General features: G+C 58.0%; 103 protein-coding genes, 1 other RNA gene, 1 pseudogene and 1 riboswitch (1 of these 106 only partly in view). Of the genes and pseudogenes, 76 read left to right on the top strand and 29 right to left on the bottom strand.

The features are described 5' to 3' along the window. Both BKX96_RS12415 and mlaY read right to left on the bottom strand, forming a co-directional pair. Positions 1–578 carry the 5' portion of an MlaA family lipoprotein gene (locus tag BKX96_RS12415; protein WP_046819369.1) on the bottom strand. 211 nt of this gene lie to the left of the window's left edge, so only the first 578 of its 789 coding nucleotides appear in the window; it begins with the start codon at positions 576–578; its stop codon lies off the left edge, out of view. Further along, positions 571–1,869 (bottom strand): lipid asymmetry maintenance lipase MlaY, encoded by a 1,299-nt coding sequence (gene mlaY, locus BKX96_RS12410; RefSeq protein ID WP_046819370.1) that lies wholly within the window; start codon positions 1,867–1,869, stop codon positions 571–573. The genes BKX96_RS12415 and mlaY overlap by 8 nt, the downstream gene beginning before the upstream one ends. Before the next feature lie 224 nt (positions 1,870–2,093). Here mlaY and BKX96_RS12405 point away from each other — a divergent pair, with 224 nt between their 5' ends. Further along, positions 2,094–2,462: a hypothetical protein gene (locus BKX96_RS12405; protein ID WP_046819371.1), complete on the top strand. Its 369-nt coding sequence runs from the start codon at positions 2,094–2,096 to the stop codon at positions 2,460–2,462. Positions 2,463–2,567: 105 nt separating this feature from the next. On the opposite strand, the gene BKX96_RS12400 is transcribed toward BKX96_RS12405, so the two are convergent. Continuing rightward, positions 2,568–4,163, bottom strand: coding sequence for a glycoside hydrolase family 17 protein (locus BKX96_RS12400; RefSeq protein WP_046819372.1), 1,596 nt, complete (start codon positions 4,161–4,163; stop codon positions 2,568–2,570). A 288-nt stretch (positions 4,164–4,451) separates the two neighbouring features. On the opposite strand from BKX96_RS12400, the gene BKX96_RS12390 reads away from it, so the two are divergent. The 3 genes from BKX96_RS12390 (at position 4,452) to BKX96_RS12380 (ending at position 7,511) form a co-directional block, all read left to right on the top strand. Next, complete coding sequence (locus tag BKX96_RS12390; RefSeq protein WP_046819373.1) at positions 4,452–5,303, top strand: glycine betaine ABC transporter substrate-binding protein; 852 nt, start codon at positions 4,452–4,454, stop codon at positions 5,301–5,303. Between the two features lie 241 nt (positions 5,304–5,544). After that, entirely contained in the window at positions 5,545–5,856 is a 312-nt protein-coding gene (locus BKX96_RS12385) for a DUF485 domain-containing protein (RefSeq protein ID WP_008061165.1), read from the top strand. Then, entirely contained in the window at positions 5,853–7,511 is a 1,659-nt protein-coding gene (locus tag BKX96_RS12380; RefSeq protein WP_046819374.1) for a cation acetate symporter, read from the top strand. The genes BKX96_RS12385 and BKX96_RS12380 overlap by 4 nt, the downstream gene beginning before the upstream one ends. Before the next feature lie 305 nt (positions 7,512–7,816). Here BKX96_RS12380 and gltA read toward each other — a convergent pair whose 3' ends face one another. Beyond that, a complete protein-coding gene (gene gltA / locus BKX96_RS12375) occupies positions 7,817–9,106 on the bottom strand; it encodes a citrate synthase (protein WP_007977501.1) in 1,290 nt (429 codons plus the stop codon). A 363-nt stretch (positions 9,107–9,469) separates the two neighbouring features. Here gltA and sdhC point away from each other — a divergent pair, with 363 nt between their 5' ends. From sdhC to BKX96_RS12315, 12 genes are all read left to right on the top strand, one after another. After that, positions 9,470–9,844, top strand: coding sequence for a succinate dehydrogenase, cytochrome b556 subunit (sdhC, locus tag BKX96_RS12370; protein ID WP_016773673.1), 375 nt, complete (start codon positions 9,470–9,472; stop codon positions 9,842–9,844). Next, on the top strand, positions 9,838–10,206 hold the full coding sequence (gene sdhD, locus BKX96_RS12365; protein ID WP_046819375.1) for a succinate dehydrogenase, hydrophobic membrane anchor protein: 369 nt from the start codon (positions 9,838–9,840) through the stop codon (positions 10,204–10,206). Before sdhC ends, sdhD begins: the two co-directional genes overlap by 7 nt. A 3-nt stretch (positions 10,207–10,209) precedes the next feature. Then, positions 10,210–11,982: a succinate dehydrogenase flavoprotein subunit gene (gene sdhA, locus BKX96_RS12360; RefSeq protein WP_046819376.1), complete on the top strand. Its 1,773-nt coding sequence runs from the start codon at positions 10,210–10,212 to the stop codon at positions 11,980–11,982. An 11-nt stretch (positions 11,983–11,993) separates the two neighbouring features. Then, positions 11,994–12,698, top strand: coding sequence for a succinate dehydrogenase iron-sulfur subunit (locus BKX96_RS12355; RefSeq protein ID WP_008063297.1), 705 nt, complete (start codon positions 11,994–11,996; stop codon positions 12,696–12,698). A gap of 261 nt (positions 12,699–12,959) precedes the next feature. Next, entirely contained in the window at positions 12,960–15,791 is a 2,832-nt protein-coding gene (locus tag BKX96_RS12350) for a 2-oxoglutarate dehydrogenase E1 component (protein ID WP_046819377.1), read from the top strand. A 42-nt stretch (positions 15,792–15,833) separates the two neighbouring features. Next, entirely contained in the window at positions 15,834–17,054 is a 1,221-nt protein-coding gene (odhB, locus tag BKX96_RS12345) for a 2-oxoglutarate dehydrogenase complex dihydrolipoyllysine-residue succinyltransferase (RefSeq protein ID WP_046819378.1), read from the top strand. A gap of 98 nt (positions 17,055–17,152) precedes the next feature. Beyond that, a complete protein-coding gene (lpdA, locus tag BKX96_RS12340; RefSeq protein WP_046819379.1) occupies positions 17,153–18,589 on the top strand; it encodes a dihydrolipoyl dehydrogenase in 1,437 nt (478 codons plus the stop codon). A gap of 196 nt (positions 18,590–18,785) precedes the next feature. Beyond that, the gene (gene sucC, locus BKX96_RS12335; RefSeq protein WP_007919879.1) at positions 18,786–19,952 is read left to right on the top strand and encodes an ADP-forming succinate--CoA ligase subunit beta; all 1,167 of its coding nucleotides are present in this window, start codon (positions 18,786–18,788) and stop codon (positions 19,950–19,952) included. Continuing rightward, on the top strand, positions 19,952–20,833 hold the full coding sequence (sucD, locus tag BKX96_RS12330; RefSeq protein ID WP_003223019.1) for a succinate--CoA ligase subunit alpha: 882 nt from the start codon (positions 19,952–19,954) through the stop codon (positions 20,831–20,833). Before sucC ends, sucD begins: the two co-directional genes overlap by 1 nt. 338 nt (positions 20,834–21,171) lie before the next feature. After that, complete coding sequence (brnQ, locus tag BKX96_RS12325; protein ID WP_077184040.1) at positions 21,172–22,485, top strand: branched-chain amino acid transport system II carrier protein; 1,314 nt, start codon at positions 21,172–21,174, stop codon at positions 22,483–22,485. A 264-nt stretch (positions 22,486–22,749) separates the two neighbouring features. Beyond that, a complete protein-coding gene (locus BKX96_RS12320; protein ID WP_077184039.1) occupies positions 22,750–23,487 on the top strand; it encodes a DUF599 domain-containing protein in 738 nt (245 codons plus the stop codon). Further along, a complete protein-coding gene (locus tag BKX96_RS12315) occupies positions 23,487–23,888 on the top strand; it encodes an MAPEG family protein (protein ID WP_046819382.1) in 402 nt (133 codons plus the stop codon). The genes BKX96_RS12320 and BKX96_RS12315 overlap by 1 nt, the downstream gene beginning before the upstream one ends. A 79-nt stretch (positions 23,889–23,967) precedes the next feature. On the opposite strand, the gene BKX96_RS12310 is transcribed toward BKX96_RS12315, so the two are convergent. Then, positions 23,968–24,204, bottom strand: a complete 237-nt coding sequence (locus BKX96_RS12310) for a hypothetical protein (protein ID WP_046819383.1) — start codon at positions 24,202–24,204, stop codon at positions 23,968–23,970. A 158-nt stretch (positions 24,205–24,362) separates the two neighbouring features. Here BKX96_RS12310 and BKX96_RS12305 point away from each other — a divergent pair, with 158 nt between their 5' ends. The 4 genes from BKX96_RS12305 to BKX96_RS12290 all read left to right on the top strand — a co-directional run bounded on the left by BKX96_RS12305 (position 24,363) and on the right by BKX96_RS12290 (position 28,071). After that, positions 24,363–24,839: a PaaI family thioesterase gene (locus BKX96_RS12305; protein WP_077184038.1), complete on the top strand. Its 477-nt coding sequence runs from the start codon at positions 24,363–24,365 to the stop codon at positions 24,837–24,839. Then, positions 24,836–25,288 carry a PaaI family thioesterase gene (locus BKX96_RS12300; protein WP_077184037.1) on the top strand — a complete coding sequence of 151 codons (453 nt, stop codon included), beginning with the start codon at positions 24,836–24,838 and terminating at the stop codon, positions 25,286–25,288. Before BKX96_RS12305 ends, BKX96_RS12300 begins: the two co-directional genes overlap by 4 nt. An 81-nt stretch (positions 25,289–25,369) precedes the next feature. After that, entirely contained in the window at positions 25,370–27,274 is a 1,905-nt protein-coding gene (htpG, locus tag BKX96_RS12295) for a molecular chaperone HtpG (protein ID WP_077184516.1), read from the top strand. A gap of 68 nt (positions 27,275–27,342) precedes the next feature. After that, on the top strand, positions 27,343–28,071 hold the full coding sequence (locus BKX96_RS12290) for a dienelactone hydrolase family protein (RefSeq protein WP_046819386.1): 729 nt from the start codon (positions 27,343–27,345) through the stop codon (positions 28,069–28,071). 108 nt (positions 28,072–28,179) lie between these two features. Here the strand turns inward: BKX96_RS12290 and BKX96_RS12285 are convergent, their stop codons facing one another. The 5 genes from BKX96_RS12285 to purM all read right to left on the bottom strand — a co-directional run bounded on the left by BKX96_RS12285 (position 28,180) and on the right by purM (position 32,091). After that, entirely contained in the window at positions 28,180–29,040 is an 861-nt protein-coding gene (locus BKX96_RS12285; RefSeq protein WP_077184036.1) for a pirin family protein, read from the bottom strand. Between the two features lie 62 nt (positions 29,041–29,102). Then, entirely contained in the window at positions 29,103–29,519 is a 417-nt protein-coding gene (locus tag BKX96_RS12280) for an OsmC family protein (protein ID WP_046819388.1), read from the bottom strand. Between the two features lie 141 nt (positions 29,520–29,660). Continuing rightward, entirely contained in the window at positions 29,661–30,374 is a 714-nt protein-coding gene (locus tag BKX96_RS12275) for a DUF3108 domain-containing protein (protein WP_077184035.1), read from the bottom strand. An 8-nt stretch (positions 30,375–30,382) separates the two neighbouring features. Further along, positions 30,383–31,033 (bottom strand): phosphoribosylglycinamide formyltransferase, encoded by a 651-nt coding sequence (purN, locus tag BKX96_RS12270; protein ID WP_046819390.1) that lies wholly within the window; start codon positions 31,031–31,033, stop codon positions 30,383–30,385. Then, positions 31,033–32,091: a phosphoribosylformylglycinamidine cyclo-ligase gene (gene purM, locus BKX96_RS12265; protein ID WP_046819391.1), complete on the bottom strand. Its 1,059-nt coding sequence runs from the start codon at positions 32,089–32,091 to the stop codon at positions 31,033–31,035. Before purM ends, purN begins: the two co-directional genes overlap by 1 nt. Before the next feature lie 383 nt (positions 32,092–32,474). Here purM and BKX96_RS12260 point away from each other — a divergent pair, with 383 nt between their 5' ends. The 6 genes from BKX96_RS12260 to BKX96_RS12235 all read left to right on the top strand — a co-directional run bounded on the left by BKX96_RS12260 (position 32,475) and on the right by BKX96_RS12235 (position 37,800). Beyond that, positions 32,475–33,542, top strand: coding sequence for a DUF2066 domain-containing protein (locus tag BKX96_RS12260; RefSeq protein ID WP_077184034.1), 1,068 nt, complete (start codon positions 32,475–32,477; stop codon positions 33,540–33,542). Between the two features lie 36 nt (positions 33,543–33,578). Then, complete coding sequence (locus BKX96_RS12255; RefSeq protein WP_046819393.1) at positions 33,579–34,652, top strand: AI-2E family transporter; 1,074 nt, start codon at positions 33,579–33,581, stop codon at positions 34,650–34,652. Between the two features lie 197 nt (positions 34,653–34,849). Then, a complete protein-coding gene (gene hda / locus BKX96_RS12250; protein WP_008063324.1) occupies positions 34,850–35,554 on the top strand; it encodes a DnaA regulatory inactivator Hda in 705 nt (234 codons plus the stop codon). Positions 35,555–35,780: 226 nt separating this feature from the next. Next, on the top strand, positions 35,781–36,428 hold the full coding sequence (locus tag BKX96_RS12245; protein ID WP_046819394.1) for a C40 family peptidase: 648 nt from the start codon (positions 35,781–35,783) through the stop codon (positions 36,426–36,428). Between the two features lie 163 nt (positions 36,429–36,591). Then, positions 36,592–37,128: a C40 family peptidase gene (locus BKX96_RS12240; RefSeq protein WP_046819395.1), complete on the top strand. Its 537-nt coding sequence runs from the start codon at positions 36,592–36,594 to the stop codon at positions 37,126–37,128. An 18-nt stretch (positions 37,129–37,146) separates the two neighbouring features. After that, entirely contained in the window at positions 37,147–37,800 is a 654-nt protein-coding gene (locus BKX96_RS12235) for an O-methyltransferase (protein ID WP_046819396.1), read from the top strand. 1,053 nt (positions 37,801–38,853) lie between these two features. Here BKX96_RS12235 and BKX96_RS12230 read toward each other — a convergent pair. Together BKX96_RS12230 and BKX96_RS12225 are read right to left on the bottom strand one after the other, a co-directional pair. Continuing rightward, on the bottom strand, positions 38,854–40,167 hold the full coding sequence (locus BKX96_RS12230) for a PQQ-dependent sugar dehydrogenase (RefSeq protein ID WP_046819397.1): 1,314 nt from the start codon (positions 40,165–40,167) through the stop codon (positions 38,854–38,856). Positions 40,168–40,234: 67 nt separating this feature from the next. Further along, positions 40,235–40,819 carry a hypothetical protein gene (locus BKX96_RS12225; RefSeq protein WP_046819398.1) on the bottom strand — a complete coding sequence of 195 codons (585 nt, stop codon included), beginning with the start codon at positions 40,817–40,819 and terminating at the stop codon, positions 40,235–40,237. 151 nt (positions 40,820–40,970) lie between these two features. Continuing rightward, positions 40,971–41,206, top strand: a riboswitch (cobalamin riboswitch). 82 nt (positions 41,207–41,288) lie between these two features. Between BKX96_RS12225 and cobO the strand changes: the two genes are divergently transcribed. From cobO to BKX96_RS12160, 14 genes are all read left to right on the top strand, one after another. Further along, positions 41,289–41,900 carry a cob(I)yrinic acid a,c-diamide adenosyltransferase gene (cobO, locus tag BKX96_RS12220; RefSeq protein WP_008065287.1) on the top strand — a complete coding sequence of 204 codons (612 nt, stop codon included), beginning with the start codon at positions 41,289–41,291 and terminating at the stop codon, positions 41,898–41,900. After that, positions 41,897–43,294: a cobyrinic acid a,c-diamide synthase CobB gene (locus BKX96_RS12215; RefSeq protein ID WP_077184033.1), complete on the top strand. Its 1,398-nt coding sequence runs from the start codon at positions 41,897–41,899 to the stop codon at positions 43,292–43,294. Before cobO ends, BKX96_RS12215 begins: the two co-directional genes overlap by 4 nt. Beyond that, positions 43,291–43,941, top strand: coding sequence for a 5,6-dimethylbenzimidazole synthase (bluB, locus tag BKX96_RS12210; protein ID WP_077184032.1), 651 nt, complete (start codon positions 43,291–43,293; stop codon positions 43,939–43,941). Before BKX96_RS12215 ends, bluB begins: the two co-directional genes overlap by 4 nt. After that, on the top strand, positions 43,938–44,846 hold the full coding sequence (gene cbiB / locus BKX96_RS12205; RefSeq protein WP_077184030.1) for an adenosylcobinamide-phosphate synthase CbiB: 909 nt from the start codon (positions 43,938–43,940) through the stop codon (positions 44,844–44,846). Before bluB ends, cbiB begins: the two co-directional genes overlap by 4 nt. Further along, positions 44,839–45,831 (top strand): threonine-phosphate decarboxylase CobD, encoded by a 993-nt coding sequence (cobD, locus tag BKX96_RS12200; protein WP_046819402.1) that lies wholly within the window; start codon positions 44,839–44,841, stop codon positions 45,829–45,831. The genes cbiB and cobD overlap by 8 nt, the downstream gene beginning before the upstream one ends. Continuing rightward, positions 45,828–47,279, top strand: coding sequence for a cobyric acid synthase (locus tag BKX96_RS12195; protein ID WP_077184029.1), 1,452 nt, complete (start codon positions 45,828–45,830; stop codon positions 47,277–47,279). Before cobD ends, BKX96_RS12195 begins: the two co-directional genes overlap by 4 nt. 86 nt (positions 47,280–47,365) lie before the next feature. Further along, entirely contained in the window at positions 47,366–47,887 is a 522-nt protein-coding gene (gene cobU / locus BKX96_RS12190) for a bifunctional adenosylcobinamide kinase/adenosylcobinamide-phosphate guanylyltransferase (protein WP_046819404.1), read from the top strand. After that, complete coding sequence (cobT, locus tag BKX96_RS12185; RefSeq protein WP_077184028.1) at positions 47,884–48,939, top strand: nicotinate-nucleotide--dimethylbenzimidazole phosphoribosyltransferase; 1,056 nt, start codon at positions 47,884–47,886, stop codon at positions 48,937–48,939. Before cobU ends, cobT begins: the two co-directional genes overlap by 4 nt. Then, the gene (cobC, locus tag BKX96_RS12180) at positions 48,936–49,511 is read left to right on the top strand and encodes an alpha-ribazole phosphatase family protein (RefSeq protein WP_077184027.1); all 576 of its coding nucleotides are present in this window, start codon (positions 48,936–48,938) and stop codon (positions 49,509–49,511) included. Before cobT ends, cobC begins: the two co-directional genes overlap by 4 nt. Before the next feature lie 2 nt (positions 49,512–49,513). Further along, positions 49,514–50,245 carry an adenosylcobinamide-GDP ribazoletransferase gene (locus tag BKX96_RS12175; RefSeq protein ID WP_077184026.1) on the top strand — a complete coding sequence of 244 codons (732 nt, stop codon included), beginning with the start codon at positions 49,514–49,516 and terminating at the stop codon, positions 50,243–50,245. Between the two features lie 21 nt (positions 50,246–50,266). Next, positions 50,267–50,671, top strand: a complete 405-nt coding sequence (locus BKX96_RS12170; protein ID WP_046819408.1) for a MarR family winged helix-turn-helix transcriptional regulator — start codon at positions 50,267–50,269, stop codon at positions 50,669–50,671. 52 nt (positions 50,672–50,723) lie between these two features. Further along, a complete protein-coding gene (locus BKX96_RS12165; protein WP_046819409.1) occupies positions 50,724–51,932 on the top strand; it encodes an MFS transporter in 1,209 nt (402 codons plus the stop codon). Beyond that, on the top strand, positions 51,929–52,051 hold the full coding sequence (locus tag BKX96_RS33215) for a hypothetical protein (RefSeq protein ID WP_256721527.1): 123 nt from the start codon (positions 51,929–51,931) through the stop codon (positions 52,049–52,051). Before BKX96_RS12165 ends, BKX96_RS33215 begins: the two co-directional genes overlap by 4 nt. Before the next feature lie 67 nt (positions 52,052–52,118). Continuing rightward, entirely contained in the window at positions 52,119–52,685 is a 567-nt protein-coding gene (locus tag BKX96_RS12160) for a glutathione peroxidase (RefSeq protein ID WP_077184025.1), read from the top strand. 164 nt (positions 52,686–52,849) lie between these two features. On the opposite strand, the gene BKX96_RS12155 is transcribed toward BKX96_RS12160, so the two are convergent. From BKX96_RS12155 to BKX96_RS12140, 3 genes are all read right to left on the bottom strand, one after another. Next, on the bottom strand, positions 52,850–54,121 hold the full coding sequence (locus BKX96_RS12155; RefSeq protein ID WP_046819411.1) for an OmpP1/FadL family transporter: 1,272 nt from the start codon (positions 54,119–54,121) through the stop codon (positions 52,850–52,852). A gap of 146 nt (positions 54,122–54,267) precedes the next feature. Beyond that, the gene (locus BKX96_RS12150) at positions 54,268–54,750 is read right to left on the bottom strand and encodes a hypothetical protein (RefSeq protein WP_046819412.1); all 483 of its coding nucleotides are present in this window, start codon (positions 54,748–54,750) and stop codon (positions 54,268–54,270) included. A gap of 1,155 nt (positions 54,751–55,905) precedes the next feature. Continuing rightward, entirely contained in the window at positions 55,906–56,130 is a 225-nt protein-coding gene (locus tag BKX96_RS12140; protein ID WP_007898912.1) for a hypothetical protein, read from the bottom strand. Between the two features lie 982 nt (positions 56,131–57,112). Here BKX96_RS12140 and BKX96_RS12130 point away from each other — a divergent pair. Both BKX96_RS12130 and BKX96_RS12125 read left to right on the top strand, forming a co-directional pair. Further along, positions 57,113–57,436 (top strand): SEL1-like repeat protein, encoded by a 324-nt coding sequence (locus BKX96_RS12130; RefSeq protein ID WP_077184024.1) that lies wholly within the window; start codon positions 57,113–57,115, stop codon positions 57,434–57,436. 175 nt (positions 57,437–57,611) lie between these two features. Beyond that, positions 57,612–58,976, top strand: a complete 1,365-nt coding sequence (locus BKX96_RS12125; protein ID WP_162837845.1) for a DNA recombination protein RmuC — start codon at positions 57,612–57,614, stop codon at positions 58,974–58,976. Positions 58,977–59,011: 35 nt separating this feature from the next. Here BKX96_RS12125 and BKX96_RS12120 read toward each other — a convergent pair whose 3' ends face one another. Further along, entirely contained in the window at positions 59,012–62,482 is a 3,471-nt protein-coding gene (locus BKX96_RS12120; protein WP_046819416.1) for a hybrid sensor histidine kinase/response regulator, read from the bottom strand. A 205-nt stretch (positions 62,483–62,687) separates the two neighbouring features. Next, positions 62,688–63,224 carry a TetR/AcrR family transcriptional regulator gene (locus BKX96_RS12115; protein WP_077184023.1) on the bottom strand — a complete coding sequence of 179 codons (537 nt, stop codon included), beginning with the start codon at positions 63,222–63,224 and terminating at the stop codon, positions 62,688–62,690. A gap of 127 nt (positions 63,225–63,351) precedes the next feature. On the opposite strand from BKX96_RS12115, the gene BKX96_RS12110 reads away from it, so the two are divergent. The 3 genes from BKX96_RS12110 (at position 63,352) to BKX96_RS12100 (ending at position 67,779) form a co-directional block, all read left to right on the top strand. Beyond that, positions 63,352–64,542, top strand: coding sequence for an MFS transporter (locus tag BKX96_RS12110; protein ID WP_046819418.1), 1,191 nt, complete (start codon positions 63,352–63,354; stop codon positions 64,540–64,542). A 105-nt stretch (positions 64,543–64,647) separates the two neighbouring features. Further along, positions 64,648–65,799 (top strand): TDT family transporter, encoded by a 1,152-nt coding sequence (locus tag BKX96_RS12105; protein WP_077184022.1) that lies wholly within the window; start codon positions 64,648–64,650, stop codon positions 65,797–65,799. Positions 65,800–65,904: 105 nt separating this feature from the next. Beyond that, the gene (locus BKX96_RS12100) at positions 65,905–67,779 is read left to right on the top strand and encodes an MFS transporter (protein WP_077184021.1); all 1,875 of its coding nucleotides are present in this window, start codon (positions 65,905–65,907) and stop codon (positions 67,777–67,779) included. 14 nt (positions 67,780–67,793) lie between these two features. Here the strand turns inward: BKX96_RS12100 and BKX96_RS12095 are convergent, their stop codons facing one another. From BKX96_RS12095 to BKX96_RS12075, 5 genes are all read right to left on the bottom strand, one after another. Continuing rightward, positions 67,794–68,720 carry a GGDEF domain-containing protein gene (locus tag BKX96_RS12095; protein ID WP_077184020.1) on the bottom strand — a complete coding sequence of 309 codons (927 nt, stop codon included), beginning with the start codon at positions 68,718–68,720 and terminating at the stop codon, positions 67,794–67,796. A gap of 361 nt (positions 68,721–69,081) precedes the next feature. Beyond that, positions 69,082–69,822, bottom strand: coding sequence for a YciK family oxidoreductase (locus BKX96_RS12090; protein ID WP_046819422.1), 741 nt, complete (start codon positions 69,820–69,822; stop codon positions 69,082–69,084). Positions 69,823–69,997: 175 nt separating this feature from the next. Next, complete coding sequence (gene mupP, locus BKX96_RS12085) at positions 69,998–70,669, bottom strand: N-acetylmuramic acid 6-phosphate phosphatase MupP (protein WP_046819423.1); 672 nt, start codon at positions 70,667–70,669, stop codon at positions 69,998–70,000. 4 nt (positions 70,670–70,673) lie between these two features. Then, entirely contained in the window at positions 70,674–71,372 is a 699-nt protein-coding gene (gene ubiG, locus BKX96_RS12080) for a bifunctional 2-polyprenyl-6-hydroxyphenol methylase/3-demethylubiquinol 3-O-methyltransferase UbiG (protein ID WP_007973655.1), read from the bottom strand. A 58-nt stretch (positions 71,373–71,430) separates the two neighbouring features. Further along, positions 71,431–72,765: a TRZ/ATZ family hydrolase gene (locus BKX96_RS12075; protein ID WP_046819424.1), complete on the bottom strand. Its 1,335-nt coding sequence runs from the start codon at positions 72,763–72,765 to the stop codon at positions 71,431–71,433. A gap of 108 nt (positions 72,766–72,873) precedes the next feature. Between BKX96_RS12075 and mtnA the strand changes: the two genes are divergently transcribed. The 23 genes from mtnA (at position 72,874) to BKX96_RS33700 (ending at position 101,554) form a co-directional block, all read left to right on the top strand. After that, the gene (gene mtnA / locus BKX96_RS12070) at positions 72,874–73,950 is read left to right on the top strand and encodes an S-methyl-5-thioribose-1-phosphate isomerase (RefSeq protein WP_046819425.1); all 1,077 of its coding nucleotides are present in this window, start codon (positions 72,874–72,876) and stop codon (positions 73,948–73,950) included. 434 nt (positions 73,951–74,384) lie between these two features. Further along, the gene (gyrA, locus tag BKX96_RS12065) at positions 74,385–77,039 is read left to right on the top strand and encodes a DNA gyrase subunit A (protein WP_077184019.1); all 2,655 of its coding nucleotides are present in this window, start codon (positions 74,385–74,387) and stop codon (positions 77,037–77,039) included. Positions 77,040–77,285: 246 nt separating this feature from the next. Beyond that, positions 77,286–78,371: a 3-phosphoserine/phosphohydroxythreonine transaminase gene (gene serC / locus BKX96_RS12060; RefSeq protein ID WP_046819427.1), complete on the top strand. Its 1,086-nt coding sequence runs from the start codon at positions 77,286–77,288 to the stop codon at positions 78,369–78,371. Beyond that, complete coding sequence (gene pheA / locus BKX96_RS12055) at positions 78,371–79,465, top strand: prephenate dehydratase (protein ID WP_007939916.1); 1,095 nt, start codon at positions 78,371–78,373, stop codon at positions 79,463–79,465. Before serC ends, pheA begins: the two co-directional genes overlap by 1 nt. 13 nt (positions 79,466–79,478) lie before the next feature. Then, positions 79,479–80,591 carry a histidinol-phosphate transaminase gene (gene hisC, locus BKX96_RS12050; RefSeq protein WP_077184018.1) on the top strand — a complete coding sequence of 371 codons (1,113 nt, stop codon included), beginning with the start codon at positions 79,479–79,481 and terminating at the stop codon, positions 80,589–80,591. Positions 80,592–80,619: 28 nt separating this feature from the next. Beyond that, on the top strand, positions 80,620–82,827 hold the full coding sequence (locus tag BKX96_RS12045) for a bifunctional prephenate dehydrogenase/3-phosphoshikimate 1-carboxyvinyltransferase (protein WP_256721547.1): 2,208 nt from the start codon (positions 80,620–80,622) through the stop codon (positions 82,825–82,827). Further along, on the top strand, positions 82,824–83,513 hold the full coding sequence (gene cmk, locus BKX96_RS12040) for a (d)CMP kinase (protein ID WP_046819430.1): 690 nt from the start codon (positions 82,824–82,826) through the stop codon (positions 83,511–83,513). Before BKX96_RS12045 ends, cmk begins: the two co-directional genes overlap by 4 nt. 119 nt (positions 83,514–83,632) lie before the next feature. Next, complete coding sequence (rpsA, locus tag BKX96_RS12035) at positions 83,633–85,330, top strand: 30S ribosomal protein S1 (protein WP_046819431.1); 1,698 nt, start codon at positions 83,633–83,635, stop codon at positions 85,328–85,330. Between the two features lie 215 nt (positions 85,331–85,545). Further along, positions 85,546–85,824, top strand: coding sequence for a lipoprotein (locus tag BKX96_RS12030; protein WP_046819432.1), 279 nt, complete (start codon positions 85,546–85,548; stop codon positions 85,822–85,824). Between the two features lie 131 nt (positions 85,825–85,955). After that, on the top strand, positions 85,956–86,255 hold the full coding sequence (gene ihfB, locus BKX96_RS12025; protein WP_046819433.1) for an integration host factor subunit beta: 300 nt from the start codon (positions 85,956–85,958) through the stop codon (positions 86,253–86,255). 412 nt (positions 86,256–86,667) lie between these two features. Then, the gene (locus BKX96_RS12015; RefSeq protein ID WP_143512426.1) at positions 86,668–88,098 is read left to right on the top strand and encodes a polysaccharide biosynthesis protein; all 1,431 of its coding nucleotides are present in this window, start codon (positions 86,668–86,670) and stop codon (positions 88,096–88,098) included. A 147-nt stretch (positions 88,099–88,245) separates the two neighbouring features. Beyond that, the gene (locus tag BKX96_RS12010; protein WP_077184016.1) at positions 88,246–89,673 is read left to right on the top strand and encodes a hypothetical protein; all 1,428 of its coding nucleotides are present in this window, start codon (positions 88,246–88,248) and stop codon (positions 89,671–89,673) included. A gap of 151 nt (positions 89,674–89,824) precedes the next feature. Then, complete coding sequence (locus BKX96_RS31870) at positions 89,825–91,030, top strand: glycosyltransferase (protein ID WP_082240489.1); 1,206 nt, start codon at positions 89,825–89,827, stop codon at positions 91,028–91,030. 2 nt (positions 91,031–91,032) lie between these two features. Beyond that, positions 91,033–92,067 (top strand): polysaccharide biosynthesis protein, encoded by a 1,035-nt coding sequence (locus BKX96_RS12000; protein WP_077184511.1) that lies wholly within the window; start codon positions 91,033–91,035, stop codon positions 92,065–92,067. A 4-nt stretch (positions 92,068–92,071) separates the two neighbouring features. Further along, entirely contained in the window at positions 92,072–93,190 is a 1,119-nt protein-coding gene (gene wbjC / locus BKX96_RS11995) for a UDP-2-acetamido-2,6-beta-L-arabino-hexul-4-ose reductase (RefSeq protein WP_077184014.1), read from the top strand. A 175-nt stretch (positions 93,191–93,365) separates the two neighbouring features. After that, positions 93,366–94,496 carry a non-hydrolyzing UDP-N-acetylglucosamine 2-epimerase gene (gene wecB, locus BKX96_RS11990; protein WP_046819439.1) on the top strand — a complete coding sequence of 377 codons (1,131 nt, stop codon included), beginning with the start codon at positions 93,366–93,368 and terminating at the stop codon, positions 94,494–94,496. Positions 94,497–94,501: 5 nt separating this feature from the next. Further along, the gene (locus tag BKX96_RS11985) at positions 94,502–95,722 is read left to right on the top strand and encodes a glycosyltransferase family 4 protein (RefSeq protein WP_046819440.1); all 1,221 of its coding nucleotides are present in this window, start codon (positions 94,502–94,504) and stop codon (positions 95,720–95,722) included. Between the two features lie 48 nt (positions 95,723–95,770). Continuing rightward, entirely contained in the window at positions 95,771–96,367 is a 597-nt protein-coding gene (locus BKX96_RS32995; protein WP_046819441.1) for a sugar transferase, read from the top strand. Next, a complete protein-coding gene (locus tag BKX96_RS11980) occupies positions 96,364–96,990 on the top strand; it encodes an acetyltransferase (RefSeq protein WP_046819442.1) in 627 nt (208 codons plus the stop codon). Before BKX96_RS32995 ends, BKX96_RS11980 begins: the two co-directional genes overlap by 4 nt. 84 nt (positions 96,991–97,074) lie before the next feature. Then, on the top strand, positions 97,075–98,253 hold the full coding sequence (locus BKX96_RS11975; RefSeq protein ID WP_046819558.1) for a DegT/DnrJ/EryC1/StrS family aminotransferase: 1,179 nt from the start codon (positions 97,075–97,077) through the stop codon (positions 98,251–98,253). Between the two features lie 364 nt (positions 98,254–98,617). Then, positions 98,618–100,612, top strand: coding sequence for a polysaccharide biosynthesis protein (locus tag BKX96_RS11970; protein WP_077184013.1), 1,995 nt, complete (start codon positions 98,618–98,620; stop codon positions 100,610–100,612). 111 nt (positions 100,613–100,723) lie between these two features. Next, positions 100,724–101,059 (top strand): ComEA family DNA-binding protein, encoded by a 336-nt coding sequence (locus BKX96_RS11965; protein WP_046819443.1) that lies wholly within the window; start codon positions 100,724–100,726, stop codon positions 101,057–101,059. A 252-nt stretch (positions 101,060–101,311) separates the two neighbouring features. Next, positions 101,312–101,554 (top strand): hypothetical protein, encoded by a 243-nt coding sequence (locus tag BKX96_RS33700; protein ID WP_508607231.1) that lies wholly within the window; start codon positions 101,312–101,314, stop codon positions 101,552–101,554. 56 nt (positions 101,555–101,610) lie between these two features. Here BKX96_RS33700 and BKX96_RS11955 read toward each other — a convergent pair whose 3' ends face one another. Further along, a complete protein-coding gene (locus BKX96_RS11955; RefSeq protein ID WP_046819444.1) occupies positions 101,611–102,801 on the bottom strand; it encodes a hypothetical protein in 1,191 nt (396 codons plus the stop codon). Between the two features lie 249 nt (positions 102,802–103,050). Between BKX96_RS11955 and BKX96_RS11950 the strand changes: the two are divergent. The 3 genes and pseudogenes from BKX96_RS11950 to fabF form a co-directional block, all read left to right on the top strand. Next, positions 103,051–103,506: pseudogene (locus BKX96_RS11950) on the top strand (group II intron maturase-specific domain-containing protein); the annotation flags it as partial. Between the two features lie 234 nt (positions 103,507–103,740). Next, positions 103,741–104,535 (top strand): SDR family NAD(P)-dependent oxidoreductase, encoded by a 795-nt coding sequence (locus BKX96_RS11945; RefSeq protein ID WP_077184009.1) that lies wholly within the window; start codon positions 103,741–103,743, stop codon positions 104,533–104,535. A 31-nt stretch (positions 104,536–104,566) separates the two neighbouring features. Next, positions 104,567–105,841 (top strand): beta-ketoacyl-ACP synthase II, encoded by a 1,275-nt coding sequence (fabF, locus tag BKX96_RS11940; protein ID WP_077184007.1) that lies wholly within the window; start codon positions 104,567–104,569, stop codon positions 105,839–105,841. Here the strand turns inward: fabF and BKX96_RS11935 are convergent. Further along, on the bottom strand, positions 105,822–106,394 hold the full coding sequence (locus BKX96_RS11935; protein WP_046819447.1) for a TetR/AcrR family transcriptional regulator: 573 nt from the start codon (positions 106,392–106,394) through the stop codon (positions 105,822–105,824). The genes fabF and BKX96_RS11935 overlap by 20 nt on opposite strands. 174 nt (positions 106,395–106,568) lie before the next feature. Here BKX96_RS11935 and BKX96_RS11930 point away from each other — a divergent pair, with 174 nt between their 5' ends. The 5 genes from BKX96_RS11930 to BKX96_RS11910 all read left to right on the top strand — a co-directional run bounded on the left by BKX96_RS11930 (position 106,569) and on the right by BKX96_RS11910 (position 109,711). Beyond that, a complete protein-coding gene (locus tag BKX96_RS11930; RefSeq protein ID WP_077184005.1) occupies positions 106,569–107,222 on the top strand; it encodes a GntR family transcriptional regulator in 654 nt (217 codons plus the stop codon). A 15-nt stretch (positions 107,223–107,237) separates the two neighbouring features. Continuing rightward, positions 107,238–108,089 (top strand): urea carboxylase-associated family protein, encoded by an 852-nt coding sequence (locus BKX96_RS11925; protein WP_077184003.1) that lies wholly within the window; start codon positions 107,238–107,240, stop codon positions 108,087–108,089. 272 nt (positions 108,090–108,361) lie between these two features. Further along, an RNA gene (gene ffs, locus BKX96_RS11920) (signal recognition particle sRNA small type) lies at positions 108,362–108,458 on the top strand. Positions 108,459–108,805: 347 nt separating this feature from the next. Beyond that, complete coding sequence (locus BKX96_RS11915; RefSeq protein ID WP_077184001.1) at positions 108,806–109,261, top strand: hypothetical protein; 456 nt, start codon at positions 108,806–108,808, stop codon at positions 109,259–109,261. Positions 109,262–109,264: 3 nt separating this feature from the next. After that, complete coding sequence (locus BKX96_RS11910) at positions 109,265–109,711, top strand: DUF4352 domain-containing protein (RefSeq protein WP_077183999.1); 447 nt, start codon at positions 109,265–109,267, stop codon at positions 109,709–109,711. A gap of 37 nt (positions 109,712–109,748) precedes the next feature. Here BKX96_RS11910 and BKX96_RS11905 read toward each other — a convergent pair whose 3' ends face one another. The 5 genes from BKX96_RS11905 to BKX96_RS32250 all read right to left on the bottom strand — a co-directional run bounded on the left by BKX96_RS11905 (position 109,749) and on the right by BKX96_RS32250 (position 114,127). Beyond that, a complete protein-coding gene (locus BKX96_RS11905; RefSeq protein WP_077183997.1) occupies positions 109,749–110,576 on the bottom strand; it encodes a metal-binding protein in 828 nt (275 codons plus the stop codon). A 23-nt stretch (positions 110,577–110,599) separates the two neighbouring features. Further along, positions 110,600–111,559 carry a DUF2971 domain-containing protein gene (locus BKX96_RS11900; protein WP_077183995.1) on the bottom strand — a complete coding sequence of 320 codons (960 nt, stop codon included), beginning with the start codon at positions 111,557–111,559 and terminating at the stop codon, positions 110,600–110,602. A gap of 224 nt (positions 111,560–111,783) precedes the next feature. Continuing rightward, positions 111,784–113,142 (bottom strand): hypothetical protein, encoded by a 1,359-nt coding sequence (locus BKX96_RS11895; protein WP_077183994.1) that lies wholly within the window; start codon positions 113,140–113,142, stop codon positions 111,784–111,786. 141 nt (positions 113,143–113,283) lie between these two features. Next, positions 113,284–113,670, bottom strand: a complete 387-nt coding sequence (locus tag BKX96_RS32255) for a Rap1a/Tai family immunity protein (protein WP_143512424.1) — start codon at positions 113,668–113,670, stop codon at positions 113,284–113,286. 85 nt (positions 113,671–113,755) lie between these two features. Then, complete coding sequence (locus BKX96_RS32250) at positions 113,756–114,127, bottom strand: Rap1a/Tai family immunity protein (protein WP_143512423.1); 372 nt, start codon at positions 114,125–114,127, stop codon at positions 113,756–113,758. Between the last annotated feature and the right edge of the window lie 88 nt (positions 114,128–114,215).

Here is a 114,215-nt window from a genome sequence, read left to right as displayed (position 1 = left end):
CCGGTGTCACGCAGGTTCGACGGGCCGAGGATCGGCAGTACGAAGTAGGCGCCGCCCGGTACACCATAGAAGCCCAGGGTCTGGCCAAAGTCTTCGTTCTGGCGCGGCAGGCCCATGGCGGTGGCCGGGTCCCACAGGCCGGCGATACCGATGGTGGTGTTGAGCAGCAGCCGGCCGGTGATTTCCATCGAACGCTGGCCCTTGAACTGCAACAGGCTGTTGAGCAGGTTCGGCACGTCGCCAACGTTGTTGAAGAAGTTGCTGACGCCGGTGCGCAGGAAGCTCGGGGTGATGTAGCGATAGCCATCGACCACCGGCAGGAACACCCATTGGTCGAACCGGTAGTTGAAGTGGTAAACGCGGCGGTTCCACTGTTCCAGCGGGTCATAGACGTTCAATGCGCTGAGCGTCGAACGCTCGAACTCGCGCTGGTCCAGGCCCGGGTTGAACTTGAGTTTGCTCAGGGGCTCCTTGAAGCCGTCACTGTCGACGACCACCGGGGCGTTGGCCTTGCTGTTGTCGGCATTGGCAGCGGTTGCACAGAGTAACGCAGCGATAAGCAGGAGGTATTTAGCCACGGAAGAACTCCAGCATGGCGTCGCTGTTGACGCGGTAGTTAAGGTTGCCGCAATGGCCGCCCAGCGGGTAAACGGTCAGGCGATCGCCAAAGGTCTTGCGCAGGAAACCCAGGTCACCAGGGCCGAGAATCACATCGTCGGCGTTGTGCATCACGGCGATTTTCGGGCTGTCGTGCAGGTAGTCCTTCAGTGCATACAGGCTCACCTGGTCGATCAGTTGCAGCAGGCTGCCGCCGTCGGTGCGCGCACGCCACATCGGGATCACCTGTTCGGTGATGTAGCAGTCGAAGTCACACTGCAACGCACGCTTGAGGTAAGGCGTGAGGCTGGTGCCTTCGGTGATGGGCGTTTTCGGTGGCGTGATCAGGCCGCGACGGTTGATCAGGTCCGAGGTGAAGGCGATGTCGGCCGCGGAAAAACGGAACGAGGTGCCGATCAGCATGGCCATCTGTTCATTGCTCAGGTGCTGCTTGGACTGCTGGAAGTCGTAAAGCAGGGCGTCGTTGAGATCGATGTAGCCCTTCTGCTGGAAGTAACGGGTGAGTTTGTTCAGCACCAGTTCATAGAAGGTGGTGGTGTTGTTGATGCCCTTGACCTCGGTCTGGACCAGTCGGTCCAGGTTGGTGATCGAGGTGTAGAGGTTGACCGGAGGATTGAGCAACAGCACTTTCTTGAAGTTGAAGCTGCGGCGGGTTTCGTCCAGGTGCGCGACGAATGCCGCATCCAGTGCACCCAGGCTGTAGCCCGTCAGGTAGTAATCGGTGACCGGCAGCTTCGGGTTTTGCGCCCGTATGGCCTGCATCACTCGGTACATGTCTTCTGCGTCGTCCTTGGTGACGCCCGGGGTGGCAAAACGCGAGGCGGCGCTCATGAAGTCGAAGCTGGTGGGCGACGACAGTTGCACCACGTGGTAGCCGGCCTTGTAGTAGAGCTTTTTCAGGTATTCGTTGAGGGTGCTGTCGTAACGCGCGCCCGTGCCGGCGATCAGGAAGATCAACGGCGCGGGTTTATCCTGGGTGGCGATGCGATAGGTGAGTTTCTTCACCGCCCAGAAGTTGTCCGGCAGTTCGAATGCACGTTCGGGCCGTAAGGTGACGCTGCGATCCGACTGATCGATGTCGTCATCGAGCGGCAGCTCGGGACGCAGGTCCGGTGGCGTCGTGGCGATGGTCGCCTCGAACGGGTTGGTCAAGGGGTAGCCATAACTGGCGGCGTCGATATCGACCGCCAGTGCGGACGCACTCAAAATAAGGCCGCCAAACAGGGCGGCGAAGCGCAAGGAACGGAGCATGACTAGATCCCTTAGAAAAAGGTGCCGAATGAAGTTCGCAGGGTATGACCACTGGTTTTGCGCCAAAGTGCCACGCAACGGCACCAAACTGGCCTGAATTCCGAGTAATAGTAGCTCGACGATACACTTTGCAGTGATTGAATGACCAGTTATCAGTTGTTATCGCTTGCGTAAGGCTGTCGGGCGATTAAGCTGGCCGCCGTTTTCGCCTATTGGAGTGCTCCATGTCCCGCCGCTTGCCCGTGATTGTGCTGCTTGTTTTGTTGCCGCTGTGGCTGGCTGCCAGCTATGGCGCGCGTTATGGCTTCATGGAAGATGCGCAATGGGTCGGCATCTGCGTGGACGAGACCAGCCGCTGGGAGTGCCAGGTGCGTTCGAACCTGGGCCTGATGATTCACTTCCAGGTATTGGGTTGGGCAGCACTGGCGGCCGCCGTGGTCGGCTTTGTGCTGCCAGGGCGGGCAGGGTGGTGGTTGGCGGTCCTGGCGCTGGTATTCGGCTTCCCGGCGCTGGCGTTGTACAACACGACGATGGCGGTGTTTGCGGTGGTGATTGCGGGGTTGCGGTTGGTCAGGGCATCCCGTAGCGCCTGATCGATAGCCTTCGCGAGCAGGCTCGCTCCCGCAGTAGATTTGTGAACGACGCAGATCAAATGTGGGAGCGAGCCTGCTCGCGAAGAGGGCGGATGCAGCGCCGAATCAGCCCTTGCGAACCCGCAAGCTGCGCCACAACGCCGCCACCATCAACAGGCTCACCAGCGCCCAGCCCCAGGCCTGCTGGTTCTGCAAACCTTCACGAAAAAGCTGCGGCGCGATGCCGGCGCCGATGATGAAGGTCAGCAGGGCGATCTCCCGGCGCGGCACCCTCACCGGGCGGCACAGGTAAACCAGCGCTGGCAGGATGAAGGCGACGCTCGGGAAGCTGCGATAACGCGGGTCGAACACCAGCTCCAGCATCATCACCGCAGCGGCAAAGCCTGCCACTGCCAGTATCCAGCCGGCCCGACGTTCCAGGGCATTGAACGCCCAGCCACGCCAGCCGGTGCGTGGGCTCAACGTCAGCGCGGCATGGGCCAGCACCAACACATTCAAGGCGGTCAGCAGGGCGACCCACAGCCACTCACTGGCAAAACGCGTGGTGACCCGTGCCAGGTCGCCCCAGGCACCCAGTGAACAAGCGGCCAGGGCTCCCAGCAGCGGCAGCACCAGCGCGGCGCGCGTGCTGCGCACACGACCGCCAAGGATCAGCGTGGCAAGGAAGATAAACCCGCCGACCACCAGCCACTGCGACCAGAACGGCACGTTCGACACCGGCCCGGCCAGCACGCCCTTGTCCTGCCGGTCCGCATCGAACAGTCCCCAGTAACCGCCGACAGCCCCTTCGCTGGCGCGCTTCCATGGCTGGTCGAAGGCTTCGATGAGGTTGTAGTGCCAGCCTTGCTGCTCGGCCATGGCGACAAAACCTCGAATGAATTTGGCCTCGTTGACCCGGCTTGGCAGCGCGGTTTCACGCTGGCGGCCTTCGCTCGGCCAGCCGGTTTCGCCGATCATCACGTCCTTGGGCGCGAATTTGTTGCCGAATACCTGGCGGACCTCGGCTACATGCTGCAGAGCGGCGTCGATGTTCGAAGGATCATCTTCCCAGTACGGCAGCAAGTGGATGGTCAGGAAATCCACGGCTGGCGCGACTTCCGGGTGCTTGAGCCAGAACTCCCAGACATCGGCATAGGTGACGGGTTGCTTGACCTGGCGCTTGACCTTGTTGATCAGTCTCACCAGCTGGGTGCCGGTGACTTCCTTGCGCAGCAGGGTTTCGTTGCCGACGATCACCGCGCTGACCACATCCGCGTTGGCATTGGCCGAGGCGATAAGCAGGTCCACTTCTTTTTCAGTGTCCACCGGATTGCTGTTGATCCAGGCGCCGATCATCAGCTTCAACCCATGCTTGCGCGCCAGATCGGGCAGGGCTTCGAGGCCGGTCATCGAATAGGTGCGGATGCATTGGAAACTTTTGGCCAGCAGCGCGAGGTCGGCGTCCATGCGCTCGGGGCGCAGTTTGAACGGCACATCGAACGGTGACTGGTCTTTGTCGAACGGGGTGTAGGAAGCGCATTGCAGCTTGTGCGTCGCGCTGGCGGCATCCGGCAGGATCACCGGTTTGCCCAGCCCGTACCAGAAGCCGCCGAGGGCAAACAGCCCCAGCAGGCAAGCGAACAGATAGGCAAAAAAAGGAAAGCGGGATGTCGCGGGCATGGTCAGGCCGTCTGGGAGCAAAGCGGCGCATGTTACCTGCATTTGTCGCGTGCTTGGTGGCCTGCATGATTTTGACATGCAAAGTTCGGGCGGACCGACCGCTTCGTTAGCGCGGCTCATGACTCATGGCGTTCTGATGTCGTTTCTCGATGGCTCGAGGTCGCTGGCAGAGAAGGTCACCCTCTGTGTCAGGTTGATTATCGCAGTGTCAGTACTCCGCTGATGTACGAACGAGTTTGCGGGTGGGGCGTGATGGGGGCGCTGTGCACTATAACTATACGTTGACGCGACTCGGCATCCGTCGAGCGCAGCACTTTCGGGGAAGTAACGATGAAGATGCGACGACTTTTAGGCGCAGGTGCCGCTCTGGTGCTTGCGATTGGCTCCACATTCGCCAATGCCGAGAACAAGACCCTGAGCATCGGTTACGTTGACGGCTGGTCCGACAGCGTCGCGACCACGCACGTGGCCGCTGAAGTGATCAAGCAGAAGCTCAATTATGACGTGAAGCTGCAAGCCGTCGCCACCGGGATCATGTGGCAGGGCGTGGCCACCGGCAAACTCGACGCCATGCTGTCGGCCTGGCTGCCAGTGACCCACGGCGACTACTGGACCAAGAACAAGGACCAGGTCGTCGACTACGGGCCGAACTTCAAGGACGCCAAGATCGGCTTGATCGTTCCGGACTACGTCAAGGCCAAGTCACTTGAAGACCTGAAGACCGATGACAGCTTCAAGAAACGCATCGTCGGCATCGACGCCGGTTCAGGCGTGATGCTCAAGACCGAACAGGCAATCAAGGACTACGACCTGACCGGCTATCAACTCAAGGCCAGTTCCGGCGCCGGCATGATTGCCGAGCTGACCCGTGCCGAGAAGAAGAACGAATCCATTGCCGTCACCGGTTGGGTGCCGCACTGGATGTTCGCCAAGTGGAAACTGCGTTTCCTGGAAGACCCGAAAGGCGTGTATGGCGCGGCTGAAACCGTGAACAGCATCGGCAGCAAAGAGCTGGCGACCAAGGCACCGGAAGTGGCCAAGTTCCTGAAGAACTTCCAGTGGGCGTCGAAAGACGAAATCGGCGAAGTCATGCTGGCGATCCAGGAAGGCGCCAAGCCTGAAGCCGCGGCGAAGGACTGGGTAGCCAAACACCCGGAGCGCGTGGCTGACTGGATCAAGTAATTACATAGAGCACGCTTGACCCTGTGGGAGCGAGCCTGCTCGCGAAGCGGTCTGTCAGTTGACCAACATCTCGACTGACCTGACGCCTTCGCGAGCAGGCTCGCTCCCACATTTATTTATTCTTGCTGGACTTTGGCAAATACGTCACGTGGTTCTAAGACTAAGGTCGTCTGGAACCTGCCCCGCAGCCGCATAGAGTGGATACCGTTCCAACTAAATCTGTGCTGCGAGGATAAAAACAATGAACGACAGCATTTACCTCTCGATTCAAAACAGCCCGCGCTTCAAGGAGCTGGTTAGCAAGAGGGAACGATTCGCCTGGATTCTTTCGGCGATCATGCTAGGGCTTTACTCCGGATTCATCCTTTTGATTGCTTACGGTCCGCATGTACTGGGGGCGAAAATCAGCCCTGAGTCATCGATTACCTGGGGCATACCGATTGGTGTCGGGCTGATTGTTTCGGCTTTCATACTGACCGGTATCTACGTGCGACGCGCCAACGGCGAATTCGACGACCTGAACAATGCGATTCTCAAGGAGGCTCAGCAATGATCCGGCGTCTAATGGCTCTTTTGAGCATCGCAGCCTTCGCACCGGGCGCCTGGGCGGCTGACGCCCTGACCGGCGCTGTGCAAAAACAACCGCTTAACGTATCGGCGATCCTGATGTTCGTCGCATTCGTTGGTGCGACCCTGTGCATCACCTACTGGGCTTCCAAGAAAAACAAGTCGGCCTCCGACTATTATGCGGCAGGTGGCAAGATCACCGGCTTCCAGAACGGTCTGGCGATTGCCGGTGACTATATGTCCGCGGCATCCTTCCTGGGTATTTCCGCGCTGGTGTTCACCTCCGGCTACGATGGCCTGATCTACTCGATCGGCTTCCTGGTGGGCTGGCCGATCATTCTGTTCCTGATCGCCGAGCGCCTGCGTAACCTGGGCAAGTACACCTTCGCCGATGTGGCGTCCTACCGCCTTGGGCAAACCCAGATTCGCTCGCTGTCCGCTTGCGGTTCGTTGGTGGTGGTGGCGTTCTACCTGATCGCGCAAATGGTCGGGGCCGGCAAGCTGATCCAGTTGCTGTTCGGTCTGGATTACCACGTAGCAGTGATCCTGGTTGGTGTCCTGATGTGCATGTACGTGCTGTTCGGCGGCATGCTGGCGACCACTTGGGTGCAGATCATCAAGGCAGTGCTGTTGCTGTCCGGTGCCTCGTTCATGGCGCTGATGGTAATGAAGCACGTCAACTTTGACTTCAACACGCTGTTCTCCGAGGCGATCAAGGTTCACGCCAAAGGCGAAGCGATCATGAGCCCAGGCGGCCTGGTGAAAGATCCGATCTCGGCGTTCTCCCTTGGCCTGGCACTGATGTTCGGTACCGCCGGCCTGCCACACATCCTGATGCGCTTCTTCACCGTGAGTGACGCGAAAGAAGCGCGCAAGAGCGTTTTGTACGCAACCGGCTTCATTGGCTACTTCTATATCCTGACCTTCATCATCGGCTTTGGCGCGATCCTGCTGGTCAGCACCAACCCGGCGTTCAAGGATGCGGCTGGCGCGCTGTTGGGTGGTAACAACATGGCGGCGGTGCACCTGGCCAACGCGGTGGGCGGCAGTATCTTCCTGGGCTTCATCTCGGCGGTAGCGTTCGCGACCATTCTGGCAGTGGTTGCCGGCCTGACCCTGGCTGGTGCCTCGGCGGTGTCCCACGACCTGTATGCCAGCGTGATCAAGAAGGGCAAGGCCAACGAGAAGGACGAGATCCGCGTTTCGAAAATCACCACCATCGCTCTGGCGGTGCTGGCGATCGGTCTGGGCATCCTGTTCGAAAGCCAGAACATCGCGTTCATGGTGGGCCTGGCGTTCTCCATCGCGGCGAGCTGCAACTTCCCGGTCCTGCTGCTTTCCATGTACTGGAAAAAGCTGACCACTCGCGGTGCGATGATTGGCGGCTGGTTGGGCCTGGTGAGCGCTGTGGGCTTGATGATCCTTGGGCCAACCATCTGGGTGCAGATCCTGCATCACGAGAAGGCGATCTTCCCGTACGAGTACCCGGCGCTGTTCTCCATGATCATTGCCTTTGTCGGGATCTGGTTCTTCTCGATTACCGACAAGTCGACTGCGGCTGATAACGAGCGCGCACTGTTCTTCCCGCAGTTTGTTCGTTCGCAGACTGGGTTGGGGGCGAGTGGGGCGGTTTCGCACTAAGGCTTCGGATTTACTTGTGTAAATTGCGGTAAACAGAAATGCCCCGGTCGAAAGATCGGGGCATTTTTGTTTGTCTGCAGGTTGAGAGGTCTGGTGTCAGGGCTGACGACTTCGCGAGCAGGCTCGCTCCCACAGTAATTGGTGTGTTCACTGGCGTTCAATGTGGGAGCGAGCCTGCTCGCGAAGGCGATAGTGCCGGCACTGCAATACTTGAAGAGGGCGGGAAGGGCGCACAAACAAAAACGGCCTCTATATGGATAGAGGCCGTTCCCGGTACAACTCAACACGCTACAGCAAGACTGATCTTACTTGCGGTCTTCCAGCTTGGTGATGTCACGCGACTCGTAGCCGGTGTACAGCTGGCGCGGACGGCCAATCTTGTACGGGCTGGAGAGCATTTCTTTCCAGTGGGAGATCCAGCCGACGGTCCGCGCCAGGGCGAAGATCACGGTGAACATGCTGGTTGGAATGCCGATCGCCTTGAGGATGATCCCCGAGTAGAAGTCGACGTTCGGGTACAGCGAGCGCTCGATGAAGTACGGGTCGGTCAGGGCGATCTCTTCCAGGCGCATGGCCAGTTCGAGTTGCGGATCGTTCTGGATGCCCAGTTCCTTCAATACTTCGTCGCAGGTCTGCTTCATCACGGTGGCGCGTGGGTCGCGGTTTTTGTAAACGCGGTGACCGAAGCCCATCAGCTTGAACGGATCGTTCTTGTCCTTGGCCTTGGCGATGAACTTGTCGATGTTAGAGACATCGCCGATTTCATCGAGCATGGTCAGGACGGCTTCGTTCGCACCGCCGTGGGCAGGGCCCCACAGTGCAGCGATACCGGCGGCAATACAGGCGAACGGGTTGGCACCCGAAGAGCCGGCCAGGCGTACGGTGGAGGTCGATGCGTTCTGCTCGTGGTCGGCGTGGAGGATGAAGATCCGGTCCATGGCCTTGGCGAGTACCGGGCTGATCGGTTTGATCTCGCACGGGGTGTTGAACATCATGTGCAGGAAGTTTTCCGCGTACGACAGGTCGTTGCGCGGGTACATCATGGGTTGGCCCATGGAGTACTTGTAAACCATCGCTGCCAGGGTCGGCATCTTGGCAACCAGGCGGATCGCGGAGATTTCGCGATGCTGCGGGTTATTGATGTCCAGGGAGTCGTGGTAGAAGGCCGAGAGGGCACCGACTACGCCGCACATGACAGCCATCGGGTGGGCGTCGCGACGGAAGCCGTTGAAGAATGTCTTCAACTGCTCGTGAACCATGGTGTGGTTCTTCACGGTGCTGACGAACTGGGCCTTCTGCTCTGCGGTCGGCAGTTCGCCGTTGAGCAGCAGGTAGCAGGTTTCCAGGTAGTCCGATTTTTCAGCCAGCTGTTCGATCGGGTAACCGCGGTGCAACAAAATGCCGTTGTCACCGTCAATATAGGTGATCTTCGACTCGCACGAAGCGGTCGACATGAAACCTGGGTCGAAGGTGAAGCGGCCCGTGGCCGTCAGGCCCCGAACATCGATAACATCGGGACCAACGGTGCCGGTTAAAATGGGCAGCTCGACGGGGGCTGCGCCCTCGATGATCAACTGCGCTTTTTTGTCAGCCATGTGGCCTCCTATTTATGCTTGAAATCATCAGACAGACCCCCCACGCAGGGCCCGCACCACTATAGTGAGATAAATCCGAATGTCAATTTGCCTAAAGTCTTGCTCCAGAAGGCTTTAACCGTACTTTTTTCTCGAAATTGCCTGCCATTTACGCCTTTTATGTCCGTTGTGCAATCAGCTGTTTGGGTGAGGTCTTTGCGTTGTCATTAGTAGCCTAACTGTCTATACTCGGCAGCCGACCGCCAAGGGCTTTTGGGCTTGCGTTATTGGGGGTCGCCTCCCTGGGTGGTGGTTACCTGACCAGTGCACTCCCCAACAACTTTGCCCTGATTGTTAGGGGCTCTTCAGTGTGAAAAAAAAGCCGTGAAAAGCCAACGACCTGTAAACCTAGACCTAAGGACCATCAAACTCCCAGTCACTGCTTACACGTCCATTCTTCACCGTATCTCCGGTGTCATCCTCTTCGTGTGCCTTGCCATCATGCTTTATGCATTGGACAAGTCGCTGAGCTCCGAGGAAGGCTTCGGTCAGGTGAAAGCGTGTCTGACCAGTCCGCTAGCCAAGCTAGTGATTTGGGGCATCCTGTCCGCCTTGCTGTATCACCTGGTTGCCGGTGTGCGCCATTTGATCATGGACATGGGCATCGGTGAGACGCTGGAAGGCGGCAAGCTGGGCTCGAAAATCGTTATCGCCGTTTCCGTGGTGGTAATCGTTCTGGCAGGAGTTTGGATATGGTAACTAACGTCACGAACCTGTCGCGTTCGGGCCTCTATGACTGGATGGCGCAACGTGTGTCTGCGGTCGTTCTCGCGGCTTACTTCATTTTCCTGATCGGATACGTCGTGGCCAACCCTGGCCTCGAGTACGCCCAATGGCATGAACTGTTCGCCAATAACTGGATGCGTATTTTCAGCCTGCTGGCCCTTGTTGCTCTGGGCGCTCACGCCTGGGTCGGCATGTGGACCATCGCGACCGACTACCTGACGCCAATGGCGTTCGGCAAGTCCGCGACGGCTATACGTTTCCTGTTCCAGGCAGTATGCGGCGTTGCGATGTTCGCTTACTTCGTCTGGGGCGTGCAGATTCTCTGGGGTATCTGATTCATGGCTAACATTCCAACGATTTCTTTCGACGCCATCATTATTGGTGGTGGCGGTGCCGGCATGCGCGCAGCGCTGCAACTGGCGCAAGGCGGTCACAAGACTGCGGTAATCACCAAGGTTTTCCCGACCCGTTCGCACACTGTATCCGCCCAGGGCGGCATCACCTGCGCCATCGCGTCCGCTGACCCGAACGATGACTGGCGCTGGCACATGTACGATACCGTCAAGGGTTCCGACTACATCGGTGACCAGGACGCTATCGAATACATGTGTCAGGAAGGCCCGGCTGCCGTTTTCGAGCTGGACCACATGGGTCTGCCGTTCTCGCGCACCGAAACCGGCCGTATCTATCAGCGTCCGTTCGGCGGTCAGTCCAAGGACTACGGTAAAGGCGGCCAGGCTGCCCGTACCTGCGCAGCGTCCGACCGTACCGGTCACGCCCTGCTGCACACCCTTTATCAGGGCAACCTGAAAGCTGGCACCACGTTCCTGAACGAGTACTACGCCGTTGACCTGGTGAAGAACGGTCAAGGCGAATTCGTCGGCGTGATCGCCATCTGCATCGAAACCGGCGAAACCACCTACATCCGTGCCAAGGCTACTGTCCTGGCAACCGGCGGTGCAGGCCGTATCTATGCCTCCACCACCAACGCCCTGATCAACACCGGTGACGGCGTTGGCATGGCCCTGCGTGCTGGCGTGCCGGTACAAGACATCGAAATGTGGCAGTTCCACCCGACCGGCATCGCCGGCGCCGGTGTACTGGTAACCGAAGGTTGCCGTGGTGAAGGTGGATACCTGATCAACAAGCACGGCGAGCGCTTCATGGAGCGTTATGCTCCGAACGCCAAAGACCTTGCCGGTCGTGACGTTGTTGCCCGTTCGATGGTTAAAGAGATCATCGCCGGTAACGGCTGTGGCCCGAACGGCGACCACGTAATGCTCAAGCTCGACCACCTGGGCGAGGAAGTGTTGCACAGCCGTCTGCCTGGCATCTGCGAACTGTCCAAGACGTTTGCTCACGTTGATCCGGTTGTTGCTCCAGTTCCGGTTGTTCCCACCTGCCACTATATGATGGGCGGCGTTGCCACCAACATTCATGGCCAGGCGATCACCCAGGACGCCGAAGGCGTAGACACCATCATCCCGGGCCTGTTCGCTGTAGGCGAAGTGGCTTGCGTATCGGTTCACGGCGCCAACCGCCTGGGCGGCAACTCGCTGCTCGACCTGGTGGTCTTCGGCCGTGCTGCCGGCCTGCACCTGGAAAAGGCGCTGACCGACGGTATCGAGTACGACGACGCCACCGACGCCGACATCACTGCGGCCCTGGCGCGTCTGTCCGCCCTGAACGAGCGTACCGATGGCGAAGACGTGGCAACCCTGCGTCGCGAGCTGCAAAACTGCATGCAGAACTACTTCGGTGTATTCCGTACCGGCGAATACATGCAGAAGGGTATTGCCCAGCTGGCTGACCTGCGCAAGCGCATCGCCAACGTCAAGATCAACGACAAGTCGCAGGCGTTCAACACTGCGCGTATCGAAGCTCTGGAACTGCAGAACCTGCTGGAAGTGGCCGAAGCTACCGCCATCGCTGCCGAAGTACGTAAAGAGTCCCGCGGCGCTCACGCCCGTGAAGACTTCGAAGATCGTGACGACGAAAACTGGCTGTGCCACACCCTGTACTTCCCGGGTGAGAAGCGCGTTGCCAAGCGTGCCGTGAACTTCTCGCCGAAGACTGTTCCGACTTTTGAACCTAAGATTCGGACTTATTAAGGGTGGCCGCCATGTTGCAAGTCAGTGTTTATCGTTACAACCCTGATCAGGACGCTGCGCCGTTCATGCAGGAATTCCAGGTCGATACCGGTGGTAAAGACCTGATGGTGCTGGACGTACTGGCCCTGATCAAAGAGCAGGACGAAGGTTTCTCCTATCGTCGCTCTTGCCGTGAAGGTGTTTGCGGTTCCGACGGCATGAACATCAACGGCAAAAACGGCCTGGCCTGCGTCACGCCGCTGTCTGCTGTTGTAAAAGGTAACAAGTTGATCGTTCGTCCTCTGCCAGGTTTGCCGGTTATCCGTGACCTGGTCGTCGATATGAGCATCTTCTACAAGCAATACGAAAAGGTTAAGCCTTACCTGCAGAACGACACGCCGGCTCCGGCCATCGAGCGCCTGCAGTCCCCTGAAGAGCGTGAAAAGCTCGATGGTCTGTACGAGTGCATCCTGTGCGCCTGCTGCTCGACTTCGTGCCCGTCCTTCTGGTGGAACCCGGACAAGTTCCTGGGTCCAGCTGCACTGCTGCAAGCGTACCGCTTCCTGGCAGACAGCCGTGATACCAAGACGTCCGAGCGTCTGGCTTCGCTGGATGACCCGTTCAGCGTATTCCGCTGCCGCGGGATCATGAACTGCGTCAACGTATGTCCGAAAGGCCTGAACCCGACTAAGGCCATCGGTCACATCCGTAACATGCTGCTCTCCAGCGGCGTGTGATTCAGCTGTAGTACCCGTAAGACTGTTGTACCCGTAGATGCTGCGGCGCAGGCTTCAACCGGCGCCGTAGTTTTAACCTGAGCAGCAGCCTAAAAGGCTGCGGCTCTTATTTTGAAGAAATGAGACAAGCAGGGGCATCCGGGCTGGTACCCGGACTATCAGTGTGATCCTAGTGGCTTGTTTTGGTCGCTGCATTCGGACTTCTGCAAGTTTGCTCGGTGTCGACACCGGTGGTGTTCCCCTAACCGAGGGTGACCAAGCATGCAAGAAAGCGTGATGCAGCGCATGTGGAACAGCGCCTACCTATCCGGTAGTAACGCTGCCTATGTGGAAGAGCTCTACGAGCTCTACCTGCACGACCCTAACGCTGTGCCAGAAGAGTGGCGCACCTACTTCCAGAAGTTGCCTGCTGACGGCAACTCTGCCACCGATGTTTCGCACTCCACAATTCGCGATCATTTCGTCTTGCTGGCAAAGAACCAGCGCCGCGCCCAACCGGTTTCCGCCGGCAGCGTGAGCAGTGAGCACGAGAAGAAGCAAGTTGAAGTGCTGCGATTGATCCAGGCCTACCGTATGCGTGGCCACCAGGCAGCCCAGCTTGACCCGCTGGGGCTGTGGCAGCGTCCTGCACCTGCAGACCTGTCGATCAATCATTACGGCTTGACCAATGCCGATCTTGATACGACCTTCCGTGCCGGCGACCTGTTCATCGGCAAAGAGGAAGCGAGCCTACGCGAAATTCACGAAGCGTTGCAGCAGACATATTGCCGCACCATCGGCGCTGAGTTCACGCACATCACCGATTCCGAGCAGCGCCAGTGGTTCCAGCAGCGCCTGGAAAGCGTGCGTGGCCGTCCGACGTACTCCGCCGACATCAAGAGCCACCTGCTCGAGCGCGTGACCGCCGGTGAAGGCCTGGAAAAATACCTGGGCACCAAATACCCGGGCACCAAGCGTTTCGGCCTGGAAGGTGGCGAGAGCCTGATTCCGATGCTCGACGAGCTGATCCAGCGTTCCGGTTCCTACGGCACCAAGGAAATCGTCATCGGCATGGCCCACCGTGGCCGTCTGAACGTGCTGGTCAACACCTTCGGCAAGAACCCGCGTGAGCTGTTCGACGAGTTCGAAGGCAAGAAGAAGGTCGAGCTGGGTTCCGGTGACGTCAAGTATCACCAGGGCTTCTCGTCCAACGTAATGACCACCGGCGGTGAAGTTCACCTGGCCATGGCGTTCAACCCGTCCCACCTGGAAATCGTTTCCCCGGTGGTCGAGGGTTCTGTTCGCGCCCGCCAGGACCGTCGCAATGACCTGACCGGCGAGAAGGTCCTGCCGATCTCCATCCACGGTGACGCGGCATTCGCCGGTCAAGGCGTGGTGATGGAAACCTTCCAGATGTCGCAGACCCGCGGTTTCAAGACCGGCGGTACCGTGCACATCGTGATCAACAACCAGGTTGGTTTCACCATCAGCAACCCGCTGGACTCGCGTTCCACCGAGTACGCGACCGACGTTGCGAAAATGATCCAGGCGCCGATCCTCCATGTGAATGGCGATGATCCGGAAGCCGTGTTGTTCGTGACCCAGCTGGCCATCGACTACCGCATGCAGTTCAAGCGTGACGTCGTGATCGACCTGGTCTGCTACCGTCGTCGCGGCCACAACGAGGCCGACGAGCCAAGCGGCACCCAGCCGATCATGTATCAGCAGATCACCAAGCAGCGCACTACCCGTGAGCTGTACGCCGATCGCCTGACCCAGGCCGGTGTGTTGGACGCTGAACGTGTTCAGGCCAAGGTCGACGAATACCGCAACGCGCTGGACAACGGTCTGCACGTAGTGAAAAGCCTGGTCAAAGAGCCGAACAAAGAGTTGTTCGTGGACTGGCGTCCGTATCTGGGCCACGCCTGGACCGCGCGTCACGACACTCGCTTCGATCTGAAGACCTTGCAGGAACTGTCCGCCAAGCTGCTGGAAATCCCGGAAGGCTTCGTGGTTCAGCGCCAGGTTGCGAAGATCTACGAAGACCGTCAGAAGATGCAAGCCGGCGGCCTGCCGATCAACTGGGGTTACGCTGAAACCATGGCGTACGCGACCCTGGCGTTCGAAGGTCACCCGATCCGCATGACTGGCCAGGACATCGGCCGCGGTACGTTCTCGCACCGTCATGCCGTGTTGCACAACCAGAAGGACGCGGGCACCTACATCCCGCTGCAGAACCTGTACGACGGTCAGCCACGTTTTGACCTGTACGACTCGTTCCTGTCCGAAGAAGCGGTGCTGGCGTTCGAGTACGGTTACTCGACCACCACGCCAAATGCCCTGGTTATCTGGGAAGCCCAGTTCGGCGACTTCGCCAACGGCGCCCAGGTTGTAATCGACCAGTTCATCACCAGTGGCGAGCACAAGTGGGGCCGTCTGTGCGGTCTGACCATGCTGCTGCCGCACGGTTATGAAGGTCAGGGGCCGGAGCACTCCTCGGCTCGTCTGGAGCGTTACCTGCAGCTGTGCGCCGAGCACAACATCCAGGTGTGCATGCCGACGACGCCGGCACAGATCTACCACTTGCTGCGCCGTCAGGTGATTCGCCCGCTGCGCAAGCCACTGGTAGTCCTGACTCCGAAGTCGCTGTTGCGCCACAAGCTGGCCATCTCGACCCTGGAAGATCTGGCCGAAGGTTCCTTCCAGACCGTTATCCCGGAAATCGACGCCCAAGACCCGAAAAAGGTCGAGCGCGTTGTCCTGTGTAGCGGCAAGGTCTACTACGACCTGCTGGAAAAACGTCGTGCCGAAGGCCGTGACGATATCGCCATCGTGCGTATCGAGCAGCTGTACCCATTCCCTGAGGACGACTTGAAAGAAGTCCTGGCGCCTTACACCAACGTCAAGCATGCCGTGTGGTGTCAGGAAGAGCCGATGAACCAGGGTGCGTGGTACTGCAGCCAACACCACATGCGTCGCAGCATCAGCAACCTCAACAAGTCCCTCGTACTCGAGTACGCGGGCCGTGAGGCTTCTGCTGCACCGGCATGCGGTTACGCATCGATGCACGCCGAGCAGCAGGAAAAACTGCTGCAAGACGCCTTTACTGTTTAACGCCTTCGCGCACCTGAAACCGAATTTAAGGACCCACAGATAATGGCTATCGAAATCAAAGCCCCCACTTTCCCGGAATCGGTTGCCGACGGCACCGTTGCCACCTGGCACAAACAACCGGGCGACGCGGTCAAGCGCGACGAACTGATCGTCGACATCGAAACCGATAAAGTCGTACTCGAAGTGTTGGCTACCGCTGACGGCGTGCTGGGCGCTATCGTCAAGAACGAAGGCGACACCGTTCTGTCCGACGAAGTCCTGGGCTCCATCGAAGCGGGCGGCGCTGCTGCCGCTCCAGCCGCTGCTGCTCCGGCCGCCGCTGCCCAAGCTGCTGCTCCAGCTGCCGAAGGCGAAGACGATCCTGTTGCTGCACCGGCTGCCCGCAAGCTGGCTGAAGAAAACGGCATCAACATCGCTTCCGTTGCCGGCACCGGCAAAGGCGGCCGTGTGACCAAGGAAGACGTGGTTGCAGCCGTTGCTGCCAAGAAAGCCGCTCCGGCTGCCGCGCCTGCCAAGGCTGCTGCACCTGCCGCTGCTGCTCCAGTATTCGCTGCTGGCGATCGCATCGAGAAGCGCGTTCCGATGACCCGCGTTCGCGCTACCGTGGCCAAGCGCCTGGTAGAAGCCCAGTCGAACATGGCGATGCTGACCACGTTCAACGAAGTCGACATGACCGAAGTCATGGCCCTGCGTTCGAAGTACAAGGATCTGTTCGAGAAGTCCCACAACGGCGTGCGCCTGGGCTTCATGTCGTTCTTCGTGAAAGCGGCCACCGAAGCGCTGAAGCGCTTCCCGGCTGTCAACGCGTCGATCGACGGCGGCGACATCGTTTACCACGGCTACGCTGACGTCGGCGTTGCAGTTTCCAGCGATCGCGGCCTGGTTGTACCGGTCCTGCGTAACGCCGAACTGATGAGCCTGGCTGAAATCGAAGGCGGCATCGCCACCTTCGGCAAGAAAGCCCGCGACGGCAAACTGTCGATGGACGAAATGACCGGTGGTACCTTCACCATCACCAACGGCGGTACCTTCGGTTCGATGATGTCGACCCCGATCGTCAACCCGCCACAAGCAGCCATCCTGGGCATGCACAACATCATCCAGCGTCCGATGGCCATCAACGGCCAGGTCGTTATCCGTCCGATGATGTACCTGGCACTGTCCTACGATCACCGTCTGATCGATGGCAAAGAAGCTGTGACTTTCCTGGTGACCATCAAGAACCTGCTGGAAGATCCGGCTCGTCTGTTGCTGGATATCTGATAGAAGCAGCCATGAGCTGCAAGCTCGAGCTCGCGGAAAACCCGCGGCTTGGCTTGCAGCTTGCGGCTTGAAGCTTTTCGCTAAAGAGGATTTTTTGAATGTCGCAGAAATTTGACGTAGTAGTGATCGGCGCTGGCCCTGGCGGCTATGTGGCTGCCATCAAGGCCGCTCAGCTTGGCCTTTCGACCGCCTGCATCGAGAAGTACACCGACAAGGAAGGCAAACTGGCTCTGGGCGGTACCTGCCTGAACGTCGGCTGCATTCCATCCAAGGCCCTGCTGGACAGCTCGTGGAAGTACAAGGAAGCCAAAGAAGGCTTCGCGATCCACGGTATCAACCACGCTGGCGTGACCATGGACGTGCCAGCAATGGTCGGCCGCAAGGCCACCATCGTCAAAGGCCTGACCTCTGGCGTTGCGACCCTGTTCAAAGCCAACGGTGTGACTTCCATTGAAGGTCACGGCAAGCTGCTGGCCGGCAAGCAAGTTGAAGTCACCAAGCCAGACGGTTCGGTAGAAATCATCCAGGCCGAGAACGTCATCCTGGCTCCAGGTTCGCGTCCGATCGACATTCCGCCAGCTCCGGTTGACCAGAATGTGATCGTCGATTCGACTGGCGCACTGGAATTCCAGACCGTGCCTAAGCGTCTGGGCGTGATCGGCGCTGGCGTGATCGGTCTGGAACTGGGTTCGGTCTGGTCGCGTCTGGGTGCAGAAGTGACTGTCCTGGAAGCCCTGGACACCTTCCTGATGGCCGCTGACGCCGCCGTTTCCAAGGAAGCACTGAAAACCCTGACCAAACAGGGCCTGGACATCAAGTTGGGCGCTCGCGTGACCGGCTCCAAAGTGAACGGCGACGAAGTCGTGGTGAACTACACCGATGCCAAGGGCGAGCAGAACATCACGTTCGACAAGCTGATCGTAGCCGTTGGTCGCCGTCCGGTGACCACTGATCTGCTGGCTGCCGACTGCGGCGTGACCCTGGACGAGCGCGGTTTCGTGCACGTCGATGATCACTGCGCCACCACTGTACCGGGCGTCTACGCCATTGGTGACGTGGTTCGCGGCATGATGCTGGCGCACAAGGCGTCCGAAGAAGGCATCATGGTTGTCGAGCGCATCAAGGGCCACAAGGCCCAGATGAACTATGATTTGATCCCTTCGGTTATTTATACTCACCCGGAAATCGCGTGGGTAGGTAAAACCGAGCAGGCCTTGAAAGCTGAAGGCGTTGAAGTTAACGTCGGCACCTTCCCGTTTGCAGCCTCTGGCCGTGCCATGGCTGCCAACGACACCGGTGGTTTCGTCAAGGTCATCGCAGATGCCAAGACAGACCGCGTACTGGGCGTCCACGTGATCGGCCCAAGCGCCGCAGAACTGGTTCAGCAGGGCGCAATCGGTATGGAATTCGGCACCAGCGCTGAAGACCTGGGCATGATGGTTTTCTCCCATCCGACCCTGTCTGAAGCCTTGCACGAAGCTGCTTTGGCAGTGAATGGCGGCGCCATCCACATCGCCAACCGCAAGAAGCGTTAAGACAATAAGAAACCACGGCGGTTTGGCCCGTCGTGAGCCTTGCATGCAAGACTCACCGCGGAATATCCGCTGGACGCAGTCTTGCGTAGCTGCACCGGTTGTCCGGAAAGGCTACGCAAGCAGCAGTCACAGGTGGTGCGGCACTTGAACAAGTGCAGCACCGAATGCGCAGTACCTAACGAAGACGGTAAAAAGCATGAATCTTCACGAGTATCAGGGTAAGCAGCTGTTCGCTGAATACGGCCTGCCAGTTTCCACTGGTTATGCAGTAGACACCCCGGAAGCAGCAGCAGAAGCTTGCGACAAGATCGGCGGCAGCGAGTGGGTTGTCAAAGCCCAGGTCCACGCCGGTGGTCGCGGTAAAGCGGGCGGCGTAAAGCTGGTTCGCAGCAAAGAAGACGCCAAGGCCTTCGCACAGCAGTGGCTGGGCAAGCGTCTGGTGACTTACCAGACTGACGCCAATGGCCAGCCAGTCACCAAGATCCTGGTTGAATCGTGCACTGATATCGCTAAAGAGCTGTACCTGGGCGCTGTCGTTGACCGTTCGAGCCGTCGTATCGTGTTCATGGCTTCCACCGAAGGTGGCGTGGACATCGAGAAAATCGCTCACGACACTCCAGAAAAAATTCTGAAGGCCACTATCGATCCACTGGTTGGCGCTCAGCCATTCCAGGGTCGCGAGCTGGCATTCCAGTTGGGTCTGGAAGGCAAGCAAGTTGCCCAGTTCGCCAAGATCTTCGTAGGTCTGGCCAAACTGTTCAAGGATCACGACCTGGCCCTGCTGGAAGTGAACCCGCTGGTGATCAAGGCTGACGGCGATCTGCACTGCCTGGACGCCAAGATCAACATCGACGCCAACGCCATGTACCGTCAGCCTAAGCTGAAGACTTTCCACGATCCGTCGCAAGACGATCCGCGCGAAGCGCACGCTGCCAAGTTCGAACTGAACTACGTAGCGCTGGAAGGCAACATCGGTTGCATGGTCAACGGTGCTGGCCTGGCCATGGGTACCATGGACATCGTCAACCTGCATGGCGGCAAGCCAGCCAACTTCCTCGACGTGGGCGGCGGTGCTACCAAGGAACGCGTAACTGAAGCGTTCAAGATCATCCTGTCCGACACCAACGTCGCTGCAGTACTGGTCAACATCTTCGGCGGCATCGTTCGTTGCGACATGATTGCCGAAGGCATCATCGGCGCTGTGAAAGAAGTCGGCGTGAAAATCCCGGTTGTTGTTCGCCTTGAAGGCAACAACGCTGAGCTGGGCGCTAAAGTACTGGCAGAAAGCGGTTTGAACATCATCGCTGCTACCAGCCTGACCGACGCTGCTCAACAAGTTGTCAAAGCTGCGGAGGGCAAATAATGAGCGTCCTGATCAATAAAGACACCAAAGTTATCTGCCAGGGTATTACCGGTTCGCAAGGTAGTTTCCACACCCAGCAAGCCATCGAGTACGGCACCAAGATGGTGGGTGGCGTAACTCCGGGCAAAGGCGGCACCGAGCACCTGGGCCTGCCAGTGTTCAACACCGTGAAAGACGCTGTAGCTGCCACTGGCGCCACCGCCAGCGTGATCTACGTTCCAGCTCCTTTCTGCAAAGACTCGATCCTGGAAGCTGCTTTCGGCGGCATCAAGCTGATCGTCTGCATCACCGAAGGCATTCCTACCCTGGACATGCTGGACGCTAAAGTTAAGTGCGACGAACTGGGTGTTACCCTGATCGGCCCTAACTGCCCAGGCGTGATCACCCCAGGCGAATGCAAGATCGGCATCATGCCAGGTCACATTCACTTGCCAGGCAAGGTCGGTATCGTTTCCCGTTCCGGCACCCTGACCTACGAAGCTGTGAAGCAGACTACTGACGCCGGTTTCGGTCAGTCGACTTGCGTCGGCATCGGTGGTGACCCGATCCCGGGTTCGAACTTCATCGACATCCTGAAGCTGTTCCAGGAAGACCCGAAGACCGAAGCGATCGTAATGATCGGTGAGATCGGCGGTTCGGCTGAAGAAGAAGCGGCTGCCTACATCAAGGCACACGTGACCAAGCCGGTTGTTTCCTACATCGCTGGTGTGACTGCTCCTCCGGGCAAGCGCATGGGCCATGCTGGCGCAATCATCTCTGGCGGCAAAGGCACTGCAGACGAGAAATTCGCTGCTCTGCAAGACGCAGGCGTTAAAACCGTGCGTTCGCTGGCAGACATCGGCAAGGCCCTGGCCGAGCTGACGGGTTGGGCTGTCAAGTAAGCCTCGTGCTTAACTGACGCTTCACCAAACAAAGGCCACCTTCGGGTGGCCTTTGTCGTTTCCGGGTGATCGTTCCCACGCAGAGCGTGGGAACGATCTGTGCCAAGGTAGAAAATTAGGTATGTAAACGCGACATTGAAGTGTCGCGTATCGGATAGATCGCACCCTAACAGTGCGTTTGGCGTGCAAATTCGTTAGGATACGCGCCATTTTTGCGTCCGCAGCCCACAAGGCCGCAACGCGCTAAAAGGGTTGGTCCCATACGGACCGACAGCATTTCCCTCACCCATAGGGAAATCCCTCTCTAAATTCCGATTCAGTAGTGTGGTATTTCCTTAATGAAAGTGTTGAAAGGCCAGGACATCCTGGCACTTGGTTTTATGACGTTTGCCCTGTTCGTCGGGGCTGGCAACATCATCTTCCCGCCTATCGTCGGTTTGCAGTCCGGGCCTCACGTCTGGATGGCGGCGCTGGGCTTCCTGATCACTGCAGTCGGCCTGCCCGTGGTCACCGTCGTGGCCCTGGCCAAGGTGGGGGGCGCCATGGATGCCCTGAGCAGCCCGATCGGCAAGATCGCCGGTGGCCTGCTCGCGGCGGCGTGCTACCTCGCTGTCGGCCCACTGTTCGCCACGCCGCGCACCGCAACCGTGTCGTTCGAAGTCGGCCTGGCGCCCCTGACCGGCGAAAGCCCACTGGCGCTGTTCCTCTACAGTTCCGTGTACTTCCTGGTGGTGTTCTTCATCTCGCTGTACCCGGGTCGTTTGCTCGATACCGTCGGACGTTTCCTCGCACCGCTGAAAATCATCGCCCTGGCTGCGCTCGGTATTGCCGCGTTCGCCTTGCCAGCGGGTGACATAGGCCATGCAACGCCTGAATACGTGGCGGCACCGTTCTCCCAGGGCTTCATCAACGGTTACCTGACCATGGATACCCTCGGTGCACTGGTGTTCGGCATCGTTATCGTCAACGCCATCCGCTCTCGCGGTGTCGAGTCGCCGGCGTTGATCACCCGTTACGCGATCATTGCCGGCCTGATTGCCGGCGTGGGCCTGGCACTGGTCTACATCAGCCTGTTCCGTCTGGGTGCGGGCAGCCATGAAGTCGCCGCCGGTGCCACCAATGGCGCGGCCGTACTGCACGCCTACGTGCAGCACACCTTCGGCTCCCTGGGCAGCGGTTTCCTTGCCGTGCTGATCTCGCTGGCCTGCCTGGTCACCGCAGTTGGCCTGACCTGTGCCTGCGCCGAGTACTTCAGCCGGGTGCTGCCACTGTCCTACAAGACCCTGGTGATCATCCTCGCAGCGTTCTCCCTGCTGGTGTCCAACCTGGGCCTGACCAAGCTGATCGCGTTCTCGATCCCGGTACTGACCGCGATCTACCCGCCGTGCATCGCCCTGGTGGCCCTGAGCTTCTGCAAGGACTTCTGGCATGAACAAGGCCGCATCGTTGGTCCGGTGATGCTGGTGTCGTTCATCTTTGGCCTGATCGACGCCCTCAAGGGTGCCGGCCTGGCGGACTGGATGCCGACTCAACTGTCGCACCTGCCGCTCAGCGAGCAAGGCCTGGCGTGGCTGGTGCCTTCGGTGATGACCCTGGTGGTCGCCGTGGTGTGCGACCGTCTGCTGGGCAAGCGCGAAGAAGCGCTGGCTTAAGCGTTACCAGCCCGTCACGAGCGGGCCGGTGAGCAAAAACAGAAATGCCCCGTATCAATCGATACGGGGCATTTTTTTTACCTGGAGTGCGGTGTCTTTTGCGTTGCGCTAACGTCGAAAGACTGCTGGGACCTCATGTGGGAGCGAGCCTGCTCGCGAAGGCGTCGGCATGTTCGACGCACATGTTGATTGATCTTGCGCTTTCGTGAGCAGGCTCGCTCCCACAAGGTCCCAGTGTTTTGTCATCACATCAAAAGGACTCGCATGTCGTTCATCCAAGCCAACCTGATCCACATACTCGCTGCCATCTGGTTCGTGATCTGCTGGGGCGGTTACACCCGCTATGCGACCTGGAAGGGCCGTGACACCGCTTGCCTGGCCAGCGTGCTGCATCTGTATCGCGAAGACTGGATGCGCCGCATGCTGCTGCGCGACAACCGCATCGCCGATGCCAGCGTGATCGGCAACCTGGAGCGCAATGCGTCGTTCTTTGCCTCCAGCACCCTGATTATCCTGGCCGGTATCCTCACGGTGCTCGGGGCGTCCGAAAGGGCGGTGTCGTTGCTGGCCGATATCCCGATGGTGCAGCAGGCGTCCCAGGGGATGTCGGAGATCAAGTTGTTATGCCTGGCGCTGGTATTCGTCTATGCGTTCTTTACCTTCAGCTGGTGCATGCGCCAGTACAACTTCGCCGCCATCCTGGTGGGCTCGGCCCCCATGGTCGGTGAGCGGCATGTGTCGGAGCAGGAGCGCAAGGCCTTTGCCAATCGCGCGGCGCGGGTTATTTCCATGGCGGCCAACCAGTTCAACTTCGGCCTGCGTTCCTATTACTTCGGCATGACCATGCTGGCCTGGTTCGTCAGCCCCTGGTTGTTCATGTTGATGAGTGCCGGCGTGGTGTTTGTGCTGTACCGCCGCGAGTTTCACTCCGACGTTCTCGATGTCATGGTCTATACCCCTACAGAGGCGCCTTTGCCCGAGGTAAATAAAGAGGTCGCTTGATGAGTATTCCATTCTGGTGCGTGTTCATCAGTGCTGTACTGATTTACGTGGCGCGCATGCCCGTGACCACGGCCATGAAAGAGCAGGGCGGCTACAATAATCACTTGCCACGCCAGCAGCAGGCGCAACTCACGGGACTGGGTGCGCGTGCGCTGGCAGCGCATCAGAACAGTTTCGAAGCTTTCATATTGTTTGCAGTGGGGGTGTTGATGGCCCACACCACGCAAACGGCGGGATGGTTGATCGACTCGTTGGCGATCATCTTTGTCATCGCGCGAGTCCTCTACCTGCTGTGTTACTGGAAAGATCTGGCCTGGCAACGCAGCCTGGTCTGGCTGGTGGGATTAATCTGTTCGTTGTTGCTGATGATTAGTCCGACTTTTCGAACGATTTTGCTCTAGCGCTGACGTTCGGACAAAAGCTGCACGCAAAAGAAAACCCGCACTTGGCGGGTTTTCTTTTATCACGCTAAAAACCAATTTAGTTTTTAGGCGCGGCTTCTTTTGCCGCAGCTTCGTTCGATTCAGCCTGAGCTTTGGCGGCTTCGGCGTTTTCTTTCGCTGCGTCGTTCACTTTATCCTGAGCTTTGTTCATGTCTTGCTGTGCTTGCTCAGCATGTTCGGCGGCATCTTGAGCTTTGTCCTCGGATTTTTTATCGCAAGCAGCGAGACCGAGGGAAGCGGTCAACATCAAGGCAATAGCAAAAGTCTTACGCATGGGGTGTTTCTCCTTGTGGAAAAGATCTATCTGGCCTTAAGAGCCTTGGTGTCATGGTTAAGTTCCTCAAATTATTTCAGATATAAAAGTTTGTTCTAATGCGGAACTTTTACCTGGCTCTCTACTTCACTGCCAACTAAACAAGAGTCTTTATCAACATGGCTGAAAACCCCGTTTTTGAGCGTGCGACACGATTCCTGTCGGCGCTGCGACATTGTCAGGTTCTCGGGTTGCGCGTTCACAGCGCCAGTGCCGAAGGGCTCACCGTGGTGCTGCCATACGGCCCGCAGATCGTCGGCAACCCCCAGAGTGGCGTGATTCACGGCGGTGCCTTGACTACCTTGATGGACACCGCTTGTGGCATGTCGACCCTCTGCGTGCTGCCGGAATTCGAAGTCTGCCCGACACTCGACCTGCGTATCGACTACATGCACGCAGCCGAACCGCATAAAGATGTCTACGGCTTCGCCCAGTGCTATCGGGTGACCACCGACGTGATATTCGCCCGTGGATTTGCCTATCAGGATGACCCCAAGCAGCCCATTGCCCACGTGGTAGGCACTTTCATGCGCATGGGCAAGGGCATCAAGGGGACCAAGGGTTTTGCAGGTGCCATCGCCGGAGGTGCGAAGTGAGCGAGTCATTCAAGGAGCAACTGCAACGGGCCCATGAGCAGGGGGATTACGCGCCGCTGTTGAAGCTGATTCCCTACGCCGGATTGATCGGCGTGGAATGCTCGCGGGTCGGCGATGAACTGCTGTTTCGTCTGCCGGCCAACAAGGACAACATCGGCAACCCGTTATTGCCGGCCATTCATGGCGGCGTGATCGCCGGCTTCATGGAACTCTCGGCCGCGTTTCACTTGCTGGTGGCGACCGGTTCGCCGGGCGTGCCGAAGATCATCGACTTCTCCCTCGATTACCTGCGCGCCGGGCAGTTTCGCGATACCTGGGCCCGTTGCCAGGTGTGTCGCCAGGGGCGCCGCGTCGCCAACGTGGCGATTACCGCCTGGCAAAGTACTGAAGCTGAACCCATCGCCACGGCCCGAGCGCATTTCAAACTCGATGAGCCCTTGAAATCCTGAACACAGCCCCCAACTCTGATGACAACCCGCCGCCGACCCTCAAGGTCGCGGCCACTGCCATCTGATTGGAGTTTGATGACCATGAGTGTGGAAACTCAAAAGGAAACCCTGGGCTTCCAGACCGAGGTGAAGCAACTGCTGCACCTCATGATCCATTCGCTGTATTCCAACAAGGAAATTTTCCTTCGCGAACTGATCTCGAACGCCTCTGACGCTGTAGACAAATTACGTTTCGAAGCGCTGTCCAAGCCACAATTGCTGGAAGGTGGCGCTGAACTGAAAATCCGTGTGAGCTTCGACAAGGACGCCAAGACCGTCACCCTCGAAGACAACGGCATCGGCATGAGCCGCGAAGACGCGATCACCCACCTGGGCACCATTGCCAAGTCCGGTACCGCCGACTTCATGAAGCACCTGACGGGCGACCAGAAGAAAGACTCGCACCTGATCGGTCAGTTCGGTGTTGGTTTCTATTCGGCCTTCATCGTCGCCGACAAAGTCGACGTATTCAGCCGTCGAGCCGGCAGCGATGCCAGCGAAGGCGTTCATTGGTCGTCCAAAGGTGAGGGCGATTTCGAAGTCGCCACCATCGAGAAGGCTGAGCGTGGCACGCGTATTGTCCTGCACCTGAAAGCCGGTGAAGACGAGTTCGCCGATGGCTGGCGCCTGCGCAACATCATCAAGAAATACTCCGATCACATTGCTCTGCCGATCGAGTTGCCGAAAGAAGTGGCAGCCGCTGAAGGCGAAGAGAAGCCGGCCGTTGAGTGGGAAACCGTCAACCGCGCCAGCGCCCTGTGGACCCGTCCGCGTACCGAGATCAAGGACGAGGAATATCAGGAGTTCTACAAGCACATCGCCCACGACTTCGAGAATCCGCTGAGCTGGAGCCACAACAAGGTCGAAGGCAAGCTGGAATACAGCTCGCTGCTGTACGTGCCGGCCCGTGCGCCATTCGACCTGTACCAGCGTGAAGCGCCAAAAGGCCTGAAGCTGTACGTGCAGCGCGTGTTCGTCATGGACCAGGCTGAGTCCTTCCTGCCGCTGTACCTGCGCTTCATCAAGGGTGTGGTCGACTCCAACGACTTGTCGCTGAACGTGTCGCGGGAAATCCTGCAGAAAGACCCGATCATCGACTCGATGAAGTCGGCGCTGACCAAGCGCGTGCTGGATATGCTGGAAAAACTGGCGAAGAACGAGCCAGAGCAATACAAAGGCTTCTGGAAAAACTTCGGCCAGGTCATGAAAGAAGGCCCGGCAGAAGATTTCGCCAACAAAGAGAAAATCGCTGGACTGTTGCGTTTCGCATCGACCAACGGTGATGACGGCGAGCAGGTTGTCGGCCTGGCCGAGTACCTGGCACGTGCCAAGGAAGGTCAGGACAAGATCTACTACCTGACCGGCGAAACCTACGCCCAGGTCAAGAACAGCCCGCACCTGGAAGTCTTCCGCAAGAAAGGCATCGAAGTGCTGCTGCTGACCGACCGTATCGACGAGTGGCTGATGAGCTACCTGAGCGATTTCGACGGCAAGAGCTTTGTCGACGTGGCGCGCGGTGACCTGGACCTCGGCAACCTGGACTCGGAAGAGGACAAGAAGGCCGCGGAAGAAGTCGCCAAGTCCAAGGAAGGCCTGGTTGAGCGTCTGAAGACCGCGCTGGGCGAATCCGTGGCTGAAGTACGGGTATCCCATCGCCTGACCGATTCCCCGGCGATCCTGGCCATCGGCGAGCAGGACCTGGGCCTGCAGATGCGTCAGATCCTCGAAGCCAGCGGGCAGAAGGTTCCGGATTCGAAGCCGATCTTCGAATTCAACCCTGCTCACCCTCTGATCGAGAAGCTCGACAACGAGCAGAGCGACGAGCGCTTTGGCGACCTGTCGCACATCCTCTTCGATCAGGCGGCCCTGGCGGCCGGCGACAGCTTGAAGGACCCGGCGGCCTACGTGCGCCGCCTGAACAAGCTGCTGGTTGAACTGTCGGCTTGACAAGGTTGTAGAAAAACCCGCTTCGGCGGGTTTTTTTCATTCTGGTGTAAAAAAATCAGGAGTCATAAATGAGCCAAATCACTGTACGTTCTGTTGTCTACCAGATTGATGGCCAATCCTACGAAAGCCGCCTGGCTTTCGACGCCGACCACAAAGGCCCGCGTCCGGGTCTGTTGATGGCGCCGAACTGGATGGGTGTTGGCGCCGGGGCCGAGGAGATCGCCAAGTCGGTCGCGGCCAAGGGTTACGTGGTGTTGATCGCGGATCTCTATGGCCAATCGGTTCGTCCGCAGAACAACGATGAGGCTGGCGCGGCAATGACGCCGTTGAAGAATGACCGGCCGTTGCTGCGCAAGCGCATGCAGGTGGCGTTCGAGCAGCTGCAAAGCCAGGGTGAGGCCGCTGTCGATACCTCGAAGCTGGCGACCTTCGGTTTCTGTTTTGGCGGTTGCTGCGCACTGGAATTCGCCCGCACGGGGGCGCCAGTGAAGGCGGCTGTGTCGTTCCATGGCACGCTGGACACACCGAATCCGGCCGATGCAAAAAACATCAAGGGCAAGGTGCTGGTGCTGCACGGCGCTTCCGATCCGTTAGTGCCCAAGGAGCAATTGCCGGCGTTTGAAGATGAAATGAACGCCGCTGGCGTGGATTGGCAGCTGCTGAGCTACGGCGGCGCGTTCCACTCGTTCACCGATCCCCATGCGAACGTGCCGGGGATGATGATGTACGACGCCAAGGTCGCTGCTCGGGCCTTCACGTCGATGCACAATCTACTGGATGAAGTGTTCAAGGGCTGATTGCGATAGTGCCGCCCTCTTCGCGAGCAAGCCCGCTCCCACATTGGAATGCGGTCAACTGTGGGAGCGGGCTTGCTCGCGAAGGCGATGTGAAATTCACAATAAGTCTTAAGGAAGTTCGATCCGCTCAACTTCCCCCGGCACCGTCGGCCAATCCCCGGCCGCCCAGCGCCGACGCGCTTCATCGATGGCTGCCGGATCGCTCGCCACGAAATTCCAGTTGATCCGTCGTGGCCCATCCAGCGGCGCACCACCGAACAACACCGCATGACTGTCGCTCTCGGCGAACAAGGTCATTTCTTCCCCGGGTGGCAACACCACCAGTGAATGCGGCTCTATCGGCTCGCCATCGAGCTGCACGTCCCCGCTCAACACATACAGCGCGCGCTCTTCATGCTCGGTGGGAATCAGCAGGGTCGTCGCCGTTTGCAGGTTCACTTCGGCATACAGCGTCGGCGAAAGCACTGGCACTGGCGATTCCAGGCAAAAGCCCGAGCCTGCGATCATGCGGATCGTCACCCCGAGGTTTTCGCTGACCGGCAGTGTGGCGGCGGGGTGGTGGCTGTAGTGTCCTGGCCCCTGTTCCTTGTCTTTGGGAGAAGCCAGCCAGATCTGCAAACCGTGCATCGTAAAGCCGCTGTCTTTTAGCGCTTCGGGTGTGCGCTCGACATGGGCGATGGCGCTGCCAGCGGTCATCCAGCTGACATCACCGGCATTGACCACCTGGTCCGACCCGAGGCTGTCCTTGTGCTGCAGCTGGCCTTCAAAGAGGTAGGTGAGCGTGGAGAGACCAATATGCGGATGCTGGCGGATGTTCATGCCGGTACCCGCTGCATAACGGGTTTCGAGCATATGGTCGAAAAACACGAAGGGCCCGACATTGCGGCATTTGGCTGATGGCAACGGGCGAAGAATCGGCTGGCCTTCGACATCTTCGGCGCGGGGGCGGATCACGAGCGGAGTGTTCATGGTGCGTTCCAGGCTGAGCGGGTGATGCGGTCGAGCATAACCCGCTTGCGCAGCCCTTGCCGCTATTGGCTGAACGCGCCTTCGGCCAGATGGGTTTCGATGCTGACTTCAGAAGTGGTCATCAGCTTGTGCACCGGGCAGCGATCGGCCACCCGGTGCAGCTCTTCGCGCTGGGCGTCGGTGAGCACGCCCTTGAGGGTCAGCTTGACGTGGAGTACGTATTTGCCTTTTTGCTCCTGGCTGTTGTCGCGCTTGACCTCCACGCCAACGCCCGTCAGCGGAATGTCCTTTTTCTTCGCATACATCTTCAAGGTCAGGGCCTTGCAGGCGCCCAGTGCGGCATCGAAGTAGTCGTGCGGCTCTGGCGCCGAACCTTCGCCGCCTGCCGATGGCGGGGCATCGGCATAGAGTTCGTGGTCATCGATCTGGACGGTATGACGCAAGCCTTCGGCAGAAACGGTGTTGACGGTGACAGTCATGTGAAACCTCGCAGGCAGCAGGGAAAGTCATTCGATCAAAAAAGACCTTGAAGGTATAGAGCATTGCGCCTGTCGTGCGTTCCTGCTTTTTAATCTTCAAAAAAAACCCCGCAAGTGCGGGGCTTCTTCAAGAGGTGCAGTTCAGCTGCCTTTAACCGACTTGCCGTTCACCGTGCCGTCCAGGAGCATGATGTTGTACTCCTTGCCGTCGGTCTCGACCTGTTGCAGGCGAACCAGCAGGTAATCCCAATCCTTGGCGAACCAGAGCACGGTGATGCGCTTGCTTTGTGTCGGGTCGCGCACGCGCTCGACCTTGATCGCGTCGATCTGGCCAGCCTTGGTCTCGACTTTTTCCGAACCCAGCACGCGGAAGTCATAGGTATCGACTTCGCCATCATCGACAACCTGATAGCTCATGCTTTTCTTGCCGGCGGCTACGTCATGCTGCAGTGCCAGCTGGTAGGTGGATTTGTCGAGCATGCCGCGGTTGAGGGCAATATTGACCGCGTCGCCACGATCGGTGCCGGTAACCTTCTTGGCAGTCCAGTCGAAGTCCAGGTCAGCCTTCTTGGCTTTACCCAGGCCACCCCGTTCGAAATGGTAGGACTGTGGCAGCAGGGTGTCCTTGTCGACGGTCAGGGTGCTTTCTTCGGACAGGCTGGCGATCATCATCGAAGCCTTGAAGTTGAGCTTCCAGACGCCATTGGCTTGCTTGGTCAGGCTGCGCTCGGCCGTGCCGCTCATGGGCAGCTGCTTCCAGTCGGCGGTGTAGCTGGCGGAGAAAGGTTGAAGGTCTGCAGCCTGTGTGAAGGGCAGGGCGAGCAGAGCGCAAGCGAAGAGCAGGGCGCGACGCATAAAATCTCCTAGGGTCGAATCAAGTGGCCGCTGGCCGCGAGTAACTGTCCATCCAGTAAAGCACCTTGTTCGCCGAGGGATAACCGGCCTTCGGCAAACCAACGCACGGCCATGGGGTAGATCAGGTGTTCCTGCACATGGACCCGCTGCGCCAGACTCTGCGGCGAGTCGTGCAACTCTACCGGTATTACTGCTTGTACGACCAGTGGTCCGCCATCGAGTTCCTCGGTGACGAAGTGCACGGAGCAGCCATGTTCGGCGTCACCGGCTTCCAGCGCGCGCTGATGAGTGTGTAACCCTTTGTATTTGGGTAGCAGCGAGGGATGGATATTGAGCAGGCGGCCCGCGTAGTGGCGTACGAAGTCAGCGCTGAGAATGCGCATGAAGCCGGCCAGGACCACGAGTTTGGGATTGAAGGCGTCGATCAGTTCGATCAGCGCGGCGTCGAAGGCCTCGCGGCCCTCGAAAGCCTTGTGATCCAGGGTGCGGGTGTCGATACCCGCGTCCCTGGCGCGTTGCAGGCCATAAGCGTCGGCGCGGTTGGAAATCACCGCAGCGATGCGGACCGGGCTGTCGCCGGTCCGCGTGCTGTCGATCAAGGCCTGCAAGTTACTGCCGGTGCCGGAGAGCAGCACCACAACATCACAGGTGTTAGGCATTAGTGAGCCTTGAGGTTCTTCAGTTCAACCTGGGCAGCGCCTTCGGCAGCGGTGGCGATCTGACCGATGACCCACGGTTGCTCGCCGGCTTCACGCAGGACGTTCAGCGCGGTTTCCACGTGCTCTTGAGCCACGCAGATGACCATGCCTACGCCGCAGTTCAGCACGCGGTGCATTTCGTTTTCGTCGACGTTGCCTTTTTCCTGCAGCCAGTCGAACACCGCAGGGCGGGTCCAGCTTGCCACGTCAACCACCGCTTGTGCGCCTTTTGGCAGGACGCGCGGGATGTTGTCCAGCAGGCCGCCACCGGTGATGTGAGCCATGGCTTTCACGGCGCCGGTTTCCTTGATCAGCTTGAGCAGCGGCTTCACGTAGATACGGGTCGGGGCCATCAGCAGGTCGGTCAGCGGCTTGCCGTCGAGCTGGATGTTTTCGATGTCGGCACCGGACACTTCGATGATCTTGCGGATCAGCGAGTAGCCGTTGGAGTGCGGGCCGGAAGACGGCAGGGCGAGCAGGGCATCGCCGGCAGCGACTTTGGAACCGTCGATGATTTCGGCCTTTTCCACGACGCCGACGCAGAAGCCGGCCAGGTCGTAGTCTTCGCCTTCGTACATGCCAGGCATTTCAGCGGTTTCGCCGCCCACCAGGGAGCAGCCGGACAGTTCGCAGCCAGCGCCGATGCCGGTCACGACCTGGGTCGCGGTCTCGACGTTGAGTTTGCCGGTGGCGTAGTAGTCGAGGAAGAACAACGGCTCGGCGCCGCAGACCACCAGGTCGTTCACGCACATGGCGACCAGGTCGATGCCGATGCTGTCGTGCTTGTTCAGGTTCAATGCCAGGCGCAGCTTGGTGCCGACGCCGTCAGTACCGGAAACCAGCACGGGCTGCTTGTAGCCGGCCGGGATTTCGCAGAGGGCGCCGAAACCGCCCAGGCCGCCCATGACTTCCGGGCGCGCAGTGCGCTTGGCGACGCTCTTGATGCGTTCGACCAATGCTTCACCGGCGTCGATGTCTACACCGGCGTCCTTGTAGCTCAGGGAGGGTTGCTTGCTCATGATCCAGGCCTTTAGGGGGGATTTCTGTAACGACCGAGTCCAGCGGGACCGCCAAATTCGACGAAGGTGATTGCCTCACGCGATATTCGAGGGTGCCCGGCTGTTGCCGGTCTGCGAAGGCGCGCGATTTTATCAGGCTTGACGGTCAGCGGCCATCCTCAGGCCGACGGCAGGGGGCATATCGGCCGAAAAAAAACGCCAGGGCCTCCCGTGGATGACATCCTGCTCGCCTGCACAAGTTGTCGTCATTAACCGTCTATCGTTACCACAGTGCGAAAACTTACCCAGGGCGTGTGAATGTTTTACGTCGGGCGATGGTCACAGCCTTGCTCGTTCGTGTTCACGCGGTCTGTTCCAGCCGCTTTTGTCCTCAGGAATCTTCCATGGGTTTTTGTAAATTCTTTTTTGTGGGCTGCTTGTCAGTGGTCGGCCTGGCCAGCCAGGTAAGCCAGGCTGAAACCGTCAAAGGCCTTTATCAAGTGCGCGAGCCGGTCAGCGGCCAGTCACCGCAAGAGCGTGACGAAGCGACACAGCGGGCGCTCGATACGCTGGTCTTGCGCCTGACCGGCGATCCCAAGGCGCCACAGAATCCGGGGCTGGCGGCGATTCGCAAAGACCCGCAGCAAATCATCAGCCAGTACGGCTTCGAGGCCGGCCCGCCGGAAGTGTTGAAAGTCGACTTTGACCCTGGCACCACCGACCAGGCCTTGCGCCGGGCCGGGCTGGCAATGTGGGGTGCCAATCGGCCGTCGATATTGGGCTGGTGGTTGAACGACTACACCGAGGGTGCAAGCCTGGTGGGCGATGGCCAGGCCGGTGCGACACCCTTGCGCCGCGCCGCGCAGCACCGTGGTTTGCCCCTGCGTCTGCCATTGGCGGACCTGAACGAACAAATCGTCGCCACCGCGCCGAATCTGGAAAGTGCTGATCCGTCGGCCCTGCGCAGCGCATCCCAGCGTTACAATGCCGACGCCCTGCTGGCGGTGCATGCCCGGGAAGAGGGTGGCCAGTGGCAGGCCAAGTGGCAGTTGTGGCTGGGTGACCAGAAAGAGGCCGGCAGTGCCCAGGGAGCCGATCAGGCTGCTTTGGCAGACGCGGTGATGCTGGCGGTGAACCAGCGACTGGCGCCGCGATTCGTCGCCAAGCCAGGGGCCTCGTCCGCGCAGCTGCTGGAAGTCCAAGGTATGAACCTGGAGCGTTATGCGACCCTTGGGCGCTTGCTGGAGCCTTTCGGCGGACGCCCGCAAAGTGTCGACGGCGACCGGATTCTTTATCGGGTCAATGGCAGTACCGATCAATTGCGCGCGCAGTTGTCGCTGGCCAGGTTGCAGGAGGTCGCGGCGGAGCCGGTGCCGGCGCCAGCGGCACCCGTTCAGCCTGTAGCTGGCGGTTCGGCCCCTGCAGTCGCGCCTGCGCCTGCACCGACGCCGCAATTGCGTTTCCGCTGGTAGGATTTTCTTTCTTATATAGAAGCAATGGAGTGGTTCATGGCCGATACGCGGCGTTGGTTCTGGTTGGGTGGAGTGATTCTGCTCTGCGCGTTTGTCTGGCTGTTGCACCCGATCCTCACGCCGTTCCTGGTGGCGTTGTTGTTGGCCTATCTGTTTGACCCTTTGGTGGATCGGCTGGAAAAAGCCGGCCTGTCACGGACCTGGGGGGTGATTGCGGTATTTGCCCTGTTCACCCTGATCTTCACCACGCTGTTGCTGGTGTTGGTGCCGATGCTCGCCAAGCAACTGTTTCGCTTGTATGAGCTGGCGCCGCAGATGCTTGATTGGCTGCAGCACACGGCATTGCCTTGGGCGCAGTCGAAGTTTGGCTTGTCGGAGGGCTTCTGGAAGTTCGACAAGCTCAAGGCGGCGATCAGCGAGCACATGGGCCAGACCACCGACATCGTCGGCGTGGTGCTGAGCCAGGCGACCGCCTCGGGCTTGGCGTTGATTGGCTGGCTGGCCAATCTGGTGCTGATTCCGGTGGTGAGTTTCTACCTGCTGCGCGACTGGGACCTGATGGTGGCCAAAGTCCGCAGTCTGTTGCCGCGCGATCGCGAAGAGCAGGCGGTGTCACTGGCCGGAGAGTGCCATGAAGTGCTCGGCGCCTTCGTCCGCGGGCAATTGCTGGTGATGGTCGCCTTGGGCGTGATCTATGCTGCGGGCTTGATGCTGGTGGGTCTGGAGTTGGGCCTGTTGATCGGCATGATTGCCGGGCTGGCGGCGATCGTGCCGTACATGGGCTTCATCATTGGCATTGGCGCGGCGCTGATTGCCGGCCTGTTCCAGTTTGGCGGCGAGTTGTATCCGATGATGGGCATCGTCGCGGTGTTCATGGTCGGTCAGGCGCTGGAGGGCATGGTGCTGACGCCATTGCTGGTGGGCGACCGCATCGGACTGCACCCGGTGGCGGTGATCTTCGCGATTCTGGCCGGCGGCGAGCTGTTCGGGTTTACGGGTGTATTGCTGGCGTTGCCCGTGGCGGCGGTGATCATGGTGCTGCTGCGTCATGTGCATGATTTGTATAAGGATTCTGGTATGTACAGTGGTGTTGACGATCCCGAGCTTTAGAGGGGGCCACGGGCAGCCCGATTCGACCCCGGCCGGCTGCCCGCAGCGCCAAAGAATCTGTCATAAAACCGGTGCGCTAACGCAAACCTTTGATTTTGCTTGTGGTCTGTCGCATTGTGCGGTCGGCCCCACGGGTATAAACTTCGCAAACTTTACACAGAGGCCACTAACGGTTCCTTTGGAACTGTTCAGTCAGCATGAAACCGATTCAGCTGCCCCTAGGTGTGCGTCTGCGTGACGACGCCACCTTCATCAACTACTACCCAGGCGCCAATGCCGCTGCACTCGGCTATGTCGAACGTCTGTGCGAAGCCGACGCCGGCTGGACCGAAAGCCTGATTTACCTGTGGGGCAAGCACGGGGTAGGGCGCACGCATCTGTTGCAGGCCGCGTGCCTGCGTTTCGAACAGATGGGCGAACCGGCGGTTTACCTGCCGCTGGCCGAGTTGATGGATCGTGGCATCGAAATTCTCGACAACCTCGAGCAATACGAACTGGTCTGTCTGGATGACCTGCAGGCGGTGGCCGGCAAGGCTGACTGGGAGGAGGCGTTGTTCCACCTGTTCAACCGGCTGCGTGACAGTGGTCGGCGCCTGCTGATCGCCGCATCGACTTCGCCGCGCGAGCTGCCGGTAAAACTGGCCGACCTCAAGTCGCGCCTGACCCTGGCGCTGATATTCCAGATGCGCCCACTCTCTGACGAAGACAAATTGCGCGCCCTGCAACTGCGAGCGTCACGTCGCGGCCTGCACCTGACCGACGAAGTCGGGCACTTTATCCTCACCCGCGGTACACGCAGCATGAGCGCGCTGTTCGAACTGCTTGAGCAACTCGACCAGGCCTCTCTTCAAGCTCAGCGCAAGCTGACCATCCCGTTTCTCAAAGAGACGCTGGGCTGGTAGCCAACCCTGGTAAATTCGAGGCTTGCGTCGATTTTCGGCATATTTTGGGCGCCAGAAAATCCGCTTTCCTGCGGTGTGCAGGTTGCGTAAGTGTCTAGAATGGGCTTTAGCGCTTAGATGTTATCGAGAAACCAAGAAGTCACAAAAAGTTCGATTGAATTTGCAAATGAGGATGATAGCGGGCATAGTCTCGGCTTCTTGACACTAATCAGCCACGGTCGTGCCCATGCTAAATCGCTTTGCACCCCTCGTGCCCCTCGCACTCGTTACCCTGTTGTTCGGTTGCGCTGCCCACACGCCAGTGTCCGAGCAAGCGCAACAACAGCAGGTTAAAAATTCCGTTACCGCCCAGTCTTCCGCGCTTTATCAGCAAGCGCTTGAACAGGAAGAAGCGGCCACCGAGAAAGAACTGGCCAGCTTCGCCAACGGCAAGGCGTACCAGCTTCCGGTTCTGGCCGACAGCATCCTCGAACGCGGCATGTCCCTGATCGGTACCCGTTACCGTTTCGGCGGTACCTCTGAAGCCGGCTTCGATTGCAGCGGTTTCATCGGTTATCTGTTCCGTGAAGAAGCGGGCATGAACCTGCCACGCTCCACTCGCGAAATGATCAACGTGGATGCACCGCTGGTCTCGCGCAGCAAACTTGAGCCAGGTGACCTGCTGTTCTTCGCCACCAATGGTCGCCGCGGTCGCGTCAGTCACGCCGGTATCTACCTGGGTGACAACCAGTTCATCCACTCCAGCAGCCGCCGTAGCGGTGGTGTGCGCATCGACAGCCTGGGCGACAGCTACTGGAGCAAGACCTTCATCGAAGCCAAGCGTGCACTCGCCATGGCGCCTGCAGCGGCTCCAATCGTAACCGCTCGCAAGTAAGCGTACTTTTCGTAAGGCGAACTTAAAGTCTTACTTGAAGTTTGCCATATAAGCGCTAAAATTCTGATCCATGAATGATGGCAAACCGCCTGCGTACTCCGCAGGCGGTTTTCTTTTCTGCACTCGCGCAGAAAAAGCCGCAGCCTGATCAGGATGCTCTGCTATGACGATGTCGGCCCGCCTCACAATCATGCTGTTCGCAGCGCTGCTCAGTGCTTGCGCCAGCCGAACGCCGCCACCTGCGCCGGTGGTTCGCGCACCCATCGTGTTCGGTCCCTCCCAGGCTTTTTCTCCGGAAGCGGAAGATGTGCTGTTTCGCGCGTTGGGGCTGGTCGGCACGCCTTATCGCTGGGGCGGCAATACGCCGGACTCCGGATTCGACTGCAGTGGGCTGATTGGCTACGTTTACCGGGATGTAGCCGGTATTTCCCTGCCGCGCACCACGCGCGAAATGATTTCCATGCAGGCGGCCAGCGTTGGCAAGGAAGGCCTGCAAACCGGTGACCTGATCTTCTTCGCCACCAATGGCGGTTCCCAGGTCAGCCATGCCGGTATCTACGTCGGTGAAGGGCGTTTCGTCCACGCACCGGCTACCGGTGGCACGGTCAAGCTCGACAGCTTGTCCAAGGCTTATTGGCAGAGAGCCTACCTGAGTGCCAAGCGCGTTTTGCAACCCGAGCATCTGGCGCGCAATCCGTAACCGCCAGGGGGTATTGTCATGACAGCCCGCACGCTCAACCTCGACGATTCGCTGTATCAATACCTGCTTGATGTTTCCTTGCGCGAAACGCCAGTACTCAAGCGCTTGCGTGACGAAACCCAGGCGCTGCCCATGGCCCGCTGGCAAGTGGCGCCGGAACAGGGGCAGTTTCTCGCCTTGCTGGTAAAACTCACCGGCGCCCGACGCGTTTTGGAAGTCGGCACGTTTACAGGCTACAGCGCCCTGTGCATGGCGGCGGCCTTGCCGGATGACGGTTTGCTGATCTGCTGTGACATTCCCGGCGACTACAACGCCACCGCGCGCCGCTATTGGCAGGAGGCTGGTGTATCCGGGCGAATCGATCTGCGTTTGGCTCCCGCACTGGAAACCCTTGGCAAGCTGGATGAGCCAGGCCAGTTCGACCTGGTGTTCATCGATGCCGACAAGGCCAATTACCCGGTCTATCTGGAGCATGCGCTACGGCTGTTGCGTATCGGCGGCCTGGCGGTGTTCGATAACACGCTGTGGAGTGGTCGGGTGCTTGAGAAAAACCCCGAGAGCGAGGATACCCGCGCGATCCAGGCGCTCAATCGCGCCTTGAAGGATGACGCGCGGGTGGATCTGTCGCTGTTGCCGTTGGGAGATGGGCTTACCCTTTGCCGTAAGCGCTGATCTCTCGCGGTTGTACCCGATCCAAACTGTAGGAGCTGGCTTGCCGGCGATGGCGGCCCGACAACCAACCAATCACGCCCGGATGTACCCGATCCACTGTAGGAGCTGGCTTGCCAGCGATGGCGGCCTAGCAGCCAACCTGGATTTTGTTGACCGCGTACATATCCATTCCTGCGGTAACGGCCTCTAATGGTTTCGCCCTTACGGCGAGTCACTTGGAAAAGCCCCAAGTAACCAAGGGCTCTTGCCCCTGGCGTTCGGTGCCTCGCTAAGGCTCGGCATGCCCTCGCTCCGGTCCTGCTCCGTGGGTCGCCGCGATGGGCCATCCATGGCCCAGCGCGGCTAAACCGGCATCCATGCCGGTTTACCCACTGCGCAGAACCTCCACTCGGCCTCTCGAGGGGGCAAGAAAATCAAAAGCCATATCAAGATCAAACGCGAAAGCGAGGCGGCCTGACAGCCGACCTGATTGCAGGTTTGTCCGCTATCCCATTGTGGGAGCGAGCCTGCTCGCGATGGACTTCCAGGCAACGCGTTCATCCAGGCAGGGCGCGTTATCGTTGACGTCCATCGCCAGCAGGCTGGCTCCCACAGGGGATTGGAGGTATCTGCAAAAGTCAGGTCGGCTGTCAGGCCGCCTCGCTTTGGTTTTTGATCTGGGTGCCCCGTTAACCACGATGGCCCATCGCGGCGACCCACGGAGCAATGCCGGAGAGAGGGCATGCCGAGCCCTAGCGAGGCACCAAGTGGGTGAGTCATACCGGCAAAGCCTTTTGCTTACTTTTCGGCGTTTGAAAAAGTGAGTCGCCGTAAGGGCGAAACCATAAGTAGCCGTTACCGCAGTAACGGATATGTACTCAGAAAACAATCTCCCACAACAAGCTTCGATGCGGCATGGATCAACGTTGGTAGAGGCTCCGATGGAGGTCGTCACAGGTTGACGGACAGGCTCAGGGTGTGAGGGGGCAAGAAAATCAAGATCAAAAGCCCCGCAAACGCAAACGCAAACGCAAAAGTAAAAGCCGACCGGTCGGCCTGTTTTTCAAGTGCGGGTTATGGCGCGGCCGACACCCGCCACACCTTGTTCCCCACATCATCGGCCACCAGCAGATCCCCTTGCTGATCAATCACCACACCCACCGGCCGGCCCATGGCTTTTTCCTCGTCATTGAGAAAACCGGTGAGCACATCCACCGGCTGCCCGCTTGGTTTACCGCCGCTAAAAGGCACGAAAATCACTTTGTATCCGCTGTGCGGCTTGCGGTTCCAGGAGCCATGCTGGCCGATGAAAGCGCCTTCCTTGAACGGCGGCGGTAACGTGTTGCCTTCGGCAAACGTCAGGCCCAGTGAGGCCGTGTGCGGGCCGACCGCGTAGTCCGGGGCAATCGCCTTGGCCACCAGGTCAGGGTTTTGCGGCTCGACGCGCACATCGACGTGCTGGCCGTAATAGCTGAATGGCCAGCCATAGAAGGCGCCATCTTTCACCGAGGTAATGTAGTCCGGCACCAGGTCGCTGCCGATTTCGTCGCGCTCATTGACCGCTGTCCACAGTGCGCCACTATTTGGCTCCCAGGCCATGCCGTTAGGGTTGCGCAGGCCCGAGGCGAAGATCCGGTGGTTGCCGGTGGCACGATCCACTTCCCAGATTGCCGCGCGGCCTTGCTCCTGGTCCAGGCCGTTTTCGCCGACGTTGCTGTTGGAGCCTACCGTGACGTACAGCTTGCTGCCGTCCTTGCTGGCGATGACATTCTTGGTCCAGTGGTGATTCAGCGTGCCCCCCGGCAGGTCGACGACTTTGATCGGTTGTGACTTGATGGCCGTGTCACCGTTTTCATAGCGAAAGCGCAACAGCCGGTCGGTGTCGGCGACGTACAGGTCATTGCCGACCAGGGTCATGCCAAAGGGCGAGTTGAGGTTTTCCAGGAACACCGTGCGGGTTTCGGCGACGCCATCGTGGTCGCTGTCGCGCAGCAGCGTGATGCGGTTTGGGCTCGGTACGGCGGCACCGGCGCGCCCCATGACTTTCTTGGTGATCCAGCCCTTGATGCCTTTGTTGTCATCGGGCTTGGGCGGGGCGTTGGTTTCGGCGACCAGCACGTCGCCATTGGGCAGCACGTAAAGCCAGCGCGGATGATCGAGGTTCTCGGCAAATGCGCCGACCTGAGTGCCGCTGGCCGCCACGGGTTTTGCGCCATCCGCCCAGCCGATGGCCGGGGCGATGTTCATTGTCGGGAACAGCGTCTTGTTGGGTTCCGGGAGCCGGGGTGACGGCCCTGTGCCGTCGGTGACTTGCAAGCGGGCGGATTCGCCACAGGCGGCGAGCCCTCCCGCTAACACAACAACGAAAAGCAGCTCAGACGTACGCATTACTGACCTTCCCTATGAATGCAGTGACTTAATTCATAGAGAAGCGCGGCAGCCCGATGGTTCAACCTCAGCCGCGAGCTTCCTTGAGCAGCACAGCGATGCCGGGGTGATAGTGACCGGTTTCGTTGCGTAATTTGCGATAGGCATAGGGGAAATACCAGGCCACGGCGCAGCTGTGCTCCTTTTGCAGGTCATCGACCGTGTCCTGGAGTTCTTCGGGGGTAGCGCCTTGCTGGCTCTTGTGCGGTGCGACGAACAGGCAGCCGATTTTCAGGTCGCTGGCGTAGCTGATTTTCTTCGCATCGCTGGTGATATCCAGCAGGGCCTGGGTCAGGTTCAGGCTATTGAGCCTGGGCCAGCGTTGCGTGGTCTGCAGCCAGGCGCGGGCTTCGGGCGTGGCGATAAACAGATCGGCGCGGCCGTTGCGTTCGCCTTCTTCGATCTGTTTGCGGGTGGGCGATTGTTGCAGCGTAATCATCTCGGCCATCCAGGCGGCGGCGGAAAACAGGCCGAGGTTGGCCTTTTCGTCGAGCCAGTAGGGCGTCTCGTTGTCGCCGCGCACGGCGTTATAGCGATCTATACAGTCGAACCAGCGTTCCAGGGCTGGGCGCAGGAATTCCAGATTTGGATTGCTGATGATGATGCCTTGCATGGGGTTCACCCTTGTTATTGTGCCGTGGCTTATGGCTATTTGATATCACTGCTGGGCGTGTGGCACAAGATTGACGTCACTTTATTGGTGGGTGGCAGTTATTCGCGACAGCGCCGCGTCTTCAATTGACGCTCCACCCCCAACCCTCTAACCTTCGCCGCTTGTTTCAGGTGCTCTGTGGCTTTGGGTCGACAGAGTGAAACAGGGAAGCCGGTGAGTTGAGCGCTTCAGTCGATGAAGCCCTGCGATCCCGGCGCTGCCCCCGCAACGGTAAATGAGTGAAAACTGCGTCTGGAGCCACTGTGTCGATCGTTGATGCGGGAAGGCGCGCAGTCCGGCATCACGCCGCTCATGAGCCCGGAGACCGGCCTGATCCATCCAAGCGGCATCACGGTGGGCGATGCCAGGCTTCTTGCCGTCTATTCTTGTGCCTGCCCGCCGTTAATCCTGCCTCAACGGAGAGCTCCCCATGTCTGATACCCCTGATCGTGACGAACGTCATCTGGCGCGCATGCTGCGCAAAAAGGCCGTGATCGACGAACGCATCGCCAATTCCCCGAACGAATGCGGCCTGCTGCTGGTGCTGACCGGCAACGGCAAAGGCAAGAGCAGCTCGGCGTTCGGCATGCTTGCCCGTGCCATGGGGCATGGCATGCAGTGCGGTGTGGTGCAGTTCATCAAGGGGCGCAACAGCACCGGTGAAGAGCTGTTCTTCCGGCGTTTCCCCGAGCAGGTGCGTTTTCATGTGATGGGCGAGGGCTTCACCTGGGAGACCCAGGATCGCCAGCGCGACATCGCGGCGGCCGAAGCGGCCTGGGCGGTATCGCAGCAATTGTTGCGCGATCCATCGATCGGCCTGGTGGTGCTGGACGAACTGAACATCGCCCTCAAGCACGGCTACCTCGATCTCGATCAGGTGCTCAGCGATCTGCAGGCGCGCCCGCCCATGCAGCATGTGGTGGTCACCGGTCGTGGCGCCAAGCCGGAAATGGTCGAGCTGGCGGACACCGTCACCGAAATGGGCATGATCAAGCACGCCTTCCAGGCCGGTATCAAAGCGCAAAAAGGCGTCGAGCTGTGAATCAATCTCGTCATTGCCCGGCGGTATTGATTGCCGCACCGGCCTCCGGCCAGGGCAAGACCACCGTGACCGCCGCGTTGGCCCGATTGCATCGCAACCAGGGCCGCAAGGTGCGGGTGTTCAAGTGTGGCCCGGATTTTCTCGACCCGATGATCCTCGAGCGTGCCAGCGGTGCGCCGGTGTATCAACTGGATATGTGGATGGTCGGCGAGCAGGAAAGCCGTCGCCTGCTGTGGGAGGCCGCCGCTGAGGCTGACCTGATCCTGATCGAAGGCGTCATGGGGCTGTTCGACGGTACGCCGTCCAGTGCCGACCTGGCGCGGCATTTTGGCGTGCCGGTGCTCGGTGTGATCGACGGCACCGCCATGGCCCAGACCTTTGGCGCCCTGGCCCTGGGCCTGGCGCGCTATCAGCCGGACTTGCCGTTTGCCGGCGTGCTGGCCAACCGCGTAGGCACTCTGCGCCATGCGCAACTGCTCGAAGGCAGCCTGACCGAAGGCCTGCGCTGGTACGGTGCCTTGTCCCGGGAGACCGGCATCGAATTGCCCAGTCGCCACCTTGGCCTGGTGCAGGCCAGCGAGTTGAATGACCTGGACGTGCGCCTCGATGCGGCGGCGGATGCCCTGGCCAGCAGCTGTGAAGTCGCGCTGCCACCAGCGGTGGAGTTCGCCGCGCCGGATGTGATCGCGGCCGAACCGTTATTGGCTGGTGTGCGTATCGCCGTGGCCCGTGACGAAGCCTTTGCCTTTACCTACGGGGCCAGCCTGGATGTGTTGCGGGCGATGGGTGCCGAGTTGCTATTTTTCTCGCCGATCCGTGACGCGGGTTTGCCCGAGGCGGACAGCCTGTACCTGCCGGGCGGCTATCCGGAGTTGCACCATGTGGCGCTGTCGCAGAATACCGCGATGTTGGCGGCGATCCGCGCGCACCACGCGGCGGGCAAACCCTTGCTGGCGGAATGTGGCGGGATGCTTTACCTGCTCGATTCGCTGACCGATGTCGAGGGTACGCGTGCGGAACTGGTCGGCTTGTTGAAGGGCGATGCGGTGATGCAGAAGCGCCTCGCTGCATTGGCCTTGCAAGCGGTGGAGCTGCCGGAAGGTTCGCTGCGTGGACACACCTACCATCACTCCTTGACCACCACCGAACTGGCACCGATTGCCCGGGGCTTGAGTCCTAACGGCGGGCGTGGCGCTGAAGCTGTTTATCGTGAGGGGCGGATGACGGCCTCTTACGTGCATTTTTATTTTCCGTCCAATCCGCAAGCGGTTGCCGCGTTGTTTGCGCCAGACCTTGAGGCCGCCTTCGCTGGCAAGCCAGCTCCTACAGTTGATCACCTAACCCCGGTAGGCGCTGGCTTGTCGGGGCGCCGCATCGCAGCGAAGAGGCCATGACTGACAACACCTTCAGCCAGGCCGAACGCGATGCGGTCTACCGCGCCATCGCCGAGCGTCGCGACATGCGCCACTTCGCCGGCGGCACGGTCGAGCCCGAGTTGCTGCGGCGCCTGCTCGAAGCCGCGCATCAGGCCCCAAGTGTCGGCCTGATGCAGCCCTGGCGCTTCATCCGCATCAGCGACCGTGCCTTGCGCAGCCAGATCCAGGTCCTGGTGGAGCAGGAACGCGTGCGCACCGCCGAGGCCCTCGGTGAGCGCACCGACGAATTCATGCAACTCAAGGTCGAGGGCATCAACGATTGCGCGGAGGTGCTGGTCGCCGCGCTGATGGACGATCGCGAACGGCATATCTTCGGTCGTCGTACCCTGCCGGAGATGGACCTGGCCTCGTTGTCCTGCGCGATCCAGAACCTCTGGCTGGCGTCCCGTGCCGAAGGGTTGGGCATGGGCTGGGTCTCGCTGTTCGAACCGCAAGCCCTGGCGGACCTGCTGGGTCTGCCGACGGGTGCCAAGCCCTTGGCAATTCTCTGCCTGGGCCCGGTCAAGGCGTTTTATCCGGCACCGATGCTGGCACTCGAAGGCTGGGCGCAGGCGCGTCCGCTGAGTGAGCTGTTGTATGAAAATTATTGGGGAGTGAGTCAATGAGTGTGGCGTTGTTGAGTGTCGCCGCAGTGGCGCTGGATGCGCTGCTGGGTGAACCCAAACGCTGGCATCCGCTGGTGGCGTTCGGTCGATTTGCCCAGCGCATCGAGCAACGTTTCAATGGCGGCGGTCGCGGCTGGCGCAGCCATGGGGTCACCGCTTGGGTGATCGCCGTCCTGCCGCTGACCCTGTTGGCCACGGCATTTTCCTGGGCGCCCTACGTCGGCTGGGTCGTCGAGATCCTCGCCCTCTATTGCGCCTTGGGCATGCGCAGCCTTGGCGAACATGTAGAGCCTGTGGCCAAGGCCTTGCGCAGCAATAATCTTGAAGAAGCGCGCCAACGGGTGAGTTATCTGGTCAGCCGCAAAACCAGTGATCTGGATGAAACCGCCGTCGCCCGTGCCGCCACCGAATCGGTGCTGGAAAATGGCAGCGACGCAGTGTTTGCCGCGTTGTTCTGGTTCGCCGTGGCCGGGGCGCCGGGCGTGGTGCTCTATCGTTTGAGCAACACCCTGGACGCCATGTGGGGTTATCGCAACGAACGCTTCGAGCGGTTCGGCTGGGCGGCGGCGAAGATCGACGACGTGCTCAACTACATTCCTGCGCGCCTGGTGGCGTTGACCTATGCGCTGCTGGGCAAGACTCGCCTGGCGTTGAAATGCTGGCGCACCCAGGGGCCGACTTGGGACAGCCCGAATGCCGGCCCGGTGATGGCGGCGGGTGCTGGTGCGTTGGGCGTCGAGTTGGGCGGGCCAGCGATTTATCACGGTGAATTGCATCAGCGGCCTCAGTTGGGCGAGGGCGTGCCGGCCGATGCCGACGCCATCGACCGCGGCTGGCAACTGGTCCAGCGCGGGGTATGGTTGTGGCTGCTGATTATGTGTGTGGGGGCTGAATTTTATGCTTGAGCACGGCGGACGACTGCGCAAGGCGGCGCACGATTACGGCATTGACGAAGCCGATTGGCTCGACCTGTCCAGCGGCCTGGCGCCCTGGCCATTTCCCGTGCCGGACATTCCGCTGCGCGCCTGGGCGCGATTGCCGGAAACCGATGACGGCCTGGAGCAGGCGGCCTGCGACTATTACGGCACCCTGCAGGCATTGCCGGTGGCCGGCTCGCAGATGGCCATCCAGTTGCTGCCGCGCCTGCGCCGGGCGGGCAAGGTCGGCGTGCTGTCGCCCTGTTATGCCGAGCATGCCGAGGCGTGGCGGCGCAACGGATACATTGTGCGCGAGGTGCTGGAGCAGGAAGTCGACTTCTTCGTCGATAGCCTCGACGTGCTGGTGGTGGTCAACCCGAACAACCCGACGGGGCTGAACCTGACGCCCGCGCGTCTGCTCGACTGGCATTCGCGCCTCGCTCCGCGCGGTGGCTGGCTGGTGGTGGATGAGGCCTTCATGGACAACACGCCGCACCTGAGCGTGGCGCCGTTTGCCCATCAGGTCGGTCTGATCGTGCTGCGCTCCTTTGGCAAGTTTTTCGGCCTGGCCGGGGTGCGCCTGGGGTTTGTCCTGGCGGAGCGCAGGCTGCTCAAGTTGCTCGCCGAGCAGGTCGGGCCCTGGGCGGTCAGCGGGCCGACCCGTGTGCTGGGCCAGGCGTGCCTGCGCGACACCGAAGGGCACACGCGCCAGCGGGTGCGCGCCGAAGAGGCCAGCGCGCGGCTGGCCACTCTGTTGACTCAATACGGCTTCGAACCCCAGGGCGGTTGCGCCTTGTTCCAGTGGCTGATCACCGAGCGCGCCGAGCTGTTGCACGACTTCATGGCCCGGCGCGGCATTCTGCTGCGCCTGTTCATCCACAACAGCAGCCTGCGTTTCGGCCTGCCTGGCGATGAAGCCGACTGGGCACGCCTCGAATCGGCGCTGGACGCCTTCGCCAAGGAACACCCATGACCACGCTGATGGTGCAAGGCACCACCTCCGACGCCGGTAAAAGCACCCTGGTGACGGCCCTGTGCCGCTGGGCGACACGCCAGGGTGTCAGCGTGGTGCCGTTCAAGCCGCAGAACATGGCGCTCAACAGCGCGGTGACCGCCGACGGTGGCGAAATCGGCCGGGCCCAGGCTGTGCAAGCCCAGGCTGCCTTTCTCGAGCCCCACACCGACATGAACCCGGTGCTGCTCAAGCCCAACAGCGATACCGGCGCCCAGGTGATCATCCATGGACGTGCGGTCACGACCATGAACGCCGTGGCCTATCACGACTACAAGGCGATCGCCATGCAGGCGGTGCTGGCCTCCCATGAGCGCTTGAGTGCGGCGTATCCGCTGGTGATGGTCGAAGGCGCGGGCTCGCCGGCCGAGATCAATCTGCGCGCGGGCGACATCGCCAACATGGGTTTTGCCGAAGCGGTGGATTGCCCGGTGGTACTGATCGCCGACATCAATCGCGGGGGTGTTTTCGCCCATCTGGTGGGCACCCTGGAACTGCTGTCACCGAGCGAACAGGCGCGGGTCAAAGGTTTCATCATCAACCGTTTTCGCGGCGACATCGCGCTGCTGCAACCCGGTCTCGACTGGCTTGAGGCACGCACCGGCAAACCGGTGATCGGCGTGCTGCCGTACGTGATGGACTTGCACCTGGAGGCCGAGGACGGCATCGACCAGCGCCAGGCCGACAAGGCCGGGCACGTGTTGAAAGTGGTGGTGCCGGTACTGCCGCGCATCAGCAACCACACCGATTTCGATCCGCTGCGCCTGCACCCGCAAGTGGACCTGCAATTCATCGGCCCCGGCCAGGCGATTCCGCCAGCCGACCTGATCATCCTGCCGGGCTCGAAAAGCGTGCGCAGCGACCTTGCGTACCTGCGCGCCAACGCCTGGGATACCGCGATCTCCCGGCATTTGCGCTACGGTGGAAAAGTCCTGGGCATTTGCGGTGGCCTGCAAATGCTCGGCGAGCAAGTGCATGATCCGCTGGGCCTTGAAGGCGCGCCGGGTTCGAGTGCGGGGCTGGGGTTGCTGGCGTTTGAAACGCAGTTGGAAGAAGAGAAGCAGCTGCGCAATGTACGCGGGCGCCTGGCGCTGGAGAATGCTGAAGTCAGCGGTTATGAAATCCACGCTGGCGTCACCACCGGCCCGGCCCTGGAAAACGCTGCCGTGCAGCTGGACGATGGCCGCTGCGATGGCGCGCAGAGTGTTGACGGACAGATTATCGGCACCTACCTGCATGGCCTGTTCGAGTCTGCGGCGGCGTGCAGTGCGCTGTTGCGTTGGGCGGGACTGCAGGATGTGCAGGACGTGGATTACCACGGGTTGCGTGAACGGGATATCGAGCGGTTGGCGGATCTGGTGGAGAAGCATCTGGATACCGGGCTGCTGCGTGAGCTCTGCGGGATTTGAGTTGGCAGTTGACCGCGTTCCATTGTGGGAGCGAGCCTGCTCGCGAAGACTGCAGTGGCCTCACTGCACATTTACAGGAATGAACCATGCTCCAACTGATCCTCGGCGGCGCCCGCTCCGGCAAGAGTCGCCTGGCTGAAAAACTGGCAACCGACAGTCGGCTCCAGGTGACCTACATCGCCACCAGCCAACCCCTGGACGGCGAAATGAATGAGCGCGTGGCCCATCATCGCGCCCGCCGTCCGGCCGAATGGGCGCTGATCGAAGAGCCGCTGGAACTGGCCCGCGTCCTGCGTGAAACCGCCAGCGCTGAGCGCTGCCTGCTGGTGGACTGCCTGACGCTGTGGCTGACCAACCTGCTGATGCTTGACGATGCCGAACGCCTGAACGCCGAGCGCGAAGCCTTGCTCGAATGCCTGGCGTCGTTGCCGGGTGAAATCATTTTTGTCAGCAACGAGACCGGAATGGGTGTCGTGCCCCTGGGCGAATTGACTCGCCGCTATGTCGATGAAGCCGGTTGGCTGCATCAAGCCCTGGCCGAGCGTTGTCAGCGCGTCATCCTGACCGTCGCCGGCCTGCCCCTGACTTTGAAAGGAACTGCGTTATGAACCCCTCCTGGTGGCTGAACCCGTGCCGACCGATCGACGCCCAGGCTGTCGAACAGGCGCAAGCCCGTCAACAGCAACTGACCAAACCGGCTGGTTCCCTCGGCCAGCTTGAGACGGTGGCGGTGCAACTGGCCGGGCTGCAGGGGCAGGTCAAGCCGACTCTGGAGCGATTGTGGATCGCGATTTTTGCCGGTGACCATGGTGTAGTGGCCGAGGGTGTGTCGGCCTATCCACAGGAAGTCACCGGACAGATGCTGCAAAACTTCGTCAGCGGCGGTGCGGCGATCAGCGTATTGGCGCGGCAGTTGGGCGCCTCCCTGGAGGTGGTCGATCTTGGCACCATCACGCCGTCATTGAACCTGGCGGGTGTGCGTCACTTGAACATCGGTCCGGGTACGGCGAATTTCGCCCAGGCTCCGGCGATGACCGTGGCTCAGGGTGAGCGTGCCTTGCAGGCCGGCCGCGACAGCGTGCAGCGGGCCGTCGCCATGGGCGCGCAACTGTTCATCGGTGGCGAAATGGGCATCGGCAACACCACGGCGGCCAGCGCCCTGGCCTGTGCCTTGCTTGATTGTCCGGTGGTGCACCTGGCCGGGCCGGGGACGGGGCTGGATGCGTCGGGGGTCAGTCATAAAGCCCGAGTGATCGAACGCGCGCTGGCCTTGCACGGCGCTCAGCGTGGCGATGCGCTGCAAACCCTGTTCAATCTCGGTGGTTTTGAGGTTGCGGCACTGGTCGGCGCCTACCTGGCATGCGCCCAGCAAGGCATCGCGGTATTGGTGGACGGGTTCATTTGCAGCGTCGCGGCGTTGGTGGCGGTGCGCTTGAATCCATCGTGCCGCCCATGGCTGTTGTTCGGTCATCGCGGGGCTGAGCCGGGGCATCGCCATGTGCTGGAAACCCTGAATGCCGAGCCCTTGCTGGACCTCGGCTTGCGCTTGGGCGAGGGCAGTGGCGCGGCGTTGGCGGTGCCATTGCTGCGTCTGGCCTGTGACCTGCACGGGCAGATGGCGACGTTCGCCGAGGCAGCGGTGGCGGACCGTCCGGCATGATCTTGCACCTGGACCTGTTGCGCCACGGTGAAACCGAACTCGGCGGCGGCTTGCGTGGCAGCCTCGACGACGCGCTGACGGACAAGGGCTGGGCGCAGATGCGCGCGGCGGTGGCGGAGCAGGGACCTTGGGATCGCCTGGTCAGTTCGCCGTTGCAGCGTTGTGCCCGGTTCGCCGAAGAGCTGGCGGTGCAATCGGGGCTGCCGATCGAGCTGGACAGCAACCTGCAAGAACTGCACTTCGGTGCCTGGGAAGGGCAGAGCGCTGCGGCGCTGATGGAGACCGACGCCGAGGATCTGGGTTTGTTCTGGGCTGATCCTTATGCCTTCACTCCACCGGAAGGCGAGCCGCTCACGGACTTTTCCGCGCGGGTGCTGGCGGCAGTGGCGCGTTTGCAGGCGGCGTACGCCGGGGAACGTGTGCTGCTGATCAGTCATGGTGGGGTCATGCGATTGTTGCTGGCCCATGCCCGCGGTTTGCCGAGGGAGCAACTGCTCAATGTTGAAGTGGCGCATGGGGCGCTGTTCTCGCTGGCGGTCGAGCCCGATGGCGTATTAAGGGAAGTGCGCTGAACATGTTGCCATTCTGGATCGCCCTGCAATTCCTGAGCAGCCTGCCGATTCGCTTGCCGGGCATGCCGACGCCTGAAGAACTGGGGCGCTCGCTGCTGTTTTATCCGCTGGTGGGTTTGCTGTTCGGCGCGATGCTGTGGGTGTTGAACTGGCTGTTGCTGGGTACGCCATTGTTGCTTCACGCGGCAGTGTTGCTGGCGGTGTGGGTGCTGCTCAGCGGCGCGCTGCACCTGGACGGCCTGGCCGATAGCGCTGATGCCTGGCTTGGCGGATTCGGTGATCGTGAGCGCACGTTGACGATCATGAAGGATCCACGCAGCGGGCCGATTGCAGTGGTCACACTGGTGTTGGTGATGCTGTTGAAATTTGCCGCCCTGGTTGCGCTGATCGAGCAACAGCAGGCGCTGGCCCTGATCATTGTTCCCTTGATCAGCCGCAGCGCGTTACTGGGATTGTTCCTCACCACGCCTTACGTACGTCCCGGCGGTTTGGGGCAGGCCCTGGCCGATCATCTTCCGCGCCTGGCGGGCAAGCAGGTGTTGGCGGCAAGCAGCCTGTTGTGTGTGCTGATCGCCGGCCTCGACGGTGTTTGGGCGTTGCTGCTGGCGGCATTGATTTTTGTCTGGCTGAGGCAGGTGATGCGGCGTCGATTGGGTGGCACGACGGGGGACACGGCGGGGGCGTTGCTGGAATTGCTGGAAGTTGCGATGCTCGCAGGACTTGCACTCATCTAACCACGGGTATATACACGCATCATGCTCGACTCCCAATGTTTATGTATCAACCTGCGTCGCGCCGCCCGTGGCGTCAGCAGGCATTACGACGGCGCTCTCGATGGCTTCGGAATCAACGTTGCCCAGTATTCTTTGCTGTGCAATCTGCAGCGCCTGGACCAACCGAGTATTTCCACCCTGGCCGAGGCCATGGGGCTGGATCGCAGTACCCTGGGACGCAATTTGCGGGTGCTGGAAGGTGAAGGCCTGGTGATGCTGGTCGAGGGCGAGGACATGCGCAATCGCATCGTCCAGCTGACCGAAGCGGGCGCCGAGCGCCTCAAAGCCGCTTTGCCAGCCTGGGAGGCAGCGCAACAGCGATTGATCGATCGCCTGGGGGCCGAAAAACGCGAAACGTTACTCAAATTGCTGGACGAACTGGCATGAGGCCGGTTCGCTCGATCATAAGCGGGTATATACCCGCGACTGGAGAACAAGAATGACATCGATGTGGCGTACGTGCGGTTGGGTGTTGGTGGGCAGTGCGCTGATCCTGGCGTTGTCCCTGGGAGTGCGGCACGGTTTCGGGCTGTTCCTGGCACCGATGAGCGCCGAGTTCGGCTGGGGGCGTGAGGTCTTTGCCTTTGCCATCGCTCTGCAGAACCTGATCTGGGGCCTGGCGCAACCGTTCACCGGTGCCTTGGCCGACCGTTTTGGCGCGGCGAAAGTGGTGCTGGTCGGCGGTGTCCTGTACGCGGCAGGCCTAGTGTGCATGGGGCTTTCCGACTCGCCGGGGACCTTGTCCCTGAGCGCCGGCCTGCTGATCGGGATCGGCCTGTCCGGCACCTCCTTCTCGGTGATCCTCGGCGTGGTCGGGCGCGCGGTGCCGCCGGAAAAACGCAGCATGGGCATGGGCATCGCCAGCGCCGCCGGTTCGTTCGGCCAGTTCGCGATGCTGCCGGGCACGCTGGGGTTGATCGGCTGGCTCGGCTGGTCCGCGGCATTGCTGGCGCTGGGCGTGCTGGTGGCGCTGATCGTGCCGCTGGTGGGCATGCTCAAGGACAAGCCGCTGCCGGTACTCGGCCACGAACAAACCCTCTCTGAAGCGCTGAAAGAGGCCTGTTCCCATTCGGGATTCTGGCTGCTGGCGTTCGGTTTTTTTGTCTGTGGGTTCCAGGTGGTGTTCATTGGCGTGCACCTGCCGGCCTACCTGGTGGATCAGCATTTGCCGGCGACAGTCGGCACCACCGTGCTGGCGCTGATCGGCCTGTTCAACATCTTCGGCACCTATACCGCCGGCTGGCTCGGCGGGCGCATGTCCAAGCCGCGCTTGCTCACTGCCCTGTACTTGTTGCGCGCAGTGGTGATCGCGCTGTTCCTGTGGGCGCCAGTGACCACCACCAGCGCTTACCTGTTCGGGATGGCCATGGGATTGCTGTGGTTGTCGACCGTGCCCTTGACCAACGGCACCGTGGCCACCTTGTTCGGTGTACGAAACTTGTCCATGCTCGGTGGGATAGTGTTCCTGTTTCACCAGCTCGGGTCGTTTCTCGGTGGCTGGCTGGGCGGGGTGGTGTATGACCGGACGGGGAGCTACGATTTGATCTGGCAGGTGGCGATTCTCTTGAGCCTGATGGCTGCAGCCCTGAACTGGCCCGTGCGTGAGCGGCCGGTGGCGCGCCTGCAAACCCAGATGAGTGCGACATGAACAGCCTGTGGCCACGGATCATGGTGGCTGCCGTCTGCGCCTTGCTGCTGGCGCTGGCATGGTGGGGCTGGCATCAGGGCGGGTTGGCGCTGATGCAGCTGGGCCTGGGGGCATGCTAAAGGCTTGCAGGCGGGAAGTGAGGGCGAGTAACGTCGACCAAACACGAACTCTCAAGGAAGTACCGATATGCTGATGCGCTGGCTGGCGGTTCCCGCGTTACTGGTAGCCTTTACCGGATTGGCCCAGTCGGCCGAGTGCCCGGCGTTGCTGCAGGGCTCGTTGCCCAAGTTGCGCGCCAATGAATCCATTGGCCTGTGCCAGCGCTTCGCCGGCAAGCCGCTGGTGGTGGTCAATACTGCAAGCTTCTGTGGTTTTGCCCCGCAGTTCAAAAGCCTTGAGGCGCTCAATCAGCGGTATAAGGAGCAGGGGCTGGAGGTGATCGGTGTGCCGTCCAATGACTTCAAGCAGGAGTCCAAGGATGGCGCCGAGACGGCCAAGGTCTGCTACGTGAACTACGGCGTGACCTTCACCATGACCGAGCCGCAGAAGGTCAGGGGCGACGATGCAACAAACCTGTTCAAGGTGCTCGCCGAGCAGAGCGGCGCGCCGAAGTGGAATTTCTACAAGTACGTGGTCGATCGCCAGGGCAAGGTGATCGCCAGTTTCTCCAGCCTGACCAAGCCCGATGATCCTGAGTTCATTGAAGCGGTGGAAAAAGCGCTGGCTTCGCCGCCGTTGGCTTCAGCGCCCTGATCGACGCTCACATGGATAACGCAAAACTGTAGGAGCCGGCTTGCTGGCGATGACGGCCTTCCGGCCAGCCTGATCTCATGCGTGGAAATTAAAAAGCCCCGCCTCTGTACAAGAGGGCGGGGCTTTTTGGTGTCAGGCGAAGGGTTCAGGCTCGCCGCAGGTCATCAGAAGCGGTAGGTCGCACCGACACCGAAACCGTTCGCCCAGTTTTCATACTTGGAGCTGTAGGCCTGGCGGCCGTTGTTGTCGTTGACCTTGACCGACTCTTCACGCAGGTACGAGTACGCCACGTCGATGGTCAGGTCGTCGGTCGGGCTCCAGCCGGCGCCCAGGCTGAAGATCGTGCGATCGCCCGTTGGAATGCGTGGGGAGCGATTTTCGTTGTTGGTCGGCGACTGGTCGACCGACAGGCCGGTACGCAACACCCATTGCTTGTTCAGCTGATACGAAGCACCGATGGCGTGAGCCCAAGTGTCGTGCCAGTTCTGTTCTTCGGTGATGGTGCCAAACGCTGGGTTCAAAGCAGCAGGCACACCACTGTTCTCGACGGTGATTTCTTTCAGGCGGCTCCAGCGAGTCCAGGTGCTGCCTGCGTAGAGGGTCCACTGGTCGTCCAGTTGATGCGTGACCGAGAAGTCCACCGACTCAGGCGTGGTGATGTCCAGCGAAGCGTCGTACTTCTGGTTCGGGCTCTGACGCAGGGCAGCGAGGCCGACGTAGTTGACCTTGGTGTCACCCTCGAGCTTGTACTTCACTTTCGAGTGATAGGTCAGGCCGACGCGAGTGGAGTCGGTGGCTTGCACCAGAATACCGATGTTGTAGCCCAGCGCAGTGTCGTCACCCTTGATTTTGACTTCACCGTCCGGTGCGGCTGGGTTCGGGCTCAGCGACAGATTCGATTCCAGCTTGCCGTCGATGCGGTTGATCGTCGGACCGAAACCGATCGACACCTTGTCGTTAAAGGCGTAGCTGACGGTTGGCTGCAGGGTCACGATCGTGACTTCGCTCTTGCTGCCGAAGTAACGGCCGGCGAAGCCGTTCTCATAGTCGGTCACCAGGCCGAAGGGAGCGTAGACGCCGAAACCGACTGCCCACTGGTCATCGAGTGGCTTGACGTAGTAACCCATAGGCACGCCCATGAAAGGGACCATGTCGCCCTTGTTGGTGCCGCCATTCGACGAGCTGGCATCGCTGATGTCAGCGTGCGCGTCGATGAATGCAGCGCCGCCGGTTACTTGTTCGCGCTTGAGGCGAGACATGCCGGCAGGGTTGCCAAATACGGTGGATGCGTCGTCGGCAGCAGAAGATCGCCCGGCAAAACCTGTCCCCATCCCGCTGATGCTTTGTTCGTTGAGGGCAAAACCACTGGCGAAGATCTGGGTGGATGCCAAGGCAACGGCGAGGCTAATGGTGGTTTTGAGCATTACTTTTTTCATTATTAGAACTCCTGGTGATCACCGGGGCGAAAATTACCAACATTTTCGTCCCAGCGCCATAGGCTGTAATGCTTGATTTAGAGCGGTTTTGTAGGACAATCCGACCAGATTCGCTGCCAGTTGAGCGATCTTTGCATCCAGAGGTTTCAGCAGGCGACCTGATTCAGCGGTGATACACAAGTTTGCCAGGCGCAGGTGAAGTCTCGCAGGCGACCCTGGGGCTGGAAGGTCTGGCGCCAGATTCGCGCCATGCCCAGCAGGTCGTCTGCTTCGGGGAGGGGAGTGTTCTGTTCTTCGACCAGCAGCCAGGCAATGGCGGTGGCGTAACGCAGGTTGACGGTCAATTCCAGGTGCGGGCCGCTGAGGAAAGCATGCTGGCTCGCCAGGCCTCGAACCAGGCTCGCACGTTCCGGGTCGAGTGCCAGGTAATGGTCCCAGAGTGCCTGGTGGCGGGGTTCGGCGATTCGGTACAGGCCGTGTCCACGGCGGTCATGCAGGGCGGAACCAAGGGCTGACTGGCTGGCGGCAATGCCAAGCAGCAGGGATTCGGCGGTTGCGCTATGGCGTCCAAGGTAGATCAAGGTTGGACGGATCACATAACGGCACAGTTCGCTGGCAGCGATACCCATAAAACCCTCGATACATCAATTTGGCGACGAACCTGAAAGGCTTTGGCAGCGGTGAATCGACTCAGGCTCGTCGGAAGCGGAACAGGGCCGCTTGAGTTGAAGTCTAGTGTCATATTCACCGCGTAAAGGACTGTTTTTAAAATATTTCCGCCTGCGAGTTATAAACCTTATATCTATCCGTGCTTAGTCACCTGGAAACGTTGGGCAACAAAAAGCCCCGCTTTTTGGGCGTAATGCTGTTCACTTAAGCATGGTGTTGTTAAGAACTGGATTGGGGGGATATCCATTGCTGCGGTAACGGCCACTTAGGGTTTCGCTCTTACAGCGAGTCACTTTTGGAAGAACGGAACGCCGCCCGGCCCCAAGTAACCAAAAGGCTCTTGCCCCACCACTCGGTGCCTCGCTGTGGCTCGGCATGCCCTCTCTCCGGCATTGCTCCGTGGGTCGCCGCGATGGGCCATCCCTGGCCCAGCGCGGCTAAACCGGCGTCCTGCCGGTTTCCCCACTGCGCAATGCCTGCGTTCGGCCATCGTGGTTTAACGGGGCGCCACGATCAAAGCAAAGCGAGGCGGCCTGACAGCCGACCTGGTTTCAAGTGAGCACGTTCCCCTGTAGGAGCGAGCTTGCTCCGGGCGGCGTTCCGACGATGGACGTCAACGATATCGCGCCCTGTCTGGAGGATCGCGCTATCTGGACGTCCATCGCGAGCAGGCTCGCACAATTGGATCGTAGACAGGTCCCTTAATCAGGTCGGCTGTCAGGCCGCCTCGCTTTTGCTTTGGCTTTTGATTTTCTTGCCCCATCGAGAGGCTTCGTTCCGGTTCTGCGCAGTGGGCAACCCGGCATGGATGCCGGGTTAGCCGCGCTGGGCCAAGGATGGCCCATCGCGGCGGGCCCACGGAGCAGGACCGGAGCGAGGGTATGCCGAGCCTGGGCGAGGCACCGAACGCCAGGGGCAAGAGCCCTTGGTTACTTGGGGCCGGGCGGCGTTCCGTTCTTCCAAGTGACTCGCCGTAAGGGCGAAACCTTAGGTGGCCGTTACCGCAGGAATGGATATACACCTAATCCAAATATCCACCTGAAGCCCTCCAACCTAAAGTGAACAGCATTACGCTTTTTGGGCGGGGCTTCTGGTGTTTCAGTAACGCTGGCGTCTCAGGCGACCAGGGCCTGGCGCGTACGCTCGATCACTGCCTGCAGCGGTTCGGCGCTGGAGTACTGGTCGGGGTACAGGCGTTCGCTGTGACGGGCGATGCCGTGTTCGTTGACCAGGGTGAAGCTGAAACAGCCTTTGCGCGCGGCCATGATCAGGCAGTTCATCGGTGCAAAAGCGTTGGTGAGGGTGCGGATAGCATCCTGGGTATGGATTTGAGTAGACATAGTCATTGGGTGTTCCTACAAGCGACACGGATAAGAGCCGTGCAAAATTAAAACGTTCCAGTGACGACGACCACCGTTGGTCGAACGAAGAACCCGACTGGAACAAAGCAGCCAGTTTGAAGCGCTGATAATTGGCGCGCTTGGGCTGGCAGGTAGGTACTTAGGAGGGCAGGCAACACATCAGGGGCAAAGGTTCTGGGCCCGGGGTGAAGATCCTGATCAATTTGCAGGCTGGTTCGGACAGAGTAATGAGCCTGGCAACACCCTTTGTTTTCGATTCAAAGGCCGTGTTGGCGCAAGATTTACCTGGAAACCATCGAGGTGGTCGATCCCGCTTTTTCGGTGGCTGCTTCCTGTGGAAGGCTCCGGGGGGATTTGTTCGACCAGAATTGACTTTCAGCTTGGTACTAACGGCGCGGATAGTAACGGATTGATCTGGCAAAGGGAAGGGGGCTGGCAAAAAAACAGCATGCTCTCGCCACTTCATCGTCCGGCGGCTGCGTGGCGATGCCTGGGACAGCCTTGTAGTAGCCCGAAATCCGACCGGTGGTCTTCATCATTTGCATGCCCGCAACCAGCCTGGAACGCGGGTTTAGCGTGGGTTATCCCCAGCAAACAGAGAAAAATGCGCCGAAAAAGCGCAGCGATATAACCGTGACGAAGGTACTTGTGCACATTAGTTGCGCAGACTGTCACCGCGCTGTCATCCAGCCTTCAAACGCAGTGGGTGCCTGTAACCAAAATTTAAGTCAATGAAAAACATCGCTTTTTTTTACTGGTGAAAAAATCGTCAGTTTGACTGCAGGCCCCATTCCATAAGCCTTTGCGCGAGTTCAATGACGGTTGTCCACTGAGTTATCCACAGCTTCTGTGGATTGTCCCGAGCGCTTGCTCTAGGACGGGCGTGCCGGGTTTTTTTCGGCTTTACCTGTAAGAAAAAGAGAGTAGAGTGGCGCGCCTTCCGATCTGCCCACAGTGCTTTATGAAGTTTCGTACACCACCTCCTTCCTCCTCCGACAAATCGTCCACCGTCGCCTCACCCAAGCGCTTTTCGATGCGGGTGGCCGAGTGGCTGCTGGACAGCCCGCGCCTGGGCGAAAACCCGAACGTCAAACACATCGCCGGACATTTGCTCAAGCAACCGGCGCGTGAAGGTGTCGTCGCTGCACAGGGACGGCTGGGGCAACTGATGTGCCGGGAATGCGGTAACGCCCGCGATCGCCGGATTGGCCAGGATCTCTTGCGCCAGGCCGCAAGGGCAGGGGACTTGCGTGCGCAGCAGGAACTGGGCCTGATCGAAGACTGAGCTGTCCAAGACCTGACGCCTTGGTTAACCTTCAGGCTTTATTTCAATGGCAGGAGTGGCTATGGCTATGGACTTGACCAGCGCATTGCTGGGGCTGGCGGGTGCGGCGCTGCCGTTGCTGGTGTTGGCCTGGCAACTGCAACGCCGGGCGAGCACTGCCCAGGCCCAGGCGACGCTGCTGGAAGAGCGCCTGGCCACGGCGCATCTGGCGCAGGATGGCTTGAATGCGCAACTCGAGGCCTGTCGCGATGAAATCGCCGATCTCGCACAGGCCAACGCCGCCAAACAGGCAGACCTCGCCGCGGTGCGGCGTGAGGTCGAACTGCTGCAAATCGAGCGTGACGATGCCCGCGATGCGGCCCATGCCTGGAATATCGAACGCGCCGGCAAAGAGGCTGAATTGCGCCGCCTTGACGCTCAGGCCGCGTCCCTCAACGCCGAGCTGCGCGAGCAGCAGGAAAGCCATCAGCAGCGCCTCAACGACCTGCAGGGCTCGCGGGACGAGCTGCGGGCGCAGTTCGCCGAGCTGGCGGGAAAAATTTTCGACGAGCGCGAGCAGCGTTTTGCCGAGACCAGCCAGCAGCGCCTGGGTCAACTGCTCGATCCGTTGAAGGAGCGTATCCAGTCTTTTGAAAAACGCGTCGAGGAAAGTTATCAGGCCGAAGCCCGGGAGCGCTTCTCCCTGGCCAAGGAGCTGGAGCGCCTGCAACAACTCAATCTGCGCCTGAGCGACGAGGCCACCAACCTGACCCGCGCCCTGAAAGGGCAGAAAACCCAGGGCAACTGGGGCGAACTGATCCTGGAACGTGTGCTCGAGCATGCGGGGCTCGAGAAGGGCCGCGAGTACCAGACCCAGGTCAATCTCAAGGGCCCGGATGGCGAGCGTTTCCAGCCGGATGTCATCATCTACCTGCCGGGCGACAAACAGGTGGTGGTCGATTCCAAGGTCAGCCTGACGGCCTATCAGCAATACGTGGCTGCCGAAGACGAAGCCATCGGCCAGATTGCCATCAAGCAGCATGTGCTGTCCCTGCGAAATCATGTCAAGGGCTTGGCCGGCAAGGACTACAAGCGTCTCGACGGCTTGCACAGCCTCGACTTCGTCTTGCTGTTCGTGCCGATCGAAGCGGCGTTTTCCGCCGCGTTGCAGGCTGAGCCGACGCTGTTCCAGGAAGCGTTCGACCGCAACATCGTGATCGTCAGCCCGACCACGCTGCTGGCAACCCTGCGGGTCATCGACAGCTTGTGGAAGCAGGAGCGGCAAAGCCAGAACGCCCGGGAAATCGCCGAGCGGGCCGGGTGGCTGTACGACAAGTTCGTGCTGTTCATCCAGGATCTGGACGAAGTCGGCAATCGCTTGCAGCAATTGGACAAGGCCTACAGCTCGGCGCGCAACAAGCTGACAGAAGGGCGGGGCAACCTGGTCAGCCGTAGCGAGCAACTCAAGTTGCTGGGCGCGCGGGCGAGCAAGAGCCTGCCGGCGGATTTGTTGGAGCGGGCGATGACTGATGTGGACGGGTTGGTCGAGTTGCCGGAATAAAGATCAAAAGATCGCAGGCTGCGATCTTTTTGACATTACAACGGCAAATGCCGACTCAACAATGCCCGCAACGCCGCCGGTTTCACCGGTTTGGCCAAGTAGTCGAGCCCCGCCGCGTGCACCTGGGCCATCGTCTCGGGTCGACCGTCGGCGCTGATCACCACGCCGGGGACCGGCTCGCCCAAGCGGGTGCGCAGCCAGGCCATCAGTTCGGTGCCGGTTTCGCCATCGTCCAGGTGGTAGTCCACCAGCGCCAGTTGCGGGCGCAACCCGTCGGCAAGCAGCGTCATGCACTCCTGGCGGTTACGTGCGGTCCAGACCTGGCAGCCCCAGCGGGTGAGCAAGCTGTTCATGCCGATCAGGATGCTGTCTTCATTGTCGATGCACAGCACATGGGCGCCACTGGGCAACTTGCCGTTGAGTTCGGCCGCCTTGGCCGGCAGCGCCGCTTGCGCGCGGGCCAGGGGGACGCTGACGCTGAACACACTGCCGCGCCCCGGCCACGAGCGCACGCGCAGCTTGTGCCCCAGCACTCGACAGAGTCCGTCGGCGATCGCCAGCCCCAGCCCAAGACCCTTTTCGGCGCGGGTCTGATGGCTGTCCAGGCGTTTGAATTCTTCGAAGATCACCTGTTGCTTGTCTTCCGGAATGCCTGGCCCGCGGTCCCAGACTTCCAGGCACAACTCACCCTGGCGGCGGCGCACACCCAGCAATATCGGCCCTTTGGCGTAACGAAAAGCATTGGTCAGGAAGTTCTGCAGGATGCGCCGCAACAACTTTATGTCGCTATTGATGCGCAACGTACTGCTCCTGACCCGAAACTCCAGTCCCTGGTCCTGGGCCAGTGCCTTGAACTCGGCGCCCAGGGTGTCGAACAACTCATTGACCGCGAACGGCTTGGCATCCGGATTGATCTTGCCGTTTTCCAGGCGGGAAATATCCAGCAAGTCGCTGATCAGGTCCTCGGCCGAACGCAGCGAGCTGTCCAGGTGCTGGACCAGTTTTTGCGCCTCGGCGGACAAGCCGTCGTCCTGATGGGAAAGGGCGGCGGAGAACAGGCGGGCGGCATTCAGCGGTTGCATCAGGTCATGGCTGACGGCAGCCAGGAACCGGGTTTTCGACTGGTTCGCCGCCTCGGCGGTACCCTTGGCTTCGGTCAGGGCCACGTTGAGTTGCGACAGCTCGTGGGTGCGCTCGGTGACGCGCTGTTCCAGGCCCTCGTTGGCCTCGGTCAACGCCTGCTCGGCTTCGCGGAACGCGGTAATGTCGGTGAAACTCATGACGAAACCGCCGCCGGGCATCGGGTTGCCGATCAACTCGATCACCCGGCCGTTGGGAAACAGCCGTTCGGAGGTGTGGGCGCGGCCCTGGCGCATCCAGTGCAGGCGACGGGCAACGTGCACTTCCGCTTCGCCGGGGCCGCACAAACCGCGCTCGGCATTGTAACGGATGATATCGGCAATCGGGCGGCCGACGCTGATCAGGCCGTCCGGGTAGTTGAACAGCTCCAGGTAGCGACGGTTCCAGGCCACCAGTTTCAGCGACTGGTCGACCACGCTGATGCCCTGGGTGATGTTCTCGATCGCCCCTTGCAGCAGCGCGCGGTTGAACTGCAGGACTTCCGAGGCTTCGTCGGCGATGCGCACCACGTCCTCAAGCTGCATTTCCCGGCCTTCGATGGCGGCTTTCACCACGGCGCGAGTCGATGAAGCCCCCAGCACACCGGCGAGCAGGCGTTCGGTGTGGGCGATCCATTCACCGTCGGCGTTCTGGTTCGGATTGAAGCCCTTGCCCTGGCGGTAGGCAAAACGGATGAAGCTCTGCCGGGCGCGTTCTTCACCGACGAAGCGTGCGGCCAGTTGCAGCAGATCGTCGATCTGTACCGCGAGCATCGAGCGGGCGCTGGGCCGGGCACTGATTTCCTGGCCGATGAACCGACCTGCTTGCCAGTGCTCCGACACACGGGTGCGCGACAGCACCGAGACCCAGGCGAACAACGTGAAGTTGCCCGCCAGGGACAGCACCACGCCCTGGGTCAGCGGGGTGATCGGCAGGTTCAGCGGGTTGCTGTGCAGCCACGCCAGGCCCGGGAAACTGCTCAGGGACAAACCGAGGCTGTGGGCCGCAATCGGCAGGATCAGCGTGTAGAACCACAGGAATGTGCCCGCGGCGAGGCCGGCGAAGACGCCGCGGCGGTTGGCCTGTTTCCAGTACAGCGCGCCGAGCATCGCCGGCGCCAGTTGCGTCACGGCGGCGAAGGCGATCTGGCCGATGGTCGCCAGGCTGGCGGTCGAGCCCAGCAGGCGATAACTGACGTAGGCCAGCAGCAGGATGACCACGATGCTGACCCGGCGCACCGACAGCATCCACTGGCGGAACACCTCGAACGGGCGCTCGGCATTGTTGCGCCGCAGTAGCCACGGCAGCAGCATGTCGTTGGAGACCATGGTCGACAGCGCCACGCTGGCCACGATCACCATGCCGGTGGCCGCCGATGCGCCGCCGATGAAGGCCAGCAGCGCCAGGGCCGGATGCGCCTGGGCCAGCGGCAGGCTGATGACGAAGGAATCCGGCAATACCGAACTGGGCAGCATCATCTGGCCCGCCAGCGCGATCGGCACGACGAACAGGGCCGCCAGGGCCAGGTAGGCCGGGAATACCCATTTGGCCAGGCGCAGATCCTGCGGGTCGATGTTCTCGACCACGGTGACGTGGAACTGCCGCGGCAGGCAGATGATCGCCATCATCGCCACGCCGGTCTGCACCACCATCGATGGCCAGTTGATGGTTTCCTTCCAGTATTCTTCCAGGCGCGGGGCGAGCATGGCCTGGTCGAACAGGTCGTCGAAGCCGTCGTACAGCCCGAAGGTCACGTAGGCGCCCACCGCGAGGAAAGCGAACAGCTTGACCAGCGATTCGAACGCAATCGCCAGCACCATGCCGCGGTGGTGTTCCGTGGCGTCGAGGTTGCGCGTGCCAAAGACAATGGTGAACAGCGCCAGCACCAGGGACACCACCAGCGCCGTATCCTGCGCGCGAACCCCCATGGCATCGGCGCCGGCACCGATCAGCAGGTTCACCCCGAGCACGATGCCCTTGAGCTGCAACGCGATGTAGGGCAACACGCCGACCAGGCAGATCAGGGCCACCACCACCGCCAGGGATTGCGACTTGCCGTAGCGGGCGGCAATGAAGTCGGCAATGGAGGTGATGTTCTCCTGCTTGCTGATCATCACCATTTTCTGCAGGACCCACGGCGCGCCGATCAGCAACAGGATCGGCCCGAGGTAGATCGGCAGGAAAGACCAGAGTTGCTCGGCCGCCTGGCCCACCGCGCCGAAGAACGTCCAGCTGGTGCAGTAGACCGCCAGTGACAGGCTGTAGACCCAGGCTCGCACTCGCGGCGGCAGGGGCGCGCTGCGACGGTCACCGTAGAAGGCGATGGCGAACATGATGGCCATATAGGCCAGGGCGACGATAGCAATCAGCCCGCTGGACAGCGACATGGGAACTCCAGGCAACCAAAGACACCCGAGCCTCCCGCCCGGACAGACAGTCTCGCACGATGGCTGGGGTTAGTCAGTGTCGACCAAGGTCGTGGCGTGGCGGGGTGTCGCAGGAGAGATGGCCCTTGGACCTCGGGTGTTCGATCAGGCCTCTACAGGGGATCGCTATCTCCTGTGGGAGCGGGCTTGCTCGCGAATGGCGTCGTCACTGATTCAACGCAATCTCGATCAACCGATGCAACTCCTCACCTTCCAGCGGCGCCTCGGAAAACAGGATACGAAACACGATGGGTGCCGCCACCATGTTGATCAACCGATCGACACCGGGTTTCGGCTGGTCCGGATAGCGATCCAGAATCACCTGCAATTGACCGCCAATGATGGTCGCGCAATAGCTCGGTTTCAGGCTCGATTGCACGTCACGCAGCATGTTGCGGCCAGGCGCGGAACTCATCTCGTCGAGGTATTGGTCCGCCCAGGCTCGAATATCGCCCGCCAGGCTGCCGGTGTTGGCTGACTCGGTTTCCGGCTGCATGCGGGCCAGGGCGACGTCTGCCAGCAGCGCCGACAAATCGCCCCAGCGTCGATAGATGGTCGAGGGCGTGACGCCTGCCCGCGCAGCGATCTGCGGCACGGTGACGCTGGCGCGGTCTTGCTCTTCGAGCAGTTCGCGCACGGCGGTATGGATCGATTCCTGAACCCGGGCACTGCGGCCGCCGGGGCGTAAAGTGGGCGCTGTCATCGCATGTTTCCTGTTTCGCGGGCTCTGTGGGGCCATGTACCGGACCTTAACACAAAGAATTTGCTTTAAGCGCAAGCCGGTAGCACACTCCGCAAAAGCAAAAAATTAGCTTTTGCGGAGTGTGCCCATGTCCCGTTCTCATTCTAACCGTGCAAGCCTGTGGTTCCTGGCCATCACTTTGCTCGGGTTTTTGGCGGCTTCCACGGCGCCGACGCCTTTGTATCACCTGTATCAGGAGCAGCTGCAGTTTTCGGCTGCCATGCTCACGCTGATTTTCGGCGTGTACGCCCTCAGCCTGCTGGCCGCGCTGCTGACGGTGGGTTCGCTCTCGGATTACCTGGGGCGCAAGCCGGTGATTTTCACGGCTGTCGTGCTCAATAGCGTGGCGATGCTGGTGTTCATTTACGCTGATAGCGTCGCCTGGCTGATCGGTGCGCGGGTGTTGCAAGGGTTCGCCACCGGCATGGCGACAGCCGTGCTCAGTGCCTCTTTGTTGGATGTCGATCGCCAGCAGGGGGCGCTGATCAACAGCGTTGCGCCCTTGCTCGGCATGGCCATGGGCAGCATGGGTTGCGGCCTGTTGGCGGAGTTTGCGCCGGCGCCCCTGCAGTTGACTTACTGGCTGCTGCTCGCCCTGTTTGTGTTGCAGGCCGTGTATGTCTGGCGTTTACCAGAGAGCGTATCGCCACAGCCCGGGGCATGGGCATCGTTGCGACCGACACTGCATGTGCCCGTTCAAGCGCGCTCAACTTTGTGGCGGGTCCTGCCGCTCAATGTGGCGACCTGGGCGCTCGGCGGTTTTTACGCATCGCTGGCGCCGTCGCTGGTGCGTACGGCCACCGGTTCGACCTCGAACCTGATTGGCGGAGCAACGGTCGCAGCCTTGACGTTGACCGGTGCGGCGATGATTTTCACCCTGCGCAATCAATCCGCCGCCAAAGCGCTGCAACTGGGCACAAGTCTACTGCCGAGCGGTATCGTGCTGATCCTGCTGGGCGTGCACGGCGCCAGTCTGCCGCTGTTTTTCCTTGGCACGCTTGTCGCTGGCTGTGGCTTCGGTGCCGGTTTCCTCGGAGCCGTGCGCAGCCTGGTGCCGCTGGCCTTGCCCCATGAGCGGGCCGGATTGATGTCGGCGTATTACGTGCTCAGCTACCTGGCGTTCTGCCTGCCGTCGTTCCTGGCCGGTAACCTGACGCATACGTTCGGCCTGGTGGCGACTGCCGATGGTTATGGAGTGGGGCTGATTGTCCTGTCCATCGGCGCCTTGCTGATGGCGTGGCGTCAGCGAGCGGCTAAGGTGTGTGTCGCAGGCGATTGATGGCTTATTCGTAAAATAGATAAGATATAGAGATATTACCCGTTATATCGATATTCGATCCGGATCTATGATGGGCTCCACCTCACCAGAGGAGAGGAGTTCGCCATGACATGCCCCGACACCATCAAGCCCGGTATCAAACCGTTCAGCCATTTGCAGCACCCGCGCGAGGTCATCCGCCAGTTCACCCCTAACTGGTTCGCCGCCACCATGGGCACCGGCGTGCTGGCCTTGGCGCTGGCGCAACTACCCGTTGCCCATCCCGTTCTGCGCGTCATTGCCGAAGGTCTTTGGCTGTTCAATATCTTTCTGTTCCTGTTGTTCACCCTGCTGTACGCGGCGCGGTGGGCGATGTTTTTCGATGAGGCGCGGCGGATTTTCGGCCACTCCACGGTCTCGATGTTTTTCGGCACGATCCCCATGGGCCTGGCGACCATCATCAACGGTTTCCTGGTGTTCGGTTTGCCGCGCTGGGGCGACGGCGTGATCGCGCTGGCCGAGACGCTATGGTGGCTGGATGTGGCGATGTCGCTGGCATGCGGCGTGCTGATTCCCTACCTGATGTTCACCCGCCAGGAACACAGCATTGACCAGATGACGGCGGTTTGGCTGTTGCCGGTGGTCGCGGCGGAAGTGGCGGCGGCCAGCGGTGGCCTGCTGGCGCCGCACCTGGTCGATGCCCATTCGCAACTGGTGATGCTGGTGACCAGCTATGTGCTCTGGGCATTTTCTTTGCCGGTGGCGTTCAGCATCCTGACGATCCTGTTGCTGCGCATGGCGCTGCATAAACTGCCCCACGAAAACATGGCCGCTTCTAGCTGGCTGGCGCTCGGGCCGATCGGTACCGGGGCCCTGGGCATGTTGCTGTTGGGTGCGGATGCGCCAGCAATTTTCGCCGCCAATGGCTTGCCGGGCGTGGGTGAAATTGCGGCGGGGCTGGGCCTGGTTGCCGGGATCACGCTGTGGGGCTTTGGCCTGTGGTGGATGTTGATGGCCGTACTGATCACCCTGCGTTATCTGCGTGGCGGCATTCCGTTCAATCTCGGCTGGTGGGGTTTCACCTTTCCGTTGGGCGTCTATTCCCTGGCAACGTTGAAACTGGCCAGCACGCTGCACCTGGCGTTTTTCAGTGTCTTCGGTTGTGTGCTGGTGAGCCTGCTGATCGTGATGTGGCTGATCGTCGCCCGGCGTACCGTGCAAGGTGCCTGGCGTGGCGAGCTGTTTGTCTCGCCGTGTATTGCAGGATTGAAGAAATAACCTGAAAAGATTAGGTAATGTGTGGCCTGGATCGACGTGCGACATTCCAATCAATGTACCCACGCCACTCGCTACCTACTCATAAGCTTCAGGGACACATGGACGATGAGTCACCCTTCACAATTCACCTTGCTGCGCACCCGGCGTTTCCTGCCGTTCTTCGTGACCCAGTCCCTCGGGGCGTTCAACGACAACATCTTCAAGCAGTCGTTGATCCTCGCCATCCTTTACAAGCTGTCGATCGACGGTGACCGTTCGATCTGGGTCAACCTGTGTGCGCTACTGTTCATCCTGCCGTTTTTCCTGTTCTCGGCGCTGGCCGGGCAGTTCGGCGAGAAGTTCGCCAAGGACGCGCTGATCCGCCTGATCAAGCTTGGGGAAATCGTCATCATGGCGGTGGGCGCGGTGGGCTTCCTGTTCGATCACCTGTCGTTGATGCTGTTGGCGCTGTTTGCCATGGGCACGCACTCGGCGCTGTTCGGGCCGGTGAAGTACTCGATCCTGCCCCAGGCCCTGCATGAGGACGAACTGGTAGGTGGCAACGGCCTGGTGGAAATGGGCACCTTCCTGGCGATCCTGGCCGGGACCATCGGCGCCGGCATCATGATGTCGTCCACTCATTACGCACCGATCGTTTCCACCGCGATCATCGCCATCGCCGTGCTCGGTTACCTGGCCAGCCGCGGTATTCCGCGGGCGGCAGCGGCCACGCCAGAGATGCGCCTGAACTGGAACATCTTCAGCCAGTCCTGGGCCACGCTGAAGCTGGGCCTGGGGCAGACCCCGGCAGTGTCGCGTTCGATTGTCGGCAACTCATGGTTCTGGTTTGTCGGGGCGATCTACCTGACGCAGATACCGGCCTATGCCAAGGAATGGATGCACGGCGATGAAACCGTCGTGACCTTGATCCTGACGGTGTTCTCGGTCGGCATCGCCGTGGGTTCGATGCTTTGCGAAAAACTCTCCGGGCGTAAAGTCGAAATCGGCTTGGTGCCGTTCGGCTCGTTCGGCCTGACCGTGTTTGGCTTGTTGCTGTGGTGGCATTCCGGCGGGATTCCCGACAGTGCCCTGGGCCATGGCTGGATCGAGATTCTCGGTTTCGGCCACACCTGGCTGGTGCTGCTCGATATTCTCGGCCTGGGGGTGTTCGGCGGTTTCTACATCGTGCCGTTGTACGCCCTGATCCAGTCACGCACCGCCGAGCATGAGCGGGCCCGGGTGATCGCCGCCAACAACATTCTCAACGCGCTGTTCATGGTGGTGTCGGCGATTGTCTCGATCATTCTGCTGAGCATGGTCCAGCTGTCGATCCCGCAGTTGTTCCTGGTGGTGTCGTTGCTCAACATCGGCGTCAATGCCTACATCTTCAAGATCGTGCCCGAGTTCACCATGCGTTTCATGATCTGGCTGCTCAGCCATTCCATGTACCGCGTGGAGCATCGCAACCTGGACCTGATTCCCGATGAGGGGGCGGCGCTGCTGGTGTGCAATCACGTGTCGTTCGTCGATGCCTTGCTGATTGGCGGTGCGGTGCGTCGGCCGATCCGCTTTGTGATGTACTACAAGATCTATAACCTGCCGGTGCTCAATTTCATCTTTCGCACCGCGGGGACGATTCCGATCGCGGGCCGTCAGGAAGATATCCAGATCTACGAGAAGGCCTTCACTCGCATCGCCCAATACCTGAAAAACGGCGAGTTGGTGTGCATCTTCCCTGAGGGCAAATTGACCGCCGATGGCGAGATCAACGAGTTCAAGGGCGGGCTCACGCGCATTCTCGAAGAAACCCCGGTGCCGGTCATTCCCCTGGCATTGCAAGGGCTGTGGGGGAGTTTCTTCAGCCGTGATCCGGGCAAGGGGCTGTTCCGCCGGTTGTGGTCGCGGGTGACGCTGGTGGCGGGGCCGATGGTGGCCGTTGAAGCGGCGCAGCCTGCCAGGCTGCAGGCCATGGTGGGTGAGCTGCGTGGCACGTTGCGGTGAGTTGTGCGGGGATATCACCCCGCCATCGTCAAGCGATTGCGCCCCTCGCGCTTGGCCACATACAGCGCGCTGTCGGCCCTGCGCAGCAGGCTCTCGGCAGATTCTCCGGGCAGCAGGGTCGAGCAGCCGAGGCTGACGGTCAGCTCGACCGTGCAGCCATTGGCTGGATAATCCTCGGCCTGCACTGCGCACCGCAGGCGTTCGCCGACCAGGGCTGCCGCTTCCCGGCTGGTGTTGGACAGCAGTATCAGGAACTCTTCGCCACCGTAGCGAAACACCATGTCGACGTTGCGCAACTGATTCTTGATTGAGGCCGCCACCGCCTTGAGTACGTCATCGCCGGCGCCGTGCCCATGGGTGTCGTTGACCTGCTTGAAGTGATCGATGTCCAGCATCAACAAGGACAGGGGTTGCATGTGACGTCGTGCCAGCTCGATTTCCCGCTGCAGCGTCTGGTCCATGGCGATGCGATTGCCGGTGTCCGTCAGCGGGTCGCGCAACGCGCTTTGGGTGGCGGCGCGGTACAGCAGGGTATTGCGCATAGGGAAGAGCAGCGCGGCCAGCAGAGATTCCAGGTAGCCCTGTTCCTGCTCGCTGAAACGCTGGTTGCGGCGAAAGATCAGTTCGCCCAGGTGCTCGCCTTCGTGGCTCAGGCTGTAGCTGATCGAGTGGTGGCCCCGCAGGCCGAATTCCAGGCGCAAGTCACTGCTCTGGTGCTGATAGCTCAAGGCATCGAGCGGGACCAACCGCTGGATTTCGCGGTAGAACAACCCGAGTATGCGTTGAGGCTCAAGGCTGGTTTGCAGCTGCAGGTTCAATTGCTGGCGCAACTGAGCAGCGCTGACGGGCCTCTCCAGAATGGGTGGCTGCTGACCAAAGCCCAGGCGTTGCAATTTGGCGCTATCGAAGTCAATTGCGTTGGTCTGGGAAGGTGATTTCATATGGCGCGCGCCCTTGAGCAGTAAGACTGTCTTACAAGCTGGGTGCGAGCAGTCTCAAGGCTGCGCGTCGAACTGGTCCGTCAGTCCCGTAGGACATTTCGTACAAGCTTAATCTGCTTTATTGCAGATGAGTAATCTGCAATTTGGCGTCGCCCCCTCTGCTTTTCCGCAGCGTGTCTGGGCAAAACCGGAGCGAAAGTCGTGCCATTTACCCGATTTAAACAAAAATCTTTGTTAATCAATTAGTTGTGGTTGGCTAACGCTGGGCAGAGAAAAAGTGCGACGGTTGTTTGACCAAAAATGAGCTGTCGCTGGAGTACCGCGCCGGGAAGCCGACGCGGCACAAAAGCGACGTACGGTATTATTGGGCGTTGAACGCCTGGCCGTTGATACCGGTACTGTCAGGGCCCATCAGGTAGAGGTAGACCGGCATGATCTCCTCAGGGGTCGGGTTGTTCAGCGGGTTTTCCCCGGGATACGCCTGGGCGCGCATGCTGGTGCGGGTGGCTCCCGGATTGATGCTGTTGGAGCGCACTGGCGCCACGTTGTCGACTTCGTCGGCCAGGGTTTGCATCAGGCCTTCGGTGGCGAATTTCGAGACACCGTAGGCGCCCCAGTATGCGCGGCCCTTGCGGCCAACGCTGCTGGAGGTGAACACCACGGAGGCATCCTGGGACAGCTTGAGCAGTGGCAACAGGGTGCTCGTCAACATGAACATGGCGTTGACGTTGACCTGCATGACGCGCATGAAGTTTTCGCCTGACAGCTGTTCGATCGGGGTGCGGGGGCCGATGATCGACGCGTTGTGCAGCAAACCATCGAGGTGGCCGAATTCGCCTTCGATCATCGCGGCCAGCTCATCATACTGATGGGGCAGGGCGGTTTCGAGGTTGAACGGGATCACCGCCGGTTGCGGATGGCCGGCCGCTTCGATCTCGTCGTAGACCTGGGTCAGGTTGGCTTCGGTCTTGCCCAGCAACAGGACGGTGGCGCCATGGGCGGCATAGGTTTTGGCGGCGGCGGCACCAATGCCGCGGCCAGCGCCGGTGACCAGGATGACCCGGCCTTTGAGCAGATCGGGGCGGGCGGAATAATCAAACATGAAAAACCTCACGAAAACAGACGACAGATCGCGGCGCGGCCATTCGCGGGCAAGCCCGCTCCCACAGGTCCGGTTGAGGGTAGAGAATTTGTGATCACCCCGGGCCTTGTAGGAGCGGGCTTGCCCGCGAAGGCGTCAGCATTCACGCCGTATTCCAAAAATCAGGAACCGGCTCTCAGCAGCTACACAAAGCGCTATCCAGAACCTTGCGCAACTCCAGCGGATGATCGACCACCACATCCGCACCCCAATGCCGCGGATTGTCGTCCGGGTGGATATAACCGAACGTCACGGCCGCCGTCCTGGTGCCGGCATCGCGCCCCGATTCGATATCGCGCAAGTCATCGCCCACGAACAGCACGCTGGCCGGGTCGAGGTCGAGCATCTTGCAGGCGAGGATCAGCGGCTCCGGATCAGGCTTGCTGTTCTTCACATGGTCCGGGCAGATCAGCAGCGCCGAGCGCTCGGCCAGCCCCAGTTGCTGCATGATCGGTTCGGCGAAACGCAGCGGCTTGTTGGTGACCACGCCCCAGATCAGGTTGGCCTTCTCGATGTCGGCCAGCAGTTCGCCCATGCCGTCGAACAGCTTGCTGTGAACCGCGCAGCCAACGAGGTAGCGCTCGAGGAACTCCAGGCGCAACGCCTCGAAACCCGGCGATTCCGGGTCCATGGCGAAGGTCACTGCGACCATCGCCTTGGCGCCGCCGGAGATTTCGTCGCGGATGTGCTTGTCATTGATTGGCGGCAACCCACGGTCGGCACGCATCGCCTGGCAAATCGCAATGAAGTCCGGCGCGGTGTCGAGCAGGGTGCCGTCCATGTCGAAAAGAACTGCTCTAATACGCATCGGCTTACTCCTCGCGCAAAGTCTGGATCATGTAGTTGACGTCCACGTCGGCCGCCAGTTTGTAATGCTTGGTCAACGGGTTGTAGGTCAGGCCGATGATGTCCTTGACGGTCAGGCCGGCCATGCGGCTCCAGGCGCCGAGCTCGGAAGGGCGGATGAATTTCTTGAAGTCGTGGGTGCCGCGTGGCAACAACTTCATGATGTATTCGGCGCCGACGATGGCGAACAGGTAAGCCTTCGGGTTGCGGTTGATGGTGGAGAAGAACACCTGGCCGCCCGGCTTGACCATGCGGAAGCACGCGCGGATCACCGAGGACGGGTCGGGTACGTGCTCGAGCATTTCCAGGCAGGTGACCACGTCGAACTGCTCCGGCATTTCCTCGGCCAGGGCTTCGGCGGTGATCTGCCGGTATTCGACGTTCACGCCCGATTCCAGCTGATGCAGTTGTGCCACCGCCAGCGGCGCTTCGCCCATGTCGATGCCTGTCACGGTCGCGCCGCGCTGGGCCATGGCCTCGCTGAGGATGCCGCCGCCGCAACCGACATCGAGGACCTTCTTGCCGGCCAGGTTGACGCGTTCGTCAATCCAGTTGACCCGCAGCGGGTTGATGTCGTGCAGCGGTTTGAATTCGCTCTCGCGGTCCCACCAGCGATGGGCCAGGGCTTCGAATTTTGCGATTTCGGCGTAGTCGACGTTGCTCATGGTTTAAGTCCTCTAAAACTTGAAAAATCCTGTAGCCCCGGAGGTGAGTCCGGGGGGCTTACGATTCTTTGCGGCCGCTGATGCGCAGGCCCCAGGCCTTGGCGGTGGCGACGAGTTGTTGCTCATCCAGGCGCGTCAGGCGACGGTCGTCGAGCAGTTGCTTGCCCGCGACCCAAAGGTGTTTCACGCAGTCGCGGCCGGACGCATATATAAGCTGCGAAACCGGGTCGTAGATCGGCTGCTGGGCCAGGCCCGAGAGATCGAACGCCACGATGTCGGCGGCCTTGCCGATTTCCAGCGAACCCACCTGGGCTTCGATCCCCAGTGCGCGTGCACCGTTGAGGGTGGCCATGCGCAAGGCACTGTGGGCGCCCAACGCCGTGGCCGAACCCGCGACAGCCTTGGCCAGCAGGGCGGCGGTGCGGGTTTCGCCCAGCAGGTCCAGGTCATTGTTGCTGGCGGCGCCGTCGGTGCCGATGGCCACGTTGACGCCGGCCTGCCACAAACGCTCTACCGGGCAAAAACCGCTGGCCAGCTTCAGGTTCGATTCCGGGCAGTGAATGACATGGGTGTTGCTTTCTACCAGCAGCGCCAGGTCTTCCTCGCTGATCTGGGTCATGTGAACCGCCTGGAATCGCGGCCCCAGCAGGCCCAGGCGCGCCAGGCGGGCCAGCGGCCGTTCACCGCGCTGTTCGAGCGCTTGCTGCACTTCGAAAGCGGTTTCATGCACATGCATGTGGATCGACGCATCCAGCTCTTCGGTGATCACCCGGATTTTTTCCAGGTTTTCATCGCCCACGGTGTAGGGTGCATGGGGGCCGAAGGTGATTTTGATGCGTTCGTGATGCTTCAGGTCGCCAAACAGCTCGACACCCTGGCGAATTGCTTCGTCCGCCGTGCTGGCGCCCGGGATCGGAAAGTCGAGGATCGGAATCGCGATTTGTGCGCGAATGCCGCTGTTGTGCACGCACTCGCTGGCAACCTTCGGGAAGAAATACATGTCAGAGAAGCAGGTGATGCCGCCTTTGAGTTGTTCGGCGATGGCCAGGTCCGTGCCGTCGCGGACGAAATCCTCGTCGACCCACTTCGCTTCGGCTGGCCAGATGTGGTTTTCCAGCCAGGTCATCAGCGGCAGGTCGTCGGCCAGGCCGCGGAACAGGGTCATCGCCGCATGGCCGTGGGCGTTGATCAGGCCGGGGCTGAGCAGGATGTCCGGCAATTCGCGCACTTCGGTTGCGTTAAGCTGCAGGGCGGCGCTGCGTGGACCGATGAACGCGATGCGCCCGTCGCGGATGCCCAGGGCATGATCCTTGAGCACGACGCCAGCGGGTTCGACGGGTACCAGCCAGGTCGGCAGCAACAACAGATCGAGCGCAAGGGCAGTGTTCGGCATCGAGGATCGGTTCCACGGCTTTTATAAAGGATGGCGAAGTATACCCGAGCGTCTTCGCCGGGGGATCGCTATAATCGGCGGCTTTTGTTTCTGACTGCGGGGTGTTTGATGCGCGATCGACTGTTGGCTGCGGAGAAGGTGAAAGCCATCGATTGGCGTGATGGCGCCCTGTACCTGCTGGATCAGCGTGTGCTGCCGTTCGAGGAAACCTGGGTCGCCTGCACAAGCTCGGCAGCCGTAGCGGAGGCTATTCGCTCGATGGTGGTGCGCGGCGCGCCGGCCATTGGCATCAGTGCCGCCTATGGCGTTGTACTGGCAGCGCGCGCCCGGTTTGCCGAGGGCGGCCACTGGCAAGCGGCGCTGGAAGAGGATTTCACGCTCCTTGCCGATTCCCGTCCGACCGCGGTCAACCTGTTCTGGGCGCTGGGTCGCATGCGCGAGCGCCTGGATCGCCTGAAAAAACACGCGGACCCCTTGTCCGTGCTGGAAGCCGAGGCCCTGGCCATTCATGAGAGTGACCGTGAAGCCAACCTGACCATGGCACAACTGGGCGTCGACCTGATCCGCAAGCACCAGGGCAACGCCCAGGCGATCATGACCCACTGCAACACCGGTGCACTGGCCACCGGTGGCTTCGGCACGGCACTGGGGGTGATTCGCGGTGCGTTCATCGAGGGCATGGTCGAGCGCGTGTACGCCAGTGAAACCCGTCCATGGCTGCAAGGCTCGCGACTGACGGCCTGGGAGTTGGCCAACGAAGGCATTCCGGTGACCCTGCATGCCGACTCCGCCGCGGCGCACATCATGAAGATCAAGGGCGTCACCTGGGTCGTCGTCGGCGCGGACCGCATCACCGCCAATGGCGACGTGGCCAACAAGATCGGCACCTATCAGATGGCGGTCAACGCCATGCACCACGGCGTGCGATTCATGGTAGTGGCACCGAGCTCGACCATCGACATGAACCTGGCCAGTGGCGACGACATCGTGCTCGAGGAGCGGGATGGGCGCGAGCTATTGGAGGTAGGTGGCCAGCGGCTCGGCGCCGATGTCGATGCGTTCAACCCGGTGTTCGACGTGACCCCGGCGGACCTGATCGATGCGATCGTCACCGAAAAAGGCATCGTCGAGCGCCCCGATACCGCGAAAATGACCCAGTTGATGTGCCGCAAGCGCCTGCATTGATGACCTGTGGTGTCTATTAAATCGCCTTCGCGAGCAGGTGATCGAGGTGTGATCGCAATGGTCGACACGACAAAGATCCATTGTGGGAGCGAGCCTGCTCGCGAAGAGGGCCTGAAAGACTATGAATAACCCAGAATCACCCCCCCGAATTCTCATTCATCGCGGCTCTAAGCCTCTCTCGTCTCCTATCAGCCTGTCATCGGTCAACTAACTATGCTCCATGCGCATCAGGGGGATAGGTGCGTGGCGGCTCTTGTGATAACATCCGGCGGTTTCCAAGGTAGTCCTGCGGGGCGACCTTCACTGCGCAGATCCATGGCATAACTCGTTGATTTGTCGTAAGTCGGTGCATGGCACTCAGCCTGCAGCGGCGAGCTTCGTTCGTCCCATATGGATGTGACGAAGTTTCACCAGAAAAAGGAATCAGGCTTCTCATGGGCGAACTGGCCAAAGAAATCCTCCCGGTCAATATCGAAGACGAGCTGAAGCAGTCCTATCTCGACTACGCGATGAGCGTAATTGTCGGGCGGGCACTGCCGGATGCGCGCGATGGCTTGAAGCCCGTGCACCGGCGCGTGCTGTTCGCGATGAGCGAGCTGGGCAACGACTTCAACAAGCCGTACAAGAAATCTGCCCGTGTTGTCGGTGACGTGATCGGTAAGTATCACCCGCACGGTGATACCGCGGTGTACGACACCATCGTTCGGATGGCGCAGCCATTCTCCCTGCGCTACCTGCTGGTAGACGGCCAGGGCAACTTCGGTTCGGTGGACGGCGACAACGCCGCGGCCATGCGATACACCGAAGTGCGCATGACCAAGCTGGCGCACGAGCTGCTGGCCGACCTGCATAAGGAAACCGTGGACTGGGTGCCGAACTACGACGGCACCGAAATGATCCCGGCGGTCATGCCGACCCGTATTCCCAACCTGCTGGTCAACGGCTCCAGCGGTATCGCCGTGGGCATGGCGACCAACATTCCGCCGCACAACCTCGGTGAAGTCATCGACGGTTGCCTGGCGCTCATCGACAATCCCGAGCTGACCGTCGACGAGCTGATGCAATACATCCCGGGTCCAGACTTCCCGACCGCTGCGATCATCAACGGTCGCGCCGGCATCATCGAGGCCTACCGCACCGGTCGCGGCCGCATCTACATGCGCGCCCGCTCGATGATCGAAGACATCGACAAGGTCGGTGGTCGCCAGCAGATCGTCATCACCGAACTGCCTTACCAGCTGAACAAGGCCCGCCTGATCGAGAAGATCGCCGAGCTGGTCAAGGAGAAGAAGCTCGAAGGCATCACCGAGCTGCGCGACGAGTCCGACAAGGACGGTATGCGCGTCGTGATCGAGCTGCGTCGTGGCGAAGTGCCTGAGGTGATCCTCAACAACCTCTACGCCCAGACCCAGCTGCAAGCGGTATTCGGCATCAACATCGTCGCGCTGATCGACGGCCGCCCACGCATCCTGAACCTCAAGGACCTGCTGGAAGCCTTCGTGCGTCACCGTCGCGAAGTGGTCACCCGCCGTACCGTGTTCGAACTGCGCAAGGCGCGCGAGCGTGGTCACATCCTCGAAGGTCAAGCGGTTGCCCTGTCGAACATCGACCCGGTCATCGCCCTGATCAAGGCCTCGCCAACCCCGTCGGAAGCCAAGGAAGCGCTGGTCAGCACCCCTTGGGAGTCCTCGGCTGTGGTGGCGATGGTGGAACGTGCCGGTGCCGATTCGTGCCGTCCGGAAAACCTCGACCCGCAATACGGCCTGCGCGACGGCAAGTACTTCCTGTCGCCAGAGCAGGCGCAAGCCATCCTGGAACTGCGTCTGCATCGCCTGACCGGCCTGGAGCACGAAAAGCTGCTGGCCGAGTATCAAGAGATCCTCAACCAGATCGGCGAGCTGATCCGCATCCTCAACAGCGCCACGCGCCTGATGGAAGTGATCCGCGAAGAACTGGAAGTGATCCGCGCCGAATACGGCGACGTGCGTCGCACCGAGATTCTCGATGCCCGTCTCGACCTGACCCTGGGCGACATGATCCCGGAAGAGGATCGCGTTGTGACCATCTCCCACGGTGGCTATGCCAAGACCCAGCCGCTGGCTGCGTACCAGGCCCAGCGTCGTGGTGGTAAAGGCAAGTCGGCCACCGGCGTCAAGGATGAGGACTACATCGCTCACCTGCTGGTAGCCAACAGCCACACCACGCTGCTGCTGTTCTCCAGCAAAGGCAAGGTGTACTGGCTCAAGACCTACGAGATCCCGGAAGCGTCCCGCGCGGCCCGTGGTCGTCCGCTGGTCAACCTGCTGCCGCTCGATGACGGTGAATACATCACCACCATGCTGCCGGTCGAGGAATACACCGAAGGTCACTTCATCTTCATGGCCACCGCCAATGGCACCGTGAAGAAGACCCCGCTGGAATCCTTCAGCCGTCAACGCAGCGTCGGCCTGATCGCGCTGGAGCTGGACGAAGGCGACGTGCTGATTTCCGCGGCCATTACCGATGGCGAGCGCGAAGTCATGCTGTTCTCCGACGGCGGCAAGGTGACGCGCTTCAAGGAATCCGACGTTCGCGCCATGGGCCGTACCGCCCGCGGTGTGCGCGGCATGCGCCTGCCGGAAGGGCAGAAGCTGATTTCCATGCTGATCCCGGAAGAAGGCAGCCAGATCCTCACCGCTTCGGCGCGTGGTTATGGCAAGCGCACCGCGATCACCGAGTTCCCTGAGTACAAGCGTGGTGGCCAGGGCGTGATCGCCATGGTCAGCAACGAGCGTAACGGCCGTCTGGTTGGAGCGGTCCAGGTGCTCGATGGCGAGGAAATCATGCTGATTTCCGACCAGGGCACACTGGTTCGTACTCGAGTCGACGAAGTGTCCAGCCTGGGTCGTAACACCCAGGGCGTGACCCTGATCAAGCTGGCCAACGATGAAACGCTGGTTGGTCTGGAGCGGGTCCAGGAGCCGTCGGAAGTCGAAGGTGAAGAGCTGGAAGGCGAAGAAGGTGCCGGGTTCGAAGGCAATGTCGTGATTGACGACATCGTCGAGGACCAGCAACTCGACGCCGCTGCTGACGAAGAACCACAGGAATAAGCGGGTAAGCAGGGGGCGGATGAGAATTCGCCCCCTTGTTGTTTGTCCGTAACGAAATATCGACACCTCCGGAGATCCCTTGTGGGAGCGAGCCTGCTCGCGATGCAGGCGCCGCGGTACCTCTGAAGCACCGCGGTGATGCATTCGCGAGCAGGCTCGCTCCCACAGAATCCCGATTCGTCAGGGCTCCGGTGTCGGCTGATAACGATTTATGCGTGATACCACCAAATCAGAGCGAGATTGGATGTGAGCAAGAGAGCCTATAACTTCTGTGCCGGTCCTGCGGCGCTTCCCGAAGCTGTCCTGCAGCGCGCCCAGGGTGAACTCCTCGACTGGCACGGCAAGGGCCTGTCGGTCATGGAAATGAGCCATCGCAGTGATGAGTTCGTGTCCATCGCCACCAAGGCCGAGCAGGATCTGCGTGATCTGCTGAATATCCCGTCGAACTATAAAGTGCTGTTCCTGCAGGGCGGCGCCAGCCAGCAATTTGCCCAGATTCCCCTGAACCTGTTGCCGGAAAGCGGCTCTGCGGACTATATCGACACCGGTATCTGGTCGCAGAAAGCCATCGAGGAAGCTTCGCGCTACGGCCACGTCAATGTTGCCGCCACTGCCAAGCCCTACGACTATTTCGCCATTCCTGGCCAGAACGAATGGCAGCTGTCCAAAGACGCGGCCTACGTTCACTACGCGCCGAACGAAACCATCGGCGGCCTGGAATTCCAGTGGATTCCCGAGACCGGTGACGTTCCGTTGGTCGCCGACATGTCCTCGGACATCCTCTCGCGCCCGGTGGATGTCTCGCGCTTCGGCATGATCTACGCCGGCGCCCAGAAAAACATCGGCCCGAGCGGCATCGTCGTCAACATCGTGCGTGAAGACCTGCTGGGTCGCGCTCGCTCCATTTGCCCGACCATGCTCAATTACAAGGTCGCGGCCGACAATGGCTCGATGTACAACACCCCGCCGACCCTGGCCTGGTACCTGTCCGGCCTGGTGTTCGAATGGCTGAAAGAGCAGGGCGGTGTCGAGGCGATCGGCAAGCTCAATGACGTCAAGCAGCGCACGCTGTACGACTTCATCGACGCCAGCGGCCTCTACAGCAACCCGATCAACAAGTCGGACCGCTCGTGGATGAACGTGCCGTTCCGCCTGGCGGACGACCGTCTGGACAAGCCGTTCCTGGCCGGTGCCGACGAGCGTGGCCTGCTGAACCTCAAGGGCCACCGTTCCGTGGGTGGCATGCGCGCCTCCATCTATAACGCCGTCGACATCCACGCGATCAACGCGCTGGTTTCGTACATGGCAGAGTTCGAGAAGGAACATGGCTAATGTCTGAGCAAGAACTCAAGGCACTGCGCCTGCGCATTGATGCCCTGGACGAAAAAGTCCTGGAACTGATCAGTGAGCGCGCACGCTGCGCCCAGGAAGTTGCGCGAGTAAAGATGGCCTCGCTGGCCGAAGGCGAAGTGCCGGTGTTCTATCGTCCTGAGCGCGAAGCTCAGGTGCTCAAGCGAGTCATGGAGCGCAACCAGGGGCCGCTGGGCAACGAAGAGATGGCGCGGCTGTTCCGCGAAATCATGTCCTCGTGCCTAGCCCTCGAGCAGCCGCTGAAAGTGGCGTACCTCGGCCCTGAAGGCACCTTTACCCAGGCCGCGGCCATGAAGCACTTCGGTCACGCCGTGATCAGCAAGCCGATGGCGGCCATCGACGAAGTGTTCCGCGAAGTGGCGGCAGGTGCGGTGAACTTTGGCGTGGTCCCGGTGGAAAACTCTACCGAAGGCGCGGTCAACCACACCCTCGACAGCTTCCTTGAGCATGACATGGTGATCTGTGGTGAAGTGGAACTGCGCATCCACCATCACCTGTTGGTCGGTGAAAACACCAAGACCGACAGCATCAGCCGCATCTACTCTCACGCCCAGTCCCTGGCCCAGTGCCGCAAGTGGCTGGACGCCCATTACCCGAATGTCGAGCGCGTGGCGGTGTCCAGCAACGCTGAAGCGGCCAAGCGGGTCAAGGGTGAGTGGAACTCGGCGGCAATTGCCGGCGACATGGCGGCCGGCCTCTACGGGTTGACCCGCCTGGCGGAGAAAATCGAGGACCGTCCGGACAACTCCACGCGTTTCCTGATGATCGGTAACCAGGAAGTGCCGCCGACCGGCGACGACAAAACGTCGATCATTGTCTCGATGAGCAACAAGCCGGGTGCGCTGCATGAATTGCTGGTGCCGTTCCACGACAACGGCATCGACCTGACGCGAATCGAGACCCGTCCGTCGCGCAGCGGTAAATGGACCTACGTGTTCTTCATCGATTTCGTCGGCCACCACCGCGATCCGCTGGTAAAAGGTGTGCTGGAAAAGATCAGCCAGGAAGCAGTAGCACTCAAAGTGCTGGGTTCCTACCCGAAAGCAGTTCTCTAAGGGGCGGTAGCAAATGAGTGGCAATTTCCTCGCTCTGGCACAGCCGGGCGTGCAACAACTTTCGCCATACGTTCCGGGCAAGCCCGTGGACGAACTGGCACGTGAGCTGGATCTCGATCCGGCCAGCATCGTCAAGCTGGCGAGCAACGAAAACCCGCTGGGCGCCAGTCCCAAGGCACTGGCGGCCATCCGTGAAGAGTTGGCTGAGCTGACTCGTTATCCGGACGGTAACGGCTTTGCACTCAAGACCCTGCTGGCCGAGCAGTGCCGCGTCGAGCTGAGTCAGGTGACGTTGGGCAATGGTTCCAACGACATCCTGGAGCTGGTCGCCCGCGCCTACCTGGCGCCGGGCCTGAATGCGGTGTTCAGCGAGCATGCGTTTGCGGTCTACCCGATCGTGACCCAGGCCGTCGGCGCCCAGGCCAAGGTGATTCCGGCCAAGGACTGGGGGCATGACCTGCCCGCGATGCTCGCGGCCATCGACGCCAATACCCGCGTGGTCTTCATCGCCAACCCGAACAACCCGACCGGGACCTGGTTCGATACCGAGGCGCTGGACGAATTCCTCCAGGACGTGCCGGAGCACGTGTTGGTCGTGCTGGACGAGGCCTACATCGAATACGCCGAAGGCAGCGACTTGCCGGACGGCCTGGACTTCCTGGCGGCTTACCCGAACCTGCTGGTGTCGCGCACCTTCTCCAAGGCCTACGGCCTGGCGGCCTTGCGCGTGGGTTATGGTTTGTCCACCGCCGTGGTCGCCGATGTGCTGAACCGCGTGCGCCAGCCGTTCAACGTCAACAGCCTGGCCCTGGCCGCTGCTTGCGCTGCGCTGCAGGACGCCGAATACCTGGCGGAAAGCCGACGTTTGAACGAGTCGGGCATGCAGCAACTGGAAGCGGGTTTCCGTGACCTGGGACTGGGCTGGATTCCGTCCAAAGGCAACTTCCTTTGCGTGGACCTCGGCCAGGTTGCAGCGCCGGTGTTCCAGGGGCTGTTGCGTGAAGGCGTGATCGTGCGTCCGGTGGCCAACTACGGCATGCCGAACCACTTGCGCGTGACCATCGGTCTGCCGGCGGAAAACAACCGCTTCCTCGAGGCGCTGGCCAAGGTTCTGGCCCGTGGTTGATGTCACTACAGTGCAATCTGCTGAGCCCATGATCGGTCGCCTGGTGGTGGTCGGCCTGGGTTTGATCGGCGGTTCGTTTGCCAAGGGTTTGCGCGAAAGTGGCCTGTGCCGCGAAGTGGTCGGGGTCGATCTTGACCCGCAGTCGCGCAAGCTGGCGGTTGAACTGGGCGTGGTGGATCGCTGCGAAGATGACCTGGCGCTCGCTTGCCAGGGCGCGGACGTGATCCAACTGGCAGTGCCGATCCTCGCCATGGAAAAAATGCTCGGCCGTTTGGCCGGCATGGATCTGGGGCAAGCGATCCTGACAGACGTTGGCAGCGCCAAGGGCAATGTCGTGCGGGCGGCGGCCGAAGCCTTTGGTGGCATGCCGGCGCGTTTCGTGCCGGGCCACCCGATCGCCGGTTCCGAGCAGAGCGGGGTGGAAGCCTCCAATGCCGAACTGTTCCGTCGCCATAAAGTGATCCTGACGCCGCTGGAGCAGACCGATCCGCAGGCCTTAGTCGTGGTCGATCGCCTGTGGCGCGAGCTGGGCGCCGATGTCGAGCACATGCAGGTCGAACGCCACGACGAAGTACTGGCGGCCACCAGTCATCTGCCGCACTTGCTGGCATTCGGCCTGGTCGATTCGCTGGCCAAGCGCAATGAAAACCTTGAGATCTTCCGTTACGCTGCGGGCGGTTTCCGCGATTTCACAAGAATCGCCGGGAGCGACCCGGTGATGTGGCATGACATCTTCCTCGCTAACCGCGAAGCTGTCCTGCGCACACTCGATACATTTCGCAGCGACCTCGACGCCTTGCGCGACGCGGTCGATGCAGGGGATGGGCACCAATTGTTGGGCGTTTTCACTCGCGCCCGGGTTGCCCGCGAGCATTTCAGTAAAATCCTGGCCCGTCGGGCCTATGTGGACGCTATGAATTCCAACGATCTGATTTTCCTGGCTCAACCTGGTGGCCGCCTGTCCGGTCGGATTCGCGTACCAGGTGACAAGTCGATTTCCCACCGTTCGATCATGCTGGGCTCCCTGGCCGAAGGCGTCACCGAAGTCGAAGGTTTCCTCGAGGGCGAAGACGCCCTGGCGACCTTGCAGGCGTTCCGTGACATGGGCGTGGTCATCGAAGGCCCGCACCATGGTCGGGTGACCATTCACGGTGTTGGCCTGCATGGCCTGAAACCCGCGCCGGGCCCGATCTACCTGGGTAACTCCGGTACGTCGATGCGCCTGTTGTCCGGCCTGCTGGCCGCGCAGGACTTCGACAGCACCCTGACTGGCGACGCTTCGCTGTCCAAGCGTCCGATGAATCGCGTGGCCAATCCGCTGCGTGAAATGGGCGCCGTGATCGAGACCGCCGCTGAAGGCCGTCCGCCGATGACCATTCGCGGTGGCAACAAGCTCAAGGGTCTGACCTACACCATGCCGATGGCCAGTGCCCAGGTTAAATCCTGCCTGCTGCTGGCGGGTCTGTACGCCGAAGGCAAGACCACCGTGACCGAGCCTGCACCGACTCGCGACCACACCGAGCGCATGTTGCGCGGCTTCGGCTACCCGGTCAGCGTCAACGGTGCCACCGCATCGGTCGAGTCCGGCAGCAAGCTGACCGCGACCCACATCGAAGTACCGGGCGACATCTCGTCGTCGGCGTTCTTCCTGGTGGCCGCATCGATCGCCGAAGGCTCGGAGCTGGTGCTGGAGCATGTCGGCATCAACCCGACCCGCACCGGCGTGATCGACATCCTGCGCCTGATGGGCGCTGACATCACCCTGGAAAACCAGCGTGAAGTTGGCGGCGAGCCGGTGGCTGACCTGCGCGTTCGGGCAGCTAAACTAAAAGGTATCGAGATTCCCGAGGCGCTGGTGCCGTTGGCAATCGACGAATTCCCGGTGCTGTTCGTTGCCGCTGCCTGCGCCGAAGGGCGTACCGTCCTGCGCGGCGCCGAAGAGCTGCGGGTCAAGGAGTCGGACCGGATCCAGGTCATGGCCGATGGCTTGCTGGCACTTGGCGTCAAGTGTGAGCCGACCCCGGATGGCATCATCATCGATGGCGGCTCGATCGGTGGCGGTGAAGTGCATGGTCACGGCGACCACCGGATTGCCATGGCCTTCAGCGTTGCCTCGCTGCGCGCCACCGCGCCGATCCGCATCCACGACTGCGCCAACGTCGCTACCTCGTTCCCCAACTTCCTCGCGCTGTGCGCGCAGGTCGGTATCCGCGTTGCGCAAGAGGCTGAGTCGTGAAGAGCATTGCACCGGTCATCACCATCGATGGGCCAAGCGGCTCGGGCAAAGGCACCATAGCCGGGATCCTGGCCAGGCGCCTGGGCTGGAACCTGCTGGATTCCGGTGCGCTGTATCGCCTGCTGGCCTTCGCCGCGCACAACCACGGCGTCGACCTGACCAATGAAGAGCTGCTGAAGAAACTGGCCGCTCATCTGGATGTGCAGTTCATCGCGGCGACCGAAGGCCAGCTGCAGCGCATCATCCTGGAAGGGGATGAAGTCAGCGATGTGATCCGTACCGAAAGCGTCGGCTCGGGTGCCTCGCAAGTGGCTGCATTGCCCGCGGTGCGTGAGGCGCTGCTGCAGCGCCAGCGCGCTTTCCAGGAAGCGCCGGGCCTGGTGGCGGATGGTCGCGACATGGGCACCGTGGTATTTCCGGATGCTCCGCTGAAGATTTTCCTGACCGCCAGCGCCGAGGAAAGGGCGCGTCGTCGATATTTGCAGTTGAAGGGCAAAGTCGAGGGTGTTAGTCTGTCGAGTCTGCTAGATGAGATACGTGCGCGCGATGAGCGTGACACCCAGCGAGCGGTAGCCCCGCTCAAGCCGGCGGCTGACGCCATACAGCTGGATTCCACGGAATTATCCATCGACCAGGTGCTGGAACGCATCATGAGCGAGATCGCCATTCGCGATATCGCCGGGTGACCAAGAAGGCCGCAGGGGACCAGTCATAGTCCTGTGGCGCTTCTTCTTAATGAAACTAACCCACACCGTCTGGGGTGTGGAGATGGGCGTATTCTTCGCCCTCATCAACAGGAATTAAAATGAGCGAAAGCTTTGCGGAACTCTTTGAAGAAAGCCTAAAAACCCTGAACCTTCAGGCAGGCTCCATCATCACCGGTGTTATCGTTGATATCGATTACCAAGCTCGCTGGGTAACCGTTCACGCTGGCCTGAAGTCTGAAGCACTCATCCCGCTTGAGCAGTTCTACAACGACGCTGGCGACCTGACTATCAACGTCGGTGACGAAGTTCACGTTGCGCTGGACTCGGTAGAAGACGGCTTTGGCGAAACCAAGCTGTCCCGTGAAAAAGCCAAGCGCGCTGAATGCTGGATTGTTCTGGAAGCTGCCTTCGCAGCCGAAGAAGTGGTCAAGGGCGTTATCAACGGTAAGGTTAAAGGCGGCTTCACTGTCGACGTTAACGGCATCCGTGCGTTCCTGCCAGGTTCTCTGGTTGACGTCCGTCCAGTGCGCGACACCACGCACCTGGAAGGCAAAGAGCTGGAATTCAAGGTCATCAAGCTGGACCAGAAGCGCAACAACGTTGTCGTTTCCCGTCGTAGCGTCCTGGAAGCCGAGAACTCCGCCGAGCGCGAAGCTCTGCTGGAATCCCTGCAGGAAGGCCAACAAGTCAAAGGTATCGTCAAGAACCTCACCGATTACGGCGCATTCGTCGATCTGGGTGGCGTCGATGGCCTGCTGCACATTACCGACATGGCTTGGAAGCGTATCAAGCATCCTTCCGAAATCGTCAACGTTGGCGACGAGATCGATGTCAAGGTTCTGAAGTACGATCGCGAACGCAATCGTGTTTCCCTGGGCCTGAAGCAACTGGGCGAAGATCCATGGGTTGCTATCAAAGCCCGTTACCCAGAAAGCACTCGCGTTACCGCGCGTGTAACCAACCTGACCGACTACGGCTGCTTCGCTGAGCTGGAAGAAGGCGTTGAAGGCCTGGTACACGTTTCCGAAATGGACTGGACCAACAAGAACATCCACCCTTCGAAAGTCGTACAAGTCGGCGACGAAGTGGAAGTTATGGTTCTGGACATCGACGAAGAGCGTCGTCGTATCTCCCTGGGCATCAAGCAGTGCAAATCTAACCCATGGGAAGATTTCTCTGGCCAGTTCAACAAGGGCGATAAAATCTCCGGCACCATCAAGTCGATCACCGATTTCGGTATCTTCATTGGTCTGGACGGCGGCATCGACGGCCTGGTTCACCTGTCCGACATCTCCTGGAACGAAGTTGGCGAAGAAGCTGTTCGTCGTTTCAAGAAGGGCGACGAGCTGGACACCGTTATCCTGTCGGTTGACCCAGAGCGCGAGCGCATCTCCCTGGGCATCAAGCAACTGGAAAGCGATCCGTTCTCCGAGTACGTTCAAGAGAACGACAAAGGCGCAATCGTTAAGGGCATCGTGAAAGAAGTTGACGCCAAAGGCGCCATCATCACTCTGGCCGACGATATCGAAGCGACTCTGAAAGCCTCCGAAATCAGCCGTGACCGCGTTGAAGACGCGCGCAACGTTCTGAAAGAAGGCGAAGAAGTAGAAGCCAAGATCATCAGCGTTGATCGCAAGAGCCGCGTAATCCAGCTCTCGATCAAGTCGAAAGACGTTGAAGAAGAGAAAGAAGCCATCCAAAGCCTGCGCGACAAGCCGCAAGCTGGTTCGGATGCTCCAGTAGCCACCACCCTGGGTGACCTGCTGCGTGCTGCACAAGCGGAAAAACAGAACTAAGTTCTGACTTTCTGTAAAAAAGGGCGACTTCGGTCGCCCTTTTTTGTATCCGAAATTTGGCCTGCATCCCGGGGCCTGAATCTTCTGCGCCAAAGCCGCGAAACATTGGCCGGCCAAAACTGTCTGTTTCTTTAGCAGGATCAATCGCTTATTTGCAGCTAGTCTTAGCTTGGGGTAATCGACGCTCAGGCTGTGTGCCTGGCATAAGGATGTGAATGAAAAGGCTCGTGATCGTCATGGCAGTGCTGGCATTGGCGGGTTGTGCCACTGGTGCGAAAACGCATGCCGTGCGTGGGGTCAGTGGCATCGAGATCGATTGCTCAGGGCTGGGGTCGAGCTGGGAGAGGTGTCAAAAGCGCGCAGCCAAGGAATGCAAGGGTGCTGGCTACAAAGTCCTGGCGAGGTCCGATGACGCCAAGGAAGAGGAAGAGTTCTTCTTCGGTTTCAATCCTGCGGGCCTGGTTACGCGGACGATGCTGGTTATCTGCAAGTGAGTGGGCGGGCAGGGCAATGCAGCGCCCGGAGTAGAAAAAAACACGGTACAGGATGGGGCTGTTCAAATTTGTCAGGGCATGCTAAAACCTTTAAAGCGCTGATCTAGCTGCTTGAAAAAGAAGGGAAAATTATGACGAAGTCGGAGTTGATCGAACGAATTGTCACCCATCAAGGGCTGCTCTCATCCAAGGATGTGGAGCTGGCCATCAAGACCATGCTCGAGCAAATGTCACAATGCCTGGCAACCGGCGATCGTATCGAGATCCGCGGGTTTGGCAGCTTCTCACTGCACTACCGCGCACCGCGCGTAGGGCGTAATCCGAAGACCGGTCAATCGGTTAGCCTGGATGGCAAGTTTGTACCGCATTTCAAGCCGGGGAAGGAATTGCGGGATCGGGTGAATGAGGAGGAGGAGGGTGAGTTTGAATAGGCAAGGAATTAGTTATGTATAGACTCAGGCGCGTAGTCTTCGTGGTAGTGGTTTCGATGCTGCTACTCTGTGTCCTGGCGTTCGTGCTGGAAAATCAGCAGGATGTCTCCTTGTCATTTTTTGGTTGGTCACTACCAAAACTACCAGTGGCGTATACTGTGATAGCGGCGTGGTTGGGCGGAATGTTGATCGGTCCACTTGTTGGTGGGTTGTATTCACGTGTAATGCGTAAGCGACAACGGCATACAATCTGATTCGACGCATTGTCCCGGTGTCGGAGCCTGCCAGCTAGCATTCGTGGCTGTTGATTCATAAGGGCTGTGGTCATTGGCTCGACAAATTAAATGATGATCTGTTTTTTATAAGTGTAATCATGTTTTGCGTAAAGAAGAAAAGAGATGAATAATAATAAATGAATATCAATATTTTTCTTCAAAAGCTATTGCTTTATGTGCCTGTAAAAATGGTACCCGCTGTTTCGGGTATTTTTTTGGTTTTTTTTCTGTATAAATCGTTTCCGGAAGGGCAGTACGTCAGTTACTCAGTAGGTTTGTTTTGTTCATTGGTTGCTGCTCAGTTGTGTGCAGGCTGGGTTGGTAATTCATTTATTTATTATTATTCTGGTGTTGAAGATAAAAAAAGGTTTGTTTCTAATTGTGTGTGTGTGATTTTGCTGATCGCTCCTGTTGCCTCAAGTTTGTCGGCAATCATATCAAATAGTTTTATTGTCGGAAGCAACGTATTTATCTATGTATGGTTGCTTTGTTTTAGTCAGGTCCTGTTTTTTTTCCTTTCGTCCGTATGTCAGGCTGGATTTCTGGTGAAGCAGCAGCTTGTTGCTGTTGTGTTGCAAAGTTTAGCTCAGATTGTATTGGTTATGCTTTTTTTTCGATTAATAGAAGTTAACTTCCGATACGCGTTGTTGGCATCAATCGCAGGTTATTTTTTTGCAGGCTTGTTTATGCTGTATTCCATTTTTCGAGTTTCTGGTGTATGCAATCCGTTTGCCGATATTGGATTGCTTAAAAAGCATTTGAGTTTGCTCTATCAATACGGTGCTGCGTTATCTCCCTGGATTCTTGGCATGTTGGTAATGGCGGGGGCGGATAGGCTTGCAATTGAATATTACGACACTGCTCACGGTGATTCGTACTTATCGTTAAAGGATTTGTTTGTGGGGGGCGCTGGTTTGCTTAGTATGCCTCTGCTGATGATGGTTCATCCTTTTGTTATAAAGAAATTTAGAGAGGGAGTGTTTGCAATAAAAATGATTGAAAGCTCTTCGAGTTTTTTGATTATTGTGTTTTCGCTCTTGTGGAGCGTTCTGTATTTTGTCGGATTTGATTTTTTTGAAAGAATTACAGGAAAAGAAATAGGTGCGTCCAGTATTACTATTTTTTTTGCGTTTGCTGGAGTTTTCTTGAATAGCGCGGCTGTTTATTTTCAGAAGCGACTTGAGGTGCATCGTAAGATGAAGCTGCTGGCTGGTCTTTCACTGCTGTCAGCGCTTACGTCCATTTGCTTCGCCTGGGTAGGGGGAAGGTTCTGGGGGCTGTTTGGGATATCCTTGGGTGTGTTACTGGCGCAGTTAATTTATTTCGTGTTTGTTGTTGGTAGTATGTATAAGCGACTTGATCTCTATCGAAGTTTTACAGTTCCTCTAATAGTGTCATTGTTGGCGTTTGTCATCGGGAGCGTTTTTTATCAAGGTTTACAGAGTGGGTTTTCTTCTTTTATTTGGTGGGAACGGTCGATTTGTTGGCTGGTAGGATTTTCAATAGTTTCACTTGTTTCACTCTGGAAGGGAGTCCGATGGGCTGAGTTTATGAAGGCAACTCTTTGATGGGTAGGATGGTGGTAACGGGATAAGCGTTGATTTGATGGTTTTGAAATAGGCATGGATTGCCTGGTCGCAGAAATAAATAGCGTTGCTATTTTCTGCGTCGTGGCAAGGGAATTTATTGGATATTTCTGGTAGGAAGCATTGGGGATGGTTGTTCTTGAGAATCTTAGAGTATGGCTTTCTAGGAATTTGGCTCCGGTTATATTTTTGGTTGCCTACTTTTTTACGGTAGTGCTAGGTAATATAATTTATTGGCTCCCTTTTGGCAGGGCGCTGCTGGAGAGGGATGGCTACACTGCGAGAATTCTCGGCTTTGAGACACTCTTTACTCCCGGATATTGGTTGTTGTTGGCTTTGCCCTTTCTGCTCACCCCAGTTCTCGTGTTCGTGATTAAAAAAATGTTCGGTGGAATGATTTCGAGATTGGCAGAATATGTTGCCGATTTTTCAATCGCCGAATATTTGTTCATTATTTCTGTTGCCTATGCTTTCGTTGTGTATTCACTGGTAAAAGCTGATGCGTTTTCATTGTTCTTGGCCGGAACAGATGCGGTTTCGTCCGTACTCGCGCGTTTTCAGATTCGGGATCAGCTAGGCTTTGCGCCCCTTGCTGTGCTTATGTCTGTACTTCACTATTTATCCATATATTCTTTAGTTAGATGGATGAAGGGAAAAGGAAAGTTTTGGCTTTTTGCCACTGTCGCTAATGCGGCTTTGATGTCCTTGTTTCTGACAATGCTGAATATGAAGTGGCCAATTCTTATATTTTACGCTGGTTTAGTCTTGGCGATTTTTGTGTATGCCAAAAAATATGCTTATTTCAAGACCATTATCGGCGGCGTGTTGCTTATATTAATGTATTTTCTGATTTCTGCTTTTGTATTCAGGCTCGCGGCGCCGAGTCAGATGGTAGAAAACACACCGGCCCAAGCTGAGAGTAAGCTTCCTTCGGTCCAAACCGATAGCAAGGCTCCAACGGACAGTTCCATGGGTTCAGCTTCCAACAAAACTCAAGTCGCTAGGGATTCTGGTGTAATTGAAAACGTAGTCAATGTAGGTGGGGCTGCAGCTTATAACGCGCCAATGTTAATGTTTAACGTTGTTAACAGAATGGCCATTATTTATCCCTACTATTATCAGGTGTTTACCAAGGAAGGCGCGGTATGCGGGGGGGTACTGGCTCAAGCTAGAATTGGTCAGCCATGTAGGCCGAGCACCTATATTTATGGCCGAATATTTGACGATCAATTCAAGGGTCGGGGAACAGCGCCCGCGGCTGTACAAATCACGGCATACGCATTGGGAGGATGGCCGTTGGCTGTAATCGGGTTGCTTTGTGCCTCGATTGTTCTAGCGGTTTTTGCTTCTCTTCCACTGGGTGCAAGTGCAACTATTGGTTCTCTCGCGATAACAGGCGCTATTGCCGGCTATCATTTTTCACAGCTACCTGGCGAGGGCCCGATTTTCTATGATCATGGCGTCTTCTGGACCTTGCTTGTGTTAATTTTGTTCGGTGTATGGCGAGCAGTGAGTCATCGATTGGGGTCGCGGAAACATGATCTAAAGGTTCAGTAGGCTATTGCCAAAGGGTCTCGTGTGACCGGGAATCGGCACGCGAGGCGAGCCTTCTTATCATTTGTTATTATCACAGCATACGATAGGAAGGTTGGTATTTTGCAGCAGGCTAATAAGTGTTTTATTCGTCTGGTAAGTTTAGAAGGCGGAAATGAATAAAAAAATAGTCTCGGTTGGATTCCATGTTGGTGATGAATACTTCGAGAAGTATTCAAAAGGAGATCCATTTCCTCAAATAGCAGCATACAAGCTTGAGGGTAGATTTCTTGAGGCTTTACGCTTTGATGGAGATACTGTAAATACCGTGGCGAGTATTGCGGTTTCGACATATCCTCGGAATAAAAGAGTGTACTTTCCAAAGGCGTCGACGGCAAATAATGAGGAGCGTCACACTATAACTGCATTGCTCAATTTGCCGTTGGCAAAGTTTGCAAGTCGCTTCCTGGGTGCACTATATAGTCTATTGAAGCTTCGAAAAGATGGGATGAGTGTGGTTTGTGTTTACGCTGCTCATACCCCAAATTTGCTAGCTGCTTATTTAATTCGTAAGATTTACGGTGTCCCATTTTTTATTTATATCCCTGATCTTCCTGTTTATATGGATATGGGTATGGATAGATCTTTTGTTATGCGAGCGTTGAAAAGGATAGATGCTCGAATAATCGATAGTCTCATTTGTAAATGTTCAGGTGTATTTGTGGCCAGTAAGTACATGGTCTTGGACAGTCAGAGATGGGCTAGCAAGCCCTACCTTGTGCTCGAGGGTATGTCTAATAATGCCGCTGCATCCGTATCCGAAAATGTTTCTCCTGAGCAGCATAAAAAGATTATTTTTTATGCGGGGGGGCTTAGTAGGGCCTATGGAATAGTTGAATTGGTGGAAGGGTTTATCCAGGCTAATGTTGATTATGAGCTTTGGTTGTGTGGCCGTGGTGAGTTGGAGCCCTATTTAAAGGAAATGGCGGCCCTCCATTCGTCGATCAAGTATCTAGGGTTTCTAAGTGCTAAAGAGGTTGAGGTCATCCAATCCAGCGCCTCTTTCCTGATCATGAGCAGAAATCCCCAACTCAAATACACGCGCTATTCCTTTCCTTCAAAGTTGATAGAATACATGGCAAGCGGAGTTCCAGTTCTCACTACGCGTCTATCTGGCATTCCCGATGAGTATTTCGAGTTCTTGAACGCCATAGAAGACCCCTCTTCGGAAGGCATTTGTACCGCTTTGAAAGCTTTTTGCGCAGTTGATCGACAATTTTTGTTCAAAAAGGCGGCTTGTGGTAGGATTTGGCTTTTGAAGAATAAAACTAGCGTTGCCGTCGGACGAAAAATTTTAGATTTTATGGAGACACAAAATTGACTATTTTTAGCGGAAAAAAACTGTTGATCACCGGCGGGACTGGTTCTTTCGGTAATGCTGTACTGAAGCGTTTTCTAAATACCGACATCGCTGAAATTCGTATTTTTAGCCGGGATGAAAAGAAACAGGATGATATGCGTAAAATTTACGCAAACTCAAAACTGAAATTTTATATTGGTGATGTGCGCGATTATCAAAGCGTTCTAAATGCGACTCGCGGCGTTGATTATATTTTCCATGCTGCCGCCTTAAAGCAAGTGCCTTCGTGTGAGTTTCATCCAATGGAGGCTGTAAAAACTAACGTCATGGGTACGGAAAATGTACTTGAGGCTTCCATTTTGAATGGAGTCAAGCGTGTAGTTTGTCTCAGTACGGACAAGGCAGTATATCCAATCAACGCAATGGGTATTTCCAAGGCGATGATGGAAAAAGTCATGGTGGCAAAGTCACGCGGTGCCGACGATGATAAAACAGTAATTTGTGGTACCCGTTATGGCAACGTAATGGCATCGCGAGGCTCGGTAATACCACTGTTTATTCAACAAATTCGTGAAGGCAAGTCGCTCACGCTGACTGATCCGAACATGACGCGTTTCATGATGACGCTCGCGGATGCAGTGGATCTCGTTTTGTACGCGTTTGAGCATGGCAATAATGGTGATTTGTTTGTGCAGAAAGCACCTGCAGCAACTGTCGAAGTGCTTGCTAAGGCACTGACGCAAATGCTCAACCTGCCCGAGCACCCGATTCAAGTTATCGGTACTCGTCATGGTGAAAAGCTGTACGAAGCCCTGTTAAGCAGAGAGGAAATGGCCTGTGCGGAAGATCGTGGCGACTACTACCGCGTTCCACCTGATTTGCGCGACCTGAATTACGCAAAATTCGTAGAGCAAGGCGAAGAGAAAATCTCTCGTACTGAGGATTATAACTCTCATAATACTGAAAGGCTGGATGTAGAAGGCATGAAACAACTCCTCCTCAAGCTTGATTTCATGCGCGCGATTCAACGTGGCGAACATGCCACGCCTGAGGAGTGACACGATGAAAGTGCTGGTTACCGGTTCCAACGGATTTGTTGGCAAGAACCTGATAGCGCAATTGAGCGAACGCAGTGATGTCGAAGTCCTGCGTTTCACTCGTCAAGATGATATTGCGCATCTTCCAAAATTGGTCGCCGAAGTAGATTTCGTGTTCCACTTGGCGGGAGTAAATCGTCCACAGGATCCTGAGGAATTCAAGGAAGGCAACACAGATCTGACTCGCGCACTTTGTGATGCCGTAGCCGGATGCAGCAAGCCTGTATCGGTACTTTATACTTCTTCCAGTCAAGCCGAGCTGGACAACCCCTACGGATGCAGCAAGCGTGGTGCAGAGGCGGCGTTGAACGAGTTGGCGGACAGTCACGGTACAAAAGTGTATGTCTTCAGACTGCCAAATGTGTTCGGAAAGTGGGCTCGTCCAAACTATAACTCTGCCGTAGCAACATTTTGCCATAATACTGTCCATGGCTTGCAAATTCAGGTGAACGATCCTAACGCGAACATTACGCTTGTCTATATAGATGATGTCATTAAGTACTTCATTGCCGCGATGGACGGGCAGCTGCCGAATGAGCGTTTTGTAACTGTCGAGCCGCAATACAATATTAGTGTCGGGGCGCTGGCAAACCAGTTGAAGGCGTTTCGCGACAGCCGCGATACGTTGATCACTGAGGCAGTCGGCACGGGCTTGGTGCGAGCGCTTTACTCGACGTATGTCAGTTATTTGACAACGGATCAATTCACTTACGAGGTTCCCAAGTATGGGGATCCGAGGGGGGTATTCGTTGAAATGCTCAAGACGCCCGATAGTGGGCAGTTCTCATATTTCACTGCTCATCCTGGTGTGACGCGCGGTGGTCATTACCATCACTCGAAAACTGAGAAATTTTTAGTGATCAAAGGCAAGGCGCGCTTTGGTTTCCGTCATATTGTCTCAGGAGAATTTTACGAGTGTTTCACCACGGGTGAGAAACCGGAAATTGTAGAAACTGTACCGGGATGGACGCACGACATCACCAATGTGGGTGCCGATGAGATGATCGTGATGCTCTGGGCAAACGAGATTTTTAATCGCGAATTGCCAGATACGTACGCACGTCCAGTAGCAGCACCTGAATAAGAAAGGCAGTGCTCTCTGCTGGTGCGGTGCAGAGAGCTCATCTGCCGGAAGTCAGGATGCGCTCGCAAGCTTCGCCACAGCCGCTCCGTAGCATGGGAAATCGGCTTCGGTTAGTTGGCTCAAGCGACGCGTGTTACTGATGTTTTCTATCACTTTTGAATGTGACGCTTAAAAAATGAAAAAATTGAAAGTCGTGACCGTAGTGGGCACCCGCCCAGAAATTATTCGTCTCTCGCGCGTAATGGCTGCTCTGGACCAATATTGTGATCATGTACTTGTTCACACGGGTCAGAATTACGACTACGAACTCAATGAGATATTCTTTCAAGACTTGGGCATCCGTAAACCTGATCATTTTCTCAACGCGGCGGGTGCTACCGGTGCAGAGACTATCGGTAATGTGATCATTAGCGTGGACCGTGTACTGGCAGAAATTGAACCAGAAGCCTTGTTGGTCCTGGGGGATACTAACAGCTGCATGGCGGTCATTCCTGCCAAGCGTCGCAAGATACCTACCTTCCATATGGAGGCGGGTAACCGTTGTTTCGATATGCGCGTTCCTGAAGAGATCAATCGTCGCATCGTTGATCACACCGCAGATATCAACCTGACGTACAGTACGATTGCGCGTGATTACCTGCTTCGGGAAGGGCTTTCTCCCGATATGGTAATCAAGACCGGCAGCCCGATGTTTGAAGTGCTCAATTATTATCGCGGAGGTATCGACGCATCGGACGTTCTAACCCGTCTTGGATTGGAAAAAGGCAAGTTTTTCGTTGTGAGTGCTCACCGCGAAGAGAATATTGACTCCGATACAAACTTCGCAAAATTGGTCGAAGCACTAAATACAGTTGCCGAACATTATGGCTATCCTGTAATTGTCTCAACCCATCCGCGTACCCAGAAACGGGTCGACGCCATGGGGGTCAAATTCCACGACAATGTTCGCTTGCTCAAGCCGTTGGGCTTCAAAGATTACAATAAGTTGCAGCTTGATGCTAAGGCGGTCCTTTCCGACAGTGGAACAATCAATGAAGAATCGTCGATTCTTAACTTCCCGGCTTTGAATATTCGCGAAGCGCATGAGCGTCCGGAGGGTATGGAGGAAGCCGCAGTAATGATGGTTGGCCTTGAAGCTGAGCGTGTGATGCAGGGGCTGCAGGTGCTCGAGGGGCAGGGTCGTGACCAGGATCGTACATTGCGTCTCGTAGGTGACTACAGTATGCCGAATGTAGCTGAGAAAGTAGTGCGAATCATCCACAGCTATCGAGACTATGTCATGCGCACCGTATGGAGAAGGTACTAATACGAATGGCCATTCGTGTTCTACTATTCACCCAGTGGTTTGATCCTGAGCCAACATTCAAAGGTCTGGTTTTTGCTCGAGAACTAGTTGCGCAGGGTTTCGATGTCGAGGTTGTCACTGGCTTCCCAAATTATCCCGGTGGTAAGTTGTATGCAGGCTTCAAAATAAAACTGTTGCAGCGAGAGTTCATCGACGGTGTCCATGTAACACGCGTACCACTATATCCAAGTCATGGGCAGAGTGGTATCGGTCGAGTCTTGAACTACATTAGTTTTGCTGCCAGTATTTTGTTTTATGGCCTGTTTCGTGCAAAAAAGCCAGACGTCATTTATGCCTACCACCCTCCATTGACGGTAGGTATTGCAGCTGCGCTCGTCCGTTTTTTTCGGCGTATACCGGTGGTGTACGATATTCAGGATATGTGGCCAGACACACTCAAGGCCACGGGGATGTTTTCAAACGAAAAGCTTTTGAAAGTTGTCTCTCGCGTCTGCGATTGGGTATATGACCAAGTTGATCAAATAGTAGTGTTGTCTCCTGGCTTCAAGCGATTATTGATCGAGCGAGGAGTGCCTTCGCATAAGATCGATATCATTTATAACTGGTGCGCGGAAGGAATGGTTGGTGCAGCGTCTGATAGTCCGCCGAAAAACTTTCCAGTCACGACAAAGTTTCGGATTCTATTCGCTGGAAATATGGGGAAGGCACAGTCACTGGATACGGTCATTGCTGCGGCGAGATTGTTGCAGGAGAAGCATAGCCAAGTAGCGATGATCTTCCTTGGTGGAGGGGTTGAAGCCGCCAGGTTGGAGTCATTGGCGAAAAGCGAAAATCTAGAAAATGTATATTTTTTACCGGCTGTTCCCATGTCAGAGGTGGGTGCTTATCTAGCCAATGCCGATGCCTTGTTGGTACATCTGAAAAAAGACCCATTGTTCACCATCACGATCCCCTCTAAAACCCAGGCATACATGGCCGCAAGAAAGCCTATCTTGATGGCTGTGGACGGTGATGCTGCCGATCTAGTCGGTGAGGCCGGTTGTGGTGTCGTGAGTGAGTCAGACAATCCGCAAGCGCTTGCGGATGCAGTCCTGGCTTTGATGGAAATGACGGTGCAAGAGCGTAATCAGATGGCTGAGAACGGGCTCACGTTCTATCACAAAGAGCTCAGCTTGCGTGTCGGTGTCGAGCGTTTTGGAGAGCACTTCAAGCGTTTGTCGAAATGAATTCAAATGGGTTTTTCTACAACGATAAGCTGTATTCAAGGACTTTCGATGTTAAAGCGCCTTTTCGATATTGTGGCCTCCGTCTTGGGGTTGATTTTATTGTCTCCCGTAATCGCGATCGTCGCATACCTGATTCGCAAGCGATTAGGGTCGCCGATTTTGTTTCGGCAAGTCAGGCCAGGTCTTGGGGGTAAGCCCTTTGAAATGATCAAGTTTCGCACTATGCGGGACGCATTTGATACCCACGGTCATCCACTGCCCGATGCTGAGCGCATGACAGATTTTGGCAGGTTTCTTCGATCCAGTAGCCTGGATGAACTGCCGGAGTTGTGGAACGTCATAAGGGGTGACATGAGCCTGGTGGGCCCGCGCCCGCTATTGATGGAGTATCTGCCTCTGTACGACCATGTTCAGGTTCGAAGGCATGATGCGCGCCCGGGTGTTACCGGGTGGGCCCAGATTAATGGGCGTAACGCACTGTCCTGGGAAGAGAAATTCAAACTGGATGTGTGGTACGTGGACAATCAGTCACTCTGGCTCGATCTGAAAATCATCTTCCTCACCATCAAGAAAGTGTTGATCAGGGATGGGATCAGCGCAGAAGGAGAGGTCACGATGACAAAATTCACCGGGTCTAAAAAATGAAAAGGCTGGCAATCCTTGGGGCAAGTGGGCATGGCAAGGTCGTCGCGGACACGGCAGACAGTTGTGGGTGGAGCGTCATTGAATTCTTTGATGATGCATGGCCTCAATTGTCCTCCATAGGGATTTGGCCGGTTGTGGGAACGACCCAGGACTTGCTCAATCGAGTGAAGGAATTTGAAGGTGTCCTGGTTGCGATAGGAAACAATAGAGTTCGCCGAATTAAAATCGATCAGCTGAAGGCGTCTGGCGCGCATCTTCCTGTGTTGTTGCATCCTTCGTCGACCATTAGCCGATTCGCCAGGATCGGTGCTGGAACGGTGGTGTTTGCCTCTGCGGTCGTCAATGCTGACGCGACGGTTGGCGAAGGAGCGATTCTAAATACCGGCTGCAGCGTTGATCATGACTGCGTGCTTGGGGCGTGCGTGCATATAAGTCCGGGCGCTCGATTGGCAGGCACTGTAAGCGTTGGTGACGGAAGCTGGATTGGTATCGGTGCCTCCGTCAGGCAACTGCTCACCATCGGCTCGAATGTGATGGTGGGAGCCGGGGCAGCAGTCATCTGCAATATCTCTGATAACATGATTGTCGCAGGGGTACCCGCCCGAACGATTGCAGGATCCTGAGTGTACGACCATCGGATGCGCGTGACTGATCGGCCGTTTGATTTTTCGACGGCTCTTTTTTAATTATGGATGGCAGGTAAAAACGTGTTGAATACCCCATTTTCTCCTTGGCCTTCGTTCACAGAAGAAGAGGCTGATGCCGTTCGCGACGTAGTGCTTTCCAATAAGGTCAATTATTGGACCGGACAGGAATGCCGCGAGTTTGAGAAAGAGTTCGCCAAGTGGGCGGGTACAGAGTATGCCGTTGCCCTTGCGAACGGCACCGTTGCCTTGGATCTAGCCCTGGTGGCGCTTGGAATCGGGCCGGGAGACGAAGTGATCGTTACTCCTCGTACTTTTCTTGCCTCAGTTTCAAGTATTGTCAACGCAGGTGCGACTCCGGTATTTGCCGAGGTCGACCGCGATACCCAGAACATAACTGCGCAGACGATAGCGGCCGTATTGTCTCCTCGTACCAGAGGCATAATCTGCGTGCATCTGGCTGGCTGGCCGTGCGATATGGATCCGATCATGGAGCTTGCAGCACTCCATGACCTCAAGGTGATCGAGGATTGCGCTCAAGCACATGGAGCAACCTATAAAGGGCGTTCTGTAGGTTCCATTGGTCATATCGGCGCCTGGTCATTTTGCCAGGACAAAATTATGACTACCGGGGGTGAGGGTGGCATGGTCACGACCAATGACCGAGCCCTCTGGCTGAAAATGTGGTCGTTCAAGGATCACGGCAAGAGTTGGGAAGCTATCTACGAGCGCGAGCACCAGCCAGGCTTTCGTTGGTTGCATGAGAGCTTTGGTACGAACTGGCGAATGCTCGAAGTGCAAGGGGTTATCGGTCGTATTCAGCTACGCCGTATGGCTGGATGGCGTTCCAGTCGAATCAATCATGCGGAACAAATTTGGTCCCAGGCTCGTCAGCTCAAAGGGCTTCGCGTTCCAGCAGTATCCGATGATTGCGCTCACGCAGCCTATAAATGCTATGTCTTCGTAGAGCCAGAACAACTAAAAGCTGACTGGAGTCGTGATCGTATCCTGTCCGAGATTTCTGCCCTTGGCGTGCCATGTTTTTCGGGCTCATGCTCTGAGGTGTACCTCGAGAAAGCATTCGATGATACTGGTTGGCGTCCGGATGTTCGCCTGCCTGTCGCACAAGAGTTGGGTGAGACAAGCTTGATGTTCATGGTGCATCCGACGTTGACTGAAGCCGAAATCGCAAAGACTTGCGATGCGATTCGTAGTGTCATGCAGCAAGCTGTAAAGCTCTAGGCTGGTTTTTGTCTTACAATCTACTGGGGAACGGATCAGTGTCTTGCCGGGTGCAGGCCTGATCCCAATTTTTCCATTCAGGTTGTAAATTTGCCTGAAGTTTCGGCTTAGATGGCAGTAAGACGCTAGAGAGCGTAATGCTCTGGCGGCAGTCTGATGTAGGTTCCAACGGCTCCAGTTTGCATTCCGAGCACAGGCCGCGCGCTGGTGGATTGGCGATTGCATTCAGCCCCCTTAATGGCGCAACTGGTTTTTCAGATTTTTGGAGACCTGATTCATAGATTTTCAAGTAACGAGTGCGTCAGGGGACGTTCACTCGTCAACACGATCAATAGGGGAGCGGTTCGAGGTGTACGACGGAGTTATGGATAAGTTACGCGCACTGTTACTGGGGCTACCACGTCGTCAGAAGCGACTCATTCAGGTTTTAACTGACGTCGTGCTAGTGTGGGCCGCCCTGTGGTTAGCCTTTTTGGTGCGCCTCGGCATTGATGATATGGTCAACCCACTCATTGTCCATTCCTGGTTGTTTTTAAGTGCTCCGATAGTCGCCATTCCTTTATTCATTCGTTTCGGGATGTATCGCGCCGTAATGCGGTATTTCGGGAATGATGCGTTGATCACGATTATCAAGGCAGTCAGCTTGTCTGCTTTGATCCTTGGCGTAGTCGTATACCTATACAGCAATCACCAGACTATTGTTCCGCGTTCAGTGGTTTTCAACTATTGGTGGTTAAGCCTAATCATGGTGGGTGGGTTGCGATTGGCTATGCGTCAATATTTTTTGGGAGATTGGTTTTCTGCGGTGCAGCACGTACCTTTTACCAATCGAGATGACGGACTACCCAAGGTTGCGATATATGGTGCTGGAGCTGCTGGAAACCAATTAGTTGCGGCATTACGTATGGGGCGGATTATGCGTCCCGTCGCGTTTATTGATGATGACAGCAGCATCGGTAATCGTATTATTGCAGGGCTGCAGGTTTACAAACCCAAACATATTCAGCAGATGATTGATGACAACGGCGCTCAGGAAATTCTATTGGCAATCCCGTCTGTCAGTCGAGGTCGCCGTCGCGAGATTCTTGGTTTCCTAGAAGGTTTCCCTCTGCACGTTCGAAGCGTCCCCGGTTTTATGGATTTAGCCAGCGGCCGAGTAAAAGTCGACGATATCCAGGAGGTGGACATCGCAGACCTCTTGGGGAGAGATGCCGTTCCGGCCCAAGGGGATCTACTTGAGCATTGTATCAAGGGTCAAACAGTTCTTGTCACGGGGGCGGGGGGGTCAATTGGATCGGAACTATGTCGGCAAATTCTAACGCTGGGTCCGACGGCGCTACTGCTATTTGAGCACAGTGAATTTAATCTTTACGACATCCAGTCCGAGCTCGAGCAACGAATTACTCGTGAGTCTCTATCAGTGCGCCTCTTACCTATTTTAGGTTCAGTGCGCAGCCCGGATAAATTGCTGGACGTCATGAAAACCTGGCATGTGGACACTGTGTACCATGCTGCGGCTTATAAGCACGTGCCTATGGTCGAGCACAACATAGCCGAAGGTGTTCTCAACAATGTTATCGGCACGCTTAACACTGCTCAGGCGGCACTCAAAGCAGGTGTTGCCAACTTTGTCTTGATTTCAACGGATAAGGCTGTAAGGCCTACCAATGTCATGGGCAGTACCAAGCGTCTCGCGGAGTTGACACTTCAGGCTCTGAGTCGAGAGTTGGCCCCAGTATTATTCGGCGATACCACTAACGTATCCCATGTCAATAAGACCCGTTTTACCATGGTGCGTTTTGGTAATGTCCTGGGCTCGTCTGGCTCGGTAATTCCGCTGTTTTACAAACAAATAAAGTCAGGTGGTCCGCTCACCGTCACTCATCCGAAAATCACGCGTTACTTCATGACCATTCCTGAAGCAGCACAACTAGTGATTCAGGCAGGTTCGATGGGGCAGGGTGGCGATGTTTTCGTCCTGGACATGGGGCAACCTGTGAAGATCGTTGAGCTTGCGGAAAAGATGATTCATCTATCCGGATTGAGTATTCGTTCTGAAAAAAACCAGCATGGCGACATCTCCATCGAATTCACGGGGCTTCGTCCCGGCGAGAAGCTGTACGAAGAGTTGTTGATCGGTGACAACGTTAGCGCGACCCAGCACCCAATGATAATGAGCGCAAGCGAGGATCATTTGCCGTGGGACGTACTAAAGGCAAAACTTAGCGAATTACTAAGCGCCGTTGAGCGCGATGACTACGCGCGCGTTCGCCAACTCCTGCGCGAAACCGTGAGCGGATACGCCCCCGACGGTGAGATCGTCGACTGGATTTACCAGCAGCGTCGCCTCGAACCCTGATTGTCTCACATCCGGCAACAGACACACTTTTGACTCTTTCCCTACATCGCCTAACTTGAGGAAGCAGCTGAGAAAAAGCTGCTTCCTCAACTGATGTCATGGAGCGTCATTATGCCTACAGGCTATTTCTATTCCCTGGTTTTTGCCCTGCTCACCAGTCTATCTATCCCTGCTAACGCCGCGCCTGCGGCCAAGACGGAAGTGTCCAAGGCTCCGGTGGCGATGGAGGCTTCGGCGGGTGCGCAATCCGCAAAGGTGGATCTCAACAAGGCCGATGCGCCGACCTTGCAGCGTGAGTTGTCCGGGGTAGGGGAGGCCAAAGCTTTGGCGATTGTTGCGTATCGTGAAAGTAATGGCCCGTTTGCATCCGTCGACGAGTTGCTCGAAGTGAAGGGTTTCGGCAAGGCGCTCCTGGATAAGAATCGCGAGAAGCTTCAGGTAAACTAAACTTGTGGTAAGCCTTGGAGGCCGGTCATTGACCGGCCTTTTTGGCTTGTGTGCCAGGTATCGCGCGTTGCTCGTTGGCACAACCAACTTGGCTTTGGTAGCCTCGCTGGTGACTTAGAAGTGAAAGTCTTTTAAGGGACCGCTACTGAAAGTGAAAGCCGATTCGAAGAGCAACCCTGGTGGCAATCAACCAGTTGGTAAATGATGCGAGGCAACAACAGGCTATTGCAAGTGCTGACGGTGTAGGCGTTGATGCTGCTGGCGAGTGGGTGCGCTTTCAAGCAGGAAAAGTGGGTACCAGTGCAAGCTGCGCCGCCGGAAATTCCGCAGCTATCGAACGAAGCAAGGCAGCTACCCGCGCCCCAATGGACCTCTGACTTGTTCCAGCGGGCTGTCAAAAGAGCGGGAGAGCTGGTAAAGGCTTATTGCCTATCCATAATAGCGGGGTTAGCGTGTGAGCGTTCGTTTAACCCACTGGCGAGCGTGCCGAAATAGTGTTCCGGCACACCGTGCTAGTGAGGGGGAGTGCGAGGAATGCTTTGCGTTATTGACTACCAAAATTGGAGTGCGCTGAAAAATCGTGCGATCGAAGACGAAGTGAAGCACGAATCATCCTTCATGCACGAGGCCTTCGAATGTGCTCTATTGTCGAAAGTTTCAAGGCAGTTCGCCATTTTCTCTTCAAAAGAGCAAACGGCGCCCTCTTTGGATAGGCAAAGCATCGGATTGTGGATGACTTCTGTTTTTAGGGTATTGGCTGTTTTCTCACACCAAACAGGGATGTAGTCACGCGGCACTTCACCATAATCACGGAAAGCGTTCTCGGGCGACAGTTCCAGATTTTCGGGCAACTCTGCAACTAGATAAATAGCGCAATCACCTGAGCTGACCTTGTCTTCTGGCGGGTAATTACATTCGAGGCTCAACCGCTCGCCGTCATTAATTGTCCAATTAACAGGAACCTGGCCAGGTGAGTCCTGATCGGATGGCGGGAAACAGAACCGTTCGATCACCTTGCCATTCCTCTCATGAGTAAGGCAGGCATCCATTGCCGAGGTATGAAGGTTGTTCCCGATGTAGGCGACAGCGCTCACGATATTTAAAGGCTTACCGCCGGCGTAGCTTTGGAAATATGACGGGGCCATCGGTTCATCTGCGCTAAACATCTGGTCGTAGTAGGGCAGGCGCAGGAAGCGATATCGAGGGGAGTTGGGCTTGTACCGCGTGTATTCAATGGTACAGGTGCCATCCATACTCCCGGAAGGAAGAACTGAACTAACGGTGCCAAGCGAGTTGCAGGTAAGCAATGTGCCCTTAGGGACATAAATTGGCGATGCCGTTAGATCGACAAATTGGTTCCAATCTCCAGCGGGAACAAATACGGGACCTTCCACTGGGCCCGTAGGATAAACCCAACCGGGGGTTGCCTTCGTCCTCACGGTGTTAAAGCACAAAGGCTCCAAGAAACCGCCGCGACCTAATATCGGATACTTAACTGGGTAGGGATCAGACTCCTTCCGCCAGGTTCCGATGCAATAGTCAGCAAACCCACCGTACTTGAAGCCTGGCACGCTGATGGAAACCTTCGTTATGCTTACGTCGTGTGCAACTCGGATGGGTTCAGGGTTCTGGCGGAAAACAATCGTTTTTGTGCGTGTGAACTCGTCGTATATTAAATAACCGATGCTGCCGATTCCGGCGATTATCAGGGCTAATGTTATTGCTGTTTTACGCCTCGTCATGCGTCTCTAATCCACTATAATTTTGGCAGCCCAAAATTCTAGAGGATTATCTGGGGTCGTTCTACTGCAATCTCGGCCCCTCCGATCATCATTTGGTGAATCACAGCGTTCTATGTTGGGGAGTGCGAGCGACGGCAAAGCCAAGTCCTGATGGGGCGAGAGCTATGGGCGAAGCGAACCCTGACTATCGGCTACCACGTCTTCTACCAAGATGCTCCATAAACGGCATATGCCGCTATCCTGTAGCCAGGCTATGGGATGAGCTGGCATCAGCAGCCGAGACTGAGAGTGGCAACAATGAGCCTGGATCGTTTGCGCGACCGACTTAGAGGCCTACTGCGCGGAGCGCGGGGTTGCAAGATGGCAACCGACATTGAGCGAATAAATCCTGTATTTCGTGGTTGGGCAGGCTATTTCAAACTCAGTCAGAGCAAGCGGCCCCTTGAAAGTCTGGATGGTTGGGTGCGTCGTAAGCTGCGCTGCGCCGTCTGGCGTCAATGGAAGCAGCCCTCAACAAGAGCTCGTAACCTGATACGCCTAGGGCTCAGCAGGGGGCGCGCCTGCATATCGGCGTTCAATGGCCGTGGCCCATGGTGGAGCTCCGGCGCTGCACATATGAATCAAGCGCTACCGAAGAAACTGTGGGATCAGGTTGGACTGGTCTCAATACTGGATACGGTTAACCGGCTTAATCGCATAGCTTGAACCGCCGTATACGGATCCGTACGTACGGTGGTGTGAGAGGACGGCGGATGTAAATCCGCCTCCTACTCGATTCTGGGGCATTGCTGCGAGGTTTTGCCTTTCGTCGGCACTGAAAAAATTACGGCTATCATACAGCAAATAAATTATGCATATAATAAATAACCTGTCCGCTCAAACGCGCTGAGATCTGGCGCCTATCTATCCATTCCTCTGGCATTTCCAAGGAGCAACCACATGACTCCCCTTCAGTCCCAAGGCACCGCCCTCGTCACCGGCGCCTCATCCGGTATCGGCGCTATCTACGCGCAGCGCCTGGCGGCGCGTGGTTTTGATTTGTTGTTGGTCGCTCGTGATCTGGAGCGGCTTGAAGCGGCGGCGAGCGCGTTGCGTGATGCCCATGGTGTGCAGGTCGAGGTGCTCAGGGCGGATTTGACGCGGAGGGATGACGTGCTGAAGCTTGAGCAGCGTTTGCGCAGTGATTCGAGCATCAGCCTGTTGTTGAACAATGCGGGAGTGGCGGCGGATGGGTTGTTGGCCAATGCCGATCTGGACCAGCTGGAGCGTATGATTCAATTGAATATCACGGCGGTCACGCGGTTGGCGTCGGCTGCGGCGGCGGGTTTTGCCAAGGCGGGGCGGGGTACGATCATCAACATTGCATCGGTGGTGGCGTTGTTTCCCGAGCGTTTTAATGCGACGTACAGCGCGAGCAAGGCGTATGTGTTGAGTCTGACCCAGTCGCTGAACGCCGAGCTCGACGGCACCGGCGTCAAGGTCCAGGCTGTGTTGCCAGGGGTGACGCGTACCGAGATCTGGGAGCGCTCGGGTATCGATGCTTCGCAGATTCCCGAGGAGATGGTCATGGAGGCGGGGGAGATGGTCGATGCGGCCCTGGCGGGTCTGGATCAGGGTGAGTTGGTGACCATTCCTTCCTTGCCGAATGCGGGCGACTGGGATGCATTTGTGGCGGCGCGTCTCGTCATGGCGCCTAACCTTTCCAAAAGCAAGGCTGCCGCGCGTTACAAATGACGCGGGCGAACCGGTATGAGGTGGTTGCGGTATGAGTGATCGTCGAGTGGTAGTGACAGGCATGGGGCTGGTGTCTCCCCTGGGTAGTGGCGTCGAAGCGGTCTGGACGCGGCTGTTGGCCGGGCGTTCAGGGCTGCGCAACTTGCCAGCCGAGGTGGTGGCGGACCTGCCGACCAGTGTCGGCGGGGCAGTGCCGACGCTGGCAGAGGATCCTGAGGCGGGTTTCGACCCTGATCGGGCTACTGCGCCCAAAGAACAGAAGAAGATGGATCGGTTCATCCTGTTTGCCATGGAGGCGGCGCGTCAGGCTATCGAGCAAGCGGGTTGGCAGGCGCAAACCGCCGAGGCCCAGGAGCGCACGGCCACCATCATCGGTTCCGGCGTCGGTGGTTTCGGCGCGATTGCCGATGCGGTGCGCACCACGGACAGCCGCGGGCCGCGACGTTTGTCGCCGTTCACCATTCCTTCGTTCCTGGTCAACCTGGCGGCGGGTCATGTGTCGATCCAGCATGGGTTCAAGGGCCCGCTGGGTGCGCCGGTCACGGCCTGTGCGGCCGGCGTCCAGGCCATTGGCGATGCGGTGCGGCTGATTCGTTGCGGCGAGGCGGATATTGCGGTGTGTGGCGGGGCGGAGGCGGCGATCGATCGGGTCAGTCTGGCCGGCTTTGCGGCGGCGCGTGCCTTGTCCAGCGCGTTCAACGACACCCCGGAGCGCGCCTCGCGACCGTTCGATCGGGACCGCGATGGCTTTGTCATGGGCGAGGGTTCGGGCCTGCTGGTGGTTGAATCCCTGGAACATGCCTTGGCCCGGGGCGCTCAGCCCCTGGCAGAAGTGGTCGGTTATGGCACCAGTGCTGATGCCTATCACCTGACCGCGGGGCCTGAGGATGGCAGTGGCGCTCGTCGCGCCATGTCATTGGCATTGGCGCAGGCAGGAATCTCGCCGGAGCAGGTTCAGCACCTGAATGCGCACGCTACTTCGACGCCAGTGGGAGACCTGGGTGAGTTGGCTGCCATCAAGGCACTGTTCGGTGCGAACAACGGCATTGCGGTGACATCGACCAAATCGGCCACCGGGCACTTGCTCGGTGCCGCCGGTGGCATCGAAGCCATTTTCACGTTGCTGGCGATCCGCGATCAGATCGTGCCGGCGACCCTCAATTTCGATAACCCGGACCCGGCTTCCGAGGGCGTGGACATTGTCCATGGCCAGGCTCGACCGATGGCGATCGAGTACGCGCTGTCCAACGGTTTCGGGTTTGGCGGGGTCAATGCCAGCGTGCTGTTCAAGCGCTGGGTTGGCTAGTCCCGGACAGATTGAGCCAGGTGCGTGTCACCTCGAGAATCTCGGCGGCCAGTTCGGGGTTCTCGACGCTGCGCGATAGCAACAGCGCGCCGATCAGTGTGGACATGATGACGATGCTGCGGTGCTCGGTGTTTTCACCCTCGAGCGTGCCTTGAATCTGGCGCAGTCGTGCCTGGAGTACCGCGTCTGAAGTCGGGCTCGGCTGGCCGCGCAGGCCGAGTTCCGACGACATGGTCGGCAGCGGGCAGCCTTCGTGGGGCGAAGTCTGGTGCCATTCGGACAGATAGGCATTGATGAACGCCTCCAGCGGACGGTCCTGGGCGAACAGCTCGGCGCATCGGACGTCCACTTCATCCCCGGCGGCCTGTAACGCTTTTTCCACCAGTTCATCCTTGGACTTGAAGTGTGAGTAAAAGCCTCCGTGGGTCAAGCCCAGCGCTTTCATCAGGGGCTGCAGGCCGGTCGCGCCAATGCCGTCTCGGCGAAAGCGCACGGAAGCTTCCTTGATGATGCGTTTGTTGGTCTGGGCTTTATGGTCCTGCGAGTAACGCATCTGATATCTCCACATCAATGCGCCATATTAACCAATGAAAATTGGATGGTGACTGTACTTCTATTTCTAAAAAGCATGCAGATGCGTCGAACTTGATCCAAACGCCAATGAAATATGGCACGAATAGTGATTACTCATTCTTTACCGATTGTTGAACAATCCGAGGTATGAGGCATGAGCAGCGGACTGTCACTGGCCGATCAGATCACTCTGGAGTTACGAGGCGACATCATTGGTGGGCGCTTGCTGCCGGGCATGGCGTTGGTGGAAAGCGATCTGGTGACCGCCTACAACGCTTCGCGCAACACCATTCGCGAGGCCCTGCATCGCTTGGGGCAGGAGGGGCTGACCCGCTATGTGCGCAACAAGGGGGTGATGGTTCGCCGGTTGGGGATCGAGGATGTGCGAGACCTGTTCCAGGTTCGCCGCACGCTCGAGTTGCAGGCCATCAGTACCGCTCGGCCCCTGCGCGAGTGCCAGTCCGACCGCATGCGCCAGGCCCTGGAGGCCGCCGAGTTGGCCCGGGAGCGCGAGGACTGGCGCGCCGTCGGCACCCATGGCCTGGCCTTTCACCAGCATATCGTCGGGCTGTTACACAGTACGTTGTTTGACGAGTTCTTCACTAACGTCGTCGCGCAGTTACGCCTGGTGTTCTGCACCGCCCCCGATGAATCACGATTCCAGGCGCCCTGGCTGGCTCGCGATCGGCAGATCCATGAGTTGCTCGCTGAGGGTGACCGGCGCGGGGCCGCAGAGGCCATGAACCTGTATCTCGATGATTCCGAACACTTGCTGTTGCAAATGCTTGCCCCTGCTTCCCATCACTGATCGAGGAACTGTGCCATGTACAAAGACTATCCGGCGGCCTATCAAGTCAGCAAAGGCTCGGCCTTGCAGGTGGACAAGGCCTTCTACGAGCGGGTTCGCGACGCGAAGGACGGGCGCACCCTGATCGAGTCGTTCGAAGTGCCGATTCGCACAGGCCGTGCCTGGAAGGTCCCGGCTGGGCATGTGTTTCGCGTCACCACGCCGGTCGGGCCACAAGTGGGGGATTTCAATGTCTGGAATGCCAACGATCCGCGCGAACGCTTGTGGGCAGCGCGCACCCGGCAATTGCAGGGCGCGCATGTCAGCACCCACGACCGACTCTGGTCGAACCTGCCTTTTTTGCGGCCGCTGGTGACCATCACCGACGACAGCCTCGCCGCGTACGGCATCGATGAACATGGCGGGCGCCTGCACGACTTGCTGGGTACCCGTTGTGACCCGTACGTGAACAAAATGCTCACCGGCGAGGACTTCCATCATCACTGTCATTCCAACCTGACCCGCGCGGTACTGCCCCACGGCTTGACCGAATTCGACGTGCATGACGTGTTGAACATTTTCCAGTGCACGGGGCTCAATCATGACGACATGTACTTCATGAAGGCCTGTCCGGCGCAGAAGGGCGATTACCTGGAGTTCTTCGCCGAGATTGATTTGCTCTGTGCCTTGTCGACCTGCCCGGGTGGTGATCTGTCGCTGGCCATGTGGGGGCCGGATGCCCAGGACCCGCTGAGCGTGTGCCGGCCGCTGGGGGTGGAGATCTATCGACTGGACGATGCGTTGCTCGAAGGCTGGAGTCAGCCGGAGCGAGCGTCGTACAAGGGGTTGCATGGGTTGCAGATTGCCAAGGCGGATTGGGAAATGTAGGCGCTGGCTTGCCGGCGAATAACGCAAGAGCGGTGCGGTGAACCAGTTAACACGCGTTATCGTTGACGACCTTCGCTGGCAAGCCAGCTCCTACAGGGTCATGCGTACAGATCACGATCAGGTCCGCCGCCCAACTCACTACGAGATTTTCAAGCCCATTGCATGTCCTTGAACCCGCTCATATTTTTTAATCCGCTCGAACGGTTGTAACTTCGTCTCAGATAGGTACAATGGCGCGGCTCGCCGTCAGGTGAGCGTCGTTATGGTGACCCCATCGGTCCCCCCGCAACGATCAGCCGTGAACCCGGTCAGGCCTGGAAGGGAGCAGCCGCAGCGGTGACATTGTGTGCCGGGGTGTGGCTGGTGGGGTTACCACCTATCTCTAAGTCCTTGGTTTAACAAGGATTTGTCAGTCTAAAATCTCGAAGTGTGACAGCGTTTAGGTACACCTAAGTGGTGGACTGTGTCCGCAATCTTACCTTGATCATTTTCATCTCGCCATTACGGCCGATTGAGCTGCGTTGTCGTTGTTGAGTATCCGGGGCTAGGCGGGGGCTAAGGTTTATCGCGGTCGTGCCCACGCTAGCATCATCCAGCCCACCCCTCTGGGTGTATTCGAGTCATCCGTAATCAATATCCAAGTGAAATTTGTTGTTGGCAAGGTGCCATCTGGATACGCTTTGGCCATCACTTAAGGCCGTCCAAAGGGATTTGAAATGCGTACCAGTCGCTTCGCGATTACTCTGATGATCTGTCTTGCAGTACCCGGATTATCCATCGCAGCTACGAAGAAGAACGCCAATAAGCAGGTGCTGCCAGACTGCGACAAAGTTCTAGTTGATGGAAGTGGCCTATCTACAGAAGAAAATGAGTTCCTTTTCTCAGTCCAGAAAACGTTGATGACTGCCGAGTCCCTCGGGTTTGCTCTTGGTAACGACACCGTTTTAGGAGACTTCTATGCCCAACGGAAGGGAAAGGAGTTCAACGCTGATTTGATGAGGCTCAAAGAACTATCCCGCAAGCAATCCATGGGTTGGCTGATGGGGCATGACTTCGATGAGGCTAACACCGCATTGAGAGCTGCGCTTAAAGAGCGAAAACTTTCAGCGGACGCCTACAACGTAGGTGTATGCCGTGTAGGTTCCATGGCAAACACCTCGACCAATGCCTAAAACATGTATGTCACAACTTACCTGAAGGGGCTTGAGGAGAAGCGGGTTGGCATGCAGGCGCAAGTTGGATATTTCGACGTGACTGTAAATGATTGCACTCTCAGTAACTCCATTGATACTGGCAATCGCTTCACCGCTTTAAAGCCCGATGCTGATGCGCGTTATCTAACGGTGAACGCCACTTTTAAGAATACTGACAACGAGGGCCGACTTCCATTTGAGGGAAGTCTGATTATCAGGAAGGACGGCAAGGATTATAAATTTGACACCACGGAATCGGTAATGAGTGAAGGGTACGGCATCCGATTGCGATCTCTGAACCCCTTCATCAAGCTCACAACGAAGATTGTCTACAGGGTTCCCAATGAGTTGAGTGGTGACGTTTATTGGAAGCCGGGCAGAAACGCTGAAGACAAGAGGCTTTGGTGTACGCGGTTACCTTCGGCATGATGTTACTGTCGACCAACCCCTCACACCACACAAGCCGTCAATCCTTGATTGGGTAGCTAACAATCGCTTGGGCACTCGACATCAACATCATCTGGTCACCTGACAAACCAGTAAATGGAAAGCCTGAATATGGGAAATGCCCTGACGACAAATTCACATACAGCCTGTCGTCAGTGAGTTCAACTTTAGTGGCCCCTGATGGGTAAATTCCTTTACCCTTTTCGGTAATCGAAAATGCCAGCGGGAAGAATGAGAGTACACTGATAGTGCATATGTTTCCTCTATTCTTGAACGCAAACATCTTGGCACTCAGATGATGGTGATGAGGATAGAACCAGCAATACAAATCATGAGTGCTATCGATGGCGGCAGTATCACCCATAACAAACTTTTGCAGCGGTGTGAAATATGGTGTCTCTATTGGTTCTCTTTTACACTCATCAACAGTTGTAGCTGACAGCACGTGCCCTATCATTGCACGACAGAACCGCACAGAATCAAATGGTAGCGTGACGTAATTCAGGTGATTACTGGCGTAAGCAAAGTGATGAGCTACAAGTGTGGTGAGTTCCTTATAGACCCTCGCCACCTCTTGGTCATTTGATCCCAGATGATTGCTGTTGCAGGCTTTGCAGATGGTTTTGAATTTACTGCCATTAGGTGACTTCACGCCTTTAACTGGGATCGGATCAATGCCCATCACTTCAGTTAGATGCACTTGCTCAACCTTAGTAATCGTGATGCTTCCCTGTGGCGGAACATGATCCCAACTGAGTCTGCCATAGTTACCGCAAATCAAGCAGTAGCCTTGGGCAATCTCAGTGTGCATGCGTCGTTCGGTTAATCGCTTGGTGAAATCCCCCATCGCATCACTCCTTCTGCGGGCAGTCAAGAGCGAAATGGAATAGACGAAGCTACGATCTTCTCAGCCAGCCCATCTTTTCCCCTATGACTCAACATTCGTTTGACGGCAGTAGCGGCTAGCATCGTCGAAGTGGTTGGCCCAAGGATAATTCTGTCTACAATACCTTCTAATGAAAGGTGCTCTCCAAACAAACCCTCCAAAGGCTTCACTTGGAATTTTAGTTTCGGCTCGACAGCCCCCTTTGGAGTTATCGCATATCCGAGCATGCCCTTAAGCTTCTCGCCCTTATCACGCTCGCTCATATAGACAATACGCCACTCTTGCTCTTCATGAAAACCACTGTGCTTTGTGAAGAGTGCGAAAACTTTCAGGCGCTCGATCCAATAATACGCAATATAGAAAAGCTCTTCATCACTAAGTGCTGCCCCGGCTATTACCTTAGCCAAGCCTTTAATCTTAGTTGCAATCCATTCCAATCGGTCTTCACGTGTACCATAGTGCACAGCGCCAATGATAAAAGGGGAAGATTCCGAAAACGAAATTTTGGTGGTGTCGAATATAATAGCTACACCGCTACCACCAGCGCCATATCCACGCCACATTGACAAAAGACCGTCATTGTTCTCTGGCGAATGCTTTGCCAAACACATGATATAAGTATCAAACGCGTGCTTCGTTTCGAACGCCTCGAATAGATTATTGAAGTACTCCATCATCGTATCGAATGCTTGATCATCTTGAAAAGCCGACTTCAACTCTTGACTAGTACGAAATGCATGCGCACCTTCTACCATGCCAAAACGAAGCTCTTCCAAATCATTCATGTAAAGTGGGTTAGAAAACCATATCTCGTTGTTACTCATCATCGCTTCTAGTACTGCTACGGAAGTATAATGAGCGAGCAACGGGCGTTGAGCCGGAAAATCGTTCTCTTCATCTAGGTCGCCCCACATCACAGACTGAATCTGTTCATTGAAACTCATTTTGTAATCGTCCTTATTGAAAATGTCAAAAATGCACAGATAAGCCCTAAAACGCGAGGGCTCGACAGCTTTACACTGTCACTTGAGTAAAGTCGTAACCACGCTCCCTAAGCTACCCTTCACGCCATCAGTCATACCTGAGAATATCAAAGGGCCATCATTGCTCAAGGCAAATGGCCCATACAGCAGAAGGAAGCCACAGCCCCCTTCACGAAGCTGCAATTCTAAATACAGGCGTCACCGAACAACTCCATCTGGAGCTGGCCCTCAAGCATTTCATAGTATGATTTATCAACATCGATATTGCTTAAAGAGTTCTTCTCAACGTCATGGAAATGATGAGTGGCACTATCCCCCAGCAATACGGGTGGCAAATTCATGTGCTGCAAATTCATTGCACCATAGTTACCAAGGGTATAAGTCAAGTTATGAAACCCTGCCGCTGCCATGCTCACGATAGTCTTGTTGGGGCTCGATTGCAGTTTAACGGCAATGCTTGCACCCTCAACTAGCGCCGTTGCCTCATAATCTTTCTCGTAATGAATGCCAAATCGCAACAGTGTAGTTACAAGAGATAATCCAAAGCTCTGCAGATTGTCTAGAGAATTTCTATCCATGCTCATGCATAGGACGTAAAACAACACCCCAGGGTCGTAGTTTTCTAAACCCCGACGAATTGGTTTGGCTTCTGGTTGCCCATTACGCAACCCAACCACATCGTAGAAGGTTTGGATATTTCTCAAGATCGATCGGTATACACTTTCACTTGAATTTAGTACCACTCTAGCGATAATAGAGGATGCCAAGAAGCTAATGCTTGCCTCAGATGAATTAAACCTATTGGCTACTAGATGAGCGCATACTGAGTATTCGGTATGATTTTCATTGTAGAGATACTCCATTGTTTCTTTTTCATGCAGCTTAGTTTGAACAGTTCGCTCACCCTCATCCTCAATTCGCTTTATCAACGAGGCTGTGGCATCCAACTCGGCAGCCATGGCACAAGTTTCAAGCAGGGATATCGTAGAGATCGGAGAACGAACAATAGGCTCCCATCTTTCGTTGAAGAAGCGGATGAAGAATATCGGTCGCTCACCCGGCTTTCCATCATGACGGAACTGTTTACCAGAAGTAGGCCGCCATTGCCATGGACGGCCAGTATCATATTCCTTGGTGACAGTTGTGTAATAGTCAGGAAGCTTAATCCGTTTGAGGTGGTTGTAGCACGTTCGCATCACATGAAATTTCGACTCATCTGTCAATTCGCAAGTAAATGCACTATTCAGCGTCCTGAGATGCCGCAATCCCCAAAGAGTAGAGGTTGAGTCGACAAAGTGAGTGTATTCATGCACGGCCAAAACAAGAGCTTTCGCGTAGCGCGCGTAGCTCATCAAGTCAAATTTCTTTTCCGATTCTAAATCCGCCAGAGAAATCCCTTGTACATTGTGGGCTTCCAATGAGTCAAGCATCACCACACATGTATTGAAATCGAACTGACCCAGAGTATCAATCTTCCGCAGAGGATTCCAACGGGCACTTGTCTTCTTTACCTTCTCAGCCAAGGGCAGATTTTCGTGCGACATTCCTTTTCCTTAGAGCGATCAATTTATGTTGTTATAGCGCGGCAGAGGCCATTGTAGCAGAAGAAAATTTAATTAAGCAGCCTCAACTAAAAACTTTTCTAACCTCATAGCCAAAGTGCGCTTGAGCGACTACTACTCTAACTATGAGCAGGGATAAAAGCCCCTGAGTGCGAGAATTACTAGCAATCCGGGTGGCTCGTCTAAATACTTGGGATTCTCTTTTAACCACTTCACAACAATACGAGCTGCTTGCACATAACTAACAGAATTAGGCATACATACCCGCTCAGCAGGCGAAAGCCCTTTATCAATTGTTGGGAGTAATGACATAGTTCCTACAAGAACACCTTGGCAGTTGCCTGCATCAAAATGATCGCCAACCTTACCATAACTTTCGTTCCACTTAATTAACGCCTGACAGTGCAGCAACAGCCCGTTGCCGTCTAGCTCTGAAGCCTTCACATCTCCCGAAACAGGCAGAACTGTTAATAGTGCTGTGGTTATCGCCGCGATTATTGAAGCCTTCATAGCCTATCCCTTATATAGCTCGACAGAGATAAATTGGACAACATCTTACCCGCCCACCATAGTAGATAAACTTCATGCAAGGCGATTATCTACAAGGAAAAGCATCTTGGAATGCCCCAATGACTAGATAGCCTTCAGGATAGTGCATTTCGTTCGGATGGTCATTGATATATTTAACAACAATCCGAGCAATTTGAATATTAGTGGTATTCCCAGGCAGGCAAAACTGCTTCTCCTTGGAGATAGCACCATTCAACAGAACTGATAAAGACCCAACAGCATTAATTGAACCGAGACAGTATTGGGAGTTTAAAGCATTTCCTGAAGCACCATCGCTATCATACAGTTCAACGGTAGATTGACAGTCTCTCAGAAGAGTATTGCCGTCTGCCGCTGCACCGGGGCTATGAAGGATCACGGCTAGAGCTAATGTAGTCGCTATGGTATGCGTTCTCATGGGACACCCAAGGCAGGCCATCACAGTGAGCTAACTGTAGCAGGGTAAAAGCTGGATGATTTTCTATCCCCCGCGCCGCGAACGCTAC

It is taken from the genome of Pseudomonas putida (assembly GCF_001976065.1).
In the GTDB taxonomy this organism is placed as follows: Bacteria; Pseudomonadota; Gammaproteobacteria; order Pseudomonadales; family Pseudomonadaceae; genus Aquipseudomonas; species Aquipseudomonas serbica.
Note: the sequence above shows the minus strand (reverse complement) of the source record. Positions and strands in the feature narration are given on the sequence as shown.

What these genes read in the sequence shown, in the direction of transcription:
- BKX96_RS11900 (WP_077183995.1), bottom strand. Translation starts at nt 111,559, where the DNA reads ATGAGTTTCAATGAACAGATTCAGTCTGTGATGTGGGGCGACCTAGAT.
- BKX96_RS12320 (WP_077184039.1), top strand. Translation starts at nt 22,750, where the DNA reads ATGTCGTTCATCCAAGCCAACCTGATCCACATACTCGCTGCCATCTGG.
- BKX96_RS11925 (WP_077184003.1), top strand. Translation starts at nt 107,238, where the DNA reads ATGTACAAAGACTATCCGGCGGCCTATCAAGTCAGCAAAGGCTCGGCC.
- BKX96_RS12400 (WP_046819372.1), bottom strand. Translation starts at nt 4,163, where the DNA reads ATGCAGGTAACATGCGCCGCTTTGCTCCCAGACGGCCTGACCATGCCC.
- BKX96_RS12255 (WP_046819393.1), top strand. Translation starts at nt 33,579, where the DNA reads ATGGCCGATACGCGGCGTTGGTTCTGGTTGGGTGGAGTGATTCTGCTC.
- BKX96_RS12245 (WP_046819394.1), top strand. Translation starts at nt 35,781, where the DNA reads ATGCTAAATCGCTTTGCACCCCTCGTGCCCCTCGCACTCGTTACCCTG.
- BKX96_RS31870 (WP_082240489.1), top strand. Translation starts at nt 89,825, where the DNA reads ATGAATAAAAAAATAGTCTCGGTTGGATTCCATGTTGGTGATGAATAC.
- ihfB (WP_046819433.1), top strand. Translation starts at nt 85,956, where the DNA reads ATGACGAAGTCGGAGTTGATCGAACGAATTGTCACCCATCAAGGGCTG.
- BKX96_RS12355 (WP_008063297.1), top strand. Translation starts at nt 11,994, where the DNA reads ATGTTGCAAGTCAGTGTTTATCGTTACAACCCTGATCAGGACGCTGCG.
- BKX96_RS12225 (WP_046819398.1), bottom strand. Translation starts at nt 40,819, where the DNA reads ATGCAAGGCATCATCATCAGCAATCCAAATCTGGAATTCCTGCGCCCA.
- BKX96_RS12175 (WP_077184026.1), top strand. Translation starts at nt 49,514, where the DNA reads ATGTTGCCATTCTGGATCGCCCTGCAATTCCTGAGCAGCCTGCCGATT.
- wbjC (WP_077184014.1), top strand. Translation starts at nt 92,072, where the DNA reads ATGAAAGTGCTGGTTACCGGTTCCAACGGATTTGTTGGCAAGAACCTG.
- cobO (WP_008065287.1), top strand. Translation starts at nt 41,289, where the DNA reads ATGTCTGATACCCCTGATCGTGACGAACGTCATCTGGCGCGCATGCTG.
- BKX96_RS11985 (WP_046819440.1), top strand. Translation starts at nt 94,502, where the DNA reads ATGGCCATTCGTGTTCTACTATTCACCCAGTGGTTTGATCCTGAGCCA.
- cobD (WP_046819402.1), top strand. Translation starts at nt 44,839, where the DNA reads ATGCTTGAGCACGGCGGACGACTGCGCAAGGCGGCGCACGATTACGGC.
- mlaY (WP_046819370.1), bottom strand. Translation starts at nt 1,869, where the DNA reads ATGCTCCGTTCCTTGCGCTTCGCCGCCCTGTTTGGCGGCCTTATTTTG.
- BKX96_RS12105 (WP_077184022.1), top strand. Translation starts at nt 64,648, where the DNA reads ATGACATGCCCCGACACCATCAAGCCCGGTATCAAACCGTTCAGCCAT.
- BKX96_RS11930 (WP_077184005.1), top strand. Translation starts at nt 106,569, where the DNA reads ATGAGCAGCGGACTGTCACTGGCCGATCAGATCACTCTGGAGTTACGA.
- BKX96_RS12235 (WP_046819396.1), top strand. Translation starts at nt 37,147, where the DNA reads ATGACAGCCCGCACGCTCAACCTCGACGATTCGCTGTATCAATACCTG.
- mupP (WP_046819423.1), bottom strand. Translation starts at nt 70,669, where the DNA reads ATGCGTATTAGAGCAGTTCTTTTCGACATGGACGGCACCCTGCTCGAC.
- wecB (WP_046819439.1), top strand. Translation starts at nt 93,366, where the DNA reads ATGAAAAAATTGAAAGTCGTGACCGTAGTGGGCACCCGCCCAGAAATT.
- BKX96_RS12305 (WP_077184038.1), top strand. Translation starts at nt 24,363, where the DNA reads ATGGCTGAAAACCCCGTTTTTGAGCGTGCGACACGATTCCTGTCGGCG.
- cbiB (WP_077184030.1), top strand. Translation starts at nt 43,938, where the DNA reads ATGAGTGTGGCGTTGTTGAGTGTCGCCGCAGTGGCGCTGGATGCGCTG.
- BKX96_RS12115 (WP_077184023.1), bottom strand. Translation starts at nt 63,224, where the DNA reads ATGACAGCGCCCACTTTACGCCCCGGCGGCCGCAGTGCCCGGGTTCAG.
- BKX96_RS33215 (WP_256721527.1), top strand. Translation starts at nt 51,929, where the DNA reads ATGAACAGCCTGTGGCCACGGATCATGGTGGCTGCCGTCTGCGCCTTG.
- hisC (WP_077184018.1), top strand. Translation starts at nt 79,479, where the DNA reads ATGAGTGGCAATTTCCTCGCTCTGGCACAGCCGGGCGTGCAACAACTT.
- BKX96_RS12390 (WP_046819373.1), top strand. Translation starts at nt 4,452, where the DNA reads ATGAAGATGCGACGACTTTTAGGCGCAGGTGCCGCTCTGGTGCTTGCG.
- BKX96_RS12090 (WP_046819422.1), bottom strand. Translation starts at nt 69,822, where the DNA reads ATGTTTGATTATTCCGCCCGCCCCGATCTGCTCAAAGGCCGGGTCATC.
- ubiG (WP_007973655.1), bottom strand. Translation starts at nt 71,372, where the DNA reads ATGAGCAACGTCGACTACGCCGAAATCGCAAAATTCGAAGCCCTGGCC.
- purM (WP_046819391.1), bottom strand. Translation starts at nt 32,091, where the DNA reads ATGAGCAAGCAACCCTCCCTGAGCTACAAGGACGCCGGTGTAGACATC.
- BKX96_RS11935 (WP_046819447.1), bottom strand. Translation starts at nt 106,394, where the DNA reads ATGCGTTACTCGCAGGACCATAAAGCCCAGACCAACAAACGCATCATC.
- BKX96_RS12280 (WP_046819388.1), bottom strand. Translation starts at nt 29,519, where the DNA reads ATGACTGTCACCGTCAACACCGTTTCTGCCGAAGGCTTGCGTCATACC.
- BKX96_RS12015 (WP_143512426.1), top strand. Translation starts at nt 86,668, where the DNA reads ATGAATATCAATATTTTTCTTCAAAAGCTATTGCTTTATGTGCCTGTA.
- BKX96_RS11910 (WP_077183999.1), top strand. Translation starts at nt 109,265, where the DNA reads ATGTATGTCACAACTTACCTGAAGGGGCTTGAGGAGAAGCGGGTTGGC.
- purN (WP_046819390.1), bottom strand. Translation starts at nt 31,033, where the DNA reads ATGCCTAACACCTGTGATGTTGTGGTGCTGCTCTCCGGCACCGGCAGT.
- sdhD (WP_046819375.1), top strand. Translation starts at nt 9,838, where the DNA reads ATGGTAACTAACGTCACGAACCTGTCGCGTTCGGGCCTCTATGACTGG.
- BKX96_RS11945 (WP_077184009.1), top strand. Translation starts at nt 103,741, where the DNA reads ATGACTCCCCTTCAGTCCCAAGGCACCGCCCTCGTCACCGGCGCCTCA.
- rpsA (WP_046819431.1), top strand. Translation starts at nt 83,633, where the DNA reads ATGAGCGAAAGCTTTGCGGAACTCTTTGAAGAAAGCCTAAAAACCCTG.
- lpdA (WP_046819379.1), top strand. Translation starts at nt 17,153, where the DNA reads ATGTCGCAGAAATTTGACGTAGTAGTGATCGGCGCTGGCCCTGGCGGC.
- BKX96_RS12315 (WP_046819382.1), top strand. Translation starts at nt 23,487, where the DNA reads ATGAGTATTCCATTCTGGTGCGTGTTCATCAGTGCTGTACTGATTTAC.
- BKX96_RS11980 (WP_046819442.1), top strand. Translation starts at nt 96,364, where the DNA reads ATGAAAAGGCTGGCAATCCTTGGGGCAAGTGGGCATGGCAAGGTCGTC.
- BKX96_RS12195 (WP_077184029.1), top strand. Translation starts at nt 45,828, where the DNA reads ATGACCACGCTGATGGTGCAAGGCACCACCTCCGACGCCGGTAAAAGC.
- BKX96_RS12150 (WP_046819412.1), bottom strand. Translation starts at nt 54,750, where the DNA reads ATGGGTATCGCTGCCAGCGAACTGTGCCGTTATGTGATCCGTCCAACC.
- sdhA (WP_046819376.1), top strand. Translation starts at nt 10,210, where the DNA reads ATGGCTAACATTCCAACGATTTCTTTCGACGCCATCATTATTGGTGGT.
- BKX96_RS12380 (WP_046819374.1), top strand. Translation starts at nt 5,853, where the DNA reads ATGATCCGGCGTCTAATGGCTCTTTTGAGCATCGCAGCCTTCGCACCG.
- BKX96_RS12130 (WP_077184024.1), top strand. Translation starts at nt 57,113, where the DNA reads ATGAAGTTTCGTACACCACCTCCTTCCTCCTCCGACAAATCGTCCACC.
- pheA (WP_007939916.1), top strand. Translation starts at nt 78,371, where the DNA reads ATGTCTGAGCAAGAACTCAAGGCACTGCGCCTGCGCATTGATGCCCTG.
- BKX96_RS11970 (WP_077184013.1), top strand. Translation starts at nt 98,618, where the DNA reads ATGGATAAGTTACGCGCACTGTTACTGGGGCTACCACGTCGTCAGAAG.
- BKX96_RS12045 (WP_256721547.1), top strand. Translation starts at nt 80,620, where the DNA reads ATGATCGGTCGCCTGGTGGTGGTCGGCCTGGGTTTGATCGGCGGTTCG.
- BKX96_RS12260 (WP_077184034.1), top strand. Translation starts at nt 32,475, where the DNA reads ATGGGTTTTTGTAAATTCTTTTTTGTGGGCTGCTTGTCAGTGGTCGGC.
- gyrA (WP_077184019.1), top strand. Translation starts at nt 74,385, where the DNA reads ATGGGCGAACTGGCCAAAGAAATCCTCCCGGTCAATATCGAAGACGAG.
- BKX96_RS12290 (WP_046819386.1), top strand. Translation starts at nt 27,343, where the DNA reads ATGAGCCAAATCACTGTACGTTCTGTTGTCTACCAGATTGATGGCCAA.
- BKX96_RS12285 (WP_077184036.1), bottom strand. Translation starts at nt 29,040, where the DNA reads ATGAACACTCCGCTCGTGATCCGCCCCCGCGCCGAAGATGTCGAAGGC.
- BKX96_RS11965 (WP_046819443.1), top strand. Translation starts at nt 100,724, where the DNA reads ATGCCTACAGGCTATTTCTATTCCCTGGTTTTTGCCCTGCTCACCAGT.
- BKX96_RS12100 (WP_077184021.1), top strand. Translation starts at nt 65,905, where the DNA reads ATGAGTCACCCTTCACAATTCACCTTGCTGCGCACCCGGCGTTTCCTG.
- BKX96_RS12030 (WP_046819432.1), top strand. Translation starts at nt 85,546, where the DNA reads ATGAAAAGGCTCGTGATCGTCATGGCAGTGCTGGCATTGGCGGGTTGT.
- htpG (WP_077184516.1), top strand. Translation starts at nt 25,370, where the DNA reads ATGAGTGTGGAAACTCAAAAGGAAACCCTGGGCTTCCAGACCGAGGTG.
- BKX96_RS12350 (WP_046819377.1), top strand. Translation starts at nt 12,960, where the DNA reads ATGCAAGAAAGCGTGATGCAGCGCATGTGGAACAGCGCCTACCTATCC.
- BKX96_RS12155 (WP_046819411.1), bottom strand. Translation starts at nt 54,121, where the DNA reads ATGAAAAAAGTAATGCTCAAAACCACCATTAGCCTCGCCGTTGCCTTG.
- cobU (WP_046819404.1), top strand. Translation starts at nt 47,366, where the DNA reads ATGCTCCAACTGATCCTCGGCGGCGCCCGCTCCGGCAAGAGTCGCCTG.
- BKX96_RS11955 (WP_046819444.1), bottom strand. Translation starts at nt 102,801, where the DNA reads ATGACGAGGCGTAAAACAGCAATAACATTAGCCCTGATAATCGCCGGA.
- BKX96_RS12095 (WP_077184020.1), bottom strand. Translation starts at nt 68,720, where the DNA reads ATGAAATCACCTTCCCAGACCAACGCAATTGACTTCGATAGCGCCAAA.
- hda (WP_008063324.1), top strand. Translation starts at nt 34,850, where the DNA reads ATGAAACCGATTCAGCTGCCCCTAGGTGTGCGTCTGCGTGACGACGCC.
- BKX96_RS12275 (WP_077184035.1), bottom strand. Translation starts at nt 30,374, where the DNA reads ATGCGTCGCGCCCTGCTCTTCGCTTGCGCTCTGCTCGCCCTGCCCTTC.
- BKX96_RS11895 (WP_077183994.1), bottom strand. Translation starts at nt 113,142, where the DNA reads ATGTCGCACGAAAATCTGCCCTTGGCTGAGAAGGTAAAGAAGACAAGT.
- BKX96_RS12140 (WP_007898912.1), bottom strand. Translation starts at nt 56,130, where the DNA reads ATGTCTACTCAAATCCATACCCAGGATGCTATCCGCACCCTCACCAAC.
- sucD (WP_003223019.1), top strand. Translation starts at nt 19,952, where the DNA reads ATGAGCGTCCTGATCAATAAAGACACCAAAGTTATCTGCCAGGGTATT.
- BKX96_RS33700 (WP_508607231.1), top strand. Translation starts at nt 101,312, where the DNA reads ATGCTGCTGGCGAGTGGGTGCGCTTTCAAGCAGGAAAAGTGGGTACCA.
- BKX96_RS12240 (WP_046819395.1), top strand. Translation starts at nt 36,592, where the DNA reads ATGACGATGTCGGCCCGCCTCACAATCATGCTGTTCGCAGCGCTGCTC.
- BKX96_RS12165 (WP_046819409.1), top strand. Translation starts at nt 50,724, where the DNA reads ATGACATCGATGTGGCGTACGTGCGGTTGGGTGTTGGTGGGCAGTGCG.
- fabF (WP_077184007.1), top strand. Translation starts at nt 104,567, where the DNA reads ATGAGTGATCGTCGAGTGGTAGTGACAGGCATGGGGCTGGTGTCTCCC.
- BKX96_RS12075 (WP_046819424.1), bottom strand. Translation starts at nt 72,765, where the DNA reads ATGCCGAACACTGCCCTTGCGCTCGATCTGTTGTTGCTGCCGACCTGG.
- BKX96_RS12230 (WP_046819397.1), bottom strand. Translation starts at nt 40,167, where the DNA reads ATGCGTACGTCTGAGCTGCTTTTCGTTGTTGTGTTAGCGGGAGGGCTC.
- BKX96_RS32255 (WP_143512424.1), bottom strand. Translation starts at nt 113,670, where the DNA reads ATGAAGGCTTCAATAATCGCGGCGATAACCACAGCACTATTAACAGTT.
- mtnA (WP_046819425.1), top strand. Translation starts at nt 72,874, where the DNA reads ATGCGCGATCGACTGTTGGCTGCGGAGAAGGTGAAAGCCATCGATTGG.
- BKX96_RS12160 (WP_077184025.1), top strand. Translation starts at nt 52,119, where the DNA reads ATGCTGATGCGCTGGCTGGCGGTTCCCGCGTTACTGGTAGCCTTTACC.
- BKX96_RS11915 (WP_077184001.1), top strand. Translation starts at nt 108,806, where the DNA reads ATGCGTACCAGTCGCTTCGCGATTACTCTGATGATCTGTCTTGCAGTA.
- bluB (WP_077184032.1), top strand. Translation starts at nt 43,291, where the DNA reads ATGACTGACAACACCTTCAGCCAGGCCGAACGCGATGCGGTCTACCGC.
- brnQ (WP_077184040.1), top strand. Translation starts at nt 21,172, where the DNA reads ATGAAAGTGTTGAAAGGCCAGGACATCCTGGCACTTGGTTTTATGACG.
- odhB (WP_046819378.1), top strand. Translation starts at nt 15,834, where the DNA reads ATGGCTATCGAAATCAAAGCCCCCACTTTCCCGGAATCGGTTGCCGAC.
- cobC (WP_077184027.1), top strand. Translation starts at nt 48,936, where the DNA reads ATGATCTTGCACCTGGACCTGTTGCGCCACGGTGAAACCGAACTCGGC.
- BKX96_RS12120 (WP_046819416.1), bottom strand. Translation starts at nt 62,482, where the DNA reads ATGTCGCTGTCCAGCGGGCTGATTGCTATCGTCGCCCTGGCCTATATG.
- sucC (WP_007919879.1), top strand. Translation starts at nt 18,786, where the DNA reads ATGAATCTTCACGAGTATCAGGGTAAGCAGCTGTTCGCTGAATACGGC.
- BKX96_RS12010 (WP_077184016.1), top strand. Translation starts at nt 88,246, where the DNA reads ATGGTTGTTCTTGAGAATCTTAGAGTATGGCTTTCTAGGAATTTGGCT.
- BKX96_RS32250 (WP_143512423.1), bottom strand. Translation starts at nt 114,127, where the DNA reads ATGAGAACGCATACCATAGCGACTACATTAGCTCTAGCCGTGATCCTT.
- BKX96_RS12405 (WP_046819371.1), top strand. Translation starts at nt 2,094, where the DNA reads ATGTCCCGCCGCTTGCCCGTGATTGTGCTGCTTGTTTTGTTGCCGCTG.
- gltA (WP_007977501.1), bottom strand. Translation starts at nt 9,106, where the DNA reads ATGGCTGACAAAAAAGCGCAGTTGATCATCGAGGGCGCAGCCCCCGTC.
- BKX96_RS32995 (WP_046819441.1), top strand. Translation starts at nt 95,771, where the DNA reads ATGTTAAAGCGCCTTTTCGATATTGTGGCCTCCGTCTTGGGGTTGATT.
- BKX96_RS12170 (WP_046819408.1), top strand. Translation starts at nt 50,267, where the DNA reads ATGCTCGACTCCCAATGTTTATGTATCAACCTGCGTCGCGCCGCCCGT.
- cobT (WP_077184028.1), top strand. Translation starts at nt 47,884, where the DNA reads ATGAACCCCTCCTGGTGGCTGAACCCGTGCCGACCGATCGACGCCCAG.
- BKX96_RS11905 (WP_077183997.1), bottom strand. Translation starts at nt 110,576, where the DNA reads ATGGGGGATTTCACCAAGCGATTAACCGAACGACGCATGCACACTGAG.
- BKX96_RS12310 (WP_046819383.1), bottom strand. Translation starts at nt 24,204, where the DNA reads ATGCGTAAGACTTTTGCTATTGCCTTGATGTTGACCGCTTCCCTCGGT.
- BKX96_RS12110 (WP_046819418.1), top strand. Translation starts at nt 63,352, where the DNA reads ATGTCCCGTTCTCATTCTAACCGTGCAAGCCTGTGGTTCCTGGCCATC.
- BKX96_RS12385 (WP_008061165.1), top strand. Translation starts at nt 5,545, where the DNA reads ATGAACGACAGCATTTACCTCTCGATTCAAAACAGCCCGCGCTTCAAG.